Origin of the sequence: Paraburkholderia sp. A1BS-2L (genome assembly GCF_051125205.1) — a bacterium.
Classification (GTDB): domain Bacteria; phylum Pseudomonadota; class Gammaproteobacteria; order Burkholderiales; family Burkholderiaceae; genus Paraburkholderia.
Map to the genome: position 1 here is coordinate 1,028,395 of NZ_CP120430.1, position 113,373 is coordinate 1,141,767.

General features: G+C 62.7%; 97 protein-coding genes, 3 tRNA genes, 1 rRNA gene and 14 pseudogenes (2 of these 115 cut by a window edge). 66 read left to right on the forward strand and 49 right to left on the reverse strand.

Annotation, left to right across the window (positions count from 1 at the left end):
* Positions 1–167 carry the 3' portion of a flavin reductase family protein gene (locus tag P5W98_RS29190; protein WP_421027269.1) on the forward strand. It extends 424 nt beyond the left edge of the window, so the window shows 167 of its 591 coding nt (coding positions 425–591); its start codon lies off the left edge, out of view; its stop codon occupies positions 165–167.
* A 1,808-nt stretch (positions 168–1,975) separates the two neighbouring features.
* Here the strand turns inward: P5W98_RS29190 and P5W98_RS29195 are convergent.
* Both P5W98_RS29195 and P5W98_RS29200 read right to left on the reverse strand, forming a co-directional pair.
* Positions 1,976–2,968: a ParB/RepB/Spo0J family partition protein gene (locus P5W98_RS29195; protein ID WP_421027270.1), complete on the reverse strand. Its 993-nt coding sequence runs from the start codon at positions 2,966–2,968 to the stop codon at positions 1,976–1,978.
* The gene (locus P5W98_RS29200; RefSeq protein ID WP_421027271.1) at positions 2,965–4,173 is read right to left on the reverse strand and encodes an AAA family ATPase; all 1,209 of its coding nucleotides are present in this window, start codon (positions 4,171–4,173) and stop codon (positions 2,965–2,967) included. Before P5W98_RS29200 ends, P5W98_RS29195 begins: the two co-directional genes overlap by 4 nt.
* Positions 4,174–5,511: 1,338 nt before the next feature.
* Here P5W98_RS29200 and P5W98_RS29205 point away from each other — a divergent pair.
* Positions 5,512–6,891, forward strand: a complete 1,380-nt coding sequence (locus P5W98_RS29205; protein ID WP_421027272.1) for a replication initiation protein — start codon at positions 5,512–5,514, stop codon at positions 6,889–6,891.
* A gap of 132 nt (positions 6,892–7,023) precedes the next feature.
* Here P5W98_RS29205 and P5W98_RS29210 read toward each other — a convergent pair whose 3' ends face one another.
* Positions 7,024–7,488, reverse strand: coding sequence for an SET domain-containing protein (locus tag P5W98_RS29210; protein ID WP_421027273.1), 465 nt, complete (start codon positions 7,486–7,488; stop codon positions 7,024–7,026).
* A gap of 165 nt (positions 7,489–7,653) precedes the next feature.
* On the opposite strand from P5W98_RS29210, the gene P5W98_RS29215 reads away from it, so the two are divergent.
* Positions 7,654–8,184: a pyridoxamine 5'-phosphate oxidase family protein gene (locus P5W98_RS29215; protein WP_421027274.1), complete on the forward strand. Its 531-nt coding sequence runs from the start codon at positions 7,654–7,656 to the stop codon at positions 8,182–8,184.
* A gap of 9 nt (positions 8,185–8,193) precedes the next feature.
* On the opposite strand, the gene P5W98_RS29220 is transcribed toward P5W98_RS29215, so the two are convergent.
* Positions 8,194–8,337: a hypothetical protein gene (locus P5W98_RS29220; protein WP_421027275.1), complete on the reverse strand. Its 144-nt coding sequence runs from the start codon at positions 8,335–8,337 to the stop codon at positions 8,194–8,196.
* Between the two features lie 289 nt (positions 8,338–8,626).
* Here P5W98_RS29220 and P5W98_RS29225 point away from each other — a divergent pair, with 289 nt between their 5' ends.
* The gene (locus tag P5W98_RS29225; protein WP_421027276.1) at positions 8,627–10,210 is read left to right on the forward strand and encodes an isocitrate lyase; all 1,584 of its coding nucleotides are present in this window, start codon (positions 8,627–8,629) and stop codon (positions 10,208–10,210) included.
* 208 nt (positions 10,211–10,418) lie between these two features.
* Here P5W98_RS29225 and P5W98_RS29230 read toward each other — a convergent pair whose 3' ends face one another.
* On the reverse strand, positions 10,419–10,610 hold the full coding sequence (locus P5W98_RS29230) for a hypothetical protein (RefSeq protein WP_421028005.1): 192 nt from the start codon (positions 10,608–10,610) through the stop codon (positions 10,419–10,421).
* 151 nt (positions 10,611–10,761) lie between these two features.
* A complete protein-coding gene (locus P5W98_RS29235; protein ID WP_421027277.1) occupies positions 10,762–11,073 on the reverse strand; it encodes a hypothetical protein in 312 nt (103 codons plus the stop codon).
* Between the two features lie 372 nt (positions 11,074–11,445).
* Between P5W98_RS29235 and P5W98_RS29240 the strand changes: the two genes are divergently transcribed.
* Positions 11,446–12,606, forward strand: a complete 1,161-nt coding sequence (locus P5W98_RS29240; protein ID WP_421028006.1) for a DNA topoisomerase IB — start codon at positions 11,446–11,448, stop codon at positions 12,604–12,606.
* On the opposite strand, the pseudogene P5W98_RS29245 reads toward P5W98_RS29240, so the two are convergent.
* Positions 12,557–13,216: pseudogene (locus P5W98_RS29245) on the reverse strand (DUF72 domain-containing protein); the annotation flags it as partial. The gene P5W98_RS29240 and the pseudogene P5W98_RS29245 sit on opposite strands and share 50 nt — an antisense overlap.
* Before the next feature lie 283 nt (positions 13,217–13,499).
* Positions 13,500–14,030 (reverse strand): hemerythrin domain-containing protein, encoded by a 531-nt coding sequence (locus P5W98_RS29250; RefSeq protein WP_421027278.1) that lies wholly within the window; start codon positions 14,028–14,030, stop codon positions 13,500–13,502.
* Between the two features lie 234 nt (positions 14,031–14,264).
* Here P5W98_RS29250 and P5W98_RS29255 point away from each other — a divergent pair, with 234 nt between their 5' ends.
* Complete coding sequence (locus P5W98_RS29255; protein ID WP_421027279.1) at positions 14,265–15,344, forward strand: glycosyltransferase family 4 protein; 1,080 nt, start codon at positions 14,265–14,267, stop codon at positions 15,342–15,344.
* Between the two features lie 130 nt (positions 15,345–15,474).
* Entirely contained in the window at positions 15,475–15,792 is a 318-nt protein-coding gene (locus P5W98_RS29260) for a DUF2934 domain-containing protein (protein WP_421027280.1), read from the forward strand.
* 42 nt (positions 15,793–15,834) lie between these two features.
* On the opposite strand, the pseudogene P5W98_RS29265 reads toward P5W98_RS29260, so the two are convergent.
* Positions 15,835–16,743 (reverse strand): annotated as a pseudogene (locus P5W98_RS29265) (FdhF/YdeP family oxidoreductase); the annotation flags it as partial.
* 78 nt (positions 16,744–16,821) lie between these two features.
* On the opposite strand from P5W98_RS29265, the gene P5W98_RS29270 reads away from it, so the two are divergent.
* Positions 16,822–17,133, forward strand: a complete 312-nt coding sequence (locus tag P5W98_RS29270; protein WP_421027281.1) for a hypothetical protein — start codon at positions 16,822–16,824, stop codon at positions 17,131–17,133.
* A 168-nt stretch (positions 17,134–17,301) separates the two neighbouring features.
* On the opposite strand, the gene P5W98_RS29275 is transcribed toward P5W98_RS29270, so the two are convergent.
* A complete protein-coding gene (locus P5W98_RS29275) occupies positions 17,302–17,409 on the reverse strand; it encodes an ESPR-type extended signal peptide-containing protein (RefSeq protein WP_421027282.1) in 108 nt (35 codons plus the stop codon).
* 197 nt (positions 17,410–17,606) lie between these two features.
* Positions 17,607–18,206, reverse strand: coding sequence for a LysE family translocator (locus P5W98_RS29280; RefSeq protein ID WP_421027283.1), 600 nt, complete (start codon positions 18,204–18,206; stop codon positions 17,607–17,609).
* A gap of 173 nt (positions 18,207–18,379) precedes the next feature.
* Between P5W98_RS29280 and P5W98_RS29285 the strand changes: the two genes are divergently transcribed.
* Both P5W98_RS29285 and P5W98_RS29290 read left to right on the forward strand, forming a co-directional pair.
* Positions 18,380–19,105, forward strand: a complete 726-nt coding sequence (locus P5W98_RS29285) for a 3-ketoacyl-ACP reductase FabG2 (protein ID WP_421027284.1) — start codon at positions 18,380–18,382, stop codon at positions 19,103–19,105.
* A 134-nt stretch (positions 19,106–19,239) separates the two neighbouring features.
* Complete coding sequence (locus P5W98_RS29290) at positions 19,240–20,505, forward strand: NAD(P)/FAD-dependent oxidoreductase (protein ID WP_421027285.1); 1,266 nt, start codon at positions 19,240–19,242, stop codon at positions 20,503–20,505.
* Positions 20,506–20,542: 37 nt separating this feature from the next.
* On the opposite strand, the gene P5W98_RS29295 is transcribed toward P5W98_RS29290, so the two are convergent.
* Together P5W98_RS29295 and P5W98_RS29300 are read right to left on the reverse strand one after the other, a co-directional pair.
* Positions 20,543–21,835: an RNA polymerase sigma factor gene (locus P5W98_RS29295; protein WP_421027286.1), complete on the reverse strand. Its 1,293-nt coding sequence runs from the start codon at positions 21,833–21,835 to the stop codon at positions 20,543–20,545.
* Positions 21,832–22,203 carry a YciI family protein gene (locus P5W98_RS29300; protein WP_421027287.1) on the reverse strand — a complete coding sequence of 124 codons (372 nt, stop codon included), beginning with the start codon at positions 22,201–22,203 and terminating at the stop codon, positions 21,832–21,834. The genes P5W98_RS29295 and P5W98_RS29300 overlap by 4 nt, the downstream gene beginning before the upstream one ends.
* A gap of 338 nt (positions 22,204–22,541) precedes the next feature.
* Here P5W98_RS29300 and P5W98_RS29305 point away from each other — a divergent pair, with 338 nt between their 5' ends.
* Positions 22,542–23,432: an HpcH/HpaI aldolase/citrate lyase family protein gene (locus tag P5W98_RS29305; RefSeq protein ID WP_421027288.1), complete on the forward strand. Its 891-nt coding sequence runs from the start codon at positions 22,542–22,544 to the stop codon at positions 23,430–23,432.
* Positions 23,433–23,447: 15 nt separating this feature from the next.
* On the opposite strand, the gene P5W98_RS29310 is transcribed toward P5W98_RS29305, so the two are convergent.
* Positions 23,448–24,413: an NmrA family NAD(P)-binding protein gene (locus P5W98_RS29310; RefSeq protein ID WP_421027289.1), complete on the reverse strand. Its 966-nt coding sequence runs from the start codon at positions 24,411–24,413 to the stop codon at positions 23,448–23,450.
* Positions 24,414–24,573: 160 nt separating this feature from the next.
* Between P5W98_RS29310 and P5W98_RS29315 the strand changes: the two genes are divergently transcribed.
* Positions 24,574–25,515, forward strand: coding sequence for a helix-turn-helix domain-containing protein (locus P5W98_RS29315; protein ID WP_421027290.1), 942 nt, complete (start codon positions 24,574–24,576; stop codon positions 25,513–25,515).
* On the opposite strand, the gene P5W98_RS29320 is transcribed toward P5W98_RS29315, so the two are convergent.
* The 4 genes from P5W98_RS29320 to P5W98_RS29335 form a co-directional block, all read right to left on the reverse strand.
* On the reverse strand, positions 25,469–27,139 hold the full coding sequence (locus P5W98_RS29320) for a tetratricopeptide repeat protein (RefSeq protein ID WP_421027291.1): 1,671 nt from the start codon (positions 27,137–27,139) through the stop codon (positions 25,469–25,471). The two genes, P5W98_RS29315 and P5W98_RS29320, sit on opposite strands and share 47 nt — an antisense overlap.
* Positions 27,140–27,324: 185 nt before the next feature.
* Positions 27,325–28,836: a CoA-acylating methylmalonate-semialdehyde dehydrogenase gene (locus P5W98_RS29325; protein WP_421027292.1), complete on the reverse strand. Its 1,512-nt coding sequence runs from the start codon at positions 28,834–28,836 to the stop codon at positions 27,325–27,327.
* Positions 28,837–28,994: 158 nt separating this feature from the next.
* Positions 28,995–30,722 (reverse strand): IlvD/Edd family dehydratase, encoded by a 1,728-nt coding sequence (locus P5W98_RS29330; RefSeq protein WP_421027293.1) that lies wholly within the window; start codon positions 30,720–30,722, stop codon positions 28,995–28,997.
* A gap of 109 nt (positions 30,723–30,831) precedes the next feature.
* Positions 30,832–31,575 (reverse strand): YceH family protein, encoded by a 744-nt coding sequence (locus P5W98_RS29335; RefSeq protein WP_421027294.1) that lies wholly within the window; start codon positions 31,573–31,575, stop codon positions 30,832–30,834.
* Between the two features lie 299 nt (positions 31,576–31,874).
* Here P5W98_RS29335 and P5W98_RS29340 point away from each other — a divergent pair, with 299 nt between their 5' ends.
* Both P5W98_RS29340 and P5W98_RS29345 read left to right on the forward strand, forming a co-directional pair.
* Positions 31,875–32,099: a hypothetical protein gene (locus tag P5W98_RS29340; protein WP_421027295.1), complete on the forward strand. Its 225-nt coding sequence runs from the start codon at positions 31,875–31,877 to the stop codon at positions 32,097–32,099.
* Between the two features lie 147 nt (positions 32,100–32,246).
* Positions 32,247–32,501: a hypothetical protein gene (locus tag P5W98_RS29345; protein WP_421027296.1), complete on the forward strand. Its 255-nt coding sequence runs from the start codon at positions 32,247–32,249 to the stop codon at positions 32,499–32,501.
* Positions 32,502–32,576: 75 nt separating this feature from the next.
* Here the strand turns inward: P5W98_RS29345 and P5W98_RS29350 are convergent, their stop codons facing one another.
* Together P5W98_RS29350 and P5W98_RS29355 are read right to left on the reverse strand one after the other, a co-directional pair.
* Positions 32,577–33,407 (reverse strand): DUF2182 domain-containing protein, encoded by an 831-nt coding sequence (locus tag P5W98_RS29350; protein ID WP_421027297.1) that lies wholly within the window; start codon positions 33,405–33,407, stop codon positions 32,577–32,579.
* A gap of 16 nt (positions 33,408–33,423) precedes the next feature.
* Positions 33,424–34,188, reverse strand: coding sequence for a DUF899 domain-containing protein (locus P5W98_RS29355; protein ID WP_421027298.1), 765 nt, complete (start codon positions 34,186–34,188; stop codon positions 33,424–33,426).
* 125 nt (positions 34,189–34,313) lie between these two features.
* On the opposite strand from P5W98_RS29355, the gene P5W98_RS29360 reads away from it, so the two are divergent.
* Together P5W98_RS29360 and P5W98_RS29365 are read left to right on the forward strand one after the other, a co-directional pair.
* Positions 34,314–35,534, forward strand: coding sequence for a helix-turn-helix domain-containing protein (locus tag P5W98_RS29360; RefSeq protein WP_421027299.1), 1,221 nt, complete (start codon positions 34,314–34,316; stop codon positions 35,532–35,534).
* Between the two features lie 30 nt (positions 35,535–35,564).
* Positions 35,565–36,236, forward strand: coding sequence for a Vgb family protein (locus tag P5W98_RS29365; protein WP_421027300.1), 672 nt, complete (start codon positions 35,565–35,567; stop codon positions 36,234–36,236).
* Positions 36,237–36,363: 127 nt separating this feature from the next.
* Here the strand turns inward: P5W98_RS29365 and P5W98_RS29370 are convergent, their stop codons facing one another.
* The 3 genes from P5W98_RS29370 to P5W98_RS29380 all read right to left on the reverse strand — a co-directional run bounded on the left by P5W98_RS29370 (position 36,364) and on the right by P5W98_RS29380 (position 41,066).
* Complete coding sequence (locus tag P5W98_RS29370) at positions 36,364–37,446, reverse strand: diguanylate cyclase domain-containing protein (protein ID WP_421027301.1); 1,083 nt, start codon at positions 37,444–37,446, stop codon at positions 36,364–36,366.
* A gap of 137 nt (positions 37,447–37,583) precedes the next feature.
* Positions 37,584–38,954 (reverse strand): MFS transporter, encoded by a 1,371-nt coding sequence (locus P5W98_RS29375; RefSeq protein ID WP_421027302.1) that lies wholly within the window; start codon positions 38,952–38,954, stop codon positions 37,584–37,586.
* Positions 38,955–39,188: 234 nt separating this feature from the next.
* Entirely contained in the window at positions 39,189–41,066 is a 1,878-nt protein-coding gene (locus P5W98_RS29380) for a methyl-accepting chemotaxis protein (protein WP_421027303.1), read from the reverse strand.
* A 283-nt stretch (positions 41,067–41,349) separates the two neighbouring features.
* Here P5W98_RS29380 and P5W98_RS29385 point away from each other — a divergent pair, with 283 nt between their 5' ends.
* From P5W98_RS29385 to P5W98_RS29455, 15 genes and pseudogenes are all read left to right on the forward strand, one after another.
* On the forward strand, positions 41,350–42,192 hold the full coding sequence (locus P5W98_RS29385; protein WP_421027304.1) for an alpha/beta fold hydrolase: 843 nt from the start codon (positions 41,350–41,352) through the stop codon (positions 42,190–42,192).
* Between the two features lie 115 nt (positions 42,193–42,307).
* A tRNA-Leu gene (locus P5W98_RS29390) sits at positions 42,308–42,392 on the forward strand.
* Positions 42,393–42,565: 173 nt separating this feature from the next.
* A pseudogene (locus tag P5W98_RS29395) lies at positions 42,566–43,785 on the forward strand (tyrosine-type recombinase/integrase).
* Between the two features lie 1,240 nt (positions 43,786–45,025).
* Positions 45,026–45,553, forward strand: a pseudogene (locus P5W98_RS29400) (IS3-like element ISBam2 family transposase); the annotation flags it as partial.
* Positions 45,554–45,704: 151 nt separating this feature from the next.
* A complete protein-coding gene (locus P5W98_RS29405) occupies positions 45,705–45,977 on the forward strand; it encodes a hypothetical protein (protein WP_421027305.1) in 273 nt (90 codons plus the stop codon).
* 397 nt (positions 45,978–46,374) lie between these two features.
* Positions 46,375–47,463 (forward strand): type II asparaginase, encoded by a 1,089-nt coding sequence (locus tag P5W98_RS29410; protein WP_421073389.1) that lies wholly within the window; start codon positions 46,375–46,377, stop codon positions 47,461–47,463.
* Between the two features lie 293 nt (positions 47,464–47,756).
* Positions 47,757–49,151 (forward strand): MFS transporter, encoded by a 1,395-nt coding sequence (locus P5W98_RS29415; protein ID WP_421027307.1) that lies wholly within the window; start codon positions 47,757–47,759, stop codon positions 49,149–49,151.
* Positions 49,152–49,216: 65 nt separating this feature from the next.
* The gene (locus P5W98_RS29420; RefSeq protein ID WP_421027308.1) at positions 49,217–50,218 is read left to right on the forward strand and encodes a LysR family transcriptional regulator; all 1,002 of its coding nucleotides are present in this window, start codon (positions 49,217–49,219) and stop codon (positions 50,216–50,218) included.
* The gene (locus P5W98_RS29425) at positions 50,196–51,611 is read left to right on the forward strand and encodes an aspartate ammonia-lyase (RefSeq protein ID WP_421027309.1); all 1,416 of its coding nucleotides are present in this window, start codon (positions 50,196–50,198) and stop codon (positions 51,609–51,611) included. The genes P5W98_RS29420 and P5W98_RS29425 overlap by 23 nt, the downstream gene beginning before the upstream one ends.
* Positions 51,612–51,675: 64 nt before the next feature.
* Positions 51,676–52,179 carry a prolyl-tRNA synthetase associated domain-containing protein gene (locus P5W98_RS29430; RefSeq protein WP_421027310.1) on the forward strand — a complete coding sequence of 168 codons (504 nt, stop codon included), beginning with the start codon at positions 51,676–51,678 and terminating at the stop codon, positions 52,177–52,179.
* Positions 52,180–52,503: 324 nt separating this feature from the next.
* Positions 52,504–53,193: pseudogene (locus tag P5W98_RS29435) on the forward strand (F0F1 ATP synthase subunit alpha); the annotation flags it as partial.
* A complete protein-coding gene (locus P5W98_RS29440) occupies positions 53,190–53,396 on the forward strand; it encodes a hypothetical protein (protein ID WP_421027311.1) in 207 nt (68 codons plus the stop codon). The pseudogene P5W98_RS29435 and the gene P5W98_RS29440, both read left to right, overlap by 4 nt.
* Positions 53,397–53,459: 63 nt before the next feature.
* On the forward strand, positions 53,460–54,098 hold the full coding sequence (locus P5W98_RS29445; protein WP_421027312.1) for a F0F1 ATP synthase subunit gamma: 639 nt from the start codon (positions 53,460–53,462) through the stop codon (positions 54,096–54,098).
* Between the two features lie 26 nt (positions 54,099–54,124).
* Positions 54,125–54,424, forward strand: a complete 300-nt coding sequence (locus P5W98_RS29450; protein WP_421027313.1) for a BON domain-containing protein — start codon at positions 54,125–54,127, stop codon at positions 54,422–54,424.
* Complete coding sequence (locus P5W98_RS29455; protein WP_421027314.1) at positions 54,421–54,741, forward strand: hypothetical protein; 321 nt, start codon at positions 54,421–54,423, stop codon at positions 54,739–54,741. The genes P5W98_RS29450 and P5W98_RS29455 overlap by 4 nt, the downstream gene beginning before the upstream one ends.
* Before the next feature lie 717 nt (positions 54,742–55,458).
* Here the strand turns inward: P5W98_RS29455 and P5W98_RS29460 are convergent.
* Positions 55,459–55,803 carry a DUF3088 domain-containing protein gene (locus P5W98_RS29460; RefSeq protein WP_421027315.1) on the reverse strand — a complete coding sequence of 115 codons (345 nt, stop codon included), beginning with the start codon at positions 55,801–55,803 and terminating at the stop codon, positions 55,459–55,461.
* Between the two features lie 52 nt (positions 55,804–55,855).
* Complete coding sequence (metC, locus tag P5W98_RS29465; protein WP_421027316.1) at positions 55,856–57,043, reverse strand: cystathionine beta-lyase; 1,188 nt, start codon at positions 57,041–57,043, stop codon at positions 55,856–55,858.
* Between the two features lie 169 nt (positions 57,044–57,212).
* On the opposite strand from metC, the gene P5W98_RS29470 reads away from it, so the two are divergent.
* Entirely contained in the window at positions 57,213–57,680 is a 468-nt protein-coding gene (locus P5W98_RS29470; protein WP_421027317.1) for an Lrp/AsnC family transcriptional regulator, read from the forward strand.
* A gap of 90 nt (positions 57,681–57,770) precedes the next feature.
* Here the strand turns inward: P5W98_RS29470 and P5W98_RS29475 are convergent, their stop codons facing one another.
* From P5W98_RS29475 to P5W98_RS29500, 6 genes and pseudogenes are all read right to left on the reverse strand, one after another.
* On the reverse strand, positions 57,771–58,787 hold the full coding sequence (locus tag P5W98_RS29475) for a D-cysteine desulfhydrase (protein ID WP_421027318.1): 1,017 nt from the start codon (positions 58,785–58,787) through the stop codon (positions 57,771–57,773).
* A 63-nt stretch (positions 58,788–58,850) separates the two neighbouring features.
* Positions 58,851–59,576, reverse strand: a complete 726-nt coding sequence (locus P5W98_RS29480; protein ID WP_421027319.1) for an amino acid ABC transporter ATP-binding protein — start codon at positions 59,574–59,576, stop codon at positions 58,851–58,853.
* Positions 59,577–59,636: 60 nt separating this feature from the next.
* Positions 59,637–60,296, reverse strand: coding sequence for an amino acid ABC transporter permease (locus tag P5W98_RS29485; protein ID WP_421027320.1), 660 nt, complete (start codon positions 60,294–60,296; stop codon positions 59,637–59,639).
* An 82-nt stretch (positions 60,297–60,378) separates the two neighbouring features.
* Complete coding sequence (locus P5W98_RS29490) at positions 60,379–61,182, reverse strand: transporter substrate-binding domain-containing protein (protein WP_421027321.1); 804 nt, start codon at positions 61,180–61,182, stop codon at positions 60,379–60,381.
* 471 nt (positions 61,183–61,653) lie between these two features.
* Positions 61,654–61,866: pseudogene (locus P5W98_RS29495) on the reverse strand (acyl-CoA dehydrogenase family protein); the annotation flags it as partial.
* A gap of 182 nt (positions 61,867–62,048) precedes the next feature.
* On the reverse strand, positions 62,049–62,516 hold the full coding sequence (locus tag P5W98_RS29500) for a hypothetical protein (protein ID WP_421027322.1): 468 nt from the start codon (positions 62,514–62,516) through the stop codon (positions 62,049–62,051).
* Positions 62,517–63,014: 498 nt separating this feature from the next.
* On the opposite strand from P5W98_RS29500, the gene P5W98_RS29505 reads away from it, so the two are divergent.
* Both P5W98_RS29505 and P5W98_RS29510 read left to right on the forward strand, forming a co-directional pair.
* Positions 63,015–63,761, forward strand: coding sequence for an SDR family NAD(P)-dependent oxidoreductase (locus P5W98_RS29505; protein WP_421027323.1), 747 nt, complete (start codon positions 63,015–63,017; stop codon positions 63,759–63,761).
* Between the two features lie 518 nt (positions 63,762–64,279).
* Complete coding sequence (locus P5W98_RS29510) at positions 64,280–64,942, forward strand: SOS response-associated peptidase (protein WP_421027324.1); 663 nt, start codon at positions 64,280–64,282, stop codon at positions 64,940–64,942.
* Positions 64,943–65,286: 344 nt separating this feature from the next.
* Here the strand turns inward: P5W98_RS29510 and P5W98_RS29515 are convergent.
* A pseudogene (locus P5W98_RS29515) lies at positions 65,287–65,613 on the reverse strand (transposase domain-containing protein); the annotation flags it as partial.
* A 1-nt stretch (position 65,614) separates the two neighbouring features.
* Here P5W98_RS29515 and P5W98_RS29520 point away from each other — a divergent pair.
* A pseudogene (locus P5W98_RS29520) lies at positions 65,615–65,809 on the forward strand (transposase); the annotation flags it as partial.
* 36 nt (positions 65,810–65,845) lie between these two features.
* Here P5W98_RS29520 and P5W98_RS29525 read toward each other — a convergent pair.
* The 3 genes from P5W98_RS29525 to P5W98_RS29535 all read right to left on the reverse strand — a co-directional run bounded on the left by P5W98_RS29525 (position 65,846) and on the right by P5W98_RS29535 (position 67,562).
* Positions 65,846–66,079 (reverse strand): tautomerase family protein, encoded by a 234-nt coding sequence (locus tag P5W98_RS29525; RefSeq protein ID WP_368602461.1) that lies wholly within the window; start codon positions 66,077–66,079, stop codon positions 65,846–65,848.
* A 90-nt stretch (positions 66,080–66,169) separates the two neighbouring features.
* Positions 66,170–66,880, reverse strand: coding sequence for an SDR family NAD(P)-dependent oxidoreductase (locus P5W98_RS29530; protein ID WP_421027325.1), 711 nt, complete (start codon positions 66,878–66,880; stop codon positions 66,170–66,172).
* Positions 66,881–67,139: 259 nt separating this feature from the next.
* Positions 67,140–67,562: a VOC family protein gene (locus P5W98_RS29535; protein ID WP_421027326.1), complete on the reverse strand. Its 423-nt coding sequence runs from the start codon at positions 67,560–67,562 to the stop codon at positions 67,140–67,142.
* Positions 67,563–67,834: 272 nt separating this feature from the next.
* On the opposite strand from P5W98_RS29535, the gene P5W98_RS29540 reads away from it, so the two are divergent.
* From P5W98_RS29540 to P5W98_RS29565, 6 genes are all read left to right on the forward strand, one after another.
* Positions 67,835–68,104, forward strand: coding sequence for a MarR family winged helix-turn-helix transcriptional regulator (locus P5W98_RS29540; RefSeq protein ID WP_421027327.1), 270 nt, complete (start codon positions 67,835–67,837; stop codon positions 68,102–68,104).
* Positions 68,105–68,120: 16 nt separating this feature from the next.
* Complete coding sequence (locus P5W98_RS29545; protein ID WP_421027328.1) at positions 68,121–68,270, forward strand: hypothetical protein; 150 nt, start codon at positions 68,121–68,123, stop codon at positions 68,268–68,270.
* Between the two features lie 85 nt (positions 68,271–68,355).
* The gene (locus P5W98_RS29550; RefSeq protein ID WP_421027329.1) at positions 68,356–69,924 is read left to right on the forward strand and encodes a DHA2 family efflux MFS transporter permease subunit; all 1,569 of its coding nucleotides are present in this window, start codon (positions 68,356–68,358) and stop codon (positions 69,922–69,924) included.
* Between the two features lie 106 nt (positions 69,925–70,030).
* On the forward strand, positions 70,031–70,468 hold the full coding sequence (locus P5W98_RS29555; protein WP_421027330.1) for a MarR family winged helix-turn-helix transcriptional regulator: 438 nt from the start codon (positions 70,031–70,033) through the stop codon (positions 70,466–70,468).
* A 56-nt stretch (positions 70,469–70,524) separates the two neighbouring features.
* Complete coding sequence (locus tag P5W98_RS29560) at positions 70,525–72,048, forward strand: efflux transporter outer membrane subunit (RefSeq protein ID WP_421027331.1); 1,524 nt, start codon at positions 70,525–70,527, stop codon at positions 72,046–72,048.
* A gap of 33 nt (positions 72,049–72,081) precedes the next feature.
* Positions 72,082–73,377 (forward strand): HlyD family efflux transporter periplasmic adaptor subunit, encoded by a 1,296-nt coding sequence (locus P5W98_RS29565; protein WP_421027332.1) that lies wholly within the window; start codon positions 72,082–72,084, stop codon positions 73,375–73,377.
* On the opposite strand, the gene P5W98_RS29570 is transcribed toward P5W98_RS29565, so the two are convergent.
* The 4 genes from P5W98_RS29570 to P5W98_RS29585 form a co-directional block, all read right to left on the reverse strand.
* A complete protein-coding gene (locus P5W98_RS29570) occupies positions 73,374–74,318 on the reverse strand; it encodes a LysR family transcriptional regulator (protein ID WP_421027333.1) in 945 nt (314 codons plus the stop codon). The two genes, P5W98_RS29565 and P5W98_RS29570, sit on opposite strands and share 4 nt — an antisense overlap.
* Positions 74,319–74,389: 71 nt before the next feature.
* The gene (locus tag P5W98_RS29575) at positions 74,390–74,689 is read right to left on the reverse strand and encodes an ArsR/SmtB family transcription factor (protein ID WP_421027334.1); all 300 of its coding nucleotides are present in this window, start codon (positions 74,687–74,689) and stop codon (positions 74,390–74,392) included.
* A gap of 25 nt (positions 74,690–74,714) precedes the next feature.
* Entirely contained in the window at positions 74,715–75,293 is a 579-nt protein-coding gene (locus P5W98_RS29580) for an AraC family transcriptional regulator (RefSeq protein WP_421027335.1), read from the reverse strand.
* Positions 75,294–75,299: 6 nt separating this feature from the next.
* Entirely contained in the window at positions 75,300–78,125 is a 2,826-nt protein-coding gene (locus tag P5W98_RS29585) for a 2-oxoglutarate dehydrogenase E1 component (RefSeq protein ID WP_421027336.1), read from the reverse strand.
* Positions 78,126–78,436: 311 nt separating this feature from the next.
* On the opposite strand from P5W98_RS29585, the gene P5W98_RS29590 reads away from it, so the two are divergent.
* The 11 genes from P5W98_RS29590 to P5W98_RS29640 all read left to right on the forward strand — a co-directional run bounded on the left by P5W98_RS29590 (position 78,437) and on the right by P5W98_RS29640 (position 91,920).
* Entirely contained in the window at positions 78,437–79,402 is a 966-nt protein-coding gene (locus tag P5W98_RS29590; protein ID WP_421027337.1) for a GlxA family transcriptional regulator, read from the forward strand.
* The gene (mug, locus tag P5W98_RS29595) at positions 79,395–79,961 is read left to right on the forward strand and encodes a G/U mismatch-specific DNA glycosylase (RefSeq protein ID WP_421027338.1); all 567 of its coding nucleotides are present in this window, start codon (positions 79,395–79,397) and stop codon (positions 79,959–79,961) included. Before P5W98_RS29590 ends, mug begins: the two co-directional genes overlap by 8 nt.
* Positions 79,962–80,372: 411 nt before the next feature.
* On the forward strand, positions 80,373–81,998 hold the full coding sequence (locus tag P5W98_RS29600) for an MFS transporter (RefSeq protein WP_421027339.1): 1,626 nt from the start codon (positions 80,373–80,375) through the stop codon (positions 81,996–81,998).
* A gap of 12 nt (positions 81,999–82,010) precedes the next feature.
* Positions 82,011–83,099 carry an HlyD family secretion protein gene (locus tag P5W98_RS29605; RefSeq protein WP_421027340.1) on the forward strand — a complete coding sequence of 363 codons (1,089 nt, stop codon included), beginning with the start codon at positions 82,011–82,013 and terminating at the stop codon, positions 83,097–83,099.
* Positions 83,096–84,619, forward strand: coding sequence for an efflux transporter outer membrane subunit (locus P5W98_RS29610; protein WP_421027341.1), 1,524 nt, complete (start codon positions 83,096–83,098; stop codon positions 84,617–84,619). The genes P5W98_RS29605 and P5W98_RS29610 overlap by 4 nt, the downstream gene beginning before the upstream one ends.
* Positions 84,620–84,758: 139 nt before the next feature.
* Positions 84,759–86,021 carry a sensor histidine kinase gene (locus P5W98_RS29615; RefSeq protein ID WP_421027342.1) on the forward strand — a complete coding sequence of 421 codons (1,263 nt, stop codon included), beginning with the start codon at positions 84,759–84,761 and terminating at the stop codon, positions 86,019–86,021.
* A 264-nt stretch (positions 86,022–86,285) separates the two neighbouring features.
* Positions 86,286–87,764, forward strand: coding sequence for a CoA-acylating methylmalonate-semialdehyde dehydrogenase (locus P5W98_RS29620; protein WP_421027343.1), 1,479 nt, complete (start codon positions 86,286–86,288; stop codon positions 87,762–87,764).
* 133 nt (positions 87,765–87,897) lie between these two features.
* Complete coding sequence (locus tag P5W98_RS29625; protein WP_421027344.1) at positions 87,898–88,824, forward strand: LysR family transcriptional regulator; 927 nt, start codon at positions 87,898–87,900, stop codon at positions 88,822–88,824.
* A 146-nt stretch (positions 88,825–88,970) separates the two neighbouring features.
* Positions 88,971–89,513, forward strand: a complete 543-nt coding sequence (locus tag P5W98_RS29630; protein WP_421027345.1) for a YbfB/YjiJ family MFS transporter — start codon at positions 88,971–88,973, stop codon at positions 89,511–89,513.
* Positions 89,510–90,790, forward strand: coding sequence for an MFS transporter (locus P5W98_RS29635; RefSeq protein ID WP_421027346.1), 1,281 nt, complete (start codon positions 89,510–89,512; stop codon positions 90,788–90,790). Before P5W98_RS29630 ends, P5W98_RS29635 begins: the two co-directional genes overlap by 4 nt.
* Positions 90,791–90,819: 29 nt before the next feature.
* Positions 90,820–91,920 (forward strand): NAD(P)H-dependent flavin oxidoreductase, encoded by a 1,101-nt coding sequence (locus tag P5W98_RS29640; RefSeq protein WP_421027347.1) that lies wholly within the window; start codon positions 90,820–90,822, stop codon positions 91,918–91,920.
* An 87-nt stretch (positions 91,921–92,007) separates the two neighbouring features.
* On the opposite strand, the pseudogene P5W98_RS29645 reads toward P5W98_RS29640, so the two are convergent.
* Positions 92,008–92,451 (reverse strand): annotated as a pseudogene (locus P5W98_RS29645) (RidA family protein).
* Between the two features lie 121 nt (positions 92,452–92,572).
* Here P5W98_RS29645 and P5W98_RS29650 point away from each other — a divergent pair.
* Entirely contained in the window at positions 92,573–93,520 is a 948-nt protein-coding gene (locus P5W98_RS29650; RefSeq protein ID WP_421027348.1) for a LysR family transcriptional regulator, read from the forward strand.
* 314 nt (positions 93,521–93,834) lie between these two features.
* Here the strand turns inward: P5W98_RS29650 and P5W98_RS29655 are convergent.
* The 4 genes and pseudogenes from P5W98_RS29655 to P5W98_RS29670 form a co-directional block, all read right to left on the reverse strand.
* Positions 93,835–94,227 (reverse strand): annotated as a pseudogene (locus P5W98_RS29655) (DDE-type integrase/transposase/recombinase); the annotation flags it as partial.
* A gap of 39 nt (positions 94,228–94,266) precedes the next feature.
* Positions 94,267–95,538, reverse strand: coding sequence for an IS256 family transposase (locus tag P5W98_RS29660; RefSeq protein ID WP_421025294.1), 1,272 nt, complete (start codon positions 95,536–95,538; stop codon positions 94,267–94,269).
* 62 nt (positions 95,539–95,600) lie between these two features.
* Positions 95,601–95,933 (reverse strand): annotated as a pseudogene (locus tag P5W98_RS29665) (IS6 family transposase); the annotation flags it as partial.
* A 107-nt stretch (positions 95,934–96,040) separates the two neighbouring features.
* Positions 96,041–97,132, reverse strand: a complete 1,092-nt coding sequence (locus P5W98_RS29670) for an AraC family transcriptional regulator (RefSeq protein WP_421027349.1) — start codon at positions 97,130–97,132, stop codon at positions 96,041–96,043.
* A gap of 131 nt (positions 97,133–97,263) precedes the next feature.
* Between P5W98_RS29670 and P5W98_RS29675 the strand changes: the two genes are divergently transcribed.
* The 6 genes from P5W98_RS29675 to P5W98_RS29700 all read left to right on the forward strand — a co-directional run bounded on the left by P5W98_RS29675 (position 97,264) and on the right by P5W98_RS29700 (position 102,683).
* Positions 97,264–97,659 (forward strand): carboxymuconolactone decarboxylase family protein, encoded by a 396-nt coding sequence (locus P5W98_RS29675; protein ID WP_421027350.1) that lies wholly within the window; start codon positions 97,264–97,266, stop codon positions 97,657–97,659.
* Positions 97,660–97,682: 23 nt separating this feature from the next.
* The gene (locus tag P5W98_RS29680) at positions 97,683–98,732 is read left to right on the forward strand and encodes a 3-keto-5-aminohexanoate cleavage protein (RefSeq protein ID WP_421027351.1); all 1,050 of its coding nucleotides are present in this window, start codon (positions 97,683–97,685) and stop codon (positions 98,730–98,732) included.
* A 91-nt stretch (positions 98,733–98,823) separates the two neighbouring features.
* Entirely contained in the window at positions 98,824–100,128 is a 1,305-nt protein-coding gene (locus P5W98_RS29685) for an MFS transporter (protein ID WP_421027352.1), read from the forward strand.
* Positions 100,129–100,141: 13 nt separating this feature from the next.
* Positions 100,142–100,999, forward strand: a complete 858-nt coding sequence (locus P5W98_RS29690; protein ID WP_421027353.1) for an SDR family NAD(P)-dependent oxidoreductase — start codon at positions 100,142–100,144, stop codon at positions 100,997–100,999.
* Between the two features lie 114 nt (positions 101,000–101,113).
* Positions 101,114–102,268 (forward strand): porin, encoded by a 1,155-nt coding sequence (locus tag P5W98_RS29695; protein WP_421027354.1) that lies wholly within the window; start codon positions 101,114–101,116, stop codon positions 102,266–102,268.
* A gap of 28 nt (positions 102,269–102,296) precedes the next feature.
* The gene (locus P5W98_RS29700) at positions 102,297–102,683 is read left to right on the forward strand and encodes a BON domain-containing protein (protein ID WP_421028007.1); all 387 of its coding nucleotides are present in this window, start codon (positions 102,297–102,299) and stop codon (positions 102,681–102,683) included.
* Between the two features lie 380 nt (positions 102,684–103,063).
* On the opposite strand, the pseudogene P5W98_RS29705 reads toward P5W98_RS29700, so the two are convergent.
* Positions 103,064–103,234: pseudogene (locus P5W98_RS29705) on the reverse strand (helix-turn-helix domain-containing protein); the annotation flags it as partial.
* A 1-nt stretch (position 103,235) separates the two neighbouring features.
* Here P5W98_RS29705 and P5W98_RS29710 point away from each other — a divergent pair.
* Positions 103,236–103,601: pseudogene (locus tag P5W98_RS29710) on the forward strand (sigma 54-interacting transcriptional regulator); the annotation flags it as partial.
* Here the strand turns inward: P5W98_RS29710 and cynR are convergent.
* Positions 103,567–104,457 carry a transcriptional regulator CynR gene (gene cynR, locus P5W98_RS29715; protein ID WP_421027355.1) on the reverse strand — a complete coding sequence of 297 codons (891 nt, stop codon included), beginning with the start codon at positions 104,455–104,457 and terminating at the stop codon, positions 103,567–103,569. The pseudogene P5W98_RS29710 and the gene cynR sit on opposite strands and share 35 nt — an antisense overlap.
* 152 nt (positions 104,458–104,609) lie before the next feature.
* Between cynR and P5W98_RS29720 the strand changes: the two genes are divergently transcribed.
* From P5W98_RS29720 to P5W98_RS29730, 3 genes are all read left to right on the forward strand, one after another.
* On the forward strand, positions 104,610–105,269 hold the full coding sequence (locus tag P5W98_RS29720; RefSeq protein WP_421027356.1) for a carbonic anhydrase: 660 nt from the start codon (positions 104,610–104,612) through the stop codon (positions 105,267–105,269).
* Positions 105,270–105,330: 61 nt separating this feature from the next.
* Positions 105,331–105,801, forward strand: a complete 471-nt coding sequence (gene cynS, locus P5W98_RS29725) for a cyanase (RefSeq protein WP_421027357.1) — start codon at positions 105,331–105,333, stop codon at positions 105,799–105,801.
* Positions 105,802–105,946: 145 nt separating this feature from the next.
* On the forward strand, positions 105,947–106,426 hold the full coding sequence (locus P5W98_RS29730; protein ID WP_421027358.1) for a DUF1348 family protein: 480 nt from the start codon (positions 105,947–105,949) through the stop codon (positions 106,424–106,426).
* 722 nt (positions 106,427–107,148) lie between these two features.
* Here the strand turns inward: P5W98_RS29730 and P5W98_RS29735 are convergent.
* Positions 107,149–107,480 (reverse strand): annotated as a pseudogene (locus P5W98_RS29735) (Rieske 2Fe-2S domain-containing protein); the annotation flags it as partial.
* 712 nt (positions 107,481–108,192) lie between these two features.
* Here P5W98_RS29735 and rpoD point away from each other — a divergent pair.
* On the forward strand, positions 108,193–110,145 hold the full coding sequence (gene rpoD, locus P5W98_RS29740) for an RNA polymerase sigma factor RpoD (RefSeq protein ID WP_421028008.1): 1,953 nt from the start codon (positions 108,193–108,195) through the stop codon (positions 110,143–110,145).
* A gap of 104 nt (positions 110,146–110,249) precedes the next feature.
* Here the strand turns inward: rpoD and P5W98_RS29745 are convergent, their stop codons facing one another.
* The gene (locus tag P5W98_RS29745) at positions 110,250–110,453 is read right to left on the reverse strand and encodes a cold-shock protein (RefSeq protein ID WP_133198258.1); all 204 of its coding nucleotides are present in this window, start codon (positions 110,451–110,453) and stop codon (positions 110,250–110,252) included.
* Positions 110,454–111,198: 745 nt separating this feature from the next.
* Positions 111,199–111,275, reverse strand: a tRNA-Met gene (locus tag P5W98_RS29750).
* Positions 111,276–111,749: 474 nt separating this feature from the next.
* Between P5W98_RS29750 and P5W98_RS29755 the strand changes: the two genes are divergently transcribed.
* Positions 111,750–113,282: ribosomal RNA gene (locus P5W98_RS29755) — 16S ribosomal RNA — on the forward strand.
* Between the two features lie 65 nt (positions 113,283–113,347).
* Positions 113,348–113,373, forward strand: a tRNA-Ile gene (locus P5W98_RS29760) (it continues 51 nt past the right edge of the window).

Below are 113,373 nucleotides of genomic sequence, written 5' to 3' on the forward strand. Positions count from 1 at the left end.
CGTGTTTCTGCGAGGTGGTGTCGGCAGCGGCCGATTCACGCGTGTTCGACCGGGGTCACTGGGTGTTCGATAGCGGCAACCGCGACCTGCACACGATCCATCACCTCGGTGCCGGGATTTTTGCTTTGGCCAGCGATGCCATTAAGGCGCGGGAGTTTGCTGGATAAGGCATAGGCAACGGTAATGCGCATGCGCCGGCCTCTGACATATTACAAAATACGTATTGAACGATACGGCTCTGGGTCAATTTTTAGAATTTGTCGTGTGAGTGCCTCGAGGAGCGCGCTTTTGGGGTCGGGAAACGCATTTTTCCGTGAAACATTATGTCCCGTGGGTGACTGCAATGCGCTGAAACCGCCGTGCCATAAGGATTTCGTAGATTTCCCGGAATTTCATTGAATGTTTCACGGAACGGGGTGAGCGGGTTTGCGGAATTAGCGAATACCTCCGTAACCCCACCCTGAAGAAGGAAGCTCTTATAGCTTCGCTTGGGGACGCCTCCGTTTTTGTCTGCGCGAGCAGCGGTGACGTCTGACTATTTGCGTGGCCCGACGAACTTCTATTTCAAATCTTTGCAGCAACGGATTGTGAGATTTGAACTCGCATCAAGTTGCGCTTCGCGCTGACGAGCGAACCCCCACATCGGTGTATTGCGGATGCGCCATCATGCTGCATAGCCCGTTGGACGGTTAGTTGCATTAATGATTTGCTGTCATGGCATGTGGTAATTAGCCAGGCTGGGCATAGCCTCGACTGGCATGAGGCTTTCTACTCGGGCATAACTCGATAAGTCGACAGACTACGCCCCTGACTCTCCCGATACTGAACTGGCTCCCTGACTCCCTGATGAAAATTTGATCGAATGCGTCCCGATACGCTTACACCCGCTCACGATCGAACAGGCAATTCTCACTCTTCCTGCGGACATCTCATCTTCAGCAAGATCACTGAGCCAGCCCATCTCAGCGTAGCTCAGTGACAGCATCAGATGCCTCGCTGTCGCCGCGAATTGGCGAGGCGAGATCACTCGACGCGCACAACATTACCTCCTGCCCAGAATGTGTCGAGTGGACACACATTCGCGAACGGCGTGAGTTGCGTCGCGTCGCTGGATTTGCCCGAGGCCACTTCCGGGTATCGTGTCTCGCCATACCCGAGTACGGCCTTCACATAAGACGTCGTTGCTTACAGGAAGGCAGGCAACGGCCTCCGCATTATGCGGTGTGTCGAGTCGACACTTTTTTTGCGCGAAGTCGTAGCGATATCACGTGATGCTGGATGCGTCGGGCGAACATACGTCTTTGGGCGCACGGAATTATGCACGCCGACGTGAGTGGCCTGTGTGTCGAGTCGACACACCAATCGCACTCTGTGCAAGGTAAAAATGGTGTGTAGGCAGCGCTGTTGGCTTCGAACCACCACCGATCGAATTGGGCATGCTCGCTGCTGATTTCCACGTGTCGCGGCAGCGCAGCTGAGGGACATTGAACCAGGGCTTGCTCTGTGTGTCGACTCGACACACAGCCGCCGTTCGATTGCGCGTCTGGCACTCGGGAAAGAGTGGAGCCTCACTGGATCGACCTATCCGGTTTCCGGTGTTTGGCGAGTGGCGCTTGGGCCATCATCATGTGCTGCTGCTATCGACTTGATGTACACGGCCGCGCCCAACAGAATCGGCCACTCGGATCTGAAGTATCGTGTGTCGACTCGACACACATTCGCCACGACTAACCCAGCATCACGGAGATACAGCCACGCGCGCCGCCCATAATAGTTCTCATCCGAAAGCCGCCAGGGGGACACGAGCGATCTTTCCTAAACAACTGTGTCGAGTCGACACAGTTGTTCACCACCAGGATTGGCCACTCCACAGCCAAAGTTCGGTGTGTCGACTCGACACACCAGGAGCCGGCCCATAAAAAAAAAGCCCGCTTGCGCGGGCCTTTAACACCATCGAACAACCTGGAAGTCATCCTCAGCCGGGCTTCACATTGAACAACTGGCTGATCAGTTCGCGAATCTGCGTCTCCTGTGCATCTGAAAGAACGCCAGTCTTCAGCTTCACGGTGAAGCTATTCGTATCCTTCGTGATGCTGCCTGCGTGGCTCTTGCCTGAGAAAATCTTCTCGATACTCCGCTCCGAAACGCTCTGCTCGCTCTCGCCGCGATCCGATTGCGCACCAATGGCTGCAGCCAGCTTCCCTTGATCAAGCGTCCCTGCCACGACCGCCGGCCAAAGCTCGCGCGCTGCCTTCAAACCTTGTGCACCGTGCTTCTTGAGCGCTGAAACGATTTCGTCCGCGGCGGATCCGCCAAGCAAGCGAGGATTTAGATCAAGGTCACGGCGAATAAAGTCGGGAAGCTTCTCGAACGCGAGGAATCGATACAAGCCTTTGCGCGACATGCCCAGCGCCTCCGCCATCCGCGTGCGCGTCGGAAATTCCCGCTCGGCGCGGCGCAGCGACTGGCCAATCTCATAATCAGTCAGATCTTCGCGGCCCACGTTCTCGACCAACGCGAGCACGGCCATGTCCTGATCCGAGCACTCGATCACCGACGCACGAATCTCTTCCTCGTGCAGTAAAACGTGCGCCCGCAAACGCCGCTCACCGGCAATCAACTGATAGCCGTTGTCGGCGCGCCGCACGACAACCGGCTCCACCAGCCCCACTTCGCGAATCGATTCAGCCAGCGATGCAAGACCCTCATCGCTGAAAATCTTGCGTGGCTGCCACGGGTTGGGCTGAATCGCACTGACGGGAAGCATGAGCTTGTCGCTCGTGCTTTCGAGTTCCTGGATGCGCTGCTGGGCCACGGCCAGCGCCCCCAGCATTCCCGGGCCCGTCTTGAACGCGCTGCTGCGGCGTGGCTCCGGTGCAGCGGGCACAGGCCGTTCGGTCGCCTGGCGCTCCGAAGCAGAGCCGAGCTCGGCGGTCTTGGCCGCCATTTTGTCGCGAAACGAGCTCATTTTCCGGCCCTCCATTGCTCTACATAAAGATCATCGATCCAGCGCACGTAATCGGTGAGCGGCTGCCGAACGCGCGCGACGGTCTTGTCAGCGAGATCGCCCTTGCTGATATCGAACACGGTGGCCATCGCCAGAGCACCATTACTCATAGCCGAACTAGCCGGCACTTCCACGGCGCTGACCCAATCCTTGTAGGTGCGCTGCACCCAGGAGCGAACCACAGGCGCCGACGACGTCTTGCCATAATCCACTTTCGACAGCAGCACCGAAACAAAGTCGTAGGTTTTTTCGTCGCCGCGCTCCATGATCGTGTGCGCGAGATCGGAGAAAAGACTCCAGAACGACACCGAGCTGATGAAGTCGAGGCTCTCCGGAACTAGCGGCATGACCATGGCATCGGCGGCCATCAGCGCGTTGATGGTGAGGTAGGACAGCGACGGCGCGGTATCGAGGATGATGTAGTCGTAGTGCTGACGCAGTGACTCAATACCTTGGCGCAGCAAGTCCCAGAACTTGAAGCCGGGATTCTTGATGACGGTGCCGGGAATATGGAACTCCGCCGAGAAGAGCGTGGGGTGCGCCGGAATGACGTCGAGCCCGTCCCAATAGGTCGGCTGCACGAAGTTCCGCAGGCCGCCTTCCATCTGCGGATCGTAAATGAACGGCAGGACCGTGCTGTCCTCCGTGACTTCTTTTTCCGCATAAAGGCCGCAAAGCTCAGTGAGTGATGCCTGTGGGTCGAGGTCGATAAGCAGCACCCGCCGGCCGCGCAGCGTCAAGCCCTGGGCGAGGCACATCGTGGTGGTGGTCTTGGTGGAACCGCCCTTGAAGTTGGCGACCAGAATGACCTTGCCGTCGGCATCGCGCACGCCAGTATGAAGTGGCGTTTGATAAATATCCGAAACCTGCTGGACCCACGTGCGCGCTTCAGGCAAGGTAAACACCCGGCTGCGCCCCGAGCCTTGGGCCTCGCCTTGTGGCAGGCCCTCGCGTGTAGCGAGCAGATTGTTGAGCTTGATGCGGTCGATGCCGCACAGTTCGGCAACTTGCGCGGACGTGAATGTGGGCGCCATCTTTCGCGGCTTCGGCGCCAGCATCATTTCCCGAAGTTCTTCTGATAGTTGACCGGCTTCCTCTGCAAACTGCGTGACCGCAGAAAGGTCGACACGCCGATCAATCGATGGAAATTCGATAGTCTTTGCCATTAATACGCTTTTCATCGGAATTTAGATAAAGCGTAGAATACAGGAAAAGCGTATCGAAACACACTGATTGAGGTCGATTTTTAAAAAAATCGACCTTTTTATTTGCGCTATGACGGGCTCCGGAGCTTCGGTCCAGCCTTGGACCCTCATCAGGCCGCCAGGCCGCCTACGCGGCATTTAAGGGCATCCCTGCCGATTTGCCTATTTTTTAAGCATGCGCCCGCCGGAATTCTCTCGGTTCTGATGGAGATCGCGGCACCCTCTGATTCGCAGCGCTGCGCGGACATTCCTATAAGCAGACAAAATCTTCAGAGGTCACGATTTTTGTGCACCTTCGCTAATCCGCGAAACGACAGTAACCGATTCGGGTTTCACAGTAACGGATTTTGTGCACGCACACGAGATTCAACGACCCCAACACTGAAAATTGACACAAAAACCGTTACCCAATCCAACACCCGCCGCAACAGGAACCGCGCAAGCGCTGAACTGCACAAAAAACGTGACTATCGCGCAGTCCCGGAGGCAAAGATCTCCGCGAACGCAGACAAAACGACGGTAGCCGCCGCCACAAGAAGATGGGCGAACGCCAAAGTCCCCAAGAGTCAGCACAAAAAACGTTACCGGCCTTCGCCCCAAACTAGCGTTCGCGTCCATGGCGGCCCATCACACGCGCTTGCACATTAAACGTTGCCTCCTCGGACTCCCTCTTCTGCACAAAAACCTCCACCTTCGTTCCTCCACCCGCTGTTTGCACAAAAAACGTTACTGAGGAGGGCATCGGGAAGAAGAAATTCAGCAGCGGACGCCGTCCTCCGGCCGGCCGCACACAAACCATTACCACCAGCGCGAACAGGTGCACATAAACCGTTGCCCTCGATGATGGCCAAGTACGGTTTGATTGACCGGTAGCACAGCAAATCCTCGAAAATTTGCGCTCAAATTCCCCATTGGCGAGGGATCTTGCGGCTTTTCCTATAAGAAATACGCCCGTGTGCCCTCAGCCAATTTGCGTAAATTTTTGCGCGAAGCGTCTTTGCTGCTTGCGGTTGGTTTGTTTACTTAAACAAAGAAAACCCACTAACCCACTAACGAACGCCTCCGAATCCTTTGTCTTCAAGGACTTGCTGCTGAAAAGCACCGGTCTATGTGCAGAAAGCATTGGTTTATGTGCACGAGGGTGATGTTTTTTGTGCTGGGGATGGAGAGGTCTATGTGCAATTCGGCACGTTTTTTGTGCGGACCCTTCAAAGCCTGCCGTTTGAGGTAACGGTTATTGTGTTGACTTGTGTTCGGGGAGTGATAGAGTCGCGGCCAATATCGACGGAGAGCACACGAATGTCGGAGGACAGCGGACGCAGGACGACCACCCAGCAGATGTCGCTCGGGTTGTTCGAGGAAATGTCCGGCCAGCCTATCAATGAGAGCACGAGGGAGATCGGCTTTCAGCGCAACAACGTTTTCGTTGCGATCAACGGGCTCGGCCTGTCGTCGCGACGTTTTATCGATGCCGCCTATTTCATCGCGGCCCAGGAACCGCTGCCGCGCGAGATCTACGACGTCGACCTGAACTACTTCAAGTGGCTCATGCGCTACGAGAGCCGCAACGTGCGTCATCTCCAGAGTGTGATCAAGGAAGCACAGCGGGTGCTCATCGAAGTGACGGACACGCCGCCCGATCGCGCGCCCAGCGAAGAGGACCAGTGGATTTCCGAGCAGTTGATGGGCAGCGTGAAGATCGGCAAGGGGCGTATCCAGTTTCGCATCCCGCCGCTGATGCTGCGACACATCACCGGTCCGGACAAGCATCACTGGCTCAACCTGTGCATCACAGCCGCCTTCTCGCAGACTTTCGCGCGGGCAATCTACGACTACGTGCTGCCCTACGTGAGCGCGGGCTTTACCGACTGGATCGAGCTCGACGTCATGCGCCGCTGGCCGGGCAAGCTTGGATCGAGCGCCTCGGAGTTCAAGCACTTCCGGCCGAAGTATCTCGATCCGGCCGTGCGCCAGATCAACGAGCTCTCGGACATCGACCTGAGCTACGAAACACGGGCCGACTCCGAAACCTCGCGCAAGATCAACAAGATCCGCTTCCGGCTGAAGCGCAAGGACACCGTTGCGGCCATGCTGAGCCGTCAGCCCGACGCCCACGACCTGCTGCTCACGCTGAAGGAGGAGTTCGGCCTGAGCAACAAGCAGTTCGATGTGATCGCCGAGCATCGCATGAGCTGGACCGACGAGCGGATCCAGCAGGCCATCGAATACACGCGTTTTCGCCTCAATCAGGGCAAGGTCACCAAGAGCCCGGCGGGCTACCTGATGAAGGCGCTGAGCCACAACTGGCAGGTGTCGGAGGCCGAGCGCAAGATGGTGGCGATCCAGACCGAGCGGGCGGCGGCCGAGAGCGCGGCGGAAACGGCGAAAGCCGAGGCCGGCAGCGCCGTGAAGCAGAGCATCGCCGCGCGCGACGAAGAAGCGCGCGCGCGCCGCAACGACGAAGTCCAGCGCGGGCGCGAGCATTTCGAGTCTGCCGACGAGAAGACCCGCAAGGAACTCGTGCGCCTGTACATCGTGTCGCAAGCCGGCAAGCTCATGCTGCGTCGCCTGAAGCTCGAAGCCTCCGCGTTGTCGGACGCGAATATCCTCAGCCATTCCGATCTCGCGTGGTATTTCGGGCAGTTCGTGTACGCGAGACTCAAGCAAAGCGCCGCCTGAGGCACGCCGCGATGCGCGGCATTGGATTCACCGCCAGTTGCGGCGGCCCCCGGGGTAACGGCGGCAATCGCGTGATTTATATGGATTCCTGATCAAATCGTCGATGTGAATAGTTGCTTTACATCGGCGGGTTCACACCGCTAAAACAAGTGCACCCGCGGCCAATGCTCCCAGCATGGTGCCGCGGCAGAGCGGGGCGCCGCAGCGGCAGGCATAGTCGCGTTGCGCGTCGTCGTCGGCCTGCTGCTCGATCTCGAGCGCGTAGTCGATGAAGAGCTCCTCGCCGGGTGCGATATCGCGGATTGCCTCGATGAACACGCGCCCGTTTCCTTCGACTGCCTCGCAGTTCGCGGCGCACGCGTGATTGAGCCAGCGTGCGCCATTGCCGCCGCGCCCGCCGTCGATCACTCGCCCGTCAGACAGGCCGAACAGGAAGGTGTGGCCCGAGTCGCTGCGGCGCGCGTTCCAGCGCGCCGCCTCGCGCCACGTGGTCACCATGCCCTTGTACTCGAAAATGCGCTCCCCGGCGCGCAACGGAAGCAGCGCGAAAACGCCTTTGCCATGCACCGGCGATTGCCGGACGGTCACACGTTTCATAGTCGTCGGAACGTCGCGGAGGGGAAGACGCCGAGTATATGCCGAGAAAATGTCGGCGCGTACAGTGTGACGGTGGCCTGGCCGAGCAATTCCATCGTCGTACGCGATGCGGTAGATTGGCGTGGCGCTTGCGAACCCGCTTGCCCCCTTCGGAGAGCCTGATCGATGCATCGAGATGAAACCCGCGATTCCGCGCCGGAGCGCAAGCACGCGGACGCGCAGCATGACGCGCGCGAGCTGCCGCCTTCGCTCGTGCGCGCGCTGGACGGCGAGCACCTCGAGACGCGCGCGGACGAAGCCTTTCGCCTCTCGACCGTGGGCGCCGATGGCTGGCCGCACGGTGCGCAGCTAAGTGTGGGGGAAGTGCTGGCGCTCGACGCGCAAACCCTGCTCGTGGCGATATGGCCGCGCTCGAACACCGCGCAGAACATGCAGCGCGACGCACGCCTCACGCTCACGCTGGTGCATGACGGCGCGGTGCTGGAGATACGCGCGCAGGCAAGCCTCGTCGCCGAGCATCAGACCGCACTCGACCTCAGCGTGTTTCGCCTGCGCGTCGAGCGTGTGGACGTGCATCGCGCGAAATATGCCGAGGTGCTGAGCGGGGTGACGTTCCGCCTGCACGAGCGCGAGAAGGTGATAGCGCGCTGGCGCGAGCAGATCGCGATGTTGCGCACGCACGCCCCCCAGCCATGAGCACGACTGTCACCGGCTGCCTTTAAAGGGCGCCGCCGCGTCGCCGCGCGACGCGACCTGCAGCAGGCGCTTGGCGGCGCGAATCGCGTCGGGGCTGCGTTGCGCGATTTCACGCGCGGTGGTGAGCGCGAGGGCCAGCGGATCGTCGGCCATGCGCGTGGCGAGCCCGACTCTCCAGCCGCTGAAAGTGAATTTCACATTGCGGGATATGCGGGAAATTTCCGGGGTGAGATTTTTTCGTCACTCGAAAACCTGTTTTGTATCGCAAAAACATGTGCGTATCTTATTGAATTTAAAGCGTAAATTATGTCTTATGTCTTATATAAGACTTTACCCAAACGCGGTGGGCGACGTTACTATTGAGTCATGCAGTTCGCTTCGACAAACGCGGCGGCACGCTGAAACCATTTGATCAAACGCGCTTTGCTCTTAGGAGAGACACATGGCCCAGTATCAAGACGACATCAAGGCAGTGGCTGGCTTGAAGGAAAACAACGGCAGCGCCTGGAATGCCATCAATCCCGAATACGCCGCCCGCATGCGTGCCCAGAACAAGTTCAAGACGGGTCTGGACATCGCGAAGTACACCGCGAAGATCATGCGCGCCGACATGGCCGCCTACGACGCCGACCCGTCGAAGTACACGCAGTCGCTGGGTTGCTGGCACGGCTTCATCGGGCAGCAGAAGATGATCTCCATCAAGAAGCACTTCAACAGCACCGAGCGCCGCTATCTGTACCTGTCGGGCTGGATGGTGGCTGCGCTGCGCTCCGAGTTCGGCCCGCTGCCGGACCAGTCGATGCACGAAAAGACCTCGGTCAGTGCGCTGATCCGCGAGCTGTACACGTTCCTGCGCCAGGCCGATGCCCGTGAACTGGGCGGCCTGTTCCGCGAACTCGACGCCGCAAAGGACGCGTCCGCCAAGGCCGCCATCCAGCAAAAGATCGACAACCACGTCACGCACGTGGTGCCCATCATCGCCGACATCGACGCGGGTTTTGGCAACGCCGAAGCCACCTACCTGCTGGCCAAGCAGTTCATCGAAGCGGGCGCGTGCTGCATCCAGATCGAAAACCAGGTGTCGGACGAGAAGCAGTGCGGCCATCAGGACGGCAAGGTCACGGTGCCGCACGAGGACTTCCTCGCGAAGATCCGCGCGATCCGCTACGCGTTCCTCGAACTGGGCGTGGACGACGGCATTATCGTGGCGCGCACCGACTCGCTGGGCGCCGGCCTGACCAAGCAGATCGCCGTGACCCACAAGCCGGGCGACCTGGGCGACCAGTACAACTCGTTCCTCGATTGCGAAGAACTGTCGGCTGACGAACTGGGCAACGGCGACGTGATCATCAAGCGCGACGGCAAGCTGCTGCGTCCCAAGCGTCTGCCGAGCAACCTGTTCCAGTTCCGCTCCGGCACGGGCGAAGCGCGCTGCGTGCTCGATTGCGTCACCGCACTGCAAAACGGCGCCGACTTGCTGTGGATCGAAACCGAAAAGCCGCATATCGCGCAGATCGGCGGCATGGTCAGCGAGATCCGCAAGGTCATCCCGAACGCGAAGCTGGTGTATAACAACAGCCCGTCGTTCAACTGGACGCTGAACTTCCGCCAGCAGGCATATGACGCGATGAAGGCCGAGGGCAAGGATATGTCGGCCTACGAGCGCGGCCAGCTGATGAGCGTGGAATACGATCAGACCGAACTGGCGAAACTGGCCGACGAAAAGATCCGCACGTTCCAGGCCGATGCGTCGCGCGAAGCCGGCATCTTCCACCACCTGATCACGCTGCCGACGTATCACACCGCGGCGCTGTCGACTGACAACCTCGCGAAGGAATACTTCGGCGACCAGGGCATGCTCGGTTATGTGGCTGGCGTGCAGCGCAAGGAAATCCGCCAGGGCATCGCGTGCGTGAAGCACCAGAACATGTCGGGCTCGGACATCGGCGACGACCACAAGGAGTACTTCAGCGGCGAAGCAGCGCTGAAGGCGGCGGGTAAGGACAACACGATGAACCAGTTCTGATTTCGGCAGTACCCGAGGCGAAACGCCAACCCGGTAATACGGGTTGGCGTTTTTTTATCCGGGCAATAAATCTCGCCAGGCGATAGTGCGTGACTCAACACGGGCTACCGCGCCTTCTCCCCATCGGCCCCGGCCGCGCCAATCTCGCCTGTCGCCAGCGCGAGCGACGCAGCCGCGGACATCGCCGCGCTATCGCCGGGAGGCCGCACTAACCACCACCGATGCCCTGCAGGACCTTGCCCGTACCGCCGCAGACGGCGCAGCGCTGTCCTTCGACGAGACCGGTGCCATGGCAGGCGCCGCACAGGTCTTCGCCGACGCCCGGGGTGCCCGGGGGGCCTTCGTCGCCCGGGTTCAGTGGGCTCTCGTTCTCGCTGGGTGCGGGCTTCGCAGGTTGCATGATGATCACCTCGAGGTTCGATGCTGAATCAATAGAGCGGCGGACGTAGCAGGTGTCCTGCCGCAGGGAACGTGCCGCGCCACTTGTCCGAACGATGCCGAATACAGGATGAAGGGCGGTGGCGCCGGCGGTGCGAATCAGTGCGGATGCTTTAAGAGGCGGGCCTCTCGAACGCGGCGGTCCACACCATGAAGTCATGGTTAAGACGGCTTTCAGTACCGCTAACGCAATCGACGATCGCGCCAAGCATGATCTCGTTGACGTGCCGCCAGTAGGCCGCAGTCTTTGCAGTGCCCGCTAATGCATAGCTTGCATTCAGGCGCCATGTGTCAAACGCCGAATGCCCGGCGGCCGATTCCAGTGCGATGGCGCGCTGCTCATTCAGGGCGGTATTGAACGCGCGGCTATTGAGTTCCACGATGCGGCCAGCGGTCTCGACGCAAAGGCGTGCGAGATCGGTCATTCCTGTACTCAGTGACGCAACGCGTTCAGACGCCTGGCCCGGGCCTGCGTCGGGGAGGGCGATCGTCGGTTCAGTCATCATTGGCTCCACTTTGGGGTTGAATCGGGTGTCCGGGTGTTTCGCCGTCGTGCTGCATTGCTGGATTGCCGCATTGAATATTCCCGGTTCGGCTCAACGGTTCATCGAAGTGCGGCAAGTCCGACTGAGCGCTGGTCTCGCGCAAGAATCGCAACGGCGTTCGCGGCACGGGCATTGCTCGTTCGTTACCCAATCAGGCCAATCGACCGAGCCGTGGCAAACAATCAGGAAAATGCTGGAGGGCCGGGCCGCAAAAGCGCCGCGCGCGAGCGCAGCGCATCCTTCACTGACGTCATGCCCTCGGGCCTGCGCTACGTCGACGACTCGCATCGCGGGTACACGCGCGAGCGGATCGATGGGGCGTTCGTCTACTTCGATACGCGAGGCAAGCGCATCAAGGACGATGCCGAGATTCGCCGTATCAATGCATTGGCGGTGCCGCCTGCCTATACCGACGTGTGGATCTGCCCGGATCCGCACGGCCATTTGCAGGCGACGGGCCGCGATGCACGCGGTCGCAAGCAATACCGGTATCACCCGCGCTGGCGTGAAACGCGCGACGCGACCAAGTACGAGCGCTTGCTGGCGTTCGGCACGGCGCTGCCGAAACTGCGCGCCCAGTTGGCGCGCGATCTGGCGCTCGACGGCATGCCGCGAGACAAGGTGCTGGCCACCGTCGTGCGCCTGCTCGATATCACACTGATTCGCGTGGGCAGCGAGGAGTATGCTCGGGAGAACCGCTCTTATGGTCTGACGACGCTGCTCAAGCGGCATTTGACGGTGTCGTCTGACCGGCTGCGCTTCCGGTTTCGTGGCAAGAGCGGCATCGAGCACGATGTCGCGGTCAGCGACGCGCGCGTCGCGCGCATCGTCAGGCGCTGTATGGAACTGCCGGGCCAGGAGCTCTTTCAGTATCTCGACGCCGATGGTGCGAGGCATTCCGTTAGCTCCTCGGACATCAACGAGTATCTGCGCGAGATCACCGGCGTAGAGTTCACCGCGAAAGACTACCGCACGTGGGCGGGCAGCGTTTTCGCGCTGGCGGCGCTGCGCAAGCTGGAATGGGAAACGGCGACGCAGGCGCGCAAACACGTCGTCGGCACCATCAAGCAGATATCGCAACTGCTGCGCAATACGCCGGCGGTTTGCCGCAAATGCTATGTCCATCCGGCCGTGATCGAAGCGTTCGAGGCGGGTGCCCTCGCCCAGGCGCTGCCCGCCGCGCGCCGCCGCGGACTCAAGGCTGACGAGGCAGCGCTCGTCGCTTTTCTGAAGAGCGACGCAAAGCGGCGGGTGCGCGAGATGTCGAGCCGGGAGCGAGCGGTTCTTCGGCGAAGCCAAACCGGGTCATCAAGCGGCCCGCGTCGAAGGGCGCTTCCGTCTTCTGATCATTGTCGAAATAGCAGTACACGTCGCGCGGTTTGCACTCGCGATTGCCGAGCGCGGGCGCGATGAGTCGCGCGTGCGCTGCGGGCTTTCCCTCGCGCCATGCTCTGAAGCGGGCTTCCCATTCGTCCAGCGCCGCGTCGCTGTAGGCCCCCGCATATTTTCCGGTTGAACCGTGCAGCCGTGCATAAGTAAAGTCGGCGGTGGCATCTTCGGCATAGGGCCAGGGCTCCGTGGAATCGGATACCACGAGCGCCACGCGATGGCGTAGGAGCAGATCCACGAAAGAGGGGGCAACGAAACTCGCATGGCGAATTTCGATGGCGTGGCGCATGGGCCGGTTGCGGTCGATGGTGAGCCGCGGCGTCTTCACCCGTGAGTCGTGGCGTCTCGCCAGACGTAGCGCAGCTTCCGTATCGCGCGGCAGCAGTGCGAGGAACCGTTCCAGGCGATCGGCATTGAAGGGGTAGGTTGGCGGGAACTGCCAGAGTAGAGGTCCTAATTTTTCGTTCAACGCCAGCAACCCTTGCGCAAAGAAGTTCGCACACGCAACGATTGCCCACTCGTCCCGAAACCGCAGCATGTGTGTGGCGATATGACAAAGACCACAAGCATGGCGTTGTCTTCTTTTCGTTGGCGTTGGCGGCGCTCGCCGCCGCAGCGGCCCCAGCCCCGGCATTTCCCGCGCTCGTGGGCAACTCCATGGTGCTGACAGAGGATACGACGTCGCTGATACGCCTGCTCGTTGAGGGCGGTAGCAGCCCGTCGACGCTCGCTGGGACGCCGCGCCAGGCGATGCCGGGTTCGCCGGGACGCTCGCGGACTTGGAGATCGCCAATGTGCTCACCTATATTCGCAGCGCATGGGGCAACAATGCCCAGGCCATCACGACGAATGACGTGAGCGACCTCGCGTCGGACTCTCCACAAGTGAGAAGCGGCGTTTGCGGCATCGGCTCGCTCTCAAAGCGGCATATCGAAATGCGAGAGCACCAGCGTCTTGTCGCCCGTGGTCTTCGCTCCGGCGGCTTCGAGCTTGGCATCGAGTTCGGCCTTGCGCAACGCAATACGCCGGCCCAGCGCCGCAAGATCAACGTTGCTGCCGCGCAAGAGCGGAAACAGTCCGTTTTCTTCTTCTTGTACATGGTGGCGGACCAGTTCGGCTAGCACGCGGAACGTCGCGTCGTAGCCCGCGTGCGCGGGCGTGAGCGTAACGAAGCGCTGGATGAGCATTTTCACGAGATAGTGTTCGACTCGTGCCTCGTCCACATCAAGCGTATCTTTGGACAATGCGTCGCTTGCGGCGGGATACAGCAACTCCTCCTCGAGCATCGTATGCACAGTCAGTTGCTCGCACGCTCGTTTGACGATCGTGAAGCGGGCGTCCTCGGTGGCTTGCCCGGCTTCCTGGTAGGCATCGAAGAGTTTGTCGACGGCGCGGTGGTCGGCGGTCAACAGCTCCAGCGCGTCGGTGGATTGTTCAGGTTTGCTCATGGTATCGCTCCGCAGGGACATGCCTCGATTAGCACTGTGCGTACCCGACCGGCGAGCTCAGGCGCGGCGCAAACGGTTCGCTTGATCAGCGACGAGCCACGCGGGCAATTGCATCAGGCTTCGAGCCGGGAAATGCAGCACGCGTGCAGCGACCTGCGCTGCACGCAGCCGAACCGGGAACGACGAGTGCGGAATAGCGTTCCCCGGCGCCGGCCGGTCCTGTGAAGGAATGCCATGCGTATCGCCCAGGTCGCTCCGCTCTATGAACGCGTACCGCCCGTGCGTTACGGCGCCACTGAGCGGATCGTTCATTACCTGACCCAAGCACTCATCGACCGCGGCCACGACGTGACGCTGTTCGCGAGCGGCGATTCGCAAACCCACGCCGTTCTCGTACCTTGTTGCGCACGGGCGCTGTGGCACGACCGGGACGTAACCGACACGCTGGTCCACCACGTTGCGCAACTCGAGCGGGTGGCCGCGCGCGCGCATGAATTCGACGTCGTGCATTTCCACACCGAACCGCTGCATCTGCCGCTCGCGTGCAGATTGAACGTCGCTTCGCTCTCCACGATGCACGGCGTAATCCGCCGCCAGGACCTGGGTGTGCTGCTCGACGTATCGCGGGGCGAAGCGCTCGTCGCGCTGTCGCAAGCGCAGCGCAGGAGCGCTCCGCACGCGAACTGGCTAGCGACGATCGCGCACGGCTTGCCCTCCGATCTCTTCGTGCCCAGCGCGGCTCACGACGGCTATCTTCTGTGGATGGGCCGCATGATGCCGGGCAAGGGGCCGGACAGGGCAATAGACATCGCTCGACGAGCCGGCAAGCCGTTGAAGATGGCCGCGGCAGTCCATCCGGGGGAGCGTGCATGGTTCGAGGACCATATGCGTCCGCTGATCGCGCGCAACGCCAACTGTGTGGAGTACGTAGGCGAAGTGGGGGGCGAATTGCGCGCGATGTTGCTGCGACGCGCCGAAGCATTGCTGATGCCGATCAGTTGGGACGAGCCGTTTGGCCTGGTGATGATCGAGGCGCTCGCGAGCGGAACGCCCGTGATCGCCACCCGCCGCGGCGCCGTCGCCGAAGTGCTCTCGGATGGCGTGAGCGGGTTCGTCGTGGATGGACCGGATGCGGCAGTCGACGCCGTTGCACGCTTGCCCTTGCTTTCCCGTGAGCGCTGCCGCGCCGAGTTCGAGCGACGCTTCACTGCGGAGCGCATGTGTGACGATTACGTTGCTGCATACGACGCGCTCATCGCGCATCGCGAAGCGCGGCGCCCGTCAAGGATGCGGGGCCTGTGCGATGGCATGTAATTCTGGGCGGTCATGCATGAAACTTTGTAGGGGCGGAAGATAGAACAACGACTTCAATTCGCGCTATCAAACTGACCGCAGACCGGAACGCCGCTTGCGCTCTGCGCTAATCACCTAAACGGAGGCACAAATGGCGGCGAAGGCGAAGGCGAAAATGCAGGAGCAGAAAAGCGCAACCCAAAAGTCCGAAGGGAAGATCGATAAAGCGGTGGAGGCGACGTTTCCAGCAAGTGATCCGCCGGCGATCGGGGGCGCCACGAGGATAGAAGAGACGCCGGCGCAGAGCAGCCGCGAAGAACGTATTCGGCGGCGTGCGTACGAGTTGTGGGAAAAGGCGGGCTCGCCCGATGACCACACCGACGAGTATTGGCATAGGGCGGAGGCAGAAATCTCAGCAGAAAACGAGATTTCGCCCTTGCAACAGGAGAGCCTGTATCGGCGGAAATAATCTCGAAGATCCGGCGATTCCATACATCGACGCGCCGGGGCGTCAAATGATGCGCACCGGAATTGACTTCGCTCCCGGCACCTTGCTTTCCTTCGCATAATGCCAGAGCGGCAATAGCACATTGCACTCGGGGTAATAACCGCCGATACAGCCTTCCGGTATTTCGTAGGCCTTGATTTCGAGGCCGGCAAGGCGTCGATCGATGCCATCGTCGGCGATCGTCTGGAGCGTGATTTTTTGCCCCTCGGCAAGATTGCGTTTCTCGATGTCGACCTTATTCATCAGGATCACCATGCGGCTGCCCTTTACCCCGCGGAAACGGTCGTCCAGGCTATAGAGCGTCGTGTTGAACTGGCTGTCGCTGCGCAGCGTCATCAAACGCAGCCCTTCGGGAAACTTGTCGGGCATGTCCGGGTCTTCGCCGAGCGAATACGTTACAAGGAATTCGGCCTTGCCTGACTTCGTCTTCCATTGTCGGTGTTGTGCCGGAATAGGGCGATGAAAGCCGCCGGGTTCCCACATGCGCGAATTGAAATCGTGAAATATGTCGGGGTACGTTTTGGTGATTTCATCGCGCACCAGCGAGTAGTCATCACGCCACACGTCCCAGTTGACGGTCGATCGATGACCGAGCGTCGCCTTCGCAATGCCCGCGACGATATACGGCTCCGGCCGGGCCTTGTCGCTTGCCGGTTCCGTTACGCCCCTTGAGCCGTGCATGCAGCCCGTGCTGTCTTCCATCGACACCGCTTGCTCGCCAGACGGGGTGCGATGGAACTCGATCCGGCTCAGGCAAGGCAGTATGTACGAAACTTCGCCGTGGACGAGGTGGCTCCGGTTCAGCCTGGTGGCCACATTCACGGTCAGGCGCAAGCGTGCCCACGCCGGCTCGGTCTGTGAGCGGTCGGGTACGGAGCGCACCAGGTTGCCTCCCAGGTTGACGACGGCGTCGGATCGGGCAGCGAATCTATCGGGCCTGACCTGGCAGGACGCAGATCGAACTGGTAGTAGCCCGCGCCTGCGTCCTTCATGAAGATGCCGTCGAAGAAGCTGGCGTTCGTTGAGGGCGTTGGCGGCATCGTATTCGTGTTATCAGCCACTGTTTCGTTGCCGGTCGAATTCGTGGAAACGCCGCTGTTTTTGCTGCTGCTTCCACCGCAGGCGGCCAGCGAAATCAATGCAATAGCGACGGTGGTGTTTCTCGTGCGTACGCCGGTATTCCCGGGATTCGGTATATTTCACATCTTCTTTTTTCTCCATGATGCGATCATGACCGATGCTAATCTCAATGCAATGTACGGTCTATTTTGGGCGGTGCGTCGCTACCCGCGCGCCGCCTGATTCTGTACGGCTGCTTATAGTCAGGTTCGTCAGCGCCTGCTATTCGGAGCGCCCCCGCACCTCCCGCCGCCGCGCCGGCACCCGTCGCCACCACATTCGCAACGATATTCCCGAGCGCCGTGTTCACATCCGCATCACCGGGCGGATTCGATGCCGCAATCGAGCCGCTCAGTTCATTGAGCGTGGGCGCCGTTTCCTCGCTGCGATGGCCGTTTCCTCGGCAGCCACGAGCATATTGCGCACGCGCGAAAACACCAGCCTGTAACTCTGGTTCATCCCGTCACCCCGTAGATTTTTCGAAATCCTTACAGGGGTAGCATCTCAGAAAACGTCAAATTGCCCGTTTCAATGAACTTCGGATTTATCCTAGTGAGGATCATGCGTCGCGCATTGCACGTGTTGCAGGCAGACAACTTCGGGGAACTGCGCGCCGCCCAGCCGTCAGGTGGCCAGGTAACGGACGGTGCCTACCCCTACCGAACGAGCGGCCACATCAGCGACATGGAGAAGGTCGCCACCACCATCGCGGCGCAACGCTGAACCCGCGCGGGCCGAATGCCCGGCACGCGTCCGCTGCGAGGCGCGGCCCCGATGGCGATCCACACGAGGCCAATGGGCACCAACAGGGCCGAGAAGATCGCCATGGCCGCGAGCCACGTTGCGGGGCGTGAAAACGCTGCGGCAGGAAAAATCGAGCCCGCGAATAGCGTGGCCTTGGGATTGAGCAGCGTTGCGCAGAATAGCGAGCGCGCGCTGACCACGCCGATAGCCGACGACGAAACCGAATCCGCCGTGAGCCACAGGCGAATGGCGAGCCACGCAAGGTAGACGCTGCTGGCCACGCGCAGGAGCTTGGGCAGCCAGCTCATCGAATGCGAGGCGTGGGTGAAGCAAATGCCCCAAAGCGAAATCGAAACGAGGTAGCCGGCCAGTTCCGCAGCGGTGAGCGGTGCCGATCGGCGCACGCCCTGTCTCAGCCCGGCGGCGGCGAGGAGCGTGTTGGTGGGGCCCGGCATGAGGAGCACGATCGCGCAGCTCAAAGCCATCAGTCCGGCGGTCGGGAGGGAGAGCATGAAAGGTTGGTGAGAAGAGGGGCTGGCGTGGGCGATTGAAACGGCGCGAAAATAGCTCGCATTTTAACGACTGCGCGTTCGAGCGCGTGTTCGGAGTCGACCTTACCCCTTATATGCGTGCGATCCGTTCAGTCGAATATTTTTCGGAATTTTATCGAGGAGAATGACAAACCATGAGCCGGCGTGTCCTCGTCACCGGCGCGAGCCGCGGCATTGGCCGCGCGATCGCGCATCAACTGGCCGCGGACGGCTTTGCCGTCAGCGTGCATTGCCGAACCGGCCTCAACGAAGCGCAAGCCGTGATGGCCGATATCGCCGCGCAGGGCGGCGCGGCCAGCGTACTGCAATTCGACGTGCGCGATCGTGCCGCGTGCCGCGCGATACTCGAAGCGGATGTGGCCGCGCACGGCCCGTACTATGGCATCGTCTGCTGCGCGGGCGTGACGCGCGACGCGGCGTTTCCGGCGCTCACCGATGAAGACTGGGACATCGTGCTGGAAACGGGCCTCGACGCGTTCTACAACGTGGTCCATCCGCTGATCATGCCGATGGTGCGCGCGCGCAAGGGTGGCCGGATCGTGACGGTGTCGTCGGTGTCCGGCGTGACCGGCAATCGCGGCCAGGTCAACTACAGCGCGGCCAAGGCTGGCCTGATCGGCGCGACCAAGGCGCTGGCAGTGGAACTGGCCACGCGCAATATCACGGTCAACAGCGTCGCGCCCGGGCTGGTGGACACCGGCATGCTCGACGACGTGCCGCTCGAGCACGCGCTGAAGGCCGTGCCGATGAATCGCGTGGGGCAGCCCGCCGAAGTGGCGGCCGTGGTCGGTTTTCTGATGTCGGATGCGGCCTCGTATGTCACGCGTCAGGTGATCGGCGTGAACGGCGGGATGGTCTGATGAAGCGTGTCGTCATGAACGGCATGGGCGGCGCGCACATGCCCAACGGCTCGCCGAAGAGCGATATCGGGCATACGTTGGGTTAGAAGGTGCAGGACGCACAGGATATACAGGATCACAGGACGGAACGAAGCATGGAACATAACCTCGCAGAAGCTGTGCAAACCCTCGCGACCCGGCACGAAGCCGTGGATGTGGCGATCATTGGCGCCGGCCCGTCCGGCGCGGTGGCGGCTGCGCTATTGCGCAAGGCCGGACATTCGGTGCTGGTGCTGGAACGGCAGCATTTCCCGCGCTTTTCGATCGGCGAGAGCCTGCTGCCGCAAAGCATGGCCTACCTCGAAGAAGCGGGCATGTTGCAGGCCGTGGTGGAGGCGGGCTTTCAATACAAGAACGGCGCGCATTTCGTGTGGCGCGACCGTGCGTCGTCGTTCGACTTCCGCGACAAGCATAGTCCGGGCTGGGGCACGACCTATCAGGTCGAGCGCGCGAAATTCGACGAAGTGCTGATCGGTTGCGCCGCGCAGCAAGGCGCCGAAGTGCGCTTCGGTCACACGGTGCTGGCCATGCGCACGGGCGCTGCGCCAGTGCTGGAGGTCGCCGACGAGAGCGATGCGCGCTACGAGGTGCACGCGCGCTTCGTGCTCGACGCGAGCGGCTTCGGCCGGGTGCTGCCGCGACTGCTGGATCTGGAAGCGCCCACGCGCCAGCCGACGCGCACCGCGATCTTCAGCCATGTTCGCGATGGGCTGGCGCTCGACGCGTTCGATCGCAACAAGATCTGCGTCGCGACGCACCCCGAGCATCGCGACGTGTGGTTCTGGATGATTCCGCTCGCGGGCGGGCGTTCCTCGGCGGGATGCGTGGCCGAGGCGGCTTTCCTCGATGTTCCGGAAGCCGCGCGCGAGGCGCGCCTGCGCACGCTGATTCGCGAGGAGCCGACGCTGAACCGCCTGATCGGCGACGCGCCGTTCCTGATGCCGGTGAGGCAGATCAGCGGTTATTCGGCCAACGTCGCGAGCCTGCACGGAGCAGGCTATGCGCTGCTCGGCAATGCGGGCGAGTTTCTCGACCCGGTGTTTTCGTCGGGCGTCACGATCGCGTTGCGATCGGCGCATCTGGCCGTGGAGGTCTTGAGGCGCGCACTTGCCGGCGAAACGGTGGACTGGCATGCCGAATACGATGTGCCGTTGCGCAGGGGCATCGACACGTTCCGTGCGTTCGTCGATCGCTGGTACACGGGCGAGTTGCAGGACATCATTTACTACCCGCAGCAGGCCCCTTCGATCCGGCGCATGATCAGCGCGGTACTGGCGGGCTACGCATGGGACGAAAGCAATCCCTTCGTGGCGGACCCGGTGCGCAGGCTCAACGTGCTGCATGAGGCGTGCACGCAGTAAGCGACGCTACGCGTGCGGCCACCGCTGCATTGCCGCGCTAGCCTCCGGCCAACGACAATTCCAGCCGCTTGCGTTGCAGGAAGCGGCGCACGGCCGGGTCCTGTTCGAGACCGATCGCGAGATCATAGGCATCGAGCGCCTGAGCTTTCGCGCCCGCTCGCGCGAGGAGATTGGCGCGCGCCGCCCAGTACGGCTGATAGTCGGCCAGCCGCGGATCGTCCGCATACGGTTCGAGCGCGTCGAGCGCCGCCTGCGGGCCGTCGCGTTCCGCGAGCGCGAGTGCGCGGTTCACCGCGACCACCGGCGACGCCGCAATCGCGAGCAGCGCGTCGTAGAGCTGCACGACCTCATCCCAGTTCGGGCGGCGCGTCTGGCAGCGGTGCACATGAGCCGATTGCAGCGCAGCTTCGAGTTGAAAGCGGCCGATCGCGTTGAAGGCGCTCGCACGCCGAAGCAGCGCGTTGGCGGCGTCGATCATCGGCGCGTTCCATGCCGACGGATCTTGCGCCGATAACGGCACGTACTCGCCGGCTTCATCGCGTCGCGCATCGCGCCGCGCTTGCGCGAACAGCATCAGCGCGAGCATGCCGAGTGTCTCCGGCTCGTCGGGCATCAGTTCGACGAGCAACTGCGCGAGAAATAGCGCCTCATCGGCGAGATCGCGGCGTTCGGTGTCATTGCCGAGCGGGTCGGTCCACCCCTGCGCATACGCGGCATAAACCGCTTCCAGCACTGCAGCGAGCCGGCCGGGCAGCGCCTCGCGCTCGGGCACGTCGAACGGAATGCCGGCCTCGCGGATCTTGTGCTTCGCGCGCACGAGGCGCTTGGTCATGGCGGCGGGCGACATCAGGAACGCGGACGCGATCGTCTTTGCTTCGAGCCCCAGCACGACTTGCAGCATCAGCGGCGTGCGAATCGTGGCGTCCAGCGCGGGGTGTGTGCACGCGAACAGCAGCGCGAGCCGCCGGTCGGGCAGCACATCTGCTTCATGCTCGTCGATCTCGTCGGCGAGGATCGCGAGCTGGCTCGACACCTCGTCGCCGATGCGGCGATGACGTGCGCCATCGATCGCCCTGCGTTGCGCGACCGTCATCAGCCACGCTTCGGGATTCGCGGGGCAGCCGCGCTCGGGCCAGTCCGCGAGCGCGGCGGCAAACGCTTCGGCTAGCGCATCCTCGGCGGCGGCGACGTCGCGCGTGCGCATCGCCAGCAGCGCGACGAGCTTGCCGTAGCTGCGGCGTGCCACGGCCCCGGCAATCGAATGCGCGGCGGTCCCGGCGCTGCGTGCGCCGCTGCCGCCGCGGTCGTTACCGCCGCGAGAAGGACTCATGCAGCGGCGGGCGCGTCGTAGGGCGCGGTCCAGACGGGGCGCACCTCCATCACGCCGTGCCCCGCGCCGGGGCAACGCGATGCCCACGCAATTGCCGCGTCCAGATTGGGCACGTCGATCAGGTAGTAGCCCGCGAGCTGCTCCTTCGAGTCGGAATACGGCCCGTCGAGCACCTGCGGCTTGCTGTCGACGAGCCGCACCGTGGTGGCGGTGCTCGTTGGCTGCAACCGGTTGGCGCCCAACAGCACGTCGGCCTTTTTCAGCGCTTCGGTGTACGCGTGATAGGCGGCAACGCCTTGCTGCCGCTCGCTGTCGGTCATCTGGCTCCAGCCGGCTTCCTTCGAATAGATCAGCAATAGATATTGCATATGAGCCTCCGTCATGGGGTTGAGGCGGCCGAACGATAGCCGGGCGATGCTCAGGTGATGGTCGCCGCAATATCGGGCCGTCATCACAATGACGCGCGAGCCGCGGGCCGGCGGACAGGTGGCGTCGAAAAATTCGCGGATGGCGGTTCGGCCAGCGGGATGGGTGATGAAATTGTAGGACGCAAATTCGCCGCGCCGCCCGAACGTGCCGATCTCGCGACCTCGTTACCAATAGGCGTGAACTATGACGGGCAGAGTTAAACGATAGTTGCCGTTCGCCGCGATCCCACGTGTAATGCGTGCTCTGCTAGCGCAAATGAAATCGTGGAGAAGACGAAATGGGGATTGCGTCGCCCGATGGGCGTGTTGCCGATAACAACGCTGATGACGCGGGGCGAGCAACGTTCTCGCCGCAGTCGTATCTGTTTGTGCCGGGCAGTCGTCCGGAGCGCTTCGAGCGGGCGCTTGCGAGCGGCGCGGATGCGGTTATCGTCGACCTCGAAGACGCCGTCGCGCACGACGCGAAGGACGCGGCGCGTGAGGCCATCGCCAACTGGGTATCGCACCGTCATCCGGTGCTCGTGCGCATCAACGCGCGCGCGACGCAGTGGTTCGAGCAGGACGCGAAGCTCGGTGCGCTCGATGGCGTGGCGGGCATCGTGCTGCCGAAGGCCGAGTGCGCGGAGGACGTCGCGTCGGCCATCGCGCTCGCGCGCCGCGGCGTGCCGGTCTATCCGCTGATCGAGAGCGCCCAGGGGATGTGGCACGCGATGGCCATCGCAAAGGCGCCCTGCGTGAAGCGGCTGATGTTCGGCACGCTCGATTTCATCGCCGAAATGGGCATGCCCGACGACGGTGAGCCGCTCAATCACTATCGCAGCCAGCTTGCGCTGATTTCGCGCGTGGCCGGCATCGATGCGCCGGTCGACGGGGTCACGCCCGATATTCACGATCTCGCGCGCATCGAGCGCGATGCGCTCAATGGCAAGCGGCTTGGCTTTGGCGCGAAGCTCTGCATTCATCCGCAGCAGATCGAGCCGGTGCACCGCTGCTATCGGCCCAGCGAGCAGGAGCTCGCGTGGGCGGCGCGCGTGGCTGAAGCGGCAAGCAAGGCCGATGCGGGGGCGATCACGGTGGATGGGAAAATGGTCGATCGCCCCGTTATGTTGCGAGCGCAACAAATTCTCGTGCTGGCGGAATCGCTCAGGCGGCAAGCGGAAAAACCGTGAAATAAAGCCCAGCCTTCATGCCCGCTCCACGCGCGGCTGGCCATTCAGCCCCGCCACAACCGGCGCAAGCACCTCCACTAATTCCGTTTTGCCGAAGCGCCGCTCGGGCATGCCGAACTCGACGTCGATCTTGCCGGCGTTGTGCGCATCGTAGAGGTCCGTGATCAGTTGCGCATGCCGCTCGCCTAGCCCCGCGCGCAGCAGCACGGGCGTCCACTGGTCGCGCGGCAGTTCCCGCGCGACGATTTCCCGGTTGCTGATCTCGGCAAGCACATTGGCGACATACGCTGCACTGATGCGACTCGGGCCTTCGATGCTCACGACGCGCGTGCCGTGCCTGTGCGCCGGGTCGCGCAGCAGTTCGGCTGCCGCCACGCCCACGTCTTGCGCCGCGACCGTGGGAAAGCGCTTGTCAAGCGGATGATGAAAGCTCGCCAGCACGCCAGAAGCCAGCGCGGCAGGAATCGTGCGGCGCCAGTTCTGCATGTGCTCGGCGGAGCGAAGCAGAATCAGCCGCGTGGACACGGCCTTCAACCGTTGCTCGAGATAGTGATAAAGCCGCGTGATGCCGGTGTTCCCTTTCAGCTCGGCGCCGTAGTCGGACAGCGCGAGCACGGTCTCAGGCGGGTCCGCGCGCAGCGCCCCGGCGGCTGCGTCGATCATCGTGCGCATCGTCTCCTCGGGATGCGCATCGGCCATGGGCACCGGGCAGAGGATTTGCACCGCCTGCGCGCCGCGAATCGCTTCGGCCACCGAAGCGCAGTCGCTCAGCTCCGCGAATGCGATTTCGCAGCCGAGCGCGGCCAGACGATCGCGCTGATGTGAACTGTGATGCGAACCGCGATGCGAACTGAGCCGGGCGCTGCGATGCGCACCGCGACGCGTCTCGCGCAGCACCGCGCGCACGGCGTGGCCCGCGCCGCGCAAGGCCGTGGCGGTGGCGAATCCGGCGTTACCCGACGCTCCGAAAATGACGTACATGACGACTCCTCGTGAATGTGGTCGTCATGATCGTAAATGGGCCGGGACAGCGAAACGCGCAGGGAAGGATCGCGGCGAGCAAAACTAGATGATGGATTCGAGACGTGCAGCCTGCCCCGTACTAGACTGGCCGCTCTGATAGCGCGCCAAGGGATAGGCCATGAATGCAGTGCTGGAAGACGCGATGGCGCCGGCCGCCGGCCGGGTTGTACTGAAAAGCAGCAACGCATTGGGCTGGCGTGGCTTTGGCGCGCAAATGCTGGCGATTTCGGCGGGCCGCCATCGTATTGCGGGCACGGCGTATCATCGTGTCGGCGTGCATTTCGGCGCGCCGGTGCGCGCCAATTGCGTCTGCGATGGCCGGCGTCTCGCGCGCATGCAGGCGCAAGGCGATGCCGATGTCGTTCCCGCAGGGCTCGACGGCGTATGGGTCGACGACGCCGATTGCACCGTGCTGAGCATTCGCCTGGAAGACGCCTTTGTGCGCACGATTGCCGAGCAGCTTGTGCGCAAGCCCGACACCGCCACCATTGCACCGCGCCTGCAACTGCGCGACGCGCGCGTGCAGCATCTCGCATGGGCGCTGCGCGCCGAACTCGATGCGGGCGAGGCCTCGGACCCGCTCTACGCGGAGAGCATCGGCACGGCGCTCGCGGTGCGTCTGCTCGACGCCGCCGACCCGCTTCAGGCGCGCCGCGCCGCGCTGTCGCCGCGTCTCGCCGCGCGCGTGACCGATTACATCGAGAGCCATCTCGATGCGCGTCTCACGCTCGCTGAGTTGGCCGCCCTCGTCGACCTGAGCGTGCCCCATTTCAAGGTGCTGTTTCGCGGGACGCTGGGCATGCCGGTGCATCAATACGTGGTGCGGCGCCGGGTGGAGCGCGCGCGGGCGCTGCTGCTGAAGGGCGGCCTCAATGCGACCCAGGCGGCGCTGGAAGTGGGGTTCGCGCATCAGAGCCACCTCGCGCACTGGATGAACCGCGTGCTCGGCGTGACCCCGCGTGGACTCATGCGCGAGGCCGCGAGCGAGGTCATGAGCGACACGGTGGTCCAGCTTACGGTTTGCGCAGATCCACGAGCGCTCGACCCACGCGGTCGATGACACCGGCCCAGTTGCCGGGCTCGGTCTGACGAAACAGGCGCGTGCGCGGATACCACGGCGAATCGTCCCGGTCGCGCAGCCAGCGCCAGCAGCCGTCGTGGCGCGAGAGTATCCACACGGGCTTGTCCAGCGCGCCGGCGAGGTGCGCGACCGAGGTGTCCACGCTGATGACCAGGTCGAGGCATTCGACGATGGCTGCCGTGTCGGCGAAGTCGCGCACTTCGTGCATCGGGTCGAAGGGGCGCAGGGGCCGCGGCAAGTCTTCGATTTGGGACTGCGAGGCGGCCCCTTTTTGCAGGCTCACGAATGTCACGTCGGTGGCACCCGCGAGCTCGAGCAAGGGCAGGAACGCCTGCGCTGGCACGGAGCGGCGTTTGTCGATTGCATTCGAGCCGCGATCGTGAGTGCGCGGGTCGCCCGACCACACGAGACCGACCTTGAACCCGTGCGCGGGCAAGCGTGCGCGCCACGCGCGCGTCAGGTCGGCGGATGCGTGGAGGTAGGGCGTGCGTGCCGGGATCGTTTCCATGGTCGTGGCGCAATGCATCGGCAGGCTGAGCATCAGGCACCAGTAATCGTGGCCCGGAATCGTGGTTTTGCCGTCGAGCGGATAGATCGCGTCCACGCCTTCCAGGCTTGCGAACAGCCGCGTGAGCGCGGGCGGGCAGGCGAGGCCGAGGTGCGCGACGCCGCGCGACTTCAGCAAGGTCAGATAGCGGCAGAATTGCAGCAGGTCGCCGTAACCCTGTTCCGGCCAGACCAGCAGCGACTTGGCCCGCAGCGGCTCACCGCGCCATTTCGGGTAGGGCACGGGCGGCAGCGTCCCGTTTACCGCGCCTGCGGATTCGTCGTTGCGCGATTCGTAGAGGCGCCAGCCTTCCTCGAAGGCGCCGAGCCCGAGCAGCAGCATGGCGAGGTTCCCGCGCGCCGTCGAGTAATCGGGCCGCAGCGCGAGCGCCTGACGATAGGCCGCAATGGCCTCGTGCGCGCGCCCTTGCCGATTCAGCGCATTGCCGAGGTTGTTGTGCATTTCCGGCGCGCTCGCGTCGATGGCGAGGGCGTGCCGGAACGCGGCTTCCGCGTCCTTTGGCCTGCCAAGATCGAGCAGGAGCAGGCCGAGATTGTTCTGTGCGAGCGGGTGGTCGGGCTGAACGCGGAGAATCTGGCGATATTCGGCTTCGGCATCGGCAAAGCGCTGTGTGTGCCACAGCAGCACCGCGAGGTTGATTCGGGCCGAGACATAGTCCGGCGCGACGGCCAGTGCACGCCGAAAAGCGGCCTCGGCTTCCGGCTCGCGCTGTTGTGCGCGCAATGCGAGGCCGAGATGGTTCAGCGCCGACGGCAAGTCCGGATGGCTCGACAGCGCGAGTTCGAAGGCGTGCTGCGCTTGTGGCCATTGCCTGCGGCCATAAAACCAGCAGCCGAGATTGTTGAGCGCCTCCAGTCGATCGACCGGACGATGGTGCGCATGCTGGCATTCGTGGAGGCACAGCGCGGCAAGCTCGATGGCCGGCTGGTGCGAGGGCGAGTTCTGAAGCAGTTGATCGAGGCGAGCCAACGCCTCGTCGTAATGGCCCGATGAATAAAGCGACTGAGATGTCGGCCAGGATTCGGCATTCGACATGCTTTCACCTACGTCTGTCCGGAGATCGCTTATCCTCCTACGCCTTTTTCGGACCTTGAACGGGATAATTCCTAAAAACCGCTTTCCCCGTGCATTTCGCATTCGCGATGCACGGCCGCGCCGCTACCCGTTTCACCGGAGCAGCGGCGCAGCACGTTGACTTCGCAATTACTTCGATATGCGAATTACTTCGCCACGGGCATCGTGAACTCCGCGCCCTTTTCGGTGCTTTCCGGCCAGCGCTGCATGATCGACTTCTGCTTCGTGTAGAAGCGCACGCCTTCTTCGCCGTAAGCATGCATGTCGCCGAACAGGCTGCGCTTCCAGCCGCCGAAGCCATGCCATGCCATCGGCACCGGAATCGGCACGTTGATGCCCACCATGCCCACTTCGATCTGGCGGCCGAACTCGCGCGCCACGTTGCCGTCGCGCGTGAAGCAGGCCACGCCGTTGCCGAACTCGTGATCGTTGATCAGCTGCACGGCTTCGGCGAAGTCCTTCACACGCACGCAGGCCAGCACCGGTCCGAAAATTTCTTCCTTGTAGATGCGCATTTCGGGCGTGACGTGGTCGAACAGCGTGCCGCCGGTGAAGAAGCCGTTCTCATGGCCCGGCACCTTGTGGCCGCGACCGTCCACCACGAGCGTCGCACCTTCTTCCACGCCGTTCGCGATGCAGCCTTCAATGCGCTCCAGCGCCTGGCGCGTGACGATCGGGCCCATTTCGGCATCGGCTTCCATGCCGTTCTTGATGACGAGGTTTTTCGCGCGCTCGGCAAGGCGCGGCACGATCTTGTCGGCCACTTCGCCCACCAGCACCGCAACCGAGATCGCCATGCAGCGTTCGCCCGCCGAGCCGTAGCCCGCGCCGATCAGCGCGTCCACGGTCTGGTCGATGTCGGCGTCGGGCATCACGACCATATGGTTCTTCGCGCCGCCGAGCGCCTGCACGCGCTTGCCGTGCTTCGCACCGGTCTCGTAGATGTAGTTCGCGATCGGCGTGGAGCCGACGAAGCTCACGGCCTTCACGTCGCGATGCGCGAGCAGCGCGTCGACCGCGACCTTGTCGCCCTGCACGACGTTGAACACGCCGTCGGGCAGGCCCGCTTCCTTCAGAAGCCGCGCCATCAGCAGCGACGCCGAAGGATCGCGCTCGCTCGGCTTGAGCACGAACGTGCAGCCCGCCGCCAGCGCGACCGGGAACATCCAGCACGGCACCATGCACGGAAAGTTGAACGGCGTGATGCCGGCTACCACGCCCAGCGGCTGGCGCACGGTCCAGTTGTCCATGCCGGTGGAAACCTGCTCGGTGTAGTCGCCCTTGAGCAGTTGCGGAATGCCGCAGGCGAATTCGATGATTTCGATGCCGCGCGTGACTTCGCCCTGCGCGTCGGCGAACACCTTGCCGTGCTCGGCGGTGATGATGGCCGCGAGGTCGTCCTTGTGGCGGTTCATCAGCTCCAGAAAGCGCAGCATGACGCGTGCGCGGCGAATCGGCGGCGTGTCGCGCCAGGCCGGGAACGCGGCTTTCGCGCTGGCCACGGCGGCGTCGACGTCGGCCGCTTCGCCCAGCACCAGCCGGCGCGCCACTGCGCCCGTGGCAGGGTTGAACACCGGCTGGCTGCGCTCGCCCGTGCCGCGCTCGCTCTTGCCGCCAATGAAGTGGACTACGTCCGCGCTATCCGTGTAGGCCTGCATATCGTCTCCTCGCGAAGTGGGTTGATGCAGGCCAGTGTACGGAGGCGCCGGCGCGCTGCAAAGGCGCGCGCGCTGAATTGATTGTTTTTACCGGTGAACAATCACCGGGGTCTGTTCAGGGAACCCACGCTGAAGGAAGCGTGCCCAGTCGAGCGCTTTCAGTGCGAATCGCGCGGCACGTCCGCGCCGCTCGCGCCCACGAGGAAGTCGAGATCCGCGCCTTGGTCGGCTTGCAGCACGTGCTCGACATAGAGCCGGTAGTAGCCGCGCTCGGGCAGCGGCGGCGCTTTCCATTCGGCCCGGCGGCGCGCGAGTTCTTCGTCGGATACGTCGAGATGCAGGCGGCGCGCCGCAACGTCGAGCTCGATCATGTCGCCCGTGCGCACCAGCGCGAGCGGGCCGCCCGCCGCCGCCTCGGGCGATATGTGCAGCACCACCGCGCCATACGCAGTGCCGCTCATGCGGCCGTCCGAGATGCGCACCATGTCGGTGATGCCTTTTTGCAGCACCTTTTTCGGCAGCGGCATGTTGCCGACCTCGGCGAACCCAGGATAGCCCTTCGGCCCCGCGCCCTTGAGAACCATGATGCAGTGCTCGTCGATATCGAGTGATTCGTCGTCGATCTTCTCGTGCAGTTCCTCGACGTTCTCGAACACCACCGCGCGCCCGCGATGACACAGCAACGCGGGCGTCGCCGCCGAGGGCTTGATGACGGCGCCATTGGGCGCGAGGTTGCCGCGCAGCACCGCGATGCCCGCCTTCGGCTTGAACGGCTGGTCGAGCGGTGTGATGACCTCGTGGTTGTAGTTCGGCGCGTCCTCGACGTTTTGCCAGATCGTCCTGCCGTTGACCGTGAGCGCCTGGCGATGGAGCAGGCCGTGCTCGCCCAGTTGCCGCAGCACTGCGGGCAGGCCGCCCGCGTAGTAAAAATCTTCCATCAGGTGCTGACCCGAGGGCTGAAGATTCACGAGGCAGGGCACGTCCGAGCCGAGCTCCCAGTCGTCGAGCGAGAGCGGCACGCCAATGCGCCGCGCCAGCGCGATCAGATGGACGACCGCGTTAGTCGAGCCGCCAATCGCCGCGTTGGCGCGGATGGCGTTTTCGAACGCCTCGCGCGTGAGGATCTTCGACATCGTGAGGTCTTCGCGCACCATCTCCACAATGCGCCGGCCCGCGAGTTGCGCGAGCACCTGGCGGCGCGCGTCGACGGCGGGAATCGCCGCGTTGTGCGGTAGCCCCATGCCGAGCGCCTCGACCATCGACGCCATCGTGGACGCCGTGCCCATGGTCATGCAATGGCCGCGCGAGCGGTTCATGCACGACTCCGCCTCGATAAACTCCGCTTGCGTCATGGTGCCCGCGCGCACTTCCTCGGACATTTGCCACACGCCCGTGCCCGAGCCGATCTCGCGGCCGCGGAAGCGCCCGTTGAGCATCGGGCCGCCCGAGACGGCGAGCGCGGGCAGGTTGCACGACGCCGCGCCCATCAGCAGCGCCGGCGTGGTCTTGTCGCAGCCGACGAGCAGGATCGTGCCGTCGATGGGATTGCCGCGGATCGACTCCTCGACATCCATCGACGCGAGATTGCGAAACAGCATCGCAGTGGGCCGCAGGTTCGATTCGCCGAGCGACATCACGGGAAATTCGAACGGCACGCCGCCGGCCTCGTAGACGCCTTTTTTCACGTACCCGGCGAGCTCGCGGAAATGCGCGTTGCAGGGCGTGAGTTCCGACCACGTATTGCAGATGCCGATCACCGGGCGGCCATCGAACGCATCGTGCGGGATGCCCTGGTTCTTCATCCAGGAGCGGTGGATGAAGCCGTCCTTGCCGGCTTTGCCGAACCAGGCCTGGCTTCGCAGGGGCTTGGGAGGGGTGTCGTTCATGCCGCGCCTGTCCGTGTTGTGCAGATGCCGGACGATCATAGAAACGGCGCTATCGCGCGTCAATATTGGGTCCGGCATTCCCGTATATGGGAAACGCGGCGCGGCGGGCTCACTCCTCGCCCAGGCGCTTTTCTATCGAGACGCCCAGCTCCCCAGCCATGCGCTCGACCAGCATCCGCAGGTCCGCGATCTCGTCGGCGAGGCGCTGCTGCTCGGCTTTGAGCGCTTCGTATTCGTCGAGCGATACGCCGCCTGCCTCGCTGCCCATCGCGCCGCCCATCGCGCGCTCGCCGGCTTGCGCGCCGGCCGGCGAGTAAGTGCTCACGTTCACTTCGCCGCACAGCAGATGCATCCAGCGGCTTTCGCGCTCGCCCGGCGCGCGCGGCAGCTTCACCACCAGCGGCGGCTCGCGTTCGGCCAGTTCGCTCAGAAACGCCTCGACCGACGACACATCGGCGAAACCATGGAGGCGCGCGGAATTCAGGCGCAGTTCGGCGGCGGTTTGCGCGCCGCGCAGCATGAGCACCGCGAGCAGCGCAACGGCCTGCGCCGGCACGCCGAGCACACGGTTCAGGTTGTGCTCGAAACGCGGCACGCGGCTGCTGCTGCCTTCGAACACGAGACTGAGCAGCTTGAGGTCTTCGATGGCGCTCAGCACCTCGGCCTCGCTCGCGTTCATGACCGGCGTGCGCGCGGTCTTCTGGTTGCAGCCCGAGGTGAGCGCGTTCAGCGAGAGCGGGTAGGTGTCCGGCACGGTGTGCTGCTTCTCGATCAGCACGCCGACGATGCGCGCTTCAAGCGGCGTGAGCGCACGCAGCGTGCGCGGCGACGAAGCATCGGCAGGAGTGTTCATAAGCGCGGTCCGGCAGGGAGTTTTTTAACGGGATTCGATCATACCTGCTCGGTTCGCGCTTGCGTATCGCCGCAAGGCGCGCCCGGATCCACGGTTTGGCGTTGCAAACGCTGTAATTCTTATTTCATTTTGCAACGTGATGTGTCGATGGCTTTCTCGAAGTCCCAATATTCAGATCAACAAGCATGCAGCGGCGCAAACAGTCCGTAACAATCCTTATTGCAGCGCAGCAAAATGATGCCTACACTGATCCAATCCGCTCACAACGTGGAAAGTTCCCGAAAGGAGGGCGTGCCACCATGACGTCCGAAACGCCAACACTGAACTCATCCCCAAAGCTGCACGTCTTCGAACAGGAAGGCGGCTGGCACTGGGGCATCACCATTCCGAGGGCCGGTGGCAGCGGTTTCAAGGTCATCGCATACAGCGCGACCACGTTCATGCACGAAACCGAAGCCTGGCGCGATGGCGATCGCGCCCTTGGCGATCTTCGCGAGGGCTCGCTCGCGGTTCTCGCTCCTTAAAAAAGGGGTGCGGACCTGCGAGGTGCTGCGCCCTGCCTGCCACTTACCGATGCAGCGGCCACGCTGAAATTCGGCCCCTGCTGAACAAACTTTCTGGTCTACTCGGCCTTCTGTCTTGCAAGTCACGCAACCAGAAAAGGTCTGACGATGATCACGCACCCCGAGACTGAGACCGAGACGCGGCGCAAGCGTTACGCCATGCATCGCCTGAGCCTGGCGATGAAGCGTCTGATTCAGATCGATGCCGATGCCAGTCAAGAGCGCATCATGGCGACGCGCTGGGTGGTTGCGTGGGGTGCCGCCGTGGGCGAGCGGCGTTTTGCGGGACTGCCGCATGGCGGCGGCGGTCACGCGGCCGCGGCGCGAGCACAGTCCCACGGTGTTACCGGCTGGGCGCAATAACACGGTAGCGCGGGCTGCAGCGTTCTTGTGCCGGGTTTTCAGAGGTATGTCCCGGGTGTGCCGGTCGTCGCGGAATCACAGGCCCTGCGCCATCGTCGCCAGCCCGGCAATAATGCCGGCCACTCCGATGATGCGCGCCACCTGCACGTGACACGGCGCGATGCGCTCGGCGGCGATGACCGCCGTGATCGCTGCCATCGCGCGCGGATCCATTACGCCCACCACGAGCAGCACCGCCATCCAGTTGCCGCAGCAGAGGCCGCACTGCACGCCGAGGCGCAGTCCATGGCGCAATGCCGCACTCGCGCTGGCGGGCGCGTGCGATCGCATCGGCGCATCGCCGCATCGGCGCATTGTGCGGCAGCAGGCAAGCTGCTGCGCTTTCCATGACGTGAACTGAAACAGGCTGGCGAGCACGAGGAGCGCGCCCGCACTGGCCGGCGCAGCGCGAGCGAGCGCGGGCACGCGTATCGCGCCGGCTGCCAGTGCGCTGCCCAGCGGAAATACCGCGCAGCCGGCCAGCATCCAGAACATGAAGTAGCCCGCGCCGATCAATATCATTAGCAATCCGGATTGAGTGGGAGGCAGGCGGCTCCACGTTCCGCGCTCGCGCAACACCATCGGCACGAGCACGGGCAGCATCATCGCGGGCATCATCACTGCCCACATGGAGGCAAACGAGGCGGCGGCCTGCCACCACGTTTGCCCGCACATCGGCGTCCAGATCGCCGAAAGCATCCAGCGGCCCGCCATCGGCGTGCCGCTCATCGCCGCCATGTAGGCGTAGCGCCGCACCGTTGCGGCCGCGCTCGCCGCGAACAGCAGCGCCGCCGCGCCGATCAGGATGCTGTTCGACGCGGTGCGCCGGGACATGCCGGGCATGCGCGTCATGTCGACGATGCTCATGGCCAACTCCGGGGTTTCAGAGGCGGCCGTACTCGTCGTGCCGCTTCCACCAGATGCCCGCTTCGTTGCGTCCGGCGGGCGCGCGGTCGAGCCACTGGTACATGCTCCACAAGCCGTCGAGGCCGCGCGCGTAGGTCGAATACGTGTGGTAGACCACGCCGTCATCCAGCACGAATGCGCTCATGCCGGGGCGGTCGCGCGCATAGGTGGCGGCGTCGGTGCCGCAGCTCGCCGCGAATTGCGCGACCGGCGCGGGCGGCGGCTCCGTGTCCATCGCGTGGCTGCCGCGCACGTAGTTGTATTCGACGCTGCCTTCGCGCTGCTGCTCGGCCGTGAACGAGACGTTGAAGTCGAAGTTGAAATCGTTGCCGCGCGACGACGCCCACGCGAACGCCCACCCCATGCGCTGCCGGTAGGCCAGCAGCTTCGCGAGCGGCGCGCGCGAGACCGCCATCAGCGTCACGTCGTGATTCGCGAGATGGGTGACGCTGCCGGCGAAGCCATCGGCGAGCGCCGAGCATGACGGGCAGCCCGCCGCGTAGTCGGGGCCGAACATGAAGTGATAGACGAGCAGTTGCGAGCGTCCTGCGAAGAGGTCGGGCAGCGTGGCCTGGCCTTGTTCGGTCTCGAACGTATAGGTCTTGTCCACGCGCACCCATGGCAGCGCCCGGCGTTGCTGCGCGAGCGCATCGCTGCGCCGGGTGAGTTCCTTTTCGGCTGCGAGCAGTTCGAGCCTTGCCGCGAGCCATTGCTCGCGTGTTCCAGTCGTGTGCGTTGCCATGGTTGCCTCCTGTGTGGGTCTGCTGGGGTGAGTCCCAGTGCGTCAAAACCGCCTGAATGCCGTGGTAGATTAGGTCCGGCCTTGGTACGGGAGGGAGTGACAAGTGTGTCGGGATTCCGATGAGCATGGACTCGCTGATCACGGCGGCGGCGCACGCGCTCGCCGCTGGTGACCCGCTCGGCGCGCTGAATCGCGTCGCGTTGCGCGACGACCCGCCCGCGCTTGCGCTGCGCGGCATCGCCATGGCGCAGCTCGGCGATCTGGAGCGTGCGAAAGCGCTGCTGCGCCGCGCGGCGCGCGCGTTCGGCGCGAGGGAGGCCGTGGCTCGCGCGCGCTGCGTCGTCGCGCAAGCGGAAATCGCGCTGGCTTCGCGCGATCTCGGCTGGCCCGTGGCCACGCTCGATGCGGCGCGCCGCACGCTCGAAGCGCACGGCGACCGCGTGAACGCCGCCCATGCGCGTTATCTGGAGATTCGCCGGCTGCTGCTGATCGGCCGGCTCGACGGCGCACAGGGGCTGCTCGCTGAAATCGATCCCGCGCCCTTGCCGCCCGCGTTGCGCGCGGCGCACGCGCTGATTGCGGCAGGCATCGCGATGCGGCGCATCCAGACCCAGGCGGCGCGCAAGGCGTTGGCCGACGCCGCGCAGGCAGCGCGTCTTGCGCGCATCGCGCCGCTGCTCGCCGAGGTCGAGAACGCGGCGCAACTGCTCGAAGCGCCCGCCGCGCGTCTCGTTACGCACGGCGAGGCGCGTGCGCTACTGCTCGAAGAAGTCGAAGCGTTGCTGGCGTCGCCGGCGCTGGTGGTCGACGCGTGCCGTTACGTCGTGCGTCAGGGCGCGGCGCTGGTGCCGCTCGCGCGGCGGCCCGTGCTGTTCGTGCTGGCCCGCGCGCTGGCCGAAGCGTGGCCCGGCGACGTGCCGCGCGACGCGCTCATCGCGCGTGCTTTTCGCATGAAGCACGCCGACGAAACGCACCGTGCGCGTCTGCGCGTCGAGATTGGGCGGCTGCGCGGCTTGCTCAAAGGCGTGGCCGGCATCGACGCCACCCAGCAGGGTTTCGCGCTCGCGCCCCAGCATGCGCGCGAGGTGGTCGTGCTGGCGCGGCCCGTCGAGGAGCAGCACGCGGCGGTGCTGGCCTTGCTCGCGGACGGCGAGTCGTGGTCGAGCTCGGCGCTCGCGCTTGCGCTGGGCGCGAGTCAGCGCACCGTGCAGCGCGCGCTCGACGCGCTGGCGGCGGGGCGCAAGGTGCAGGCGTTCGGCCAGGGGCGCGCGCGCCGCTGGATCGTGCCGCCCGCGCCCGGATTCGCGACCAGCTTGTTACTCCCCGCGCCGCTGCCCGGCGATTAGGATGAAGGCGTGAACGAACAGGAGAAAACGATGAAGCACGCCAATGCCACCATCATTCGCGAGTACGGCCCTTTTGCTGGCGTCGATAATGTGCATGGACTCACCTACGACGGCAAGCAGGTCTGGTTCGCCTCGGGCGAACGCATCACGGCGCTCGATCCGCACAGCGGCGAGACGCTGCGCTCGCTCGACGTGGCTGCGCACGCGGGCACGGCCTTCGACGGCCAGCATCTGTATCAGATCGCCGAGGCGCGGATCCAGAAGATCGATCCGCAGACGGGCCGCGTGCTCGCGACATTGCCCGCGCCGGGCAAGGGCGGCGATTCGGGGCTCGCATGGGCCGACGGCACGCTCTGGGTGGGCGAATACCGCGAGCGCAAGATCCACCAGATCGACCCGCAAACCGGCGAGATCCTGCGGACGATCGAAGCGAACCGCTTCGTCACCGGCGTGACCTGGGTGGACGGCGAACTCTGGCATGCCACCTGGGAGGGCGAAGAGAGCGAACTGCGGCACATCGACCCGAACACGGGCAAGGTGCTCGAGCGGCTCGACATGCCGCCGGGGGTAGGGGTTTCCGGGCTGGAGTCGGACGGCGGCGAGCAGTTCTTCTGTGGCGGCGGCAACAGCGGCAAAATCCGCGCGGTGCGCCGGCCCGGGCGCGATGCAGCCCATCAGGGGGACGATGAAGCGGCCGGCTGAGCGGCGTTTCCATCGGCGGCTATGGCCCGCGAGATTCGGCGAGCCGAGTGTCCGGCTGGCCGCGCGAATTGCGTTCATTTCCGCTTCGCGCAGGCGCTGTCGAAGTTTTGAGGCCGGCGCAGGGGGCTTATGCGACGGCGCGCATTTCGTCCGTCTCGGCGAACACCGTCTGTCCGCTGCCACGGGATTTCGCGCGATACATGGCGCCGTCGGCGGCTCGCATCAACGCGCGAGCGGTGAGCGGCGCGAGTGGTGACGCACCGGCCTCTTGTGCCAGCATGCACACGCCAATGCTGCCGGAAACGGCCACAGGATGTCCGGCGACGGTGCGCATGGCGCCCAGGATCGCGTGGATGCGCGTGGCAATGCTCAATGCGTTGGCCTTGCTGGGGATCTGGTGGGCCAGCACCACGAATTCGTCGCCGCCGAGGCGGGCGAGCGTGTCGCCGCGGCGCACGCAACTCGCCAACGCGGCAGCAAAGCGGCGCAGCAGCTCGTCGCCAACCGCATGGCCGTGCGCGTCGTTGACCTCCTTGAAACCGTCGAGGTCGATGAGCAGCAGCGCGGCCTGGCTTGCTTCGGGGCTGCGCAGGGCGAGGGTCCGGCCAATCGCGTGCTCGAGCTGAACGCGATTGCTCAGCCCCGTGAGCGGGTCGGTCGCGGCCTGCTTTTCAAGCCGGCGCACCAGCACCGCCAGATAGATCGAGGTGGCGGCCAGGCTGAGCGCGACGCCGAGGCCGGCCGTGAAATTCGCGTGCCACCACGGCTGCCAATGCATCAAGCCCGCGATACCGGTCAGCGCCACCGCGCACGAGAGCCCGAGCATGCGCTGGCCATAGCGGCAGCCCGCGCCGACCAGAAACCAGAACACGACCCAGAGCAGCGGCAGCGTGGCCTGGCCGCCCACCGCGAGCAGCGCGATCAGGAGCGACTGATCGGCGAACGTGGTGAGGGTCAATCTCCGGCGCGAGCGGCCGGGCGCGACCGTCGCGGCAATGTATGTGACGCCGCCGTAGGCCACGTAAAGTGCGACCAGCGCCGTGGTTTCATAGATGTTTTTGGTTCGATAAACCGAGGCGGCGGCCAGATAGGCTAAAAAAACCAGGCCGCCCAGCGACACGCGCAGCACGGCCTGCTCTTTTTCAGGGTTCTTCTGGAATGCGCCCAGAAAACCCTGCCCGGGCCAAAAATGAGAATAGGCCTCGCTCATGCCAACTACCCCCGATCGAATTCTGGTTTTATCGTCCGGCAGTTTAACTCGCACACAGGGGTTGTTGGCGCAGCAACCGATTTTGTCTGGTGCGGTTGCGAGTGCCGTAAAAAATACCGCAGGAGCCGCGTGATCGATCAGGCGTGCCGGGGTGTATGTCCACCACTGCCCGGCGACCGGGCATCGTCGTATTCACGCGAAATGTCCTTGTTGGTGTAATCGCCCATGCGCCACGCGGCCAGCAGGCTCACCACGCCGCACACGAAAATATAAGCGGCGATTGCATAGCCCGTGCGGTAATACGCGAACAGCGCGGTGGCAATCAGCGGCGCGGGGCCGCCTGCAATCACGGAAGCCAATTGATAACCGAGCGACGCGCCGCTGTAACGCAGCCGCCCCGTGAACGACTCCGCGATCAACGCCGCTTGTGGCCCGTAAAGCATCGAATGAGGCACCAGCGAAAGCACAATGGCCGCGAAAATCAGCGCTGGATTACGGGTGTCGATCATCGCGAAGAAAACAAAGCCGAACAGGCCGGCGCAAGCAGCGCCAATCATGTACATCCGCTTGCGTCCGATCAGATCGGACACGTGGCCAAAGAATGGGATGGTGAAAAATTCCACCACCGCGGCGGCCAGCACGGCCGTGAGCATGAGGTCGCGCGAGGCGCCGAGCGTTCTCACGCCATAGGCGAAGACGAAGGCCGTGAAAATATAGAACGGCGCCTGCTCGGCCATGCGCGCGAATGCCGAGAGCAGGATGTCTTTCGGCTGGCGGCGGATCACCTCCGTCATCGGCGTCTTCTCGATCTTGCGTTCGGCGAGAAGCTTCGCGAAGATCGGCGTTTCAAGAATGCTCAGACGGATATACAGGCCGATGGCGACCAGCACGATGCTCAGGAAGAACGGCACGCGCCATCCCCACGTGAGAAAGCTGCTGCCGGAGATCTGGCTCATCGCCAGCACCACCAGATTGGCGATGAAGAGCCCCGCCGGCACGCCGAACTGCGGCCAGGACGCAACGAAGCCGCGGTGCGCATTGGTGCGCGCCCACTCCATCGACATCAGCACCGAGCCGCCCCATTCGCCGCCCACGCCCACGCCTTGAATGAAGCGCAACACGGTGAGGATCACGGCGCCCCAGATGCCGATCGACGCATAGGTGGGAACGAAGCCCACGGCGAAGGTGGCGAGCCCCATCAGCAGCAACGTGACGATGAGCGTGGCCTTGCGGCCGACCCGATCGCCGTAGTGGCCGAATATGGCCGCGCCCACTGGCCGCGCGACGAAGCCCACGGCGTAGATCAGAAACGCCTGCAGCGTGCCGACCAGCGGATCCGACTCGGGAAAATAGAGCTTCGCGAAAACGAGGCCTGTGACAATGCTGTAAAGGAAGAAGTCGTACCATTCGATCGTCGTGCCGATCGTGCTGGCGATCACGGCCCGGCGCAATTGACGATGGGCTTCCTGATCGGTCAGGAGCAGCGCTCCTGGTTTTTCGTCACTCATTTCGCACCCCCAAGGAATAAGGGTGATGGGGTCTGGTGACTCATGGCGCGCGCGACGGCCTTATCGGCACCCATGTACGCGACGCGTGACAGGCTACGTGCGCCGGGTCGCCAGGGTAGTACCGTAATGATATATCACGTTGTGATGCATTGCGGATTCGATTGAATGGCGCAAGAGCCGATCCCGGGTCGCGGGATTCAGGCCGTATTCAGGGTAAATCCTCACGCGGCCGAATCACCTCTCATCTCCCACCTTGAACACCGCCACCAGCCTGTCGAGCTCCGCCGCCTGCTGCTTCAAGCTCTCCGCCGCCGCCGCGCTTTCCTCCACCAGCGCCGCGTTCTGCTGCGTCACCTGATCGAGCAACTGCATCGCGTCGCCGATCTGCCCGATGCCCGCGCTCTGCTCGAGGCTGGCCGAGGTGATCTCGCTCATCATGGTGCTCACGCTCTGCACCTGCGAGACCACGTCGTCCATGACCTTGCCGGCGTTGGCAACGAGGCGCGAACCGGTGTCCACGGTCCCGGCGCTATGTTCGATCAGCGCCTTGATTTCCTTGGCGGCCTGCGCGCTGCGCTGCGCGAGGTTGCGCACCTCGGAAGCCACCACGGCGAAGCCGCGGCCTTGCTCGCCGGCGCGCGCCGCTTCCACCGCTGCGTTGAGCGCGAGAATATTGGTTTGGAATGCGATGCTGTCGATCACCACGATGATCTCGGAGATCTTGCGCGAAGCATCGCTGATCTGCTCCATCGTGCTCACCACCTGGCCGACCACCTCGCCACCTTCGGCGGCGGCCGAGGAAGCGCGGCTCGCCATTTGCGCGGCGGTGTGCGCGGTGTCCGAATTGTTCTTCACGGCGGCGGTGATCTGCTCCATCGACGCCGCGGTGCGTTCGAGATTGCTGGCCTGTTCCTCGGTACGCTGGCTCAGGTCCGCGTTGCCCGTTGCGATCTGCGTGGAGCCGATCGCGATCGAAGTCGACGAGGCCCGCACGCGGCGCACGAGGGTGTTCATCGACGCGACGAAGCGGTTGAACGCATCGGCGAGCTGGCCGATCTCGTCGCTGCTTTCGACCTTCATATGGCGGGTGAGGTCGCCCTGGCCGCTGGCGATTTCCGCGAGCAGCGTGGCCGCGCGGCGCACCGGCGCGGCGATGGCGCGGCCCACCAGCAGGATCACCGCGAGCGCGCCGGCCAGACCCACGACGGCGGCGATGACGGTCGCCATGCGGATCGCGCGCTCGAACGGCCCTAGCAATTCCGCTTGCGGCACTTCGACCACCACGTAGGCATTGAGCTGCGGCACGAACGAGGTGGCGATGTAGCGCGTGCCGCCCGGCGCCGGGTAGGTCATGAAGGTGTAGCGCTTGCCGGCCAGCAGCGTGGAGCCCGCATTCGCGGGCATGCCGGGCAGGTCCTTGAGGAAGTGCTTGCCGTCGACCAGCGCGGTGTCGCGATGGATCATGATCGAGCCGTCCGGATGCACGAGATACGCAAATCCCGTCTCGCCGAGCTTGTAGTTCGCGACGCCCGCGGCCAGCGCATCAACGGAGAGCCCCATGGCGGCGACGCCGGTCGGGCCGCCGGAACCATTGAGGCTTTCCACGCGCGCATTAATGAACATCATGTAGCCGCCCAGGCTCACGTCGCGATCCATGCTCACCTCGTAGGGCTTGCCCGTGGCGAGGAAGCTCTGGAGCCACTGATCGTGCTCGCCGAGCTTGCGTTGCAGGCCGGCTTCGGTGAAATAGTTGCCGCTCTTCGTGGACGCCCATTGCACGCTCACGGCCTTCTGTTCGGTTTTCACGTTCTGCGCGAGACGCATCCATGTGGCGGTGGCGGCCTCGGGTTCGCCATCGGCTTCCCATTGCTGAAGAAACGGATCGGTTGCCATCGCCCGCGCGGCGGTGATCGGCCCAGCAAGCTGGCGCTCGATGTCGGCGCGAATGCCCTTCACGGCCGTCGGCAGTTCGTCTTGCACGACGCGCTCGCGCACGGTGTCGCCAATCAACCAGACGCTCAGCCCGCTTGAAATGCCGATGAAAATCAGCAAGCAGGTAGTCATGCTCAGAACCAGCTTGTTCTGAATGGAAAGCTTTCGCCAAATGGACATTAGGGGCTCTCGACAACGTTAAACGTGGTTTCGTAAAACGTTATCGGTTGCCGATTCGAGAACTTAAGTAGCGAACAGATATAGGCAGTATGCGGCGCACGCATCCTGCATGAGCGCGCATTCGATCCTGTCGCGCCCCGCACGCTTCACTTATTCGGTGGTTACGGTCAGGCATTGCTAACTTTTCGTTGATAATCGACGGAGCGTGGAAAGTACACGGCGTGAGCGGTCGGCGGGCATACTGCGACCTCCGACCGGACAAATCATTGATATCCGAACGAGCATGAGCGAAACGCAAGCCATCACCCAGCACCAGCAGGACCCGCAGGACCATTGGATCGAGACCCAAAAGGGCCGGCTGTTCGCACGCAGCTGGGGGACAGATGCTCCGCACACCTCGGCGAGCGAAGCGGCGGCGCGCCGCGCGCCGATTGTGCTGCTGCACGACTCGCTGGGCTGCGTCGCGTTGTGGGGCACATTTCCGCAGACGCTTGCGCGCGCAACCAACCGGCGTGTGATTGCGTACGACCGCGCTGGCTTTGGCGCTTCCGGCGCGCGCACGGACCGGCTAACCGCGTCGTTCGTGCGCGACGAGGCTCGGCATGATGTGCCGGCGCTGTGCGATCAGCTGGGGATCGATCGCTTCGTTGCATTTGGCCACAGCGTGGGCGGCGGCATGGCGATCGAATGCGCCGCGCAGCACCCGCAGCGTTGCGTGGCGCTCGTGACCGAGGCGGCGCAGACCTTCGCGGAAGATCGCACGCTGGCGGGCATCCGCGCGGCGCGCGAGCAGTTTCGAGATCCCGCGCAGTTCGCCCGGCTCGCGCGCTACCACGGCGAGAAGACGCAATGGGTGCTCGACGCGTGGATCGAAACGTGGCTCTCGCCCGAATTCGCCGACTGGTCGCTCGACACAGTGTTGCCGCGCGTGGAGTGCGCCACCCTCGCGATTCACGGCAGCCTGGACGAGTACGGCACGCGCGTGCACCCCGAGACCATCGCGGCGCGCGTGAGCGGCCCGGCCCGCGCGACGATCATGGAAGGCGTGCGCCACGTGCCGCACCGCGAGCAGGAAGCGCGGGTGGCGGCGATAGTGGGCGAATTTCTGCAAGGCGTCGAGGGCTGACCCGAGCGCACGAGAGGCCTCCGGAACGTGATTCGCGCCACCGGAATTATTTCGGAAATTTTTGGATTGGGGACTTCAAAAATCGGCAATGAGCCGATACAATCCCGTTCCTCTTGCTCAGGTGGCGAAATTGGTAGACGCACTATCTTGAGGGGGTAGCGCCGAAAGGCATGCGGGTTCGAGTCCCGCTCTGAGCACCAGAAGTTGTTCCGGCGAAAGCCGAAGTATTCCGACAAACCCCGCAAGATCAAGCTCTTGCGGGGTTTTTCTTTTCTCGGCGGTCCGGTTTGGTCCTTGGACAGCCGGTGGTATCGGGTGGTATTTTGGGTGGTATCTGGCTCGCTGCAGCCCTTCTCCGATAGGAGATACCACCATGCCGCTCACCGACACCCAGGTCAGGAACGCGCGTTACAACCCGGACGGAACCGGCAACCGCCTGTCAGACGGCGGCCGCATGTATCTTCAGCTCGACAAGTCCGGGGCGAAGTGCTGGCGGATGAATTACCGCTTCGCCGGGAAGGACAAAACGCTAGCGCGCGGCGTCTACCCGGACGTATCGCTGGCGGCGGCTCGGAAGAAGCGGGAGGAGGCTCGTGAGAAGTTGGCTGCCCTAGCAACGTCAAGCGCCTAGAGAAACGCGCCGCCAGGCTCGCGGCGGCCAACTCCTTCGAAGCAGTCGCGCGCGGCTGGATGCACGAACGCAAGAGCACGCTCGAGCCCGCGCAACACGAAAAGACGCTCTCCCGCATGGAAAACGACGTGTTCCCGTGGCTTGGCAAGCGTCCGATCACCGAAATCGACGCCCCCGAGATTCTGGCCGTCCTCAAGCGTATCGACGGTCGCGGCGCCCGCTTCACCGCCCACCGCGTGCGAAGTGAAATAAGCCGGGTATTCCGGTACGGGATCAAAAAAGGACACTGCAAAGCCGACCCCGCGCGGGACCTGGTGGGTGCCATTCCTCCTGCGCAAACGACCCACTTCGCGTCGATCACGGAGCCGACAAAAGTCGGCGAAATGCTGCGTGCATTCGACGGATTCACCCGCACCTTCCCCGTCCTCTGCGTGCTCAGGCTCTCGCCCCTTCTTTTCGTCCGGCCTGGAGAGCTTCGGCAGGCCGAATGGTCCCAATTCGATTTGGACAAGGGCGAATGGCGCTACCTCGTCACCAAGACCGAAACCGAGCATCTGGTACCGCTCTCCACGCAATCGATCGCCATTCTGCGCGACCTGCACGCACTCACCGGTGCCGGCCGCTATGTGTTTTCTGGCGCGCGCGATCGCAACCGACCGATGAGCGAGGCCGCGATCAATGCCGCGCTGCGCCGGTTCGGCTACGACACGCGCACGGAGATCACCGGACACGGTTTTCGTGCGATGGCGCGCACGATTCTGCACGAGGAACTCGAGCAGAAGCCGGAGGTGATCGAGCATCAGCTCGCGCACACGGTACCGGACAACCTCGGAACGGCTTACAACCGCACGAAGTTCATCAAGGAACGCCGGGCAATGATGCAGAAATGGGCCGATTACCTGGATCGGCTCCGATTGGGCGCAGAGGTGATTCGTATCGAGACTGGGAGAACTGCGACTTAACGGCGGCCACCACCGCTTTCGCGTTCAGAGATTTTCCGTATCGGGTGTGATCTCAAAACCACCGAATGCGTCATGAATGACCTTCGATCCGGATTTATTGTTGCCGGGCCCCGTCTTTGTCCGCGATGGTGTACTGCCCTGCTGATCGGACGGCCGCAGGGCCGGGTAAGTGCCGGACGGGTCCGCTGTCCCATGCGAATGGGGTGAGCCAGCCGCTCGACGAGTGTTTGTTCGTCGTTTCGTCGCATCCTGGAGCGCGTATCGGAGTGCGCAGGCCGTTACGTCGATGCGGGCCTGCTTCGCCTGATCGATAGTTGTTCGAACGAATATCCCTTCGCGCGAGCCGCATTGATATGGGCTCGGACCTTTGGCATTGCATCGCGTACCGTGACGCGCCGTTCCGATGGTGGCTTTTCCGGTAGTGCGTCGAGTCGCCGGGCAAACTCGTCCCATTGTGCTTTCGTGTAGGTCTTCGGTGCGGGTATGGCGACCGTCCATTTGCATTGGGTGATTGGAGCGCTTGAAGCCATCGTGTATCCCATCGGACAGGGCGTCAATGCCGCAGTCACGCGGAAAGCAGACGTTTGCGGAACACCTCGGATACACGCGGAACGCGTTGGAACGACATATTTTTTTGTTTCGTGGTGAGAGCACAACGCCAATCGTCGGCCCGTGTCATTCCTCAAACATACGCGTGAGATTTGAAAAGACAGTTCTGCAAACGAGCAATGGATGGCGCATGAGGCATATCGCGCGACGCTCGGTGCAGCTGTAATCGGCGGGACGATCGCCGCGGACGTTCCGCGGACGCGTTTCAAAAGCTCTCCTGAGAGCCAGAACACCGCGCGAAGTTGCCGAAGTGGATATTCCGCGGCCGCCAACGCGAGGGTCTCGGACCGCGATGGAAGTGTCACTGAAGACGAGTTGCGGAGCAGACCGGCACCCTGCAGCAGCTTGCCGGTCCGACTACAGCGCGTTTATAGGCTGTTAATCCCCGGTGGTTCTAACTGCGCAGCTTGCTACACCGCGATGCAGCAAGGCTGCCCCGGACCGGACAACCAACATGCCAAGGCGCTGTTCCAGCCTGGCGTGGCATCGTGTGAAGACCCCGCCGATATGCCAGCTAAGCTGGACGTCGTAGATACAAACGATGTTTTCGAGAATGGGCCCAGCGCTCTCACTGAGTATCCACGGCCCGCCGCTTGCTTGAACAGCCGCTATGGCTTCTATCTCGCGCTCATTGCCGGGCGCACCCAACGAGGTGTGGTCAATCGATTTCGTGATGGATGCGCTTTCCAACGGCCGGCGCGTGAAGTGCCTGACCGTCGTCGACGACTTCACGAAAGAGGCTATCGACATTGTCGTCGACCATGGCATCTCAGGTTTGTATGTCGCTCGGGCATTGGACCGTGCAGCTCGCTTCCGTGGCTATCCCAAGGCGGTGCGAACAGACCAGGGCCCCGAATTTACGAGCCGCGCGCTTGACCAGTGGGCGTATGCGAACGGCGTCACACTGAAGTTGATTCAGGCGGGCAAGCCAACGCAGAATGCGTACATCGAATCGTTCAACGGCAAGTTCCGCGACGAATGCCTTAACGAGCACTGGTTCACGACGCTCGCGCACGCTCGGGCTGTCATCGCGGCATGGCGTCAGGACTACAACGAGCAAAGGCCGCACAGCGCACTGAACTACCTTGCGCCGTCAGAGTTTGCGGCGAAACACCGGGCAACCGCGGATGCTCCTGCCGCTTTCCAGGAGTTGGTTTAAAGGGACTTTGCTAGAAGCTCATTGGCCTTATTGAAGGGGGCAGGTCAATGTTTCGGAGGACCCGTACAGTCGAGCCAAGAAGCTGAGTTCGAGTACAAAGACGGCGTTTGGAAGCGATCGCGGGACTGGAACGACTGATCGGAATACCACTATGAGCGATATCAACGAACATCAATGCGCCGTTCGCTTCCGGTTGGAAGCAGGCGATGAAGACCTGATTGTCCACGGACACAGCAATGGATCATGGAACGTCTCCAAAGGGAATGGCAGGCTGCTCGCCGCAGCCGGATCGGAGAACGCCGAGCCGCCAACGATCGTTAAGATCGGTCAGTCCGATAGTGTCGGACAGGTTGCGCCGGATGTGATCGAGTGGGGCGACCACGCGTTACAAAACGGTTCAAAAGAAGCCGTGGTAGTGGCATAGGAAAACGGGGTGTCGTGGACGACCCGATACTACGCCGACAGTTTGCGTGTCCCGGCCGCGCCGTGCCGCGACATTCCTCCTGTAATGTCAAATGGAGCGAGACTACATCGCCGGGCGGTACGCGGCATGTCTGGCAGCGTCGGAGGACAACGAACGCCTGGACGGGAGCGCTGGTTCGGTGCGAAAGCGAATGGGTCATATCGACCCGAAGCGGTCTTTCCACCTGCGGGCGCCATGAATACGCGCACCTTCATCTTCCGTACACCATACTATCAGTTTCTCTAATGATGCCGCAGGCCTGATTTGATTTCTTGAATGTGTCACTACACTCGTCTCCAGCGATACGCCATTTTGGATGGCTATCCGGCGTTTCACTCTTCTAATCTGGAGACCTATTGTGAGAGACAACCACGCTCATATGAGCGGCTACGTGCACCGATTTTTAGCCAGTATTGCGCTTTTCCTGGTGTCAGTGGCCCCGGCCATGGCGCAATCCACATCCACCGGAGAACTGCCCCACGTCGCAGTGCTGGCAACCGGCGGCACGATCGCCGGTACCGCAGGGAGTGAGACGCAAACGACGGGCTACAAGCCAGGCGTATTAACGGCTGACGCGCTTCTCAAATCAGTGCCGTCATTAGGCAAGATTGCACAGGTGTCCGGTGAACAGATTTCGAACGTCGGAAGCGAGAACATCACTAACGATATCCTCCTGAAACTGGCCAGGCGTGTGAATCAGCTTCTGGTTCAACCGGATATCGCGGGTGTCGTGGTTACTCACGGCACCGATACCCTCGAGGAAACCGCATATTTCCTTGATCTTGTCGTCAAGAGCGACAAGCCTGTGGTAGTCACGGGTTCGATGCGACCGTCAACGGCGATCAGTGCTGATGGCCCGAGCAACCTCCTGCAGGCAGTCACCGTTGCCGCGTCGCCGGAGGCACGTGGCCGTGGCGTGATGATCGTGCTGAACGACCGGATCGGTTCGGCGCGCTACACCACGAAGACAAACGGCACCACGCTGGATACGTTCAAGGGAAACGACGCTGGTTACCTGGGCACGCTGGTAGACGAGGTTCCTCACTTCGAGACGGCCGTGTTGAAGCGCCACACCACATCGACGCCATTTGACGTGTCGAAGCTAGATTCGCTGCCGGAAGTCGATATTGTCTACGGCCACCAGAACGACGGCGGCTTCATGTACGACGCCGCAGTTTCGCACGGCGCAAAGGGCATAGTCGTTGCGGGAGTTGGCGCAGGCAGCGAATCGCTTCTTACCCTTCCCTCGATCAAGAAGGCGATTGCCAAGGGGTTGATTGTGGTCCGCTCCTCCCGTACAGGGGGCGGATTCATACCCGAAGATCCAGCCTACGTGGGTCTTCTCGGTGACGACCTGAACCCCCAAAAGGCACGCATTCTCCTGATGCTCGCGCTTACGGTAACCAAAGATCCGTCACGTATCCAGGCAATGCTTCACGAGTTTTGAATTGTTATCGCCGGTTGAGGTGCAGCGGGACGACGATTCGTATGGGCGCGACGGTGCTGTGAAAGCGCCGTCGCGCCGCGTGTCGTTCCGGGAGACGCCAGAGCCGTCCCCAGTTCGAGCCCCCAACACGCCTGGCGCCCGTTGCAGTGCTCGACTTCAACCACTGCGTCACATACTATTAGATGCATTGATACTGCCGCCTGACATGCTGTTTTTTTGATTCTGACTCCCTACACTGGTTTTTGAAGGCGCACGCAGGCGCCTCGCTGATAACCAGAGTTCAGGAGACGAAAGTGAGCAAGCAGATATTGATGGAGGATGTTCCGCTGCGCGGCTTCCACGTGCGCGTGGCGTTCAGCGGTACAGGCGGGCAGTTCAGCGACGGTTTTGTGCTGGGCATTATTGGAATCGCCGTGAGCATGGCTGCCGGCGCACTTCACCTGAACGCAGTCTGGATGGGGGCGCTCGGTGCGGCGTCGCTTGCCGGCCTCTTTTTCGGAAGCATGTTTGCGGGTCCTGTGGCGGATCGTTATGGCCGACGCACCATCTTCGCCTTCGACATGCTGCTTTTTGCCGTGATATCCGCAGCGCAATATTTTGTGACGGCGCCGACCCAACTGCTGGTGTTGCGCGTACTGCTTGGGCTCATTCTCGGCGCCGACTACGTCGTGAGCAAGTCGCTCGTCACGGAGTTTGCTCCACGCCGCTATCGTGGCCGTCTCCTGAGTGTGCTCGCCGCGGCCTGGGCGGCAGGTTACGTTTGTGCGTATCTCGCAGGCTTCGCCATTCGCGATATCGGCCCCGACGCATGGCGGATCATGCTGGCCGCCAGTGGGCTGCCGGCACTGCTGATCCTGCCGTTCCGTCTCGGCGTACCCGAGTCTCCCATGTGGCTGATGAAACGCGGCCGCAAGGACGAGGCACTGGAAATCATCCGTGCAAAGTTCGGACCGGAGACCATGCTGCCTGCATCGACGGCCGTGCCCCAGCAACGTCGTGGTGTGTGGTCAGAACTGTTCTCGGCCCGTTGGAGAAAGAACACCCTGGTCGGCTGTGTGTTCTACACGTGCCAGGTCATTCCTTACTTTGCGCTCGGCACGTTTTCTCCAAAGGTACTGCAAGCCTTGCAGGTCAAGGACGGCTTTGTCGGCGCCCTCGTTTATAACGTACTGCTCTTCGCCGGAGCAATCTTTGGACTGCTGATCGCCGACAGGCTCTCGCGTCGCGCATTTCTCGTTGGCAGCTTCTATCTGGCCGCAATCGGACTGGCGGTGCTCACCTACGCCGGATTCGGGCCGCTCGGCACAATACTCGCATTTGGCATTTTCGCCTGCATCCTTTCTGCCGCTGCGAACCTCGAGTTCGTCTATCCGCCGGAGCTTTTCCCGACCCACCTGCGCGCGTCCGGTGTAGGGCTGGCCGTCGCCTCCAGCCGCTTCGGTTCTGCGATCAGCACGTTTCTTCTGCCTGTGGCTGTGCAACAGGTCGGCATCCACGCCGCGCTCGGTGTGTGCGTGGCCGTCCTGGTGTTCGGTGGCGTGTTCTGTCACTGGTTCGCACCGGAAACCGGCAAGGAGAGTCTTTCGGATATGAGCTCGGGTCACGGCAGCAATGAACCGGCGGTGGACGACGGCCAGAACGTGAGCCTGCGCACAGCGGCGCATCGCAACGGAAACCCGGGCGTCTGACGTTCCGACGCGCGTTGGCGCACGCCTGGCAACGTCTGCTGACCGAAACTAAGGGAGAGCGGATCGTGTCGTCCAACAAGCCAATTGATATGTACGCGGTACAGGTCTTCGTCGCGGTGGCGGAAGAGGGCAGCATGTCTGGGGCAGCCGCACGCATGGGCATTTCCCAATCCGGTGTCTCGCAGATCATCCGCCAACTCGAAGACGAACTGGGGGTTGTGCTGGTCAATCGCACGACCCGTCCCCTCGCGTTGACGCCGTACGGCATCGCATTGAGGAACCGCGGCACGGTACTCAGTGAGGAGATCGCCAACCTGAAGGCTCAGGTTGTCGAAGCGGGGCGAGGCATCAAGCCTGATCTTCGCATTGGACTTGTCGACTCGTTCGCTTCCACCTGCGGCTCGGCTTTTACGAAGCGGTTGTTGGGAAAGGTGTCGCAACTGTCCATCCGTACGGGATTGAGCCCGCAGCAAGGCGAGGCGCTGCTGCGGCGCGATCTGGATCTCATCGTCACGAGTGACGCGTTGATAGACGCCAATGACGTCGTCCGGTTCCGGCTCTTCTCCGAGCAATACCTGGTCATCACGCCCCGGGATTTTCGCAGGTCGATCCGAACCGTGGAGGACATCCGGGCGTTGTCCAATGCATTGCCGATCGTGCGCTTTAACCGGAAATCACAGGTGGGCATGCAGATTGAGCGTTATTTGCGGCGCATCGAAGTGCGTGCACCGAACCGGCTCGAACTCGATACCGCCGATGCGCTCACGTCGATGGTGGCAGAGGGTATCGGATGGGCAGTGACCTCGCCGATGTGCCTGCTCCAGGGGGCGGCTTATGCCGGCCAGGTGGCCACCCACGTGGTCGACAGGCTGGGGCTTGAACGGTCGCTGTACCTGGTAGCGCGTCGGGATGAATACAGCGCCTTTTTCGAAGATGCATGTGATACGGCATCCGAAGTTATCGAAACATCATTCCTGCCGAGAGTGAGGAAAGCACTCGGCGAGGAAATTAAAAGACTCATTGCTGTGGGAAACAGGAACTCAAATGAACAGTCAAGCCAAAGCTGAAACGCGTACGGAACGCGACTACGTCGGCGAAGTTGATATTCCCGTCGAAAAATTATACGGCGTCAACTCGGTAAGGGGCGTCGACAATCTGACGATTTCGCTGCTCAGCATTGCGCACTATCCTGCGTTTGCGGTGGCCTTCGCGCAGTGCAAATGGGCGGCGGCGCTCGCGAACCGCGACAACGAGGTGATCACGCTGGAACAATGTGATGCAATCAGCCGGGCGTGTCAGGAAATCATCGAAGGCAAGCTCGGCGACTCCCTGATCGTTGATCTGCTCGAAGGCTCGGGTGGAACCTCGACGAACATGAACTTCAACGAGGTGATCGCGAATCGGGCGCAACAGATTTTGGGGCATACGCCAGGTTCGTACGACGTGATCCATCCCAACGACCATGTCAACCGCTCGCAGTCCACGAATGACGTGTATCCGGCCGCGCTGAAAATTGCGACCTACGCGATGCTTGGACCGCTCAGTGCGGAAGTAGAAAAACTGGCTGAGAAGTTCGAAGGTAAGGCTCTCGAGTTTGCCGAAGTCCTTCACCTCGGCCGAACGTGTCTCCAGGATGCGCAGCCGATGCGCCTCGGCCAGCTTTTCAGCGGTTATGCGTCGCTTGCGCGACGTCTGGCGGAAGAGTTGGCGGCGGTGCGCGACAAGCTGCGGACACTGCCGCTAGGTGGTACGGCAATCGGTACGGGCTTCGGTGCGCCCGCTGGATATCGATCCGCGGTCTACCGGCACCTCTCGGATATCGCGGGTGTCGACTATGTCGCGCCGGCAAACCCGTTCGACGCGATGCAGAACATGGACGTGTTCTCGCGCGTTTCGGGGGAGCTTCGGACCTGTGCGGCGTCCATTGCGAAAATTGCATCGGACCTTACGGTGCTGTCCTCGGGTCCAGTGGGCGGAATTGGGGAGTTGCGCCTGCCGGAGGCGCAGGCCGGCTCCTCGATCATGCCGGGCAAGGTGAACCCCGTGCTGCCAATGGCCATGATCCAGCTGAGCTTTGCAGTTATCGGAAATGATGTCGCGGTGGCTCAGGCCGTGCAGTATGGCGAGCTGGAAATCAATCACTTCGAGCCTGTCGTGGCGTCGCGCGTGTTTGACAGCATCATGCTGCTGACCAACGGCATCCAGCGGTTCACGCAGAAGTGCGTTGCCGGCATTACCGCAGACGTTGCGTGCAACGAACGACACCTGATGGACTCGATGGCTGTGGCGACGGCGCTCGTGCCGAAACTTGGCTATGCTCGAATGAGCAAGCTGGCGAGGCAGTCGGTGGCGGAAGGTCGGCCGCTGGTGGAGATTCTCGACGAATCTGGCCTTCTGTCGCGCGATGACACCCTGTCGGCGATCGACGTGGCGTCGTACCCGGTTTTTGAGCCGCGTTGATTGACCCCTGGCCGGCCGCGCAAGATCACGGACGGCCTTTGCAACATTGTGGAGCGAGTGGGAAATGATAGGAAGGGACGAACTGCTCACGCTGCTCGAGGAGCAAGAGGTGCCGTTTGAGTGTGAGGACCATGAGCAGGTGCTCAACATGGCGGAATCCGGCGCGCTCAAGCTTTCGCTCGATGGTGCGCGCTGCAAGAATCTTCTGTTCCAGGACAAGCAGGGCGGTTTATACCTCGTCGTCACGACCGCGCATAAATCGCTGGACGTGTCCGCGGTCGCGAAGACGCTGAACAGCAAACGTCTCTCGTTCGCTTCGGCCGATCGCCTTTTCGATCTGCTTGGGGTTCGGCCCGGTTCGTTGAGCCCACTCGCTTTGGTCAATGACCGCGCTCATGACGTTCGCCTCGTCATCGACGATGACCTGGCGCACGAACGGGTCTTTTTGTTTCATCCGCTCGATAGCACAGCGACAATCGCGTTGTCGAGACAAGATCTCGAAGATTTTATGAAGCACATTGGTCACGCTCCGTCGTGGCACGCCCTCGAAGCGAGACAGGCAGCTTGAAGCGTCAACTCACGCTGGCAATTATCGGGATGTCGGGAAGTCCAAATCGAGTAAAGCTCGCCATTCCGGACCAATGGCCGATTTCAGCGGTGAACCGTCCCCTGAATTATAGGGCGCTTGAAGAGGCTGCCTGTGAACGCCCACATTTTCGCGGATTAGCGATCGGATAACGTCCGCAAGCGAGTTTTTCGGATCAGGGCAGCCAGTTCACGGCGAACGTGTTCACTGAGGCCGTGCTGGTCCGAGACATCCGGCTGTCGACGGATGGCAAGGGAAGCTGGCGCGACAACGTGTTCGTCGAACGGGGGTGGCGCAGCATCAAGTACCGGCGAGCCGCCGGGCCGCGAGGCCTATCCCGGCGATATCTTCTATCTGCACGCGCGGCTGCTGGAGCGCGCGGCGAAGCTGAGCCCCGCGCTGGGCGGCGGTTCGCTGACCGCGCTGCCCATCGCCGAGACCGACGCGGGCAATCTCTCGGCCTACATCCCTACGAATCTGATATCGATCACCGACGGCCAGATCGTGATGGATGCCGCGCTGTTCGCATCCAACCAGCGGCCGGCGGTCAACGTGGGGCTGAGCGTGAGCCGCGTGGGCGGCAAGGCGCAGACGGCCGCGCTGCGCCAGGTGGCCGGGCCCCTGCGGCTTGACTATGCGCAGTTCCTCGAATTGGAGATATTCACGCGCTTCGGCGGCCTCACGGATGCGCGCGTGAGCGCGCAGATCGCGCGCGGCGAGCGGATTCGCGCCTTGCTCGCGCAGCCGCGCCTCAGCGCGCTGGGCACCGGCGACCAGGTGGCGCTGCTCGCCGCGCTCGCCGAAGGCGCGTTCGACGCGGTGCCAGCGAGCGTGGCCGCGCAGATTCGCGATCGCCTCGCGCAGCGGCATGCACAGCAATCGACAGTTCATTCGGATACCGAAATATCACAGAACCTGGACCAGCTTCGCGAGTGGGTGCGCGAGCGGACTTCCGATACGGCGGTGGGCGGCGCGTCTGCCAGGGAGCACGAATGAGCGGCAAGCTCGGCGAAATCGAGAGCTGGATCGCGGCGACGCATCAACTCGATGCCGTGATCGCGGCGATGCGCGGCATTGCGGCCTCGCGCTCGCACGAGGCGCGCGAGCGGCTGGCCGGCATCCGCGCGGCGGCGGCGACGGCGGCGACGGCGGCGACGGCGGGGGCGGCAATCGGTGAAGTGCTTGCGTTCGCGACCTAAGGCGCGGCCGGCGGTCCAGCGGCCGGCACGCCGGCCGTGCGCGACAGCGCGGGGGGAGGCGACGTGTGCATCGTCGTCGGCACGGAGCAGGGCTTCGTCGGGGCGCTCAACGACGAGTTGGTGGAGTACGCGCTGCGTCAGGACGGCGGTGCGCATGCGTACCGCTGGCTGCTCGTCGGTTCGCGGCTCGCGAGCGCCGCCGCCTCGCGCGGCCTGAGCGCTGTCTGGTCCGCACCGATGGCGGTGCATCCCGACGCCATTCCGCAACTGGCGGTCCGCATTACCGATGCGCTCTACGCGCGGCTCGCGCCCGGCCAGCGCGTCGCCCGGATTTCGGTGGTGAGTGCGCAGCCCGGCGAGTCACGCTTGCAGATCGCGCAGCGCATCCTCATTCCCTTCGATTTCACGCGCTTCCGGGTATCCCCGCGCGCGCAGCCACCGCTTGTCAACGTCGCGCCGGCGCGGCTGCTGTCCGGTCTCGTCGACTTTTATGTGTTCGTGCAATTGTGTGAAGCGCTGATGCCCTCGTTCGCGGCTGAAAACGAAGCGCGCGTGCGCGCGATGCTCGCGGCGCGCACCCACGTGCAGCAGCGCCTGAATGATCTCACGCAGCACTATCGGGCAGTGCGCCAGGAGGAGATTACCTCGGAGATCGTCGAGCTGAGCGCCGGCGGCGAGGCTGCCCGTCGCGCCGTGGATTGATCGGCATCAGCCGAGCGGTCCCCGCGATGTTCGAACTGGCGCGGGATCTCGCACTCGACGTCTCGGGCATCAAGGTCGGTGTGAAAGATCGCATCGTCACGTTGTCGGGATGGGCGCCCGACTATGCGCAGAAGCTGGCAACCGAGCGCGCCGCCGAGCGCGTGGCCGGTTGCCGCGCGATCGCGCTTGGAACTGTCGAACGACCCGCCGCCGGACCCCGACCATCCCGACGCCTATCTAGCCACCGCGATCATGGGCGCCTTGCGTTGGCAGACGAGTTTGAGCCCGAACCGGGGTGCGCGTGGAGGTCGAACATCGCTGCGTGACCCTCATCGGCGAAGCGGACCTGTGTTATCAGCACAACGCCGCGGAGAGCGTCGTGAGCCGCATGCGCGGCCTGGTGGGCGTGGCTAACCGGCTGAGCGTGCGCCATAGCGATGCGGCGCTCCACGGCGCTCAGCATATCAGCGCGGCGCTGGCGCGCCCTGCGCAACGCGAGTTCGCGGGCATCCACATCGACGAGCACGACGGCGTGATGACGCTCATCGATACTGTCGCCTCGCTGCATGAGAGGCTTGCGGCCTGCGGCGCCGTCTGGTTCACGCGCGGCGTGCGCGCCGTCGTGGACCGGCCGGTTGTGTAGTGAAGAGGAATGCAGATGGAATCGCGTATCCGGAACACATCGCTAGCGTCGAAGTTGATGCCGGCCAGCGCTGCTGCCGCGCTGATCGAAGGCCGTGCCGCTCGAACTGGCGCATCTGATCGATAAGGCGCACGCGCGCGGCGAGCGTTTTGCGATTCCGTGCTCACGGGCGCGTCCGCCGCGCCGGAACTCGATTGAGTACATGAACATCCATCTCGGCTAGGTAGCGCAGCACGCGTAGTTCGATTTTTTTGCCGCCATGGCCACGGCACGGAGAACCCTCTGTGCGCCTTGCCTGGTGACATGAATTTAACATAATTCTATTTTCGACATTCCATTTGTAGTCCATATTATATCGGGGTGCCGTGAGGCACGGGCTTGCGTTCGTACCGGATTTCGAGCACGGAAAGGAGATTGCCTGCCAAAAATTGCGCCAGCACCACCATCACCAGGACCACACATCGCCCTCGGATGGTTCCTGTGAAGAGCGGGGGGAACTCTTCCCAATGATGCGAAAGACGCGGGCCACGCACGCAGGTGAGGCATGCGTCGAGCGGATGATGAATACCCGCCGATCGCGTTTGCCATTCCCCGGAAACACGATGAAGCCGCGGAATTCCAATGTCAATGGTCCGACGGCTTCAGGCCCGCACCGCATGAGCATGGCGCGGTCCCTTCAACGAACGCGCCCAATGCAAGCGCATTCTCCCCGTCCCATCACGATGCGTGAGCGACACCGTACTGCGACGACAGATAGCGCCGGATGTCGTCAGGTGCATTGATGAAGCGCATTCCGTTGTGTTCAAGCACATCTACGGACGTGTCCTTTACCGCCTGGCCGCTACCAATCACGATCACGGGTGCCGACTGGTTGGTTTCGCCGATCAGTTCGACGATTGCCTTGCGCGGACGCGGGGCATCGATGTATTCGACGTCGACGTTGTTGCGCAGTTGCGGGAAAAAGCTCAGCAGCCCCTCGACGGCAACCGAGTCGCCGCAGTAGAGGGGACCTTCTTCACCGCTAAAGAATCCAGGACGCAGAATGAACAGTTTGTCTTTCATGATTGTCTCGCTGTGGTTGGAAATTCAGAGTTGAGGTTCTACGTACGTCGATTCACGATTCCATCGGCACGAGGGTCGCGGCTCTCAGTCGCGAGAAACCGGCTTCGAGGTCGGCGATCATGTCGTCGGGATGTTCGAGGCCCGCGTGGATCCGCAGCAGTGGGCCGTCCCACGGCCATTGTTTCGCCGTGCGGTAGCTCCCCGGGCTGGAGCGCAGAATGAGACTTTCGAAGCCGCCCCAGCTATAGCCCATGCCGAAGCAGGACATACCGTCGAGCAACGCGCGCATCGCCTCCTCGGATTGCGGGTGCAACACAACCCCAAACAGACCACTCGCGCCTGTGAAGTCGCGTTGCCACAATGCGTGTCCCGGTGAACCAGGCCGAGCCGGATAAAGAATTTCGGCTACTTCCGCCTGCTGCGCGAACCAGTCCGTCAAGGCATGCGCATTACGCTGGTGCCGCTCGAGCCGAACCGCGAGTGTTCGCAAGCCGCGCAGCGCGAGATAGGCATCGTCGCCGCTCACCGTCATGCCTAATTGCCGATAAAAACGGTTGATCTTCGGATATAGCGACTCCGTCGTGAGGATCACGCCCATCAGCAGATCGGAGTGCCCCGAGATGTACTTCGTTGCGGCATGAATCGATACGTCGACGCCATGCTCGAACGAGCGGAAATAGAGCGGCGTGGCCCACGTGTTATCCATCAGCACGATTGCACCGTGACGATGCGCGATCCGGCTGATCGCCGGGATGTCCTGCACTTCGAACGTCAGCGATCCGGGCGACTCGACGAAAACTGCGCGCGTGTTCGGCCGCATCAGCGCCGCGATGCCGGCGCCAATCGCTGGATCGTAGTAGGTCGTTTCGATGCCGAGGCGCATGAGCGTTTCGTTGCAGAACGTGCGCGTCGGGTCGTAGACGGAATCGGTCATCAGCAGATGATCGCCGGGATTCAGCACGGCGAGCAGCGAGGTCGTGATCGCACTGAGTCCGCTTGGTGTGAGCATCGCATGTTGCGCGCCTTCGAGTCGCGCGAGCGCGTTTTCGAGCGCGCGCGTGGTCGGGCTGCCGCCGCGCCCGTACGCGTTTGGCGTGCCGCTCGCGGTCCTCAGCGCTTCGAGATTTTCAAACAGCAGCGTCGATTGACGATAAACCGGCGGATTCACCGGCGCGCCGAGCTGGTCGTGCTTGCGGCCCTCGTGGGCCAGAACGGTGTCGGTCGAATGCATTGCGTTCAAGGTGTGGTCCTCTCTATCGTCGGTTCAATCGGGGTGTATCGAGCACCGCCGCGATATCACTACCTGTGCTGTGCGTGAAGACATATTAATTTCGCGGACGCGAAAAATGTTTTTAAAGAATCGCGCCGATCCCGCTAAGATTGGGAAAAGTTTCTAACCCGGAGGAGATATGGATAAACGTGATGCGCAGATACTCAAACTGCTTCAGGCGGATGCCACAATCGGACTGAATGAACTGGCCAAGGCGGTCAATCTTTCGCCGACGCCGTGCTGGAGGCGCCTGCAGAAGCTGCGCGACGATGGGGTGATCTGCCGGCAGGTCGTGCTTTGTGATCCTAACAAGCTAAATCTTGGACTTACGGCATTCGTGACAGTGCGCTCGAACCAGCACGGTGATGCGTGGACAACGAGATTCATCGCCGCCGTGCGGGCGATCCCGGAGATCATCGAGATCCATCGGATGAGCGGCGATGTCGACTACCTGCTCAAGGTCGTCGTGCCGGATATCGCCGGCTACGACAGCGTCTACAAGCGGTTGATCAAAAGTGTCGAACTGATGGACGTGAGCTCGGCGTTCGCGATGGAGGTGATCAAGCGAACAACAGCGCTTCCACTCGATTACGTGGTGAGTGAATAACGAAAACGCGCGACCTGCCGACAATTCAATTGTCGGCAGATCGCGCGTTTATTGGCATTGCATGCCTGGTCTATGATGCTCCGAAGTGGCTCAGTCGCTGCGAAACGCCTCGCGATAAGCGAACAGCGCGGGTACGCCGCCGGTGTGTACGAAGAGCACCGGCCCCTTTCCGTCGAACCGACCGCAGGCGATTCCATCGAGCAGGCCGGCCATCGCCTTGCCCGTGTAGACGGGATCGAGCAGCAATCCTTCGGTCCGCGCGAGCAGGCGAATTGCGTCGAGTCCGGCGGTATTGGGCTCACCGTAACGTGGTGCAAAGTAAGCGTCCCATAGATCGACGCGCATCGCCGGATCCGGTTCGAGTTCGAGCAGCTCGCTTGTCTGGTCGACGAGGCCTTGTACCTTCGGACGCTGCGCTGCCGAAGTGCGCGACACCGTCACGCCAATCACGGGCGTCGATGGCATCTCATGAGCAAACGCGAGCGCGAGACCTGCGTGCGTGCCCGCACTGCCGGACGCGAGCACGACGGCCGAAAATTCTAACCCCGCCGCGCGGATCTGCTGGTCGAGCTCGAGGCCCGCACGCACATAGCCAAGCGCGCCAAGCGCATTCGATCCGCCGACCGGAATCACATACGGCCGTCGCCCTTCGTCCCGAAGTTGCTGCGCGACGGTCTCGAGCTGCCGGTCTGCGTCGTCCAGATTGGCGACCTCATGGACCCTCACACGGAACAGATCGAGGAGCAAGCGGTTGGCGTTGCGCAGATAATCGTCGCGCGTAGTGCTGATCGGATTCTCCAGCAGCGCGACGCAGCCGAGTCCCAGTTGTGCCGCGAGCGCCGCGGTTTGCCGAACATGATTCGACTGGAGTGCGCCCGCAGTCACGAGCACGTCGGCGTTCTGGCGTATCGCGTGTGCACCGAGATACTCGAGCTTGCGCAGCTTGTTGCCGCCCATGGCGAGCGAAGTGAAATCGTCGCGCTTCACGTAGATGTCGCGACCGACGTGCTCGGACAGTCTCGGCAGCCGCTGCAGCGGAGTTGGTGCGTCGATGAGATTCAGGCGCGCAACGTTATTCAGTCTTGTGGTAAGCGTTGTCGTTGTCATGCGGATGGCACAGGTGTCGGGTTTGAAGGCGCCACCGCCGGTTAGAGGGCGGTGCGCTGCGGCTCAGTGGAGGATCTTGTCGAGGAAATCGCGTGCACGCTCGGAACGCGGCGTATGAAAAAATGCGTCGCTCGTTGTGTCTTCGACGATCACGCCACGATCCATGAACAGCACGCGATGCGCAACTTTGCGTGCGAAACCCATCTCGTGTGTGACGCAGACCATGGTCATCCCGTCGCGCGCGAGCTCGACCATGACATCGAGGACTTCGTTAATCATCTCCGGATCGAGTGCTGACGTCGGCTCGTCGAACAGCATCGCGATCGGGTTCATCGAGAGCGCACGGGCAATCGCAACGCGCTGTTGCTGCCCGCCGGACAACTGCCCGGGAAACTTCTGGGCGTGCGCTTTGAGCCCGACGCGATCGAGAAGACGCAGCCCGATGTCACGCGCCTCGTCCATGGGCCGGTGCAGCACTTTCGTCTGGGCCAGTGTCAGGTTGGCCAGCACGGTCAGGTGAGGAAACAGCTCGAAGTGCTGGAACACCATGCCGACGCGCGAACGCAGTTGTGCGAGCTTCACCGTTGGATCGTCTAGCCGGGCACCGTTCACCGTGATGCAGCCTTTCTGGAACGGTTCGAGACCGTTGATCGTTTTGATCAAGGTAGATTTTCCGGATCCGGACGGGCCGCAGACGACGACCACTTCGCCTTTCGTGACCGCTGCGCTGCAGTCGGTGAGAACCTGATGCTTGCCGTACCACTTCGAGACGTTGTCAAGGGTAATCATGTTCGGATTGTTCGTGAAAGAGGAACGCAGCCGTCCACGGTCCGGACGGCCGGCGGGTGCTCAGTGCGTCGACGGCAGCGCGCAGCGCGTTTCAATGCGGCCCTGGAGCCACGCGAGCAACGTGCTGAGCACCCAGTAGATCGCGGCGGCCGCAAGATACAGCGGAAGCGGCTGGAAGGTGGAGGCGATGACTTCTTGAGCCGAGCGCAGCAGCTCGGTGACGGTGATGACGGAAACGAGTGACGTATCCTTGACCAGACTGATAAGCGTGTTCGAAAGGCTCGGCACTGCGAGACGCAGCGCTTGTGGACAGACGACGTAGCGCAGCGTCTGTATGTGCGTGAGACCCAGGCTGTGCGATGCGGCCCACTGGCCGCGGCCGATACCCAGGATCGCGCCGCGCATGCTCTCAGACAGGTACGCGCCGGCGTTCAGCGTCAGCGTGAGAATGCCGGCTGAGGTTGGATCGAGCGAGATACCGACGTCGGGCAGCCCGTAATACACAACGAACATCTGCACGAGGAGCGGCGTACCGCGCATCAGGCTGACATAGCCTTGCGCGATCGAGGACAGGAACCGGTTGTTGCCGATTCGTACGATCGCGACCAAAAGGCCGACGATCAGTCCCAGCACCATCGATGCGACTGCGAATTTCATTGTGAGCACGGCGCCCGTTGCGAGGACGGGAAGGGTGTGCACGACCAGATCAAATGCGTCCATGAACTCGACTCCAGATCATTGTCGGGCGCGCCGGCGATGCGATCCATGCCGGTGCGCGCGTATCGTTGCTTGATTGGGAGGGTTAGTGGGAGTTCGGGGCCGCCGAGACGTCGGCACCAAACCATTGCATCGAGATCTTCCTGAGCGTGCCGTCCTCGCGCATCGAGGCGAGCGCGCCGTCGATCGCTTTCTCGAACTTCGGATTGCCCTTGCGGAAAGGGATGCCCATCTTCGTGTCGGCGCCCGGAATCACACCGCTCGCACGCAGCGGCAGATGCGTGGTCTTGATCAGGTAAGGAACCATCAGGCGATCGTTCACTGCGGCATCGAGCCTGCCGGTCGCAAGGTCGCGCAGAATTTCGGACTCGCCGGGATAAATCTGCGCGTTGATCGCGGGCACCGTTTTCACAAGCTCCGCATAGTTGCTGCCGAGCACGACGCCCATCTTGAGGTTCTTCAGGTCGTTCAGCGACTTGAACGCGCGAGTATCGTTCTCGCGCTGCAGCAGTTGCGCGGCCGAGTACACGTAGGGCTGGCTGAAGTCGAGCGCCTGCTGCCGCGCTGGCGTGATCGCTACCTGGTTGACGATTACGTCGAACTTGCCAGCCTGAAGGCCGGCGAGAATACCGCTCCATTCGGTCGTGACGAACTGTGGCTTGACTCCGAGCCGCGCGGCGACGGCCTTCGCAACGTCGACGTCGAATCCTTCGAGCTGCCCGTCGCTGTTACGGTAATCGAACGGAGGGTAGGTGCCTTCGAGCGCGACCTTCAGCACGCCGGCCTGCTTGACCGTGTCGAGCAGGTCAGCCGCATGCACGGATGCGCTCGTGACGCCGAGCAGAGCGGCGACTAGTGCTGACGTGAACAGCGGTTTGAACGACTTCATCTTTGTCTCCGTTGGTAACAATAAAAGTGGATGTTTTCTTTTAGATTTGAAGGGCGATTGAAGCGCGCGAAGCGCAGTTTTCGCACATGGATCGGGGTGCACCGGTCACGGTTACGAATGCGGCTCGACTGATGGCAAGCTTAGTGTTGTCAGAATGGAAAGTGTTTCCAAAAGCGTGCGCACATCAATCGATTCCTGGAAAATTTTTCTAGTTCTGACCCAGGTTGCGCAACCGGCCTGCTATCGGTGCGACCGCGGTGTGGTGCGGGCCTACCCGCGTGCGCCGCGGTTGCTCCAACACCGGTAGCGAGCCCGCGTGCTATGCATGAGGCGCGCTTTTTGCGATCAGGCCGGGCGCTATCGCGAAGCTGAACGGAATGGTCAGCGCGACGGGCGACAGCGTACGGTCGAGTTCGGTCACCATCGGTAAAGAGGCAACGATGCCGTCTAGCGGTGCGTGTGTTGGGAGGTCGCGGCATTCGTGATGAACCACTTGCGGCCGTTGATCACGTAGTCGCCGCCGTCACGCTCGATGCGAGTCGTAATGTTTGTCGCGTCCGACGACGGCCCGCCCGGCTCCATCATCGCGAACGCCGAGCAGATCTCGCCGTGCAGCAGCGGCAGCAGCCACTGCTCGCGCTGCTCGGGCGTTGCGAACATGTGGAGCAGTTCAGTGTCGCCCGTCGGTTCTTACGGCTACAGCGGCACGAATTCGCAAGCGATGGTCAACATCGGTCTGCGTCACCACTTCTGATAACGGACGGGCACGCGTGTCGGCGAGATCGTGCCAACGACGCGTGCCGCTTATGAACGCGCGGCGGCATGTGGAAGCCGCGCAACGTCGGAGGTCTAGAGTCCGACTTCCTTCAGCTGGGCCGCGGCGGCCGCTTGCCGATGTTTTGTGACGCAAGCGGGCTGTCGCCTGCAATGAGCTTGCGATCGATGTGGCAACTGCCGTCGATGCCCTTGTTCAACACTTTCACGCCGAGCTTCAGGAGGCTCTCGCCGACGAGCCAGGGCAGCGGTCCCGGCATGTAGCCGATCGCGAGATTCGCGCCCTTGTCGAGCGAATCGGGGAACACGCAAATCGCGTAACCGTTGAACATGTAGGTGGTCGGAACTTCGTCGATAGCAGCGGAAAGCAGGCAGGACGGACCGTGGCACAACCTGACGACGTACTTGTCACGATCCGTCGCCCACTTGAGCACCTGCTTGACCTCGCCCGCGAGCACACCATGGCCGCCCGGCACGAACACCGCGATATGTTGCAGGTTCGATATTATCGTCGGCGCGACGGGATGGTGTATCGCGCTAGCGACGCCAGTTCCGTCCATGTAATTTGTATGACTAATTATAAAAAGCTTTCGCGATCGGTAAGAGCCTCGAGATACGAACACTTATCTTTATGGCTGCGATTCGCGGAGCGCCGAGGAAAAATTGGGGCAGCCGCGAATTCCAGGGAGGAGCCTCGGCTGCTCCATCGATCCCACCGTGCTGGCCGCGCCACGCAGCGGGCGTTAATGCGGGCTGTACGTTGACTTTCGAGCCAGTTCGAGATCTCTTCAGGAAATGTCCCGATATGGCGCTACTAGCGCCGATCGCCGTCGCAATGTCGTGTAATCCGATAGGGCGGAGTCCGATCGAGGGAAGCCCGCACGAAGACTGGGTACGCGCATCTTCGGCATCGTGCGCGCATTGTTCGGCAAATGCGGCCACTCCATTCGGCGGCGGGCTCTTTTTCGCGCTGCGCGCACCCTCTACATTGTCGTTGAGCACCGACGCAAGCCGCAGCGGGGCAAGCGGACGGTTCAACCCCATTTTGGAGATTTGTCATGGCCAGGCTCGAAGGGAAAGTCGCGCTCGTTACGGGCGCATCGAAGGGAATTGGCGCGGCGATTGCCACTGCGCTCGCGAAAGAGGGCGCGGCGGTCGTGGTGACGTATGCGAGCAGCAAGGCGGGCGCGTTGGCGGTCGTCGAGCGGATTCAGGAAGCGGGTGGCAAGGCGACGGCCGTGGGCGGCGACGTCTCGCAGCCCGCCGACGCCGCGAAACTCGTGCAAACGGCCATCGACTCGTTCGGCCGGCTCGATGTCGTCGTGAACAATTCGGGCGTGTACGCGTTTTCGCCGGTTGAGGACATTACCGTCGAGGAATTCCATCGGCAGTTCAACACGAACGTGCTCGGCCCGCTGCTCGTCACGCAAGCGGCCGTGAAGCACCTTGGCGAAGGCGCGAGCGTCATCAATATCAGTTCGGGCGTCACGCGCATCACGCCGCCCGCTAGCGCGATTTACACCGGCACCAAGGGTGCGCTCGACGCTATCACGAACGTATTGGCGCTGGAACTCGCCTCGCGCAAGATCCGCGTGAATTCGATCAACCCCGGATACGTGGAAACGGAAGGCACGCATAGCGCGGGCATCACCGGCTCAGACATGGCTTCGGATTTCATTGCGAAGACGCCGCTTGGCCGCGCCGGCCAACCGGAAGATATCGCCGACGTCGCGGTGTTCCTCGCCTCCGACGAAGCGCGCTGGCTGACCGGGGAGCATGTGCTGGCCGCGGGCGGTTTCCGCTGATCGTCAACGCGTGGGCAACGAACGCATTGCATGAATGGCAATCACGCGCCGCTGGCGTTCGCGCGGGCTGCCTTTCTCGCTTTGTTCCTACGCATGAAGAAAAATGACGTACGTGCAGCCGCACGTACTTCGAGAACCTCCACTATAGTCGCGAGAATGCCTGCACTAATCGACTTCGATTCCATGTCTCCACTCCTGGCCATGTATTCGGTTGGCGATTAGTTCGTCGAGTGCGTCACGAGTCGCATTCCCGGTGACGGATGGACAGCGACGGCGCGCATTTCCCGAAAGTCGAAAAAGGACCCCAAGGCGGTTTTCGCGAGCATGGTGGAGTGCCCGTCAAAAAAGGACGCCGAGCGCGTCGCAATCGAGTGGGCGCGCGAGTGGCTAATGACGCGGAGCGACCAAGTCGAATTAGCACTTGAGCACGTCCGCGCCACATAGTCGCCAAACGCTTTCAGGTGCGGTGCGTGACCTCAACCTGGCTATGATGATGGTTTCGCCACTTGGAGCCACCCGTGTGCACCAACTATGCCGCCGCGCGCCGCGACCAGCTCTTCAAGCACTTCGGGATAGAGCCACCCGACAGTCCATGGCGCGAAGAGGTCTACAAGGACTATCCCGCGCCGATCATCCGGCGCGTGAATGGGTCCCAGCGGGCAGACGTGGCGACGTTCGGCATCGTGCCGCGCAAGCACATCCCAGAAGGCGTGAGGCCCTTCGATACGATGAACGCTCGCACTGAGACCGTGGGCGAGAAGCGCAGCTTCAGCGGGGCATGGAAAAAGCAGCAGCGCTGCCTGATCCCGGCTGAGGCGTTCTACGAGCCGAATTACGAGAGCGGTAAGGCGGTGCGGTGGCGCATCGGCATGGCCGACGGTGCGCCGTTTGCGATTGCCGGTCTGTGGCGCGAATGGAGTGAGCCAGAAGGGGCGGCGCTGTCGTTCACGATGCTGACGGTCAACTCGGATGAGCATCCGCTGATGAACCGCTTTCACAAACCGGGAGACGAGAAGCGCTCGGTGGTGATCCTGCCGCCGGCGGAGTATGAGAACTGGCTCGCATGCCATTCGATGGACGAGGCGCGCTCGTTCCTGAACCTCTTCCCCGCGGCACAGATGCATGCCGAAGTGTTCCCGGCACCGCCGCGCGCTGCGAAGGCGAAAGCCTCGGTGGGCTAGCGCGTCCGATCGCGCGATTTCGACATCCCAAGCCCGCCACCTGGCGGGCTTTTTTCGGGGCGCGCGCCGGCCGCGATGCGCCCAAAACAAAAAAGGCCCCGTTAAAACGGAGCCACTTTCGGATGTGCAAAGGTACAACTGCGATTCTAAGGTACAGCGCCATGAGCGTGAATCGCTCAAAGCCTTATGTATCGGCTGGCCGAGAGAGGGGGAGTAAGCGGCTCGCCAGGGCCGGTCCCCGATTCGCGCGCGCGTGGCGCATGATGTGAGAGCGTGGGGAGGTCCGGGTAGATCTCGTGAGATCGTTCCATGATCGCGGACACGATCTATCTGGATCTACCCGGTCAAACGTTGGGCGTGGGTGGAGCGGCCGGCTTCAGTTTGTCAGCCACGTTCCAGGGAAGCAGTTCGTCGATGCGGTTGACCTTGTGGTCCGCAATATGAGTGAGCACGTATTCGAGGTAGCCACGTGGGTTGATTTCGTTGAGTTTGCATGTACCGATGAGACTGTACATCGCCGCGGCGCGCTCACCGCCGCTATCGGCGCCAACGAACAGATAATTTTTCCTGCCCAACGCTACACAACGCAGGGCATTTTCTGCAAGAACATTGCTGATCTCGGCGCGTCCGTCCTCGCAGTAGAACGTGAGCGCCGCCCAGTGGTTCAGCGAAATCGCTCGACGTGGTCAGCCTTATGGTAGCGGGCTAGGCAAAACACGCTGGGTTGTTGAGCGGACCATCTCGTGGCTTCACAACTTCCGCCGACTGCGCATCCGCTTCGAACAGCTCGCTTCTATCCACGAGGCTTTCCTCAGAATCGCCTGCTGCATCATATGCTGGAGACACCTGCAAAAGTCATTCTGTTAACACCTCTAAGGCCGCTCTGGAGCGGACAGCGCGCACTTACTTGATAAGTCCCTTCTGTCTTCGATAGACGTCGGTAGGCAGGCCGCCCCATCCCCAGTTTTCCGTTGGCACTTCTTCGATGACGACGAACGTCGCCTCCAGCGGTTTGTTCAGGACGTCGAGCAGGAGCTGGCTCACGCCCTTGATGAGCAGGGCCTTTTCTTCCGCCGTGACGGAATCCGTGCCGGGCCGCGTGCCCTCGCGTGTAACCTGAATTGTGACGATCGGCATTTTGCTTTCCTTAATGGTGGTCGTGGCAGGGAGTGCCGGCGAGCGGCGCTCCCCCTCGGCCCGGTGGTGCCACGTGGCGCGCAGTGCACCTTAGTGGCCGGCGACCTGGCCGCCGTCGACGTGGAGGATTTCGCCCGTCACGAAGGGCGCCGAGTCGAGATAGAGGATGGCGTTCACGATGTCGCTAATCTCGCCCATATGCCCCATCGGATGCAGCGCGCCGAGCGCGGCGTGAGTTTCGGGCGCGTGCATCGGCGACTTGATGATGCCCGGCGAGACCGCGTTGGCGCGAATACCGCGCTTCGCATATTCGATCGCCAGCGAGCGCGTTGCAGCGGCGAGACCGCCCTTGCTCAGCGAGGCCAGCACTGAAGGGACGCCGTCGATCGCGTGATCGACGAGCGTCGTCGTGATCGTGACGACGTGGCCGCTCTCGTGCTTTTCCATCTCTGCAATGGCGAGCTGCGTGATATGGAAGAAACCGTCGAGGTTGGTGCCCTTGATCGCCGCGTAGTCTTCCGCGGTGTATTGCGTGAACGGCTTCGCGATGAAAATGCCCGCGTTGTTGATCAGCGTATCGACGCGGCCAAAGCGAGAGACGGCCGTTTCGATGACGCGGCGCGCCGTGGCCGGGTCGGCGATATCGCCAGCCACTGCGACGAGATCGCTATCGTCAGTCTGTTTGATGTTGCGCGATGTCGCGACCACCTTGTGGCCGAGTGCGCGGAATGCCTTGGCGGTTTCGGCACCAATGCCTTGCGATGCGCCGGTGATCACGATGACTTTGGGGGCTTGACTCATATGAACCTCGAAGTAAGTTGGACTCTGTTTCTGATCGGGCTTGCTGCTCCGATGACGATCAATTTACGCATCCACGCCGCCCGTTTGAATACAGGACGCGGACAAACAGTTGTGAGTCGCAGGAACAAATGAGAGCAAGCGGCGGGCGACGGCGCACGGCGGAAAAGGTTATGCGAATGGTGTTTGAGACGATTTGGATAACTGAGTAATTTTGGCAGGCATTACCGCGTGATCCCTCACACGCGGTTGTCTGCGAAGCTCAGGAGGCTTGCATGCGCGGATCGTGGTCGAATTCAAGCCTGATCCCCCCTGGCTCGTACACCATGGTATGGCGTTTCGGCCCCGGCCCGAGGTTTTCCGGGGCAAATTCGATTTGCACGCCGGGCCAGGCGGACACGCGCGAAAAGATATCGTTGAGTGCTTCTTCGCTGACTACCCGTAAGGCAAGATGATGCAGGCCCACATGGGTCTTGCGGTCGAACTCGACCAGACGGCTCGGATCGGTCACTTGCCAGAGGGTCAACATGACGTGACCGTCCGAAACGAACGCCGCCGGATAACTGGGTCTTTCGCCAACCTGTTTCCAGCCCAGGCAATTCACGAAGAAGTCACGCGTGACATTCAGGTCGCGCACAGTCAGTCCGACATGATCGATGCCCAGTGTAAGCGGTTTGTCAGTCATGCTTCGATTCTCCTGAGTAAAGAGTGCGTCGATCCTGCGTTCCACACTTCACGGATCAAAACGCTGCCGAAACAATATAGCTGTGAAGATCGGCGTCGATTATCCCTTGCCGGTCACATCACTTTTTACGCGGTGTATCGCGCCGCGCGCAGAAGGCGGTTGGGCGTTGCATCGGGGCGGGCGCCGACCCCTCTCATGTGATCTCGGAAACTTCCTTGCATACATCTGCAATGTCAGATATAGTAAAAATCAGATATCTAGAAGGGCAATCGATGAACGATCCCGTCAATGAAGATTTCGAGCGCACGCAGAAGCTGGTGTTCGTGCTCGGTCAGGCGCACCACCTGATGGCCACCGAACTCAGGGCAGGACTCAAGGACGCCGGTCTGAACCTGCAGGAGCGCGGCATTCTGCTGACGCTGGCCGGCGGGAGCGCCAAACCGCCTGCGGCGCTGGCGAAGCTGCTTGGCGTGCCCCCGGCCCGGATGACCCGCGTGCTGGACAAGCTCGAATCCAGCGGGTTCGTGGAGCGCGCGCAATGACACGGACCGGCGCCTCGTGGACGTTTCGTTGACGCGGGAGGGCCGCGCGGTCGCAGCCCGCAACGCAAACGTTGCCCATGGCGCCTGGAGCGAGCGGCTCTCGCACTTTTCGAAGTCCGACTTCGACGCGTTGAGCACGCTGCTTTCGAGACTGCTCCATGGCTAGGGGCTTTTTTTGCCCAATTATCAGACATGTCAGATAGCGGCCCGTGCTTGACGGGACATTCGCACCCAGACGAGGAGAACCTAACATGAATCCATCGACCAACCCAGGCGGGCCAGCCCAGCTGACTGGCGCGAAGTTCGCGCTCGGCACCTTCGCCGTGGCGCTCGCCACCTTTATGAACGTGCTGGATTCGTCGATTGCAAACGTCGCGATTCCCACGCTCTCCGGCAACCTCGGCGTATCGATCGACGAAGGCACGTGGGTCATTACGCTGTTTGCCGCCGCCAATGCGGTGTCCATTCCGTTGACCGGGTGGCTGACGCAGCGTGTGGGCCAGGTCAAGCTGTTCGTCTGGGCGATTCTGTTGTTCGTGCTTTCGTCGGCGGCCTGCGGTATGGCCCCGAACCTGCTGACGCTGCTCGTCGCCCGTATCGTTCAGGGCGCGGTGGCGGGGCCGCTGGTGCCGTTGTCGCAAGCCTTGCTGCTCGCCTCCTTCCCCAAGGAAAAGAGTTCGAATGCGCTGGCGCTGTGGGCGATGACCGCGACCGTCGGACCGATCGCGGGCCCGGCGCTCGGCGGCTGGATCACCGACAGCTACAGCTGGTCCTGGATCTTCTATATCAACGTGCCGGTCGGCCTCTTCGCCGCCGGCGTGATCTGGGCGATCTACCGCGACCGCGAGTCGGCGGCACGCAAGCTGCCCATCGACAAGGTCGGGCTGATCTCGCTCATCGCGTGGGTTGCCCCGCTGCAGATCATGCTCGACAAGGGCAAGGATCTCGACTGGTTCAGCTCGCCAGTCATCTGGGTGCTCACCATCGTCGCCGCGGTCAGCTTCGCGTTCTTCCTGATCTGGGAATTGACTGAGGAAAAGCCGATCGTCAACCTGCGGCTGTTCACCAAACGCAACTTCCTCGGCGGCACGATTGCGATTTCCGTCGCGTATGCGATCTTCTTTGCAAACCTCGTTATCCTGCCGCAGTGGATTCAGGGCTTTCTCGGCTACCGCGCGGTGGATGCGGGCCTCGTCACCGCGCCGCTGGGGATCTTCGCCGTGATCCTCGCCCCCGTAATGGGCAAGGTCATGCCGCGCTCCGACCTGCGGGTGCTCGCCACGCTGGCGTTCGTAGGCTTCGCCGCCGTGTTCTTCATGCGCTCGAACTATACGACCGGCGTGGATGCGTGGGCGCTGATTCTGCCGACGCTGCTGCAAGGCATTCCCACGGCGCTGTTCTTCACACCGCTCACCGGCATCATCTTGTCGGGTCTGCGGTCCGACGAGATTCCGGCTGCCGCGGGCCTATCCAACTTCGTGCGCATTTTCGCCGGCGCCGTGGGCACATCGCTTATGAGCAACGCCTGGAACGACCGCACGATCCTCCATCACGCCCGGCTTGCCGAGCAAACGAGCGTGGAGAATCCGGCTTTCACCGGAGCCATTGCGCACCTGCAGGCGACGCTGGGCGGCGGCATTCCCAAGGCCACGGCCTTTTACGCGAACTCGCTCAACGCACAAGCCACAATGCTGGGGTTGAACGACATCTTCTGGATATCGGCGGTGATCTTTGTCGTGATCATCCCGCTGATCTGGGTGACGAGGCCGCTCAAGGGCGCTGGCGCTGGCGCTGGCGCGGCAGGCGCTGGCGGACACTGAATTCTGCAGTTGAATCCGGTCCGGTGGGCAGACGAGCCCCGCCTGTTTCTTCTTGACAATATCTGATAATGCAGATACTGTGATGTTCAACACGGAGGATGTCTCGATGGACCACTACACAGCGAGAAATTTCATGCTCACGGAAAGTGTCGGTTTCAGGATCGTCAAGGCGCGCAATCTGGTCGTCGCGGAGATGGACGCGGCGCTCAGAGACCTCGATATCACGGGCCAGCAAATGGGCATTCTGCTTTCGTTGAAGCAGGGTGTGGCCACCACGCCGTTCGAACTGTCGAAACTGCTCGGCATCGATACGGGCCTCATGACGCGGATGCTGGACAAGCTGGAATCGAAAGGGCTGCTGGAGCGTTCCCGCGACGCAGACGACCGTCGTGTGGTCAATCTGAACCTCACTGCAAAGGGACTGGAAACGGCGGAGCAGATTCCGGAAGTTGCACCGCACGTGTTGAACGCACGCTTGCGCAAATTCACCAAGGCGGAGTTTGCCGAACTGAACCGCCTGCTTCGCAAGTTCACGGACGACTGAACGGTGCGGCCGTAGTGCCGCGCTTTTTTTCGCTCATTAATCTGATATGTCAGAAAATGAAATCGCAGACTTCTAAAGCAAGCATCGGTGCCCGTACGCTGAAGCTGGGTGTATCGGCGATCGCGTTGGCCACGCTGGCGGCTTGCGCCAACTACGCGGGCATCCACAGCGACAAGCAGATGGCCCAGCCGCAACAGTACGAGACGGCGCAGAGCCTGCCGCAAGAGCAGGGGCACTGGCCGTCTGCCGATTGGGTCGACCAGTTCGGCGACGCGCAGCTGAAGGCGCTGATTGCGGAAGCGCTGCAAGGCAGCCCTACGGTCGAGCAGGCCAAAGCGCGCCTCGCTCAGGCGCAGGCCTATAGCGAAACCGCAAAGGCAGGCACGCTGCCGCGCGTGGATGCGAGCTACACGCTCACACGCCAGCAGTACAGCAGCACTGCGCTGATTCCGCCGCCGTATGCCGGCTCGTGGCAGACCGAAAACAAGGGCCTGCTCACGGCTTCCTACGATCTCGACCTGTGGGGGAAGAATCGCGAGGCGCTGCGCGCGGCCGTTTCGGAGACAGCAGCGGCAGAAGCCGACGAGGAAGTGGTCAAGCTCACGCTGGATACCTCGATCGCGCGTAACTACAACCAGCTGGCGCGGCTCTACGCCTTGCGCGACATCGCGCAGGAAGAAGTCGCGCGCCGCGAGCAGATCGACCGCATCACGGCGGGCCGCATCGCAACGGGCCTCGACACGCAGGTGGAACGCAAGACCGCGCAGGCGAACCTGGCGACAAGCCGCTCGCGGGTGAGCGCGCTCGACGGCAGCATTCTCACGACGCGCTACCAGTTGGCCGCGCTGATGGGCAAGGGCCCCGACCGCGGACTCGCGATCACGCGCCCGACGCTCGGCGCGGGCGACGAGGTGCGTTTGCCGGACAACCTGCCCGCCGATCTCGTGAGCCGGCGCCCCGATATCGTCGCGGCGCGCTGGCGCGTGGACGCGATCACGCACGAGGTGAAGGAAGCCAAGGCCGAGTTCTATCCGGACATCAATCTGAGCGCCGCGATCGGTCTGGACGCGTTCGGCTTCGGCCGCTTCCTGAGCGCCGCGAGCCGCACCGCGTCGGTCGGCCCTGCGATCCATCTGCCGATCTTCGACGGCGGCGAGTTGCGTGCGCAGTTGAAGGGCCGCTACGCGGAGTTCGACTACGCGGTGGCCGCCTACGACCAGACGCTCATTGGCGCGTTGAGCGGCGTGGCCACGCAGCTCGCGCAGATCCATTCGAGCGATGCGCAGCTCGTGGATGCCCAAACCGCGCAGCAGGCAGCGCGCGACGCCGACCAGCTTGCGATCACGCAATACAAGGGCGGCCTGACCAATCAGCTCACGGTGCTCAACGCCGACGTCACGGCGCTGAACGCCGACGAAACCATCGCGAACCTGAAGATGGATCGCCGCGATCAGCAGATCGCTCTGGCATCCGCGCTGGGTGGCGGCTATGTCGACACTTCAGCCGATACGGTCCGCCCCGCGGGCGTTGCCGCCCAACCCAACCCTCAAGCCAATTCCGTCATTGCCGTCGCGCGTTGAACGGCATGGTTGCAACACGTCAGGAAAACTGAAATGAGCGAAACGACCACGACCGACTGCAAGCCGGCGGAGCGCCTCGACGAGAAGAAAGGCGGCGCGCAAGCTGCCCCGGCCAACAACGACCAGCAGGCCACGCCCCCGGGCCGCCGCAAGCGCCTGATCGCGCTGCTCGGCACCGTGACGTTGATGGCGGGCGTTGCCTATGGCGCGTACTACTTCACGGAAGGCCGCTTTAACGAAACCACCGATGACGCCTATGTGAGCGGCAACCTCGTGCAACTCACGCCGCAGGTCCCTGGCACGGTGGTGGCCGTCAACGCCGACGACACTCAGATCGTGAAGGCGGGTGACCCCGTCGTGACGCTCGATCCGGCCGACGCAAGAATCGCGCTGGCCGATGCCGAAGCATCGCTCGGGCAGACCGTGCGCCGGGTGAGCGGCCTCTATGTCAACAACGACTTCTATGCGGCGAACGTGGCGCAACGCGAATCGGACCTGGCTCGCGCCAACGACGATCTGCGCCGCCGCATGGCCGTCGCGGACTCGGGCGCCGTTTCCGCCGAAGACATTGCCCACGCGCGCGATGCCGTGCAGGCCGCACAGGCCGCGCTCGACGCCGCGCGTCAGCAAGGGGCGGCGAATCACGCGCTGACCGATCGCACGTCGGTCGAACAGCATCCGGACGTGCAGGCGGCCGCCTCGAAGGTGCGCGCGGCGTGGCTCGCGTATGCGCGCGATACCTTGCCCGCGCCGGTCACGGGTTATGTGGCGCAGCGCCAGGTGCAGGTTGGCGAGCGCGTGTCGCCCGGCACGCCGCTGATGGCGATCGTGCCGCTCGACGGCGTGTGGGTGGACGCGAACTTCAAGGAAGTGCAGCTCAAGCACATGCGCATTGGCCAGCCGGTGACGCTCACTGCCGATGTCTACGGCTCGAGCGTGAAGTATCACGGTCGTATCGAAGGCTTTTCGGCGGGCACTGGCAGCGCCTTCGCGACGCTGCCGGCGCAGAACGCCACGGGCAACTGGATCAAGATCGTGCAACGCCTGCCGGTGCGCATTGCGCTCGATCCACGCGAACTCGCGGCGCGTCCGTTGCGCATCGGTCTTTCGATGACAGTGGACGCCGATACGCACGACGAATCGGGCTCGCAGCTCGGCGCGGCGCAAAACACGCGCTATCGCACCGACGTCTTTGCGCAGTACGACGCGCAAGCCACCGGCAAGATCGAAAAGATCATCAAGCAAAACGAAATGGCTGCACCGGCGACTGCATCACAACCTTCGCCGCAACGTGTGGCTTCGCACGAGCACAAGGCAATCGCGGGCTAAGGTTGTTTGGCAGCCCGGCTCAACGCTTCCGCATCGGCGGTAAGCGCTTTGGGCACCGCCTCGTGCAGGTAATCCATGAACGTCTTGATTTTGGCGTCGAGGTACTTTCGCGAGGCGTGCACCGCATAGGCGGTCAACCTCGGCAGACGATACTCCGGCAATACACGCACCAGCGCGCCGCTATCGAGCATGGCTAGCGCCGTCGACATCGGCAGCGCGCCAATCCCCACGCCTTCGCGAAGGGCGACACTGAGTGCATCGGGAAGATTGATCTCGACGGGCGCCTTCGGGAACGCCACCGTTTCGCGGCCGTTGGGGCCATGCAGATGCCAGCGATCGCGCGGGAAAAATGTCGTGGCGAACTGCAGGCACGTGTGTGCTTCGAGGTCCTGCACCATGCATGGCACGCCGCGGGTATTCAGATAGGCGGGCGCCGCACACAGCACGTTATGGACTTCGCCCAGCCGGTGCGACACGAGCCGGGAATCTGGCAACTCCGTCGTACTTAATTGAAGCATCACGTCATAGCCGGCCTCGATGATGTCGGGCGCGTGCTGCGATAACGTCAATTCAATCGACACCGCGGGATACCGCTCACGATAGCGCACGAGCGCCGGGACCACATAGGCCTGACCGAAGCTCGGCGACGCATGAACACGCAGCCGCCCCGAAGGGGCGACATGTGCATTGGCCGCCTCTGCCTCGGCCTCGTCGACATACGCGAGAACCTGCTCGCATCGCTCCAGATAGCGCTGGCCCGCCTCGGTTAGCGCGAGCCGCCGCGTACTCCGATGCAGCAGGCGCGTGCGCAGCTGCGACTCGAGTTGCGAGATCGCCCGCGATGCATTGGCAGTTTGAATGTCCAGGCGCAGCGCCGCGCGCGTAAAGCTTCCTTCTTGCGCAATGCGGACGAATATCCGCATCTTGTCCAGCTTGTCCATTACGCGTATTCCCACGGATAGCTCTGCCTCGCACGCAATTACGCCGCAAACTCGCGCCATGCCAGATTCCCCTATAAATGCAGGCGAATCTGTTCGGCAAAGGTCCGTATCACTTCTTCGTTACGTGAAAGAAACATCCATTGTCCGACTCGCGTCGAAACGAGCAGTCGCGCTTCGTCCAGTACGGCAAGATGCGCCGATATGGTGGACTGCGAGAGCCCGCTGCGAGCCTGGATGGGGTGTGCGGGCACGCCGCGGCCCAGATCGACGTGGCCCTCTGGAAAGGCATCGGCGGGGACCTTCAGCCACGCGAGGATGTCGCGCCGCAGTGGATTGGCGAGGGCCTTGTGAATCCGGTTCGCGTCTATCATGGCGTTCCTTGTGCTCTCGCGTGCTTCAATGCGGCTGCATCAACAACGTTCTGGCGATGGTTCCCGCCGCGCTTTCCCCAAGGTCTTCCCGCACGATCGACAGCGCCAGATGAATGCCGGCGCTTGCGCCGCCCGATGAATAGAGGTTGCCATCTTTCAGGCAGCCGGGATTGGACATGACGTGCACGCGTGGATGTTCCGCCGCGAGTCGGCGAGCGTCGCGCCAATGCGTGGTCAGCCAGCGACGGTCGGCAACGCCGGCGCGCGCCAGCAGGAACGCGCCATTGGAAATGCAGGCCAGCCTGCGCGTGGCGGACCCGGCGTCGCCGAGCCAAGCCACGAGTTCGCGATGCTCACTCGACGAACTCACCACGGGAGACCCGGGCACCAAGACGACGTCGAACGGCGTGTGCGTTTCGAACAGGCATTCCGTGGTGCCCACCGCCGTGCCGTTGGAAGACGGCACGGGCCCAGGGGAGGTCCCGACGAGGTGTGGTTCATAAAAGGCGCTGCCATACAGGCGATTCGCTGTATGAAACACATCCATTGGGCCGCTCACCTCGAGCAGTTGAAAACCTGCGTAAAGCATCATCGCGACACGCATGCGCCGTTACCCCGTGAACGCCTGCTCGACCAGCGCGGATTGCCGCGCGACGTGCGCCGAATGGTAGCCCGGCGCGGTCGATGCACCGGCATCAGGACCGGCGTAGGCGAGCTTCGCGCTCGTTGGCAGGAGCTCGCGCAACTGCGGCTCGACGAAACTCCATGCGCCCTGGTTGCGCGACTCCTCCTGACACCAGGCGACCGTCCTCAGGTTCGGATAGCGCGCGAGTTCGGCGGCCAACTGTTCTGCGGGAAACGGATACAGCTGTTCGACGCGGATGATCGGCGTGTCGGTCGCGTCCGCGCGGCGATGCTCGAGCAATTCGTAGTACACCTTGCCCGTGGCCACGATGACGCGCTCGACGCTGGATGCCTGCGATGCCTCGACCTGCGTATCCGGAAGTACTTCGCGGAATTCGCCCTCGCTCAACGCTTCGAACGTGCTGACCGCTTCCGGGTGCCGCAACAGCGACTTGGGCGTCATGACGACAAGCGGGAGGCGATCGGAGGCGAGTGCCTGCCTGCGCAGCAAATGGAACAGCTGCGCGGGCGTAGTCGGCTGGACGACGCGCATATTGTCCTGCGCGCTCAGCTGCAGATAGCGTTCGAGCCTCGCCGATGCATGCTCGGGTCCCGCGCCTTCCTGCCCGTGAGGAAGGAAGAGCGTCAGGCCGCTGCGTTGCCCCCACTTGGCGGCGGCCGCTGCGATGAACTGGTCGATTACCACCTGCGCACCGTTTGCGAAGTCACCGAATTGCGCCTCCCAGATCACCAGCGCATCGCGGTTCACCGTCGTGTAGCCGTACTCGAACGCGAGCACTGCCGCTTCGGCAAGGATGGAGTTCGTCACTCTGAAGCGGCCGCGCGCGTTGCCACTCGCGTCAGCGAGATGATCGAGCGGAATATAAACGCCATCCGGACGGTTCATGCGCGTTTGATCGTGCAACACGGCGTGACGATGATTGAACGTCCCGCGCGCGCTATCCTGCCCGCTCAGTCGAACGCTGACCCCATCGCCAAGCAGCGAAGCGAATGCCAGATGCTCGCCCATGCCCCAGTCGAGCGGCCGCTTTCCTGAGGCCATTTCCTGGCGCCCTGTGATCATCTTCTTGACGAGCGGATGAAGCGCCAGGCCTTCGGGAACGATCGAAATCTGCTGCGCGAGACTGCGCAGCGCTTCCGTCGAAGGGGCGGAGCAGGAGACCGGGCCGGGCGCTTCGTCCCGTGAAGAGATGGCCTCTGAGCCGTCGGTTGCATTCGCACGCTCGAGCAGTTCACGCCGCGCGCTGACATAGCCCTCTGCTTCTTCGGTTGTCAACACGCCTTGCCCAATCAGCTTCTGCGCATAGCGCGTTCTCACGCCGGGATGACTGGCAATCGCACGATACATCAGCGGCTGCGTGATGCCCGGCGTGTCCTGTTCCTGGTGCCCGTGTTTGCGGAAGCACACGAGATCGATGACTACGCTCCGCTTGAACGCGGTGCGATAGTCGAGGGCAAGCCGGACCGCCATCGCGACGGCTTCGGGGTCGTCGCCATTCACATGCAGGATCGGCGCCTCGATCATCTTCGCGACGTCCGTGGTGTAGAACGACGAACGCGTGTCGCGCGGATCGGAGGTCGTGAAGCCGATCTGGTTGTTAACAACGATGTGGAGGGTGCCACCCGTGCCGTGGCCGCGCGTATAGGAGAGGCTCAAGGTTTCCATCACGACTCCTTGGCCGGACATCGCCGCATCGCCGTGAATCTCGACCGGCAGAACCTCGACGCCGTCGGCGCTGCCCAGGAGCTCGCCCTTGGCGCGCGCCATGCCCTGCACGACCGGGTTGACGATTTCCAGATGCGAAGGGTTGAACGCGAGCATCACTTCGACCGGCCCTTCAGGGGTTTCGACCGAACTCGTAAAGCCCTTGTGATATTTCACGTCGCCCGCGGGCAGTCTCTCGGGATTCTTGCCATCGAATTCGTCGAACAGCGCACGCAATGGCTTGCCCACGATATTCACCAGAACGTTCAGGCGTCCGCGGTGCGCCATGCCCATCACCACTGCGCGCAGCTTTTTCGAAGCCCCGTAGCGCACGACTTCGTCGAGCATCGGAATCAGCGATTCCGCGCCCTCGAGCGAGAAGCGCTTTTGCCCGACATAGCGCGCGTGAAGGTACTTCTCGAGGCCCTCTGCCGCGCTCAGGCGTTCCAGCAGCCGGCGTTTTTCCGCTGCCTGCAGCGACGGCCTCGCCCGGGTGGATTCGAGCTGCATCTGCCACCAGCGCCGCTGCTCTGCGTCGGTCAGATGCATGAACTCGGCACCGAGCGTGCCCGTGTAGGTATGCTCCAGTGCGGCGACGAGCTCCTGCAACGTGGCGTCGTCGTCGAACAGGAACGTGTCGGCGGTGCTGAATGTCGTCGCCATGTCTGCGGCCGTCAGACCGTAGTAAGCCGGGGTCAACTCGGCGTAGGCGCGTGACGGCGTCCACGACAGCGGATCGAGATTGGCCGCGCGGGTGCCGATCACGCGGAACGCGGCGATCAGCGACTGTACCGCGACCTGTTTGCGTGCGAGGCCGAGACCGGCGTCATTCGCGAGGGTAGTGTCGGCATGAACGATCGCTCGCGGCGGCCGCTTCGCGAGCTCGACAAAGCGGGAAATGACGGGGGCGTGCGGCTCGTCGTCGCGATCACTGCCGTCGATAGCGGGCATTTCGCGCAGTGCATCGAACCACGCCCGCCATTCACTGGTGACCGCATCCGGGTCAGCCAGGTAAGTTTCATATTGGTCTTCGACGTAAGGGGCGTTGCCCCCGAAGAGGAAAGAGCTCTGACGTTCTTTCAACATGATCAATCTGCCTTTGGTCGGTGTGCGGTCCAATGTGGGGCGCAACACGTGGAGTGATGGCGATAACGCCTTCCGGTCCGTCCGGGTTGTTTGCCCAGCCGCAGTCGTGAACACAGTCTAGTGATGCGGGGCAGCGGGCGAAATGCGCGCGTGGTGCCGCCGCCTGCCAACTAGTGGACGTTTTGGGCCACGCTGCCGATTTGTTACACCGACGCACAATACTTTTTCAGGGGACAGACTGCATGCACTAACGACGATGCGTTAAGCTGCGCCACGGTCCTGGTTGGGACACCACATCTGAAGGTCACGGCATGAAAGTCGCCATTGTTGTATTCGATGGTGTGCAGGCGCTAGATGTTGCAGGCCCACTCGATGTGTTCGCCGAGGCGAACACATTCCTCTCCGACCATCAGCGCTACGAGGTGACGCTCGTCGGGCGCGAGGCGGGCGGCGTGACCTGCTCGAACGGCATGCAACTGGCGGTCTCGCGTGGCTATGCCGACAGCGACATGCAATGGGACCTGCTGCTCGTAGCAGGCGGCCCGCAGTTGCCCGACGTGCATCCGTCGAATGAGTTTCTCGCCTGGCTGCAAAACCAGGCGCGCAGCGCGAGCCGCTTCGGTTCGGTGTGCAACGGCGCATTTGTGCTGGCGCATGCGGGGCTTCTCGATGGCAAGGAAGTGACGACCCACTGGTCGGATGCCGGGCGCCTGTCCAATGAATTCCCGCACGCCAACGTGCAGCCGGACCGCATTTTCGTGCGCGACGGGCGACTGTTCACATCGGCGGGCGTGACCGCGGGCATCGATCTATGCCTCGCGCTGGTGGCGGAAGACTGGGGACATGAACTGGCGGTGCGAGTCGCGAAGCGGCTGGTGGTGTATATCCAGCGCGAAGGCGGGCAGTCTCAGTACAGTCCGTATATCGGTGCGGGCAAGGACGAGGATCCCATACTCGGCAAGGTGTATCGCTACGTGAGCGAACATATCACCGATACGCTTTCTATCGAGGAGCTGGCGAGTGCGGCTGCCGTGAGCCGGCGCACCTTGTCGCGCATCTTCGCCAAAAACGCCAAGGTCACGCCCTCCGTATTCGTCGAGCAGGTTCGCGTCGACACGGCGAGGAAACTGCTGGAGGATACGGATGCGCCGCTCAAGACGGTCGCATTCAAATGCGGCTTTCATAGCGCCACGCATATGCGTACGACGTTTTCGCGGCGCCTGAACGTCACGCCGAAACAATATCGTCTGCGATTCCGCGGGGAGGCGAGTGCATAGCGGCGATTCCCTGGCGGAACCGGCGAACCCCAATTCCGCGCCATTCCTTCCCGATATCATCGAACCTGGGTTGTCCGTATTGTTTTGTGGGATCAATCCAGGCATGCGTGCGGCGGCCACGGGGCGCCACTTCCATGGCAGAGGGAACCGCTTCTGGCGAGTGCTCCATCTCGCCGGTTTTATGCCGGAGGAGTTTCGCCCCGAGAACGACCGCGAGTTGCTGCAGCATGGCTTTGGTCTGACTACGGCGGTCTCGCGCGCGACGGCACGCGCGGACGAGTTGTCGAGAGCGGAGATTCAGGACGCTGCGGCGCAATTCGAGCTCAAGGTGCAGCACTACGCGCCGCGGTTTATCGCCTTTCTTGGCAAGATGGCGCTTGCCGAAATGTCCGGCAAGCGCGATATCCAGTGGGGTTTGCAACCCAGCAGATTCGGCGGCGCGCGCGCCTGGGTTCTGCCGAACCCGAGCGGCTTGAATCGTGCTTTCAGCCTCGACGCGCTCGTGAGCGCGTACCGCGAGCTTCGTATGACGGCTCAGTCGTTCTCAGTTGCTCGTTAATCGCCCCCAGCGTGATTAACGCGCGGCCTGAATGCCTACGCCGCGATTCTAGGCATCGTGCGCCGTTCGGTATCGCCTCCCAAGCTGGATTGGCTCAAAACAGCGCAGAAATGACCCATGCGTAATCAGTCAGGTTTGCGTTGGCGCCGCGCACATCGCGCGTTGTGCGAATCATGACCGGACGACTTGGCAAAATTCTCGTACTAGATGGCCCAAAATCAGACCAGGCGAGACTTTAAGAAATTGGGCTCATCTCTGACAATAAAGCCGTCAGTGGACAGCAACAATGCGCGGCGAAACCGATGGTGTGGTCATCGTATCGCGTGGGGATGCCGGGCGCTGAATTGCCTCACAGTGTAATAGCCACATCAAACAGTACAACTAACAAATCACGGGAAGTTTCTGATCGCCATGAAAACTGCGAACTTTTTGACGACTGGAACGGAAGCGGCAACTGCCCCGCAGGCGCTGGACCCGCGCCCTGTGCGTGAAGCCGGGGCGTCGCCTCAGCCTGCCCCCGCGCAAATGGCGTTTACGGGACGCATCGTGGTGGGGCTGCTCGGCATGTTGTTCGCTTCGTTGCTGGCCATCCTCAACGAACAGGTGACCGCGGCAGCGATGGCTGATATCCAGGGCGCGTTCCTGATCGGGCACGACGACGGGACGTGGCTCACGTCGCTTTTCGAAGCCGCCAATGTCGCGACGATGGTATTCGCCCCCTGGTTCGGCATCACGTTTACGCTCAAGCGCTTCACGATCGGCGCCGTGCTCGCCACGATGTTTTTCGGATTGCTGTGCCCGTTTGCGCCGAATCTGGCGACGCTCTACGTCTTGCGTATCCTCCAGGGAATCGCGGGCGGCTGCCTGCCCCCCATGCTGATCATCGTGGCGCTGCGTTATCTGCCGCCTAAATTCAAGCTGTATGGGCTCGCCGGCTATGCGCTCACGGCAACCTTCGGGCCGGCGCTCGGCACCCCGCTCGCCGCGTTATGGACGGAATTCGTGAGCTGGCGCATGGCGTTCTGGCAAATCATTCCGCTCGGCGTGCTGTGCTGTATCGCGATTCAGCAGGGGCTGCCCACCGATCCGGTCAAGCTCGAGCGCTTTCGTACGTTCAACTGGATCGGGTTGATTACGGGCTTCCCCGCGTTCGCCATGCTCGTGACCGGGCTTTTGCAAGGCGACCGGCTCGACTGGTTCGAATCAGAGTTTATTCGCATGATGTTTGGCGGCGGTGGCCTGTTGCTCGTGATCTTCCTGGTCAACGAGTGGTTTCAGCCTGTGCCTTTCTTCAAGCTCCAGTTACTCGAGCGCAGAAACTTCACGCACGGACTTTCGACCTTGCTCGGCACCGTGATCCTGCTCGTGGGCGTCGCGGCAATACCCGGGCAGTTTCTCGCCAAAGTTCACGCATACCGGCCGCTGCAGACGGCGCCGCTCTCGCTGTTGCTTGCCATTCCGCTGCTGATTACGCTCCCTTTGTCGGCGGCTTTGTTGAATACGCGGCGCGCCGATCACCGCTGGGTGATCGCAATCGGACTGTCGCTCATGTTCACGACGTGCGCACTCGGCAGCTTCATGACGTCCGAGTGGATTCGCGACAACTTTTATGTACTCCAGGCGCTGCAGATCATCGCACAACCCATGGTGATCATGTCGATCCTCATGGGTGTCACGACGGGGCTGCCGCCAACGGAGGGCCCGTTCGCCTCGGCCATGTTCAATACGTTCAAGACGTTCGCCGCCGCCATCGCGACGGGTCTGATCGAGGGTGTAGGCACTACGCGCGAACATTTCCATTCGAGCATGCTCGTCGATCAGCTGGGCAACCGCGCGCTAGTGGCAGGCCCGGGCCTCGACACCCCTTACGCGCTGGGCCAGCTCGCGCACCGTATTCATGAGCAGGCCGTCGTGCTGACTTCCGCCGATCTCTACCGGGTGATGGCGTGCGTTGCGCTCGTTCTGCTTCTTCTTGTTCCAGTGCTGCCGGTGCGGATCTATCCGCCGTGGAGCACTACGCCGCCCGCTTCGAAATGAGGTCCTTTTTCCATGTCATCGACTAAACCCACCCCCGCACCGTCCAGGTTGAAATGGCTTCCTGTCGCAGCAGTCGTCGCCGTTGTCGGCATCGCTGCATGGGCCGGCACGAAGCTCCTGTCTCACTCGAGTTCGGAATCCACGAATGACGCCTACGTCACCGCGGACTTCACGCTCGTCGCGCCGCGAGTCCAAGGGCAGATTACGGACGTACTGGTGAACGACAACGAGGACGTGAAGGCGGGTCAGCTGCTGGTGCGCATCGACGGCCGCGGCTATCGCGCCGCGTTGATGAGCGCCGAGGCGGAGGTGGTGGCCGCAAAGGCGTCGGTGGCGAACTTTGACGCGCAGATCGCACGCCAGCCCTCGCTCGTCGATCAGGCGCGCGCTACGCTGCGCGCCGACGATGCATCGATTGGCTTCGCGCGGGCCAACGCGGCGCGCTACCAGAATCTTTCCACGGCGGGGGCGGGGACCGCGCAGGAACAGCAACAGGCTTCGAGCACGCTCGCCGAGCAGCTTGCGCAGCAGTCACACGATCAGGCGGTGCTGTCGGCCACCCAGCAGAATCTGGACGTCCTGCGCACGGAGCGCGACAAGGCCGCTGGCGCGCTTCAACACGCGGAAGCGGTGGTTGAACAGGCGAAGCTCAACCTCTCCTACACGGAAATCCGCGCGCCCGTCGACGGCAAGGTGGGACGCCGCTCGGCGCGGGTCGGTGCCTTCGTGACGCCCGGCGCCCCTGTGCTGGCAATCGTCCCGCTTTCGGATGCATATGTCGTCGCCAACTTCCAGGAGAGCCAGATCACCAACATGCGGCCCGGCGAAAGCGTGCGCGTGACCGTCGACAGCCTTCCCGGCGTCGTGATCCATGGCCGCATCGACAGCCTTGCGCCGGCGACCGGCGTGAGCTTTGCGCCGATCGCACCCGACAACGCAACGGGCAATTTCACGAAGGTGGTGCAGCGCGTGCCCGTCAAGATCACGATCGATCGCGGGCAGCCTGCTGCGGCGGAATTGAGCGTCGGGCTCTCGGTGGAAGCCGAAGTCGCCGTTGGCCGGGGCGCCGAAGCGATGGCTGAAGGAGCGGAAAGGAAATGAACACGAGCCAACCTTCTAGCCGAGCGATCCTGCTCACGGTTCTCGCATGTCTCGCAATGGCTGCTTGCACGGTGGGTCCGAACTTCAAACCGCCAAAGTCGCCTACACCGGCGGTTTTCAACCGTACACAGAGGGCGCAGGCGCCGAGCAAAGCTGTGGAAGGCCAGTTCGGTCCGGAATGGTGGACGCTGTTCAACGACCCAGTATTGAACGGCCTGGAGAAGCAACTCGCCGACGCGAACCTGGACGTTGCAGCCGCTTCTGCGCGGCTGCTGCAAAGTCGGGCCGAGCGCCGCGTGGCCGGCGCAGCCGAATATCCGACGCTGGACGGCGCAGCATCGTATAACCGCGAACGCGGCAGTGAAAACGGCATTCTCTCGCTGCTTGGCGTGACGCCGACGCAAAGTCAGCCGCAGTCGGCCTCCGGCAGCGCGCCGCTAGGCGTGGCGGCCATGCCGGGCTCGAAGGGTTCGCCCGCCTATAACCTGTATCAGGTCGGTTTCGACGCCTCATGGGAGATCGATATCTGGGGCCGCGTGCGGCGCAGCGTGGAAGCGGCGACGGCGCTTTCGGAAGCCTCGTATGAGGACCGGAACGCAGTCTTGCTCAGCGCGCGAGCGGAGCTTGCGCGAGACTATATCGAGCTGCGCGACACACAGGAACTGCTGCAGATCGCGCATCAAAACCTGGACATCGCCAACGACGCGCTGAAGCTTACCCAGGTGCGTGCGCATGAAGGCGTCACGACGGATCTCGATGTTTCGAACGCTTCGGCGCAGGTGGAGAACATCGAAAGTCTGATTCCCACCCTCGAATCACACTCCGAAACGACGATCAATGCAATCGGCCTGCTGCTCGGCGAGGAACCTGGCGCACTGCGCCAGACGCTTGTTGCAACGCAGGAGGTGCCCGTCCTGCCGGCGCAGGTGCCGATCGGCTTTCCTTCCGAACTCGTGCAGCGCCGGCCGGATATCCGCAAGGCGGAAGCCGAACTGCACGCGGCGACGGCGTCGATTGGCGTGGCGAAGGCGGATTTTTATCCGCGCATCATGCTCAATGGCAGCGCGGGATTTCAGAGTCTTCAGCTTTCGAGTCTGGCCAGTTGGGCGTCCGGGCAGTTCGTCGTTGGCCCTTCCATTACATTTCCCATCTTCGAAGGCGGTCGCTTGAAGGGAACGCTCCAGCTGCGTGAAGCGCAACAGCAGGAGGCTGCGATTGCGTACAAGGAAACGGTGCTGCGCGCGTGGCAGGAGGTGGACGACGCGCTGGTCACCTACGACGCCGAACAGCGCCGCCGCAACCGGCTGGCCCAGGCCGTGACCATGAACGAGCGTGCGCTTTCGGTCGCGCGGGAGCGGTACAAGGCCGGGGCGCTCGATTACCTCGACGTATTGAATGTGCAGAAGCAGCTGCTCGAAGCACAAAGCAATCTCGAGCAAAGCAGAGCCACGGCGGCCACGAATCTCATTACGCTTTGTAAAGCGCTGGGCGGGGGATGGGAGTCGACGTATGGGGGGTAATCCATAGCCCGAAGCACGCCGTTTCCAACTAGTCGGGGCTCTTGTTCTGCGCCTCGCCAGCCTATCTCGCGCACGGGGCGCACCGCTTGCCATCGACGATCTGCTACCGCACAGGCCGATCCTGCAGAGAGACGCAGTGATGCCCAGGTTGCCTTGCGTCGAGGCTTCGCAGGCTCCTTGTATCCGCTCATCATTGTTCAGGACAATCGGTGATGCTGCGGCGCTCGCATGGCGTAAAGACAATACGCGTCTGTATGCCGATCTTCAGGAGCGCGAAGCAAAGGTGCGGCGCCTCGTGGACTCCAATATCATCGGCATCGATATATGGGACTTCGAAGGCAATGTCGTCGAGGCCAACGATGCGTTTCTGCGCATCGTGGGTTACACCCGCGAAGATCTCCGTTCGGGGCAGATTCGCTGGCCCGACCTGACGCCGCCGGAATGGCATGAGCGCGACGAACGTGTGAATGCCGAATTGCAGGCCAGTGGCAGCGCCAAACCGTTCGAGAAGGAATATGCTCGCAAGGACGGCAGCCGCGTGTCCGTCATGGTCGGCGCGGCGGCATTCGGCGACCGTGAGGGGCAGGGCGTCGCGTTCATACTCGAGCTGACTGAGCCGAAGCGCGCGCAACAGGATGTGTGCGACCGCGAGCGACGCTACCGTGAACTCCAGACGGTGCTGGCGCATTCGAACCGCGTGGCGACGATGGGGCATCTATCGGCGTCGATCGCCCACGAAGTGAAGCAGCCGATTACCGCTATCGCAGCGTACGCGAGCGCCGCCTTGCGCTGGCTCGCGGGCTGCCCGCCAAACTTCGACGAAGCGCGTCTCGCACTCGCCAGGATCGTCGCGGATTGCGTCCGCGCCAATGGCATTGTCGACAGGACCCGCACCTACTTCAAAAAAGAGCCGCTGCGTACAGACGGGCTCGATGTCAGCGACATGATTCGGGAACTGATCGCGCTCATGCGCGGCGAAGCCAGCAAGTCCGGTGTCGAACTCACGGTGGAGCTTGCGGAGGGGTTACCGCGCGTTCAGGGCGACCGGGTGCAACTGCAGCAGGTCATGCTCAATCTGATGATCAACGCCCTCGAAGCGATGAGCGACATGAAAGCCGGCAAGCGCAAGCTGCTGATCCAGACGGGCAGGACCGACGATACCGAGCTTTGCATTACCGTGCAGGATTCCGGGCCGGGACTCGCCGCCGGCTACCTCGAGTGCATATTCGAGGCCTTTTTCACTACCAAGCCCGATGGTCTCGGCATGGGGTTGCCCATCTGCCGCTCGATCGTGCAAAGCCACGGCGGGCAGTTATGGGTGACGGCAAACGACCCTGTCGGCGCCAGCTTCCATTTCACGCTCCCCGCACAACGTCAAGCTTCGTTGCCAGCGCGCATTTAGCGCTGCGTCCCATTCGACCCTTCAGATCGCGGCGATTTCCGCTTTGCCGCGATGGCCGGAAATGAGCCCGGAATGTCCCCAAACCGGCGCAGCTAGCCCATCAGCCGGGAGCCGTAATACGTAGACTGTTCTCGTCGGCGGTCAATGACTGCCGGTCCTGGCGGGGAGTCATGGAGATGCCCGGCCACTTGACTTGATGCGCGCTGCAATGCGAACTCTGTTCTATCCGCGGGCAGCGCCCAAATCCCCTTAAAGGAAGGACGTATGAGCGAAGCAAACCAGGGCGCGGTGCGCCAACTGAATCATTTCATCGACGGTCAAAGCGCCGCTGGAACGAGCGGGCGATTCAACGACGTGTACGATCCGGCGCAGGGCCGTATTACTGCACGCGTACCGGTTGCTAACGCCGATCAGGTTGCCGCAGCCGTGGCGGCTGCCAAGGCTGCATTCCCGGCGTGGAGCGAAACCCCACCCCTCAAGCGCGGGCGCTTGATGTTCAAGTTCAAGGAACTGCTCGAGGCGCACCTCGACGAAATTGCCGAACTCATTACGCGCGATCATGGCAAGCTTTTTTCGGACGCAAAGGGCGAGGTCATGCGCGGTATCGAAATCGTCGAATTCGCGTGCGGCATTCCGAACCTGCTCAAGACCGGTTTCACCGATCAAAGCAGCAGCGGCGTCGACAGCTGGAATCTGCGCCAACCCCTGGGCGTGATTGCCGGCGTCACACCGTTCAATTTCCCGGTGGTGGTGCCATGCTGGATGTTCGTCATGGCTGCCGCGACCGGCAACACGTTCATCCTCAAGCCTTCGGAGCGCACGCCGACGTCGTCGATCCGGCTGGCGGAACTCTTTGTCGAGGCGGGCTTTCCCAAAGGTGTCTTCAACGTGGTGAACGGCGACAAGGGCACCGTCGATGCGCTGATTCAGCATCCCGACGTGGCCGCGATGTCCGTCGTCGCCTCCACGCCGGTGGCCGAATATATCTATGCAGAGGGCGCCAAACGCGGCAAGCGTGTGCAGGCGTTGGGCAGTGCGAAGAATCATCTCGTCGTCTTGCCCGACGCGAATCTCGATCAGGCCGTCGATGCGCTGATCAATTCGGCATACGGCTCGGCGGGCGAACGCTGCATGGCGACTTCGGTGGCGGTGGCGGTGGGGAGCATTGGCGACGAATTGATCGAGCGTCTCGCACCGCGCGTGCGCGCGCTGCGCATCGGTGCGGGTATGCAGCCAGATCTGGATATGGGGCCTCTCATCAGCGCCGCGCATCGCACCAAGGTGCTGGGTTATATCGACGCGGGCGTCGCCGCTGGCGCGAAGCTCGTGGTGGACGGGCGTGGTCATACCATGGCGGGGCACGAGGAGGGCTTCTTCCTCGGCGGCTCGCTCTTCGACGACGTGCAGCCGGATATGAAGATCTACCGGGAAGAAATTTTCGGGCCGGTGCTTTCTGTGGTGCGCGTGCCGGATCTCGCCAGTGCGATTGAACTCGTCAATGCACACGAACTGGGCAATTGCGTCGCGCTGTTCACGGCTGATGGCGCGGCAGCACGTACGTTTACCCGGCAGATTCAAATCGGCATGGTGGGCATCAACATGCCGAGTCCGGTGCCGTCAGCGTGGCATTCGTTCGGGGGCTGGAAGCGTTCGCTGTTCGGCGATCATCATGCATATGGCGAGGAAGCGGTGCGCTTCTATACGCGCTACAAGAGCGTGACGCAGCGCTGGCCCGACGCGTGAATTCGCCGTGCGCTTGAGGATAGCCGGCGCGGGTATGGCCGGCTATCGGGGCGCCGCCATGGCGCAGGCAATAAACCGCTAATATCGACGCGGGGTTCACAGAACAAAGCCACCAGCATGCCGGAAACACGCAATGGACCGAATCGACGCCATGAAGGTTTTCGTCGCCACGCTCGACGAGGGAAGTCTCGCGGGTGCCGGCCGGCGTCTTGGCCGCTCGCCCGCTGCGGTGAGCCGCGCCATTGCGTTCCTCGAAGCGCACACCGGCACGCCGCTCCTGTACCGCACTACGCGCACGATCCGACTGAGCGACGCCGGCGAGCGCTATGTCCTCGCGTGCCGGCGCATTTTGGCCGATCTCGAAGAAGCCGATCTGCTCGCAGCCGACGAACGCTCCGCGCCGCGCGGGCTGCTGGGCGTGACGGCGGCCGTGGCCGTGGGCGAAGAGGTGCTGCGCCCGATGATCGAGGCATTCCTTGACCGTCACCCCGAGGTGTCGCTGCGCCTGCACCTGCTCGACCGGCCGGTGAGCCTCGTCGACGAGGGGATCGACGTGGCGTTGCGCATCGCGCATCTGCAAGATTCGACGCTCGTCGCCATTCCGGTAGGCGAGGTGCGGCGCGTGGTGGTGGCTTCGCCCGGCTATCTCGCCACGCATCCGGCCATCGCGGCGCCCGCCGATCTCGCGGGCCACGCGATCATTTCGATGACGCATTTCGGGCTCGACTCGTGGAGCTTCCCGGCGGCGCGCCAGACCGCGCTGCCCCAGGTCGTGCAGTTCTCGCCGCGCTTCATCGTGAATACGATACGCGCGGCGCGGGCTTCGGCCGTGGCGGGGCATGGCGTCACGCGGCTCTTTTCCTATCACGTGGCCGAGGAGGTCGAGGCGGGCCGGCTCAAGATCGTGCTGCGCGACAGCGAGCATGGGCCGCTGCCCGCGAACCTTGTCACGCCGCACGGGCGCCTTTCGGTGCCGAAGGTGCGCAGCTTCGTCGATTTCGCCGCGCCACGCCTGCGTGAGTACTTCGAGCAGGCCCGGCGCATTACTGACGCCGATTGAGCGGCATTCGCCTGAGGGACGTTCGCCCATTCGTTCGCGATACGGAAGAATGACTTCCGTACCCCATTCATTCTCTCGATGCGCGATCTAACCTAGACTGACTTCCATCTTCAGGGCGCTTCATTGCTCGCCCGCCGGGAATCACCATGCATCAAGCCGTCTCGAATCCGTCCGCGCCCGCGGCCTTCAACGTGTGGCGGGGCACGCTCGCGGGGGCCTGCGCGAGCCTCATCGGCATTGGCCTCGCGCGGTTCGCCTACACGCCGCTGTTGCCCGCCATCATCGGCGCGCACTGGTTTCCGGCCTCGACCGCTGCCTACCTCGGCGCCGCCAACCTGGGCGGCTATCTGGCCGGTGCGCTGCTCGCGGGCGCCATTCCAGCGCTCGGCCTCTTCGGCACGGAAGGTCTCATGGTGTCGGCGGTGCTGGTGGGCGCATTCACGCCCGGCATCGTGCCGCTCGTGCTCGGCCGCGTGAACGAGTTGCTCGCGCACCATCCGTCCGCCGTGAAAGACGCGTGGAGTCGGGCCACGACGAGCTTCGCCGTGATGCAGGCGGTTGCGGCCTACGGCCTGTCGTTCGTGTTCTCGTCGAGCGGCGGCAATTACCTCGTGCTGTTCGCGATCGGCGCCGCGGCGCTCGTGCTCGCGCTCTTCGTCGATCTCTTCTCCGCGTTGAGGGCCAAGTGAATACCACCGTATCTTCCCCGTCGGCTGCGCTACGGCAGACCAGGCCGCAGCCGCGCGGCTACGCCGAGCGCAACGTCCAGTACTGGCGGCGCAATCTCGCCGTGTGCGTGATCGGCTCGTTCACGACGCTCGTGAGCCTCAGCATGCTGCTGCCGTTCCTGCCGCTCTATGTGCGGCAGCTCGGCGTGACCTCGCAGTCCGCCGTGATCCAGTGGTCGGGCGTGGCATTCGGCGCGACCTTTCTCGGCACAGCGCTCACCGCGCCACTCTGGGGGCGCCTTGCGGACCGTTATGGGCGCAAGCCCATGCTCGTGCGCGCGGCCATCGGCATGGCCGTCGTGATGTCCCTGATCGGCGTGGCGCACAATGTGTACGAGCTCGTCGCGCTGCGACTGATCGCCGGCCTTGTAGGTGGATACGCGTCGGCTTCCACCGTGATGGTCGGCACCCAGACGCCGCGCGAGCGAGCGGGCTGGGCGCTCGGCATTCTCTCAACGGGCGCGCTCTCGGGCAATCTCGTCGGGCCGTTGGTGGGCGGCGTGCTGCCCGGCTGGATCGGCATTCGCGGCACGTTTTTCGCGGGCGGCGCGATGATCGCCGTGGCGGCGCTGTTGACCATCTTCGTGGTGAAGGAAGCGTTTCATCCGGAAAGCGACGCGAAACCGCACGCAGGCAACGCCGCGGCCGGTTCGGGCAGTGGCGCGCGCCGGCCCGACTATGCGGTGGTGGCCGCGCTGCTCGTGACCGCGATGATGGTACTGCTCGCCAACATGTCGATCGAGCCCGTCATCACGGTTTATATCGGCAGTCTGGGCGTGGGCGCGGCGCATCTCGCGCGCGTGGCGGGCGTGGTCATGGCATGCTCGGCGCTTGGCAGTATGCTCACGGCGGCGCGCCTCGGCGCACTGGCCGACCGCTTCGGGAGCTGGCGCGTGATCGTCGCCTGCCTCGTGCTCACGGGGCTCGCGATGGTGCCGCAAGCGTTCGTCACGCACTGGTGGCAGCTTGGTGGCCTGCGCGTGGTGATGGGCATGACGCTCGCGGGGCTCTTACCTTCCATCGGCAAGCTCGCGCGGCAGTCGGTAGACGAAAGCAAAACGGGCCGCATGCTCGGTTATCTGCAGTCGGCGCAATTCAGTGGGCAGGTGGTAGGCCCGGTGATCGGCGGCGTGATCGGCGTTCACTTCGGCCTGCACGCCGTGTTCTTCGCCACCGGCGCGCTGCTGATCGCTTGCGGCGGACTCGCGCGCTGGGCCCAGCGTCGCGCACACGCTTGAAACCGGAACGCATTCTGAGGGAACGCAACATGAGCACTCAAGCGAACGACCGGGCGTTGCTGCGCTCGCTCGGCATTCAGAAACCGATCATTCAGGCGCCCATGGCGGGCACCGCCACGCCGGCGCTGGCCGCCGCCGTGTCGAACGCCGGTGCGCTCGGCTCGTTGGGCGTGGCCGCGATGAGCGCAGAGTACGCGCGCAAGGCCATTCATCAGACGCGCGAGCTGACGGCGAAACCGTTCAACGTCAACGTGTTCTGCCATCGCCCGGCCACGCCCGACGCGGCCGTGGAGCGTGCGTGGCTCGACTGGCTGGAGCCGGTGTTCCGGCAATACGGCGCGACGCCGCCACAGTCGCTTACGGAGATCTACACGAGCTTCGTCGCGGACAAGGCCATGCAGAGCATGCTGCTGCAAGAAAAGCCGGCGATCGTGAGCTTTCATTTCGGCCTGCCGCCCGATGCGGTGATCGCCGAACTCAAGCACGCGGGCATCCGTTTGCTTGCGAGCGCGACGAATCTCGACGAAGCCGCCGCGGCGGTCGAGGCGGGTGTGGATGCGATCGTCGCGCAGGGCGTCGAGGCGGGCGGTCATCGCGGCGTGTTCGATCAGCGGGCGCGTGACGATGGCCTCGGCACCTTCGCGCTCACGCGCCTTCTGGTGAGCGAACTCGACGTGCCCGTGATCGCGGCTGGCGGCATCATGGACGGCGCGGGCATCGCCGCCGCGCTCGCGCTGGGCGCGCAGGCGGCGCAACTGGGCACGGCGTTCGTGGCCTGCCCCGAGAGCGCCGCCGACGAAGGGTATCGTGCCGCCCTGCTCGGCGACGCGGCACGCCATACGACGTTCACTGCGGCGATCTCGGGCCGCGTCGCGCGCAGCCTCGTCAACCGTTTCACTGCATTAGGCGAAGACCCGGACGCGCCGCGCATTCCGTCGTATCCGATCACCTACGATGCGGGGAAGTCGCTCAATGCGGCCGCGAAGGCCAAAGGCGAATTCGGCTATGGCGCGCAATGGGCGGGGCAGGCCGCACCGCTCGCGCGAGCGCTGCCCGCCGCCGAGCTGGTGGCGCGACTGGAGTGCGAGACGCGCGAGAGCATCGCAATGTTGCAGTCGGTGTGGGCTTGAGCGGGGGTAACGCCCGCACTCTGAAATAACATCGGCACACGCGACGGAGGTGCGTGCCGATGTTCCGTTGCGGGGTTTAGCACGCTTTCAGGCAGTCACAATCTGCGCGATTACTACGAGTTCGACGGGCAAATTCACGGGCAGTTGTGGATGCGAGACCGCGGAGCGCGCGTGCCCGGCCTTCTCGCCGAGCACGGCAGCGAAGGGAACCGACGCGGCGTCGAGCACGACGGGCTGCTCAAAAAAAGCGTTCGGCGCTGCTCGCGCCTTCCATGTGCACGATGTGATGCAGGCGCTGTAAGCTGCCGAGGCGCCGCTTGATCTGCGTGAGCACGTTCAAGGCGGTGAATTGCGCGGCCTCGTGGCCTTGTTCGAGCGTCAGTTCCGCATCCACGCGTCCGGTCCACCGCAGCTTGCCGTTGGCGAGCGGCCCTGGCCGGAGATGACGAGCGGATCGCCCGCCTCGAAAGTGGCGGTGTAGTTGCCGAGCGGTTGCGGCGCAGCGGGCAAGGCGAGACCGAGATTAGGCAAGTTTTTGTTAGACCGACACGAGGTTCTCCTCCAATGGTAATGAGCATTCGCCTCATGTTGGAACCTTCAGGATAGAGCGAAAACAACAAGCGCAAACAGAAGCAAGCAGGAGAAAACGGGCATGCAACGCAAATTCGATGATCTGCAGCTGGGCAGCATTGAACTGTTCTGCCAGGCGGCGGAGCTGGGCAGCTTCACGCTGGCGGCCAATGCCGCGAGCGTCACGCCCGCCGCGGTGAGCCGCTCTGTGGCGCGGCTCGAAGAGCGGCTCGGCGTGCGCCTGTTCGTGCGCACGACGCGCCAGATCCGCCTGACCGATGCGGGGCGGCGCTACTTCGAGCAGTGCCGCCAGGCGCTCTCGCAACTCGTGGACGCCGAGCGCGAAGTCACGGGCGAGCAGACCACGCCGGCTGGCGTGCTGCGCATCAGCATGCCCACGCCCTATGGACACTATCGCGTGCTGCCGCTCTTGCCAGCATTTCGCGAGCGCTATCCGCAGGTGCGGGTCGACACGCATCTGAGCAACCGCAACATCGACTTTGCCGACGAAGGCTTCGACCTGGCGATTCGCGGGCGCGCGCCCGCCGATTCCAGCCTGGTCGCGCGCAAGCTGGAAGACGCAGAGATGGTGGTGGTGGCCACGCCCGCTTATCTGAAGCGCGCGGGCGTGCCGAGGACCGTGGCGGACCTGCAGTCGTTCGAATGCATACAGTTCGAGCTGCCAAGTAGTGGACGTCACCTTGCGTGGACCTTCGACGGCAATACCAGTGAAGATGGCGATGTGATCACGAGCGGAAGTTACGGCACTTCGGGCGACGCGCTCGCCGGCGTGACGCTCGCGCGTGCGGGGGCGGGGCTCTTCCAGACGTATCGCTTCGTGGTGGCGGATGATCTCCGCGAAGGCAGGCTCGTGGAGGTGCTGCGTGAGGAGGGTGGGCGTACCCGGCCGTTTATCCTGCTGTATCCGCATGCGCGCTATTTGACGTCGCGCGTACGGGCGTTCGTGGATTTTCTGGTGGAGCAGTTGGCGGCGCCTGCGGTTGCGCCGCGCGCGAAGCGAGCGCGGTAAGGGTCTCCTACGAGCACGACCAATGCAATAGCCTCCCCGTTGGTTCGTTTTTCTGACTCCACGCTGCCAGCAGAAGCGCCGGTGGCCGCCATATTTTCTGGCGACGTAAAGGCGAAAGGGAGGTGGAATTCAATGACGACAACGCGGTCATGGCACAGTGTCCGATGTATGGTCGGCACACGTGGTTAACCGGTCGTCGCGAGTATGCGTGCACCCCAAGCCCAATTGGAAGGCGTCCATGGGCTAACGTCATATTAGCGGCTCTGGTGCAAATAGCCGTAGGGGCGTAGATGCCTTCAGTAAATAAGGTATCCTTATTTGTCGAACAGGACGCCATTCCATGCGGAGGGCGCAGTGGCATTCTTGAGCCTGAGAGCGCGGAGGTCGAACTGACCCTTGCGAATGCGATGCATCAACTCGATGCCTGAAATCGTGATCGCGGCACTCCTGAACCGTTTGAAGCCGAGCATCACGTTTATTCTGGACTTGATGTTTCGATGGTCCTGTTCGATCAGATTGTTCAGGTACTTCGAGGTCCGGACCTTCGTATCCTCAGGCAACAGGCCATCGCCCTTCATCTCGCGTATCGCGCGGTGCGAGGCAGCGTATCCATCAAGCGTGATCTTCTCTGGAGGCTGGCCCGGATGTTTGATGGCCTTGCTGACAAAGGCTTTGGCCGCAGTTACATCTCGCTTCGCCCTGAGAACCTGTCCGCATTTTTGTGGGCGAGGCGGTTAAAGGAATCGTTACCCGCGCGCCTGCGTGAATCGATCACCAAACAGGATAGCAAACTGGTTCATGGCCGACTTCCAATCGAAGGCAGCGCGAACAGATTTTGCCAGGACATTGCGTAGCGCCAGCCAGAGCAGCTTGATGGCAGCCTCGTCGTTCGGGAAGTGGCCGCGGGTCTTGATGATCTTGCGTAGCTGCATGTTCAGACTCTCAATGGCGTTCGTTGTGTACACAACGCGCCGGATCTCCGGCGGAAACGCGAAGAACGGCGTGACGTGCTCCCACGCGCGCTGCCACGACTGCACGATCATCGGGTATCTGAGGCCCCAGGGACCATCAGCAAACGCCTGCAGCGCCTGCTGCGCGGCCTGCTCGCTGGCGGCGGAGTAGACCGGTCGCAGCGCCGCCGCAAGGGCCTTGCGGTCCTTGTAGCTGGCATAATCCAGGCTGTTGCGGATCAGGTGCACGATGCAGGTCTGCACGGCCGTGCGGGGGTAAGCGGTGCCGATTGCGTCGGCCAGTCCCTTCAGGCCGTCAACCACCGCAATCAGGATGTCCTGGCAGCCACGGGCCTTCAGTTCGTTGAACACCTTGAGCCAGAACTTCGCGCCTTCGGTCTGCTCGATCCACAGGCCCAGTACATCGCGCTGGCCATCGGCCTGAATGCCCAGTGCCAGATAGACCGCCTTGTTGCTGACCACGCCGTCGTCGCGGATCTTGACGCGCAGGGCGTCGAAGAACACCACCGGGTACATCGCATCGAGCGGACGGTTCTGCCAGGCCAGCGTTTCGGCCATCACCTCGTCGGTGACCGAGCTGATGAAATCAGGCGACACCTCGGTGCCGTAGCTTTCGGCCAGAAAGGCCTGAATCTCGCGCACGCTCATACCGCGCGCGTACATCGCGATGATGCGCTCGTCGAATCCGGTGAAGCGGCGTTCGTGTTTGGGGATCAGGATGGGTTCGAAGCTGCCGTCACGGTCGCGAGGCACCTCGACGCGCACGGGGCCGCGATCGGTGATGACTGTCTTGCCACTGGCGCCGTTGCGCTCGTTGGCTTGCCCGGCCGGTTTGGACTGGCCCGGTGGGTAGCCCAGATGCAGGTTCATCTCTGCACCCATTGCCCGCTCGATAACTGCCTTGTTGAACGCCAGCATCAGGTCCTGCACCTCGGCCGGCGTCATCGGCCCCTTGACCAGCTCGTCCAGCAGCGCCTTGGGCAGTTCAGGCAGCGGCCCTCGGGCCGCTGCCTGAGACGCCACCGTACGTTTCTTTTTCATTGGCATATCCATGACTTTTACCTCTCATGATATGCCTCACCCACAAAATGCCGGATAGGTCCCGCCCTGAGCATGAAGTCTACTGTCTGGCCGGCCCGATCAACCGCCCGGTAAAGATAGACCCAATTGCCGCGAATCTTCAGGTAGGTTTCGTCAACGCGCCACGACTTTCCCGCCGGCGTTGCGAAACGGTTCCAGCGCTTGACGAACTCCGGCGTAAAGCGCTTCACCCAGCGCATGATTGTCGTATGAGCCAGCGACAAACCCCGCTCGGCCATCATCTCGACAAGATCACGCAGACTCAGCTTGTAGCGAAGGTACCAGCGTACGCACAGAACAATGATTTCTCGATCAAAATGCCGACCAGCGAACACCCCATCCAGACCTTTCCTCGTGCTCATATCCGGCCACCAGACTGATTGGATCGCCACTTTAACCCATCCGGTGAGCCTATTTGCACCAGAATTGCCAGCAGTACCTTGGAGGCCAATCGTGAAACCAACCGGGGTCAGCTACTGATCTTGCCGCGCGTCGCCTCCACGGGAATGGTCCGTCCTTTCCGTCGCTTCGCAACCGGACTTTGCACTGAAGCCTCGAACTGACTGGGACTGCACCCGTACCGCGATCTGAACCACCGTGTAAATGCACTGGGTTCGGAAAATCCAAGCAGGCCCGAGACCTCCGCAAACGGACGCTCGCGCCGCTCCAGATAGCGAAGCGCCAGTTCGCCCCGTACCGCCTCGAGTATCGAAGAAAACGTCATGCCTTCATCTGCCAGATGACGATGCATCGTGCGACGGCTCATGCCCAGCTGCTGCGCTACGGTTTCGTTTGAGCTTCGACCCGATGGCAGCAGCAGGAAAACGAGTTTGCGCACTTCATCGGACAGCGGGACGTCGGCGCTTTCGTCTGCGTTGCCCAGGTATTGCCGTACGTATTTCCCCATGACGGGATCCGCAGACGGTAGCGGCAGCCTGAGGTCGCTGACGTCGCATACGATGCCCGTGAACGCGTGACCGAACTCGACATTCGGCCCGAACACACGCGTATGCACGGTGCGGTCGGCGGGTGGCCCATGCGTGAAGCAGACTGTTTTCGGCCGCCACTCCTCGCCAAGGAAAAAGCGCAGCAACCGGAACATAACCGCAAGCGCAAGCTCGGCCGCCTGGCGAACCGGCACCCCCTGGCCCGCCAACAATTCTTCGCGAATGATCGCCACATTCGCCTCTTCCTCGACGCTGATGAAAAGTGCCTCGTTCTGCAGGTGGCTGTAACGCGCCGCCGCATTCAGGGCGTGGCGCAACGTCGGCTCATCGCGCACCGCGAGCGCCAGCGGGCCGAGATTCGACGCGCGGCGCGACTCGGCCATGCGCAGGCCGAATGTCTCGACTTCGCTGCGCTGGGCCGACAGTTCGAGCAGTAGCGCGACCTTTTCCGCCGGGATTCTGAGGTCGACCTCGCGGAGGCTTTCCGGTGGCAGCCCGACTTCGGCGAGCATGCGCCAGGGGTCGAGTCCCGAGGCACGCGCAATTTCAGCGTAGTGGGTCAGGCTCGCACTGCGAACAAGTTTCAGCATTAGGGACTTCCCGAGATGTCCCATTATGGTAAGAAATTGGCCCCTAAAGTCAAGCCTCAAAAAAAGCGGGTGCCTAGAATCGGTTCATCCCTGAACGGCCACGGCACAGCCGGACCCTCCAGGCACCTCACACCGAACATGAAGGAAGTCCTCTGATGAATGCTACCGACGCCACGGCAACCCCGGTCTGCGATGCGTTGCGCGCGAGCGGCAACTGGAACCCGAACTGGGAGCCGTTCGCGGAACTCGATCCCGCCTGGACTGAGAAGTTCATGGCTATGGGAACGGCACCCATGACGTCCGGCTTCCTCGACGCAAAGACGATCGAGTTCATCGCGATTGCCGTCGACGCCTCGTGCACGCACCTGTACGCCCCCGGCGTGCGGCGCCATATCCGCAAGGCACTTGAACTGGGGGCAACGAAAGAAGAGATCACTGCGGTCCTGCAATGTGTATCCGTACTCGGTATCCACTCGATGAGCGTAGCGGCGCCGATCCTCCTCGAAGAGACAGCGGCACATGCAACCCGCGTTGAAGCTTCACACAAGTAACCCATTCTGAAAGGACACGAACCATGCAATTTCTCGATGATTCACTGCTGCCGGAGAACCAGGAGAAGCTCGTCATCCAGGTCGCGCCCTATGGCCCGCAGTTCCTGCCCACCGACTCCGACGACATCGCGCTCACCATGGACGCGCAGATCCAGAAGGCAGTTGACTGCTACAACGCGGGCGCAACCGTCCTCCACGTGCATGTTCGTGAGGAAGACGGTAAAGGCTCCAAGCGCCTGTCGAAGTTCAATGAGATGCTCGCACGCCTGCGCGATGCAGTTCCCGACATGGTGCTGCAGGTGGGCGGTTCGATCTCGTTTGCACCAGAGGGCGAAGGCGAGGCAGCAAAGTGGCTCAACGACGACACGCGCCACATGCTCGCGAATCTCACGCCCGCGCCCGATCAGGTGACCATCGCCATCAACACCAACCAGATGAACGTCACCGAGTTGCTCACGCCCGAGGACTGCGGCGACACGTCACTCGGCCATCCGGCGTATTTCCAGGCCTACAAGGAAATGTGGATTCCGTCGGGTCCAGGTTTCGTCGAGGAGCACCTAAAGCGCCTGCAGGCCGCTGGCATCCAGCCGCACTTCATGCTCGGCGACGTCGGTCAACTGGAGAGCGTCGAGCGACTGATCCGTCGCGGCCACTACAAGGGTCCGCTCGTGCTGAACTGGGTTGCCATCGGCGGCGGTGCCGACGGCCCCAATCCGCGCAACCTGATGGAGTTCATCAATCGATGCCCACAGAACGCCGTGCTGACCGTCGAAAGCCTGATGCGACATGTGCTGCCGCTCAACACGATGGCCATCGCAATGGGTCTGCATGTGCGCGTCGGCATCGAGGACAACCTCTGGGGCAGGCCCGGCGAGCGCATGACGTCGGTGCAGCAGGTCGAACAGATGGTTCGCATTGCCCGCGAACTGCACCGTGATGTGGCGACGGGCAAGGACGCGCGTCGCATCTACCGCATCGGTGAGCATTACACCCGTGTCGACGAGACCTTGAGGGCACTTGGACTTCCGCCTAACCGGCAGCCCGGACAGCGCGGATTCCGCGTGGCGGCCTGAGTGATGGCGGATACCCGCACCGCTGTGGTGGCCCCTTGCAGATAGACATAACCAGACATCGCTTGAGCGGTGCGGATTCGTGGAGAAATCGATGGCCTTGAAGAAGTACCCCTGCGCGATACTGGCGACGCTGCTGCTCACGCATATCCTCGCGCATATCGACCGCAACATCCTGCTGGGTTTCTCGTCGACGCTGACCGCCGAACTGGGACTCAGCAACGCGCAATATGGACTGCTTGTGGGGGCGGTGTGGGTCCTCAGCTACGCCGTGATGGCCGTTGTCACAGGGACTTTTGCAGACCGCTTCAGCCGCACGCGCGTCATCGCAGCCGGGCTTCTCGTCTGGAGCGTGTGCACGGCGGCGTCCGGTTCGGTTCACAGTTTCGGGCAACTGGTGGCAGCCCGCCTGCTCGTGGCGACCGGCGAAGCCTCGCTCGTGCCGGCTGCGGTCGGCATCCTTGCCGAAGTCTTTTCGGCGCGGCGCCGCGGCACGGCGCTCGGACTGTTCTTCGTTGGCATTCCACTCGGCGTCGGTATCAGCTTCCTGCTGGCCGGAACGTTCGGCGCGACTTACGGGTGGCGTACGACATTCCATGCCCTCGGCGTGATTGGCGCGGTGATGGCTGTGGGGCTTGTGTTCCTCAAAGACGAACGAGAACAACACGCCGACGCCGCGCGCGGCGAACCATTCGCCTTGCAACTGCGCGAAGTCCTGGGCGTGGTCCGCGCCAGCCGCGCGCTGCAACTGGCGATTCCCGGGTTCGTCCTCGCACATCTCGCCTTTGTGGGCCTCTCGTTTGCCCAGCTGTGGCTGGTACGCGAACGCGGGATCAATCCGGCAGAAATCACGCGCGTCATCGGCGGTGTGCAGATCGTCTTCGGCACACTCGGTTCCGTCGTCGGCGGTGCGGCAGGCGACCGTTTCGCGCGGCGCTTCTCGGGCGGGCACGCGGGCTTCATGGCGTTGCTCGTCGCCGTGTGTGGACCACTGATGATCGTCTACCGCTTCGCGCCCGCCGGCTCGCTGCTGTTCTACGCCGGCATGTGCGCGGGTGCCTTCCTGCCGCTCGCGCTGTACGGGCCCGCCATTGCCGTCATCCAGGGCCACGTGCCGGCACGGATGCGCTCGACGATCACGGGGTTGACGATGACACTCATCAATCTCTTCGCGATAGCGCTCGGGAACTTCGTTGCCGGTGCGTTGAGCGACCGGCTGGCAAACACCGGCGTTCATGCGCCACTGACGTGGGTTCTGCTCGGGACCGATCTGCTCGCCATCGCGTCGCTGCCGTGCTTCCTCGCACTCGCTGCACGCTCCCGCCCGGGGTCGTCAAATGGCGACGCACAGCCGGAGAAGGCATCTGCCGCTTCGCCGTGGCAACAACCTCAAAACTGAGGGAATGCTGATCATGAATAGCACCATCGAGCGGATCCGTCCGGGAACGCGCCACCTGGAGAATCGCGTGGCGCTGGTAACGGGCGTTGGGCCCGGTCTTGGCCGTGCGTGTGCAGTCGCGCTGGCGCGGGCCGGCGCCGACGTTGCGATCTGCGACGTCGACTCCGCAGCCCTGGAGGCGACACGCGCCAGCGTCGTTGAACAGGGCGCGCAATGTCTGGAAATCCGCTGTGACGTCTCGTCCAGTTCTGACGTGACGGACATGTTCTCGCAGGTGGCTGGGCATTTCGGCACGCTTCACATCCTCGTGAACAATGCGGCGCTGACCCCGAACAGACCCGAAGACACCGAGCGGCGCAACCGGCACTACGCCTATCTCACGACGCCCGTGCCCAGACAGTCGCTCGGTTTTACGAGCTGCATGAGCGACGAGGACTGGCATCGCTACTGGGGTGTGAACGTCCACGGTCTGTTCTATTGCACACGGGAGGCGCTCAGGCTGATGGAGCCACAGCGCTACGGGCGCATCATCAACGTCGCGTCCATCGCCGGCATCAGTTCGATGAGTGCGCACAGTCCGCACTACAGCGCGACCAAGGGGGCCGTTATCGCCTTCAGCAAGTCAGTGGCAGCCGAGGTGGCGGGGGCCAACATCCACGTCAACGTACTGGCGCCCGGCGGGGTCGCCACGCCCGAGTTCAATGCGTATCTCGCGTCGGCCGGCGAAGAAGCCCGCAACCGGCTCTGGCAGATGGTTCCTTCCGGCCGCCTTGGTGCCCCCGAGGAATATGCGTCCATGGTCGTTTACCTGGCCAGCGACCACTACCTCGTTGGACAGGTCGTCAGTCCCAACGGCGGCGCCGTGGTCTGAGTCTGACCAGGACAGCCTGTTCACCTGATTCCCGGAGATTCAGGCGAACCCATTTTCATTACTCGAAGTACCAGCCGGATCCGTCCGGCAATCACAAATATGATTGGAGACGAAATGAAATTGAGATGGGGGAGCGCTGCTGCGCTTATCGCGTTCGCTGGTGCGGCAAACGCACAATCGTCGATCACGCTGTATGGGGTGATTGATTCCGGTTTGCTCTACCAGAGCGCAAACGCGGCGAACTTCCAGTCGAAAGTGAATCTTGGTCACGTCTTCCAGCTCAAGGACGGTGGCATCTATTCGAGCATCTGGGGTTTGAAGGGTTCGGAGGACATCGGCGGCGGCTATAAGGTCAACTTCAAGCTGCAAGGCGCATTCAACAGCAGCAACGGCAGAACGGGGCTTGCCGACGCCCCAGGGGCCACCGCCGTCTTCAACCAGCAAACGACGATTGGCGTGTCAGGCCCGTTCGGCACAATCGATGCGGGCCGCCAGATCGTGCCGATGATCTACGCGATGGCTGAAACTGACGTTCGCAGCGCCCAGTATTTTGGCTCCATCCTCACTGGGTGGCTCGGCCTGAACCAGGCAGCGGGCTGGCAGGGGCTCAGCACGAACGGTCCTGTGGGCGCGCTCTATGACGACAATGCGATCGTCTACCGGTCACCGAAGTTCTACGGCGCATCGGTTGCGCTCGAGTACGCGCCGGGCGGCACCCCCGGACAGTTCGAGGGCGGCACGCGCGAGTCGGCGGTGCTTCAGTATTCGAACTATGGCCTGAACCTCGCAGCGGTGTACTACAACGGGCATGACACCAACCCGTTCACGCAGACGGGCCCCTCGACCATTGTCACGACACCGTCAACCGGACTGAACAACAACCAGTTCTACTTCCTGGGCGCGCAGTACACGTTCCACGACTTCTCCGTCTCGTCCTCGTACAGCCGGGCACGCAATCCCGCCAACGCCGGCGGTCCGAAAGGGTTCACTCTGGAGATGTTCTCCGGCGGGCTCGGCTACAAGTTCAGCCCATCTTTCAAGGTCACCTCCGGTTTCTATTACCTGCATGACCGCAACGTCGGGGCCAACCACTCTGCGGAATACGCACTGGGTGCCGAGTACAACCTCACGAAGCGCACGCTTACCTACGCGCAGGTGGGTTACGTCGACAACCACGGCAACATGAGCCAGACGATCACCTATGGCGCACCCGTTCCGGAAGGTCGCTCGAGCACGGCGGCGATGGTCGGCATCCGTCACAGCTTCTGATCCAGTCAAACAAAAAGTGGAGCATTTCATGAAGACAATAACGGCACTCTGGCTCGCCTGCGCGGCGTGGATCGCGATCGCATCCGTGCAGGCCTCGGCCCAGCCGGAAGCGAGCGCCGCATCGAATACAGTCGAAACCTCGAGCGCTGCCACCGCCTCGGGCACCATAACAGCCGCGGAAATCCGCAAGGCCAACCGAGCGCTGCGCAGGAAGGTCTACGCCGCCATCGTCGCGCACAAGGAGATCAATGCGGGCAACATCAGTGTGGTCGCGAAAAGCGGCGCCGTGACGCTCGACGGCTCGGTCATCGACGCCGCACAGATCGACAGAGTCGCCGAGATCGCCCGCGGCGTCCCCGGCGTGATGTCCGTGTCCAACAGGCTGACCGTCAAGAAGCCGTTTGGTGGCCAGTAAGGGGTGGGTCACGGCTTCCGGCACGGCTGCGTCGTCAGGATTCTGGATAAGGCGCCGCGCCGGATGTAATCAACTCCCGATCTTCGCAGGCTCGACGACTGTAGCGAGTTCGATAACCGCCATTAGTCAGGCACATGTTTGGCCGTTGTTGGCCGCGAACCGTCTCATGCCGGCATACGCCGCTTCAACCTCGCCACGCTTCAATCGGCAGCACGCGACCCAACTGAGACGTTCGCAACGACTGTGATGCGGTGACCGGTCTGGGGCGATCACCGGTCATTCGGATTCCAGACGACGCGACAAAGTTGCTGGACCGATATAAACGTTATCAGGATTGAGCCCCATAAATCACGATGATTTGTTTGCGGCTGCTGCTAAGTTTATCTAAATGAGTTCGTGTTGACTCCGAGTAGCGACAGAAAAAGCCGGGCACGATGTGAATGGCCAGACAGCGGATGCTGACGCAGCTTGTGATACAGCGTCTTTTTCGAGATGCCGAGCGCATGGCTCGCCTCGGCGACGTTACCGTTGTGCCGCCGCAGCATGTCTTGGGAGCGCACGCTGGAACGGCTCGGCGCGAACGAGTCGATTCCCGTCGATTGCCCCGTGATCGCGGCATCGAAGGCCGATCTCGCGGCGCTGGCCGCCGAAGGCGGTTTTCGCGCGGATCTGCTGTATCGGCTGTACGTTGCGCAGATCGTGCTGCCGCCGTTGCGCGAGCGCCGCGAAGACGTGCCGCTGCTGCTCGAGCACTTCGTGTGGCGGCGGCACGTCGCTTCGCAACAACCCACGCCGGTGGTGTCGGCATCGCAGGTGTCGAAGTTAACGGAGCGCGCGTTGCGTGTTGATCTCTTCGCTTTGCGCGTCACGTACGCGATCTCCATCAGCGTCGGAAGTTCTTCGTCAATTCCGTCAACACCTGGACGAAGGCCTTGCTCGCCGCCGTCCGATACGCGTCCTTGCGTTGCAGCAGCACAGCCGTGCGCGCCTGCAGCGGCGGGTCGAGCAGCACGGGGTGCAGCTCGGTATGCTCGCGCGCGATGCCATCGGGCAGTACGGTTGCGAGCTGCCCACGCCGCACGATCTCGACGATCGCACTGATCGAACTGGCCTCGATGGCAACCTGCGGGCGGATCCGGTTCTGCGCGCAGTATTCGTCGATGTAACGCCGCGTCGCGAACGCTTTGTTCAGCAGCACCAGCCGTTCGTTGGCGAAGTCCTGCGCGGACAGCGGCTTGCGGCGCGTCGCGCGCGCATGGCCTCCGCCGACGACGAGGCTCAGCGTCTCGCGAAACAACGGCTCGCTTTCGATTTCCGCAGTGTGGACGGGCTCGAACGCGATGCCGGCGTCGAGCCTGTCATCGGCGAGCTGCGCTTCGATTTGATCCTGCGTGATTTCCTGAATGTCGATCGCGATGCCGGGATGCAGGCCATAAAAACGATCGATCACGGGCCCCACGAGATAAGCCGTGAAGGTCGGCGTCACTGCAAGGCGCAAATTGCCGCGGCTTAGTTCGCCGACGTCATGTATCGCCCGCACGCCCGCATCCAGATCCTGTAGCGCGAGCTTCGCATAGCGCATCCACGCCGCGCCGGCATCCGTGAGTTGCACGTTCCGCCCCGAACGGTCTAGGAGCTGCGTGCGCAGCGTGTCTTCCAGTTGCCGTATCTGCTGTGACAGCGTGGGCTGTGAAACGTGCAGCGCCTCGGCGGCGCGTGTGAAATTGCGGTGTTCCGCGACGGCCAGGAAGTAACGGATATGACGCAACAGCATGGCGAATCTCCTCGTCCTCGATAACTATTGGTGTTTCCTATGGTGAGCATCATAAACCCGTCTTGGACGCTATGACTGAACATGTCCATTCTCTGTCCAACGCACCGCACTGACCGACACGGCAACGAACGCCAGATTGAATGGAGCTGACCATGCAAGAGATCATCGACGGTTTTCTGAAGTTTCAGCGGGACATCATGCCCGCGCGCAGGGAGTTGTTCCGCAAGCTGGCCACCAGTCAGACGCCGCGCACACTGTTCATTTCCTGTTCCGATAGTCGCATGGTTCCCGAACTGGTCACGCAGCGCGAACCGGGCGATCTGTTCGTGATCCGCAATGCCGGCAACATCGTGCCTTCGTTCGGTCCTGAGCCCGGCGGTGTGTCGGCAACGGTCGAATATGCGGTGGCCGCGCTCGGCGTGACGGATGTGGTGATATGCGGCCACTCGGACTGCGGCGCGATGACGGCCGTCGCGACGTGCAAGTGCCTCGACCATATGCCCGCTGTCGCGAACTGGCTGCGCTACGCCGACTCGGCGAGGCTCGTCAACGAGGCGCGTGAACATGCGGGCGAGCGCGAGCGCGTCGACTCGATGGTGCGCGAGAACGTCATCGCCCAGCTCGACAACCTCAAGACCCACCCCTCAGTTGCCCTGGGACTCGCGCAAGGCCGCCTAAATTTGCACGGATGGGTCTACGACATCGAATCCGGCTCGATCGACGCGCTCGACGCCGCGCCCCGCCAGTTCGTGCCGCTCGCTGTGCATCCCGATGTCACCGCGACGCCCGCTGAGTGCGTGGCTGCGCTCTGATTCCCGGCTCGTCACACCGACTGCCGATCTCACCAGGTTGATTTACCCAAGGAGCAACAACATGACCCAATCGCAAGTCACACCGAACGCACGCGAAGCATTGACGGAAACGATCGTCGACGCGAAGGTGCGCAAGAACCTCACCTTCGAAGCCATCAACGAAGGCACGGGCTTGAGCCTCGCATACACGACAGCCGCGCTACTCGGTCAGCATGCGCTGCCGGAGAATGCAGCGAAGCTCGTCACCGAACGCCTCGGGCTCGACGACGCCGCCGTTCGCCTGCTGCAAACCATTCCCGTGCGCGGCAGCATTCCGGGTGGCGTGCCGACCGATCCCACCGTCTACCGCTTCTACGAAATGGTGCAGGTGTACGGCTCGACGTTGAAGGCGCTGGTTCACGAGAAATTCGGCGACGGCATCATCAGCGCGATCAACTTCAAACTCGATATCCAGAAGGTGCCGGACCCGGAAGGCGGCGAGCGTGCCGTCATCACGCTCAACGGCAAGTATCTGCCGACCAAGCCGTTCTGAACCCATGGTGCAAAGACGAAAATTCTTACTGAGCACCGGTGCCGCGCTTGCTTCGGGCGGTCTTGCCCTCTCGGGTTGCACGATGACGGGGCCGCGCTCCACGTCGAGCACCAGCAACGCGCTGTCCCACACAAGGAGATCCGAAATGACTTCATCCGCAGCAATTCGCCCGCCGCTTCCCCCGTTCACGCTGGAGACGGCCATCGAGAAAGTCCGTCTCGCGGAAGACGGTTGGAATTCGCGCGACGCCGCCAAGGTCGCGCTCGCCTATTCGCTCGACACGAAATGGCGCAATCGCGCAGAGTTCGCGAGCAATCGCGCGGAAGCGCAGGCGTTCCTCGAGCGCAAATGGAAGAAAGAACACGAGTATCGTCTGATCAAGGAACTGTGGGCGTTCGGTGGCAATCGCATTGCCGTGCGCTACGCCTACGAATGGCACGACGACTCGGGCAACTGGTTCCGCTCCTACGGCAACGAGAACTGGGAGTTCGGCGAGGATGGTCTCATGCAACGTCGCTATGCGTGCATCAACGACATGCCGATCAAGGAATCGGAGCGCAAGTATCACTGGCCCTTGGGCCGTCGGCCGGACGATCATCCGGGACTGTGCGAGTTGGGACTTTGAAGCCCGGATCGTTACAGCCGCGATGAGCGATTAGCGCCCAACAATCCAGTGGCGACGAATGACGGATTGTTGGGCGTGCGCCGGCGCGCCGTCGGGATGTAGCGACTTAAATGTCGTTGAATTATTCGCGACTTTTCGTTTTCTCCTCTCGGGTGAAAGTATGATCTGTGTCCGGTGTCAGGTCTGAGCTGCAAAGCAGTCTTTCAAATCGCCAGTCTGCGGAATCGACGATCGGCCACAGTTGGCCGACACCGGCAGTTCGACGTCCGGCTGTCAGTAAGCAAGCGGGCTGTCGGCGTTGCCTCGAACAGGCAGTTGACAGACAGCAGCGCGACGGCGCTGATTGACGGGCCCAGTCTTGCTGTTGGCGCACGATGCACAATTATTATCGCAACGGCGATGCAATACGGCCTACGCTCGTCCGTCGGCACGTACGGCGTCCGACGGACCGGACGCACGCGCTGCGGCAAACGTCTTTTGGCCGCGTCAGGGCAAAGGCAAGGAGCCGCCTGGAGCAATCCGGACGATGGTTAGATTATTCAGGATGCCGAATGCGTGGCCCGTGTTCCGGCGTGTGTTGCTGACCGAAGTGATGAAGCGGCTGACCGCTCAAGCCCGTCCTTGAGCCTCACGGCGAGAAGTAAGTATCGACTTGGGCAATACGCGGTCCGTTGGCGTTCGTCAGTTGATGGAACAGTTCAACCTCGACGGCTAGACTCAGGGCGCTCACGCCCGAGGTATGGCACATCGATGCAGTGGCCGGTGCAGTCATAAGTCCAGCCGTGATAGCCGCAGCGGATGGACTCGCCTTCCACCACGCCCGCGTGCAGCGGCACCTGTCGGTGTGCGCAACGATCTTCCAGTGCGAATATGTACCGGACCCGGTGCGCGCCAGCACGATCGGATTGCCGGCGAAGTGCACTCCGACGGCTTTGCCGCGCTTAACCTCGTTCGACCAGGCCAGCGGATACCAGTGATAGGGATGGATGGGTGCACGGCGCAGGTCACACCCGGGCGCGCTTGCGAGTGGGTCGATGGCGCTGCTCTCGAGCATAGGCATTGCCTGCATGACGCCTCCTTGCATAACTGGAGCTTCGACCATCGCCACAAGCGCAAGCATGAGCGACCGGGGATCTGGCGCAGTGTACGCGAAGTCGGGATGAAGCGAAGCTCCCGGCACAGATGTCCTGCGTGACGTGCAGCACAGCGCGGGAGATCCCGCCTCGGGGCCCTTTCCCGTAGAAGTAGGTGGAACTCGCCCGGCGCGCAGAGCTTCAGTCCGTCGTGGAGGAGATGCGGGCCAGGGTACCGAATATGGGGCACGGAACGCTGCCGCTTCGGTAGCAGGCGAGGGGGCGTCCTTGCCAGCACTACCCAAGTCAAGCAGACGCCCCTGGAGCGTCCCGCCGCCGGGTTCCCGCTGCCCAGGACGGTCACATACCGCTGGCCGGGGCCGGGGTGTGGCACCGTGCGCTGGTTGGTGGCCCTGCGTCACATCCCCGTTTTATCTGGTATCCCGCGATGTGATCAAGCCGTATCGGTAGTATATTGCGGCGCACAATTTTGTCTGGTAGTATTTAGGATTCCCCAATCTGCGCGCATCATTTCCGTCGGAGGCGTTCCCGCCTCGATTGTCCGTGCGTCATTCCACGATTCCGTTCGCACCCCGACAGATCAACCTGATCTGCCGGCCTGCAACGTTCGTCGGCCAACCTGTCGAGGAGAATGTAGTGGCAAATCCCGTTCGCGTGGATTCAGCATCCCGCATGATTGCGGTTGCATCAAAGTCCGGCCGCCGCGCGCCAAAGGGAAAGGCCCGGGCGGTGGAAACGCCGCTGGACATCGAGTCGATGGCCCGACAGGACGAGGAGCGTCAACGCCAGATGCGCGCGCTGATTGCGCTTGGCCGTGAGCGCGGCTATCTCACGCACGTGGACATCAACGATCACCTCTCAGACAACGTTACGCAAACGGCTGCGATGGAGGCGATCGTCAGCACGTTCAGCGACATGGGGGTGGCCGTGTACGAGCAGGCGCCAGACGCGGCGACGCTCCTGTTAAGCGGCGCCGCGCCCGCCGTGGCATCCGACGATCAGGCGGACGAGGAAGCGCAAGCTGCACTGTCGACCGTCGATTCCGAATTCGGCCGCACGACGGATCCGGTCCGGATGTACATGCGTGAGATGGGGGGCAGAGAACTGCTGACCCGCGCCGGCGAAATCGAGATCGCGAAACGCATTGAGAACGGCCTGCAGGAGATGATTCAGGCGATCGCCGCATGTCCGTCGGTTGTGGGCGCCATTCTTGCCGAGGTGGACCGTATCGTTGCCGGCGAACTGCGTATCGACGAACTGGTCGATGGCATCAACGACGGAGTGAACGAAAGTGCAATGACGCACGACTCCGAAGGAGATGAGGTGGAAGCCTCCGGCTGCGGCGATGACCCGGACGGTGGCGATGTTGAGTCGGACGTCGGGGATCCGGAGGCAGCGAACGCTGCCCGCCTCGAGCAACTCACGAACGACGGCCTTGCGGTTTTCGCACGTGTGCGCACACTGCTCGAGCAGTTGCCGGGTGTGCCGGCTACTGGCGCGGCCCGTTCGGCAGCCGTTGCGCGAGTGCAGCTGGAGATCCAGCGCGAACTGGCGCCAATCCGCTTTACGGGCAGAACCATTGATCGCCTGTGCGCCAGTGTGCACGAACAGATTACGGAAGTTCGTGCGATCGAGCGCAGCATTCTGCAGATCGTCGTCGACCGTTGCGGCATGCCACGCGAGTCGTTTGTGGAGTCGTTTCCGGGCCACGAGACCGACCTTGAATGGACCCGCCGCATGGCGGCCACTTCGCGGCAGTTTGGCGCGGCGCTTGAGCGACATCTGGCGGCCATTCAGGCCGCGCAGCTGAAACTCACTGACATCGAGGCCAAGGTCTCACTGCCGCTGCGGCAGCTCAAGGAGATCAACCGCAGGATGAGTACCGCCGAGTTGAAAATGCGGCAGGCCAAGCGGGAGCTGATCGAAGCCAATCTTCGTCTTGTCATCTCAATTGCCAAGAAATACATGAACCGCGGCATGCCGTTCCTGGATCTGATTCAGGAAGGCAATATCGGCCTGATGAAGGCGGTGGACAAGTTCGAATACCGGCGCGGCTGGAAGTTTTCGACGTACGCCACCTGGTGGGTCCGGCAGGCTGTCACGCGTGGCCTTGCCGACCAGGCCAGGACCATTCGTGTGCCCGTGCACCTGATCGAAACGATCAACCGGCTGAACCGGATTTCGCGCGAGATCCTGCAGCAGACGGGGCAGGAAGCGCATCCCGCCGTTCTCGCCGAACGGTTGGAGATGTCCGAGGAAAAGGTACGCAGTATTATCAGAATTGCGAAGCAACCCGTGTCGCTCGAGACGCCGGTGGGTGACGATGCCGACGCGACGCTCGGTGACCTGATCGAGGATGTCTCCGCAAGTTCACCGGCTGAGGCCGCAATTCACGCGAACATGCGTGTCGCAATCGATGAGGCGCTCAACGGGCTGTCACCACGCGAGGCCAAGGTCCTGCGGTTGCGATTCGGGCTCGATACGACCTCGGAACACACGCTTGGAGAGGTCGGCGAGCAGTTTGGCGTGACCCGTGAGCGAATCCGCCAGATTGAGATCAAGGCGATGCGCACGCTGAGGGAGCCCATTCGCGCGGACAGGTTGAGGCCGTTTGTCGAGCGCTGAGCAAAAGCGGAGCACGCCCCCTGTCGACGCCCGGCTCCGGGCCGGCAGCGATCCTGCGTCGACCTGATCGCTGCCCCGCAGGACGCGTACGTTGCCCGGGAAACTTACAACGGCGTGATGTTCGCTGCCTGTTTCCCCTTGGGGCCCTGCTTGACTTCAAAACTCACCTTCTGGCCTTCCTGAAGGGATTTGAAGCCAGCTCCCTGAACCTCGGAGAAGTGTGCGAACAGGTCTTCGCCGCCATCGTCTGGCGTGATGAAGCCAAAACCCTTCGAATCGTTAAACCACTTGACGGTACCGGTTGCCATGTTCTGAATGTTCCTGTGAAGTCGGGTTGTAGAGGAGGCCACGGGCCTGCGCCAGCGGTGCGGTTATCTTGTAGCACAGGTGGGCGATTGCCGACTATCGAGGTTTTCGAGCGGCACTGGGGAACCCGTAGGCCAGCCGGCACCTTGATGCCGTGCGCATGCAGCACGGCCCGCAGCGTGAACCCCTGCGCCACCCGTCCGAAATCTGCGCGTCGGCGATCTGCGATTCCGGAGGGCGTGCGGTGCGTAGCTGGCCGGTCATATACCCGAAATCCGGCGGAAAGCACGGCCGTTGCGCGGCTGGCGCCGAACGGCCGTACGACCCCCGAGCCCGTCCGCGATCGTGCGCATGAGCACCATCACGGGAACAGGTGCGGGCGTCGCAAGTTGCATATGAACGCTGAAGCGTGCCCGACCGGGGCCAATGGGGGCAAGCCAATAGCGGTTCGGGGTTGACCGCATTTCTGCCGGTCGATGGGGATGCTCAGGCGGCCAGTAGGGGGGGGCTGTCATTCGGGCGGTTGCGGCGCGGGCGCGGCGTATCGACACTGGTTTATCAGTGGATCCCGTTGCCGGTGTCTTTCGGGGGCGTCCCCCCCTTGCGACCGTTCTCGCGGCTTGCTGCCGCCTTTGCGGGCGACGTGCGGCGGCCAAGCTCGCGCATCCACGCTCGCGAGCCATAGACCCCGCCAAAAAGAAGCAAAAACAAAAAGCCCGCTTGCTGACGCGGAGCGGGCTTCGATGTTGGTTGCGGGAATAGGATTTGAACCTATGACCTTCGGGTTATGAGCCCGACGAGCTGCCAGACTGCTCCACCCCGCGGCGCGAAGTTTACTGAGATCGTTGGTTCTGGTCAACATGTTTTGCTTTCGACTCACAAAAGTCCCGCAAGCCATATGCACCGCGCCACGTTCAGGCGAAGACATGCGTGTCAGATCGCGAGAGGCGGCAACGTATCTTCACATTCCGCGTCAGGACCTCAAAAATAAATATTCGAGATTCTCTTGACGAGAGGTTCATTGGGCTTCATAATTCGCCTCCCTTCTGATGCGGGGCGCGAGAAAATAGCTGATTTAAGCGCTGTTTTTGAGCGATTGCTCTTTAAAAATTTACAGCCGATAAGTGTGGGCGCTTGATGGGTTTCGTGACCTGGTGATTCTTTCGGGGATGACCGGGAGTAGCGAAAGTATCAAGAGTCTCACACAAAAGTAAGTCAGGTTTTTGAATTTATTCAGAACCTGTCAGCTTTGAGTGAGCGACCGGTTCTTGACTGAACCGAAAACAGTAACAGGTATTGAACTGAAGAGTTTGATCCTGGCTCAGATTGAACGCTGGCGGCATGCCTTACACATGCAAGTCGAACGGCAGCACGGGTGCTTGCACCTGGTGGCGAGTGGCGAACGGGTGAGTAATACATCGGAACATGTCCAGTAGTGGGGGATAGCCCGGCGAAAGCCGGATTAATACCGCATACGATCTTAGGATGAAAGCGGGGGATCGCAAGACCTCGCGCTATTGGGGTGGCCGATGGCGGATTAGCTAGTTGGTGGGGTAAAGGCTCACCAAGGCGACGATCCGTAGCTGGTCTGAGAGGACGACCAGCCACACTGGGACTGAGACACGGCCCAGACTCCTACGGGAGGCAGCAGTGGGGAATTTTGGACAATGGGCGCAAGCCTGATCCAGCAATGCCGCGTGTGTGAAGAAGGCCTTCGGGTTGTAAAGCACTTTTGTCCGGAAAGAAAACCTCTGGGTTAATACCCCGGGGGGATGACGGTACCGGAAGAATAAGCACCGGCTAACTACGTGCCAGCAGCCGCGGTAATACGTAGGGTGCAAGCGTTAATCGGAATTACTGGGCGTAAAGCGTGCGCAGGCGGTGATGCAAGACCGATGTGAAATCCCCGGGCTTAACCTGGGAACTGCATTGGTGACTGCATCGCTAGAGTATGGCAGAGGGGGGTAGAATTCCACGTGTAGCAGTGAAATGCGTAGAGATGTGGAGGAATACCGATGGCGAAGGCAGCCCCCTGGGCCAATACTGACGCTCATGCACGAAAGCGTGGGGAGCAAACAGGATTAGATACCCTGGTAGTCCACGCCCTAAACGATGTCAACTGGTTGTCGGGCCTTCATTGGCTTGGTAACGTAGCTAACGCGTGAAGTTGACCGCCTGGGGAGTACGGTCGCAAGATTAAAACTCAAAGGAATTGACGGGGACCCGCACAAGCGGTGGATGATGTGGATTAATTCGATGCAACGCGAAAAACCTTACCTACCCTTGACATGGACGGAATCCTGGTGAGAGCCGGGAGTGCCCGAAAGGGAGCCGTCACACAGGTGCTGCATGGCTGTCGTCAGCTCGTGTCGTGAGATGTTGGGTTAAGTCCCGCAACGAGCGCAACCCTTGTCCCCAGTTGCTACGCAAGAGCACTCCGGGGAGACTGCCGGTGACAAACCGGAGGAAGGTGGGGATGACGTCAAGTCCTCATGGCCCTTATGGGTAGGGCTTCACACGTCATACAATGGTCGGAACAGAGGGTTGCCAAGCCGCGAGGTGGAGCCAATCCCAGAAAACCGATCGTAGTCCGGATCGCAGTCTGCAACTCGACTGCGTGAAGCTGGAATCGCTAGTAATCGCGGATCAGCATGCCGCGGTGAATACGTTCCCGGGTCTTGTACACACCGCCCGTCACACCATGGGAGTGGGTTTTGCCAGAAGTGGCTAGTCTAACCGCAAGGAGGACGGTCACCACGGCAGGATTCATGACTGGGGTGAAGTCGTAACAAGGTAGCCGTATCGGAAGGTGCGGCTGGATCACCTCCTTTCCAGAGCTCATTGCGAAGTTCATTGAAGCGCTCACACTTGTCGGCTGTAGAAAAGACAGACTCAGGGGTCTGTAGCTCAGTCGGTTAGAGC

Bases quoted from the DNA above. Each gene is read 5' to 3' on its own strand.
- P5W98_RS29195 (WP_421027270.1), bottom strand. From the start codon at position 2,968: ATGAGCTCGTTTCGCGACAAAATGGCGGCCAAGACCGCCGAGCTCGGC.
- P5W98_RS29200 (WP_421027271.1), bottom strand. From the start codon at position 4,173: ATGGCAAAGACTATCGAATTTCCATCGATTGATCGGCGTGTCGACCTT.
- P5W98_RS29205 (WP_421027272.1), top strand. From the start codon at position 5,512: ATGTCGGAGGACAGCGGACGCAGGACGACCACCCAGCAGATGTCGCTC.
- P5W98_RS29210 (WP_421027273.1), bottom strand. From the start codon at position 7,488: ATGAAACGTGTGACCGTCCGGCAATCGCCGGTGCATGGCAAAGGCGTT.
- P5W98_RS29215 (WP_421027274.1), top strand. From the start codon at position 7,654: ATGCATCGAGATGAAACCCGCGATTCCGCGCCGGAGCGCAAGCACGCG.
- P5W98_RS29220 (WP_421027275.1), bottom strand. From the start codon at position 8,337: ATGGCCGACGATCCGCTGGCCCTCGCGCTCACCACCGCGCGTGAAATC.
- P5W98_RS29225 (WP_421027276.1), top strand. From the start codon at position 8,627: ATGGCCCAGTATCAAGACGACATCAAGGCAGTGGCTGGCTTGAAGGAA.
- P5W98_RS29230 (WP_421028005.1), bottom strand. From the start codon at position 10,610: ATGCAACCTGCGAAGCCCGCACCCAGCGAGAACGAGAGCCCACTGAAC.
- P5W98_RS29235 (WP_421027277.1), bottom strand. From the start codon at position 11,073: ATGACCGATCTCGCACGCCTTTGCGTCGAGACCGCTGGCCGCATCGTG.
- P5W98_RS29240 (WP_421028006.1), top strand. From the start codon at position 11,446: ATGCCCTCGGGCCTGCGCTACGTCGACGACTCGCATCGCGGGTACACG.
- P5W98_RS29250 (WP_421027278.1), bottom strand. From the start codon at position 14,030: ATGAGCAAACCTGAACAATCCACCGACGCGCTGGAGCTGTTGACCGCC.
- P5W98_RS29255 (WP_421027279.1), top strand. From the start codon at position 14,265: ATGCGTATCGCCCAGGTCGCTCCGCTCTATGAACGCGTACCGCCCGTG.
- P5W98_RS29260 (WP_421027280.1), top strand. From the start codon at position 15,475: ATGGCGGCGAAGGCGAAGGCGAAAATGCAGGAGCAGAAAAGCGCAACC.
- P5W98_RS29270 (WP_421027281.1), top strand. From the start codon at position 16,822: ATGAAGATGCCGTCGAAGAAGCTGGCGTTCGTTGAGGGCGTTGGCGGC.
- P5W98_RS29275 (WP_421027282.1), bottom strand. From the start codon at position 17,409: ATGAACCAGAGTTACAGGCTGGTGTTTTCGCGCGTGCGCAATATGCTC.
- P5W98_RS29280 (WP_421027283.1), bottom strand. From the start codon at position 18,206: ATGCTCTCCCTCCCGACCGCCGGACTGATGGCTTTGAGCTGCGCGATC.
- P5W98_RS29285 (WP_421027284.1), top strand. From the start codon at position 18,380: ATGAGCCGGCGTGTCCTCGTCACCGGCGCGAGCCGCGGCATTGGCCGC.
- P5W98_RS29290 (WP_421027285.1), top strand. From the start codon at position 19,240: ATGGAACATAACCTCGCAGAAGCTGTGCAAACCCTCGCGACCCGGCAC.
- P5W98_RS29295 (WP_421027286.1), bottom strand. From the start codon at position 21,835: ATGAGTCCTTCTCGCGGCGGTAACGACCGCGGCGGCAGCGGCGCACGC.
- P5W98_RS29300 (WP_421027287.1), bottom strand. From the start codon at position 22,203: ATGCAATATCTATTGCTGATCTATTCGAAGGAAGCCGGCTGGAGCCAG.
- P5W98_RS29305 (WP_421027288.1), top strand. From the start codon at position 22,542: ATGGGGATTGCGTCGCCCGATGGGCGTGTTGCCGATAACAACGCTGAT.
- P5W98_RS29310 (WP_421027289.1), bottom strand. From the start codon at position 24,413: ATGTACGTCATTTTCGGAGCGTCGGGTAACGCCGGATTCGCCACCGCC.
- P5W98_RS29315 (WP_421027290.1), top strand. From the start codon at position 24,574: ATGAATGCAGTGCTGGAAGACGCGATGGCGCCGGCCGCCGGCCGGGTT.
- P5W98_RS29320 (WP_421027291.1), bottom strand. From the start codon at position 27,139: ATGTCGAATGCCGAATCCTGGCCGACATCTCAGTCGCTTTATTCATCG.
- P5W98_RS29325 (WP_421027292.1), bottom strand. From the start codon at position 28,836: ATGCAGGCCTACACGGATAGCGCGGACGTAGTCCACTTCATTGGCGGC.
- P5W98_RS29330 (WP_421027293.1), bottom strand. From the start codon at position 30,722: ATGAACGACACCCCTCCCAAGCCCCTGCGAAGCCAGGCCTGGTTCGGC.
- P5W98_RS29335 (WP_421027294.1), bottom strand. From the start codon at position 31,575: ATGAACACTCCTGCCGATGCTTCGTCGCCGCGCACGCTGCGTGCGCTC.
- P5W98_RS29340 (WP_421027295.1), top strand. From the start codon at position 31,875: ATGACGTCCGAAACGCCAACACTGAACTCATCCCCAAAGCTGCACGTC.
- P5W98_RS29345 (WP_421027296.1), top strand. From the start codon at position 32,247: ATGATCACGCACCCCGAGACTGAGACCGAGACGCGGCGCAAGCGTTAC.
- P5W98_RS29350 (WP_421027297.1), bottom strand. From the start codon at position 33,407: ATGAGCATCGTCGACATGACGCGCATGCCCGGCATGTCCCGGCGCACC.
- P5W98_RS29355 (WP_421027298.1), bottom strand. From the start codon at position 34,188: ATGGCAACGCACACGACTGGAACACGCGAGCAATGGCTCGCGGCAAGG.
- P5W98_RS29360 (WP_421027299.1), top strand. From the start codon at position 34,314: ATGGACTCGCTGATCACGGCGGCGGCGCACGCGCTCGCCGCTGGTGAC.
- P5W98_RS29365 (WP_421027300.1), top strand. From the start codon at position 35,565: ATGAAGCACGCCAATGCCACCATCATTCGCGAGTACGGCCCTTTTGCT.
- P5W98_RS29370 (WP_421027301.1), bottom strand. From the start codon at position 37,446: ATGAGCGAGGCCTATTCTCATTTTTGGCCCGGGCAGGGTTTTCTGGGC.
- P5W98_RS29375 (WP_421027302.1), bottom strand. From the start codon at position 38,954: ATGAGTGACGAAAAACCAGGAGCGCTGCTCCTGACCGATCAGGAAGCC.
- P5W98_RS29380 (WP_421027303.1), bottom strand. From the start codon at position 41,066: ATGTCCATTTGGCGAAAGCTTTCCATTCAGAACAAGCTGGTTCTGAGC.
- P5W98_RS29385 (WP_421027304.1), top strand. From the start codon at position 41,350: ATGAGCGAAACGCAAGCCATCACCCAGCACCAGCAGGACCCGCAGGAC.
- P5W98_RS29405 (WP_421027305.1), top strand. From the start codon at position 45,705: ATGAGCGATATCAACGAACATCAATGCGCCGTTCGCTTCCGGTTGGAA.
- P5W98_RS29425 (WP_421027309.1), top strand. From the start codon at position 50,196: ATGAACAGTCAAGCCAAAGCTGAAACGCGTACGGAACGCGACTACGTC.
- P5W98_RS29430 (WP_421027310.1), top strand. From the start codon at position 51,676: ATGATAGGAAGGGACGAACTGCTCACGCTGCTCGAGGAGCAAGAGGTG.
- P5W98_RS29440 (WP_421027311.1), top strand. From the start codon at position 53,190: ATGAGCGGCAAGCTCGGCGAAATCGAGAGCTGGATCGCGGCGACGCAT.
- P5W98_RS29450 (WP_421027313.1), top strand. From the start codon at position 54,125: ATGTTCGAACTGGCGCGGGATCTCGCACTCGACGTCTCGGGCATCAAG.
- P5W98_RS29460 (WP_421027315.1), bottom strand. From the start codon at position 55,803: ATGAAAGACAAACTGTTCATTCTGCGTCCTGGATTCTTTAGCGGTGAA.
- P5W98_RS29470 (WP_421027317.1), top strand. From the start codon at position 57,213: ATGGATAAACGTGATGCGCAGATACTCAAACTGCTTCAGGCGGATGCC.
- P5W98_RS29475 (WP_421027318.1), bottom strand. From the start codon at position 58,787: ATGACAACGACAACGCTTACCACAAGACTGAATAACGTTGCGCGCCTG.
- P5W98_RS29480 (WP_421027319.1), bottom strand. From the start codon at position 59,576: ATGATTACCCTTGACAACGTCTCGAAGTGGTACGGCAAGCATCAGGTT.
- P5W98_RS29485 (WP_421027320.1), bottom strand. From the start codon at position 60,296: ATGGACGCATTTGATCTGGTCGTGCACACCCTTCCCGTCCTCGCAACG.
- P5W98_RS29490 (WP_421027321.1), bottom strand. From the start codon at position 61,182: ATGAAGTCGTTCAAACCGCTGTTCACGTCAGCACTAGTCGCCGCTCTG.
- P5W98_RS29500 (WP_421027322.1), bottom strand. From the start codon at position 62,516: ATGGACGGAACTGGCGTCGCTAGCGCGATACACCATCCCGTCGCGCCG.
- P5W98_RS29505 (WP_421027323.1), top strand. From the start codon at position 63,015: ATGGCCAGGCTCGAAGGGAAAGTCGCGCTCGTTACGGGCGCATCGAAG.
- P5W98_RS29525 (WP_368602461.1), bottom strand. From the start codon at position 66,079: ATGCCGATCGTCACAATTCAGGTTACACGCGAGGGCACGCGGCCCGGC.
- P5W98_RS29530 (WP_421027325.1), bottom strand. From the start codon at position 66,880: ATGAGTCAAGCCCCCAAAGTCATCGTGATCACCGGCGCATCGCAAGGC.
- P5W98_RS29535 (WP_421027326.1), bottom strand. From the start codon at position 67,562: ATGACTGACAAACCGCTTACACTGGGCATCGATCATGTCGGACTGACT.
- P5W98_RS29540 (WP_421027327.1), top strand. From the start codon at position 67,835: ATGAACGATCCCGTCAATGAAGATTTCGAGCGCACGCAGAAGCTGGTG.
- P5W98_RS29550 (WP_421027329.1), top strand. From the start codon at position 68,356: ATGAATCCATCGACCAACCCAGGCGGGCCAGCCCAGCTGACTGGCGCG.
- P5W98_RS29555 (WP_421027330.1), top strand. From the start codon at position 70,031: ATGGACCACTACACAGCGAGAAATTTCATGCTCACGGAAAGTGTCGGT.
- P5W98_RS29560 (WP_421027331.1), top strand. From the start codon at position 70,525: ATGAAATCGCAGACTTCTAAAGCAAGCATCGGTGCCCGTACGCTGAAG.
- P5W98_RS29565 (WP_421027332.1), top strand. From the start codon at position 72,082: ATGAGCGAAACGACCACGACCGACTGCAAGCCGGCGGAGCGCCTCGAC.
- P5W98_RS29570 (WP_421027333.1), bottom strand. From the start codon at position 74,318: ATGGACAAGCTGGACAAGATGCGGATATTCGTCCGCATTGCGCAAGAA.
- P5W98_RS29575 (WP_421027334.1), bottom strand. From the start codon at position 74,689: ATGATAGACGCGAACCGGATTCACAAGGCCCTCGCCAATCCACTGCGG.
- P5W98_RS29580 (WP_421027335.1), bottom strand. From the start codon at position 75,293: ATGCGTGTCGCGATGATGCTTTACGCAGGTTTTCAACTGCTCGAGGTG.
- P5W98_RS29585 (WP_421027336.1), bottom strand. From the start codon at position 78,125: ATGTTGAAAGAACGTCAGAGCTCTTTCCTCTTCGGGGGCAACGCCCCT.
- P5W98_RS29590 (WP_421027337.1), top strand. From the start codon at position 78,437: ATGAAAGTCGCCATTGTTGTATTCGATGGTGTGCAGGCGCTAGATGTT.
- P5W98_RS29600 (WP_421027339.1), top strand. From the start codon at position 80,373: ATGAAAACTGCGAACTTTTTGACGACTGGAACGGAAGCGGCAACTGCC.
- P5W98_RS29605 (WP_421027340.1), top strand. From the start codon at position 82,011: ATGTCATCGACTAAACCCACCCCCGCACCGTCCAGGTTGAAATGGCTT.
- P5W98_RS29610 (WP_421027341.1), top strand. From the start codon at position 83,096: ATGAACACGAGCCAACCTTCTAGCCGAGCGATCCTGCTCACGGTTCTC.
- P5W98_RS29615 (WP_421027342.1), top strand. From the start codon at position 84,759: ATGCCCAGGTTGCCTTGCGTCGAGGCTTCGCAGGCTCCTTGTATCCGC.
- P5W98_RS29620 (WP_421027343.1), top strand. From the start codon at position 86,286: ATGAGCGAAGCAAACCAGGGCGCGGTGCGCCAACTGAATCATTTCATC.
- P5W98_RS29625 (WP_421027344.1), top strand. From the start codon at position 87,898: ATGGACCGAATCGACGCCATGAAGGTTTTCGTCGCCACGCTCGACGAG.
- P5W98_RS29630 (WP_421027345.1), top strand. From the start codon at position 88,971: ATGCATCAAGCCGTCTCGAATCCGTCCGCGCCCGCGGCCTTCAACGTG.
- P5W98_RS29640 (WP_421027347.1), top strand. From the start codon at position 90,820: ATGAGCACTCAAGCGAACGACCGGGCGTTGCTGCGCTCGCTCGGCATT.
- P5W98_RS29650 (WP_421027348.1), top strand. From the start codon at position 92,573: ATGCAACGCAAATTCGATGATCTGCAGCTGGGCAGCATTGAACTGTTC.
- P5W98_RS29660 (WP_421025294.1), bottom strand. From the start codon at position 95,538: ATGCCAATGAAAAAGAAACGTACGGTGGCGTCTCAGGCAGCGGCCCGA.
- P5W98_RS29670 (WP_421027349.1), bottom strand. From the start codon at position 97,132: ATGGGACATCTCGGGAAGTCCCTAATGCTGAAACTTGTTCGCAGTGCG.
- P5W98_RS29675 (WP_421027350.1), top strand. From the start codon at position 97,264: ATGAATGCTACCGACGCCACGGCAACCCCGGTCTGCGATGCGTTGCGC.
- P5W98_RS29680 (WP_421027351.1), top strand. From the start codon at position 97,683: ATGCAATTTCTCGATGATTCACTGCTGCCGGAGAACCAGGAGAAGCTC.
- P5W98_RS29685 (WP_421027352.1), top strand. From the start codon at position 98,824: ATGGCCTTGAAGAAGTACCCCTGCGCGATACTGGCGACGCTGCTGCTC.
- P5W98_RS29690 (WP_421027353.1), top strand. From the start codon at position 100,142: ATGAATAGCACCATCGAGCGGATCCGTCCGGGAACGCGCCACCTGGAG.
- P5W98_RS29695 (WP_421027354.1), top strand. From the start codon at position 101,114: ATGAAATTGAGATGGGGGAGCGCTGCTGCGCTTATCGCGTTCGCTGGT.
- P5W98_RS29700 (WP_421028007.1), top strand. From the start codon at position 102,297: ATGAAGACAATAACGGCACTCTGGCTCGCCTGCGCGGCGTGGATCGCG.
- cynR (WP_421027355.1), bottom strand. From the start codon at position 104,457: ATGCTGTTGCGTCATATCCGTTACTTCCTGGCCGTCGCGGAACACCGC.
- P5W98_RS29720 (WP_421027356.1), top strand. From the start codon at position 104,610: ATGCAAGAGATCATCGACGGTTTTCTGAAGTTTCAGCGGGACATCATG.
- cynS (WP_421027357.1), top strand. From the start codon at position 105,331: ATGACCCAATCGCAAGTCACACCGAACGCACGCGAAGCATTGACGGAA.
- P5W98_RS29730 (WP_421027358.1), top strand. From the start codon at position 105,947: ATGACTTCATCCGCAGCAATTCGCCCGCCGCTTCCCCCGTTCACGCTG.
- rpoD (WP_421028008.1), top strand. From the start codon at position 108,193: ATGATTGCGGTTGCATCAAAGTCCGGCCGCCGCGCGCCAAAGGGAAAG.
- P5W98_RS29745 (WP_133198258.1), bottom strand. From the start codon at position 110,453: ATGGCAACCGGTACCGTCAAGTGGTTTAACGATTCGAAGGGTTTTGGC.